This is a genomic window from Streptomyces sp. NBC_00659, assembly GCF_036226925.1.
Classification (GTDB): Bacteria; Actinomycetota; Actinomycetes; order Streptomycetales; family Streptomycetaceae; genus Streptomyces.
Map to the genome: position 1 here is coordinate 3,850,696 of NZ_CP109031.1, position 113,007 is coordinate 3,963,702.

Below are 113,007 nucleotides of genomic sequence, written 5' to 3' on the forward strand. Positions count from 1 at the left end.
TCATCAGCGGGTTCGGCTTGCCCGCGAAGTACGGCTGCTTGCCGCTGGCCTTGGTGATCAGCGCGGCGACCGCTCCGGTGGCCGGCAGCGGGCCCTCGGTGGACGGGCCGGTCTCGTCCGGGTTGGTGGCGATGAAGCGGGCGCCGCCCTTGATCAGCCGGACCGCCTTGGTCATGGCCTCGAAGGAATACGTACGGGTCTCGCCGAGGACCACGTAGTCCGGCTCGTGGTCGGTCAGGACGTACCCGATGTCGTGCAGCGCGGTGGTCAGGCCCGCCTCGCCGATGACGTACGCCGTGCCGCCGGGCCGCTGGTCGTCCAGGAACTTGGCGGTGGCGAGGGCGGAGGTCCAGATGTTCTCGACCGGCACGTCCAGGCCCATGCGGTTGAGCCTGGCGTGCAGGTCGCGCGCCGTGTAGATGGAGTTGTTCGTCAGGACCAGGAAGGGCTTCCCGGACTCCCGCAGTTTCTTGATGAAGGCGTCGGCGCCGGGGATGGGCACACCTTCGTGGATGAGGACGCCGTCCATGTCGGTGAGCCACGACTCGATCGGCTTGCGCTCTGACATGTGCTGGGTCTCCTGCCGTCCTGGCGTACGTACGCACTCGGTCCGCGGGCGCCGGAACGACACTGTGCCGACGCCCTCAGCCTAGTCAGGACGGTGCGGTGCCGGTCCGGGTGTCAGCGCCGGCGCATCCGCCGGGCCAGGGCGAACAGGCCGGCTCCGAAGGCGACGAGGACGAGCGCGAGCGCGGCCAGTGCCGGCCGGTTCGCTCCGCCGGGTCCGGTGCTGGCGAGCTGGTCGGCGGACGGCGCCGTCGTGCCGGTCCCGGCGGTGGTCCCGCTGCCCGTGTCCGTACGGGCCTCACCCGTACCGGTGGTCCCGGTACCGGTCCCGGGACTCAGGCCGGCGTCGGCACCGGTGTCCGCGGTGCCGTCCTGGTCCGCGCCCGTGCCGGTCTCGTCACCCGACTCCGGGTCCTTGTCCCTGACGGCGCCCTCGATCCGGAAGCGGTAGGCGTTCGACTCCCCCACCCAGGAGCCGTCGTCGTCGTGCTTCTGCACGACGGCCGCGTTCGCGACGACGGAGTTCGGGGCGCTCGCGCCGGAGGCCAGGGAGAGCCGCACCTTCACCGTCAGGGTGCGGCCGGGGGCGACGGTGAACCCGGGGAAGCCGTCGTCGAACGGTCCCACGTTCTCGGCCTCGTCGCTCCGCTCGAATCTCACCGCATGGGCCCGCTCCCCCTCGTAGAACTCCAGCCGCGCCTGCTCCGGCCGCAGCGCCCGCTTCTCGTCCACGAGGACGACGACCGGATGGATCGCGCCGCAGGCGTGCGCCGTGGTGTTGGTGAGGTCGATGTACCAGGTCCCGGAGGCGCCGCCCGCCTGGTAGGCGTCGGGGCCGCCGTGGATCCGGGTCCTGATCGGGAAGTCGTGGGTGTCGGACGAGACACAGTCCGGGCGGGGTTCCAGCGCGTGCGCCGGGGCCGGAGTGAACGTCACGAACAGGGCGAGGGCGGTCGGGGCGAGGGCAGTCGGAGCGAGCGGATGAGACGTACGCAGTCGCATGAGGAGCCTTTGGCCGATCGGGAGGGGGCGGGGATCGGGAGGATCGAAAGCGTCAGTCGGTACCGGGCAATGGCCTCGCGACCCTGCCACGCCGCACCCCCGCCGCCGGACCGCCATTCGGGCAGTCACCCCCGTTCGGCCCCGGAATCCCACCGTCCGGCGGCACCCCCGCCGACTCGACACCCCCGCCACCCCGGAGACCCTGCGGATCTCGGCGACCCCGCGAACCTCGTCGAGCCCACAGATCTCGGCGGCCCCGCGGACCTCGTCGAGCCCACGGATCTCGGCGAGCCCACGGATCTCGGCGACCCCGCGGGAGGTGACGATCGAGGCCGGCCCGAGCACAGGCCGCCACAACCGAAACACGCACCGCGTGCCTGCCTCCCCGCACGAGCATCCCCGCCCACCCGAACAGCCGAGCCGGCCCGGATCGGCCCGGGTCAACCCGCCGCGGCCGGAGCACGCACCGCGAGCGGCCCCGCGCTCACCCCTCCCCGCGCCCGAACAGCGGAGCCAGCAGCAGTTGGGCCGCGCCCTCGGCCACCCCTCTTGCTCCGCCGGGGGCCACCCGGACCGGCACCGCCGGACCGCCTCCTTCGCGCCGGGCGCGTTCCTCCAGGACGGCCCCGACACCCTGGAGGAAGACCGCCTCGTGAGCCGCGACCGTGCGCCCTCCCAGCAGCACGAGGTCGATGTCGAGCAGCCCCACCAGGTTCGCCGCGCCGGCGCCGAGCACCCGAGCGGCCTCGGCCACGGTCCCCCGCCCCACCGCGTCCAGGCACAGCACCTCGATGCAGCCGCGGTTCCCGCACTCGCACATCGGCCCGTCCAGCTGGATGACCTGGTGTCCGAACTCCCCGGCCCCGGTACGGGCCCCCCGGTGCACCACCCCGCCGATCACGAGCCCGGCGCCCAGACCCGTACCGAGATGCAGATACGCGAAGGACCCGCCGCCCACGAGGCCGGGGCCGGACCGGGTGCCTGCCCCCACCGCGACCCCGAGCGCCGCCGCGTTGGTGTCCTTGTCCACGACCACCGGCAGCCCGAGCCGCCCGGCCAGCGCGGCCCGCAGGGCGAACCCGTCCCACTCCGGGAAACCCGTCACCCGGTGCAGCACCCCCAGGCTGTGGTCGAGCGGCCCCGGCAGCGCGACCCCCACACCCAGCGGTGACACCCCGCCGAGCAGGGCGGAGACCTCGCCGGCCGCCCCCTCGACCACCGCGTCGGCCCCGGCCCCCAGATCGAGCGGGGCGTGCCGCTCGGCCACCACGGCCCCGGTGAGATCGCAGAGCACGGCGGTCAGCTCGTCCCGGTCGAGATGCAGCCCGACCGCGTGCCCGGCGTCGGGCACGAGCCGCAGCACCGTACGGGGTTTGCCGCCCGTGGACGCGAGACGCCCGGCCTCCGTCGCCAGGCCGTCCGCCCGCAGCCGCGCGGTGATCTTGCTGACGGCCTGCGGGGTCAGCCCGGTCCGCTCGGCGAGTTCCAGGCGGCTGATGCCGGAGACCCCGGCCGTGCGCAGCAGATCGAGCACCAGCGCGGCGTTGTGACTGCGCAGGGCGGGCAGGTTCACCCCGGCCGCCCCGGCGCCCGCGCCCCCGCCGGAACCCGGATTCCCGGGGCCACCCTGGTTCACGAAGACACCGGAAGCCCCGCCCACGCCCTGCCGGCCGGAAGCCCCGCCCGCGCTGTGACGGCCGGAGGCGTCGCCCACACCGTTCCGGTCGAAAGCCCCGCCCGCGCCGTGACGGCCGGAGGCGTCGCCCACACCGTGACGGCCGGAGACGCCGACATCCCCGGCCCCGCCCTGATCCGCGCATTCTCCCGAGGTCCGGGGTACACCTGGATTCCCGGGCATCCCCTGCGTCCCGGCCCCACCCGCATTGGTCCTGTTCACATCACCCATTGTCCCCCGCGCTTGCACTTTGGCAACAGCGTTGCGAAAGTAGGACGCATGACAGGCATGACTGGTACTGGTACGCCCCTTCGCGTGGGTCTCGTCGGCTACGGCCTCGCGGGTTCCGTCTTCCACGCCCCGCTGATCGCCACGACCGAGGGGCTCGCCCTCGACACGGTCGTCACCTCGAACCCGGAGCGCCAGGCGCAGGCCCGCGCCGAGTTCGGCGACGGACTCCGCTTCGCCGCGACGCCCGACGAACTGCTGGACCGCGCCGACGAACTCGACCTGATCGTCATCGCGTCCCCGAACAAGACCCACGTCCCGATCGCGACCGCCGCCCTGAAGGCCGGCCTCCCCGTGGTCGTGGACAAGCCCATCGCCGGTACGGCGGCGGAGGCCCGCGAACTGGCCGCCCTGGCCGACGAGCGCGGCCTGCTGCTCTCCGTCTTCCAGAACCGCCGCTGGGACAACGACTTCCTGACCCTGCGCAAGCTGTTCGCCGACGGCGAGCTGGGCGACGTCTGGCGCTTCGAGTCCCGTTTCGAGCGCTGGCGCCCGCAGCCGAAGGGCGGCTGGCGCGAGTCCGGCGACCCGGCGGAGATCGGGGGTCTGCTCTACGACCTCGGCAGCCACCTCGTCGACCAGGCGCTCGTCCTCTTCGGCCCCGCGGCCTCGGTGTACGCGGAGTCGGACGTCCGCCGTCCGGGCGCACTGACCGACGACGACACGTTCATCGCGATCACGCACGAGAACGGGGTCCGCTCCCACCTCTTCGCCTCCGCGACAACCGCCCAGCTCGGCCCGCGCTTCCGCGTCCTCGGCTCGCAGGCCGGTTACGTCAAGTACGGCCTCGACCCGCAGGAGGCCGACCTGCGCGACGGCAAGCGCCCCGGCGCCGGCGCCGAGTGGGGCGTCGAGCCGGAGGCCCTGTGGGGCCGCGTCGGCTCCGGCGAGTCCCCGCTGACCGGTGGCGGCCGTCCCGAGCCGACGGTTCCGGGCACGTACCCCGCGTACTACGCGGCCGTCGCCGCCGCCATCCGTGACGGCGGCCCGAACCCGGTCACCGCCCACGAGGCCGCCGCCGCCCTGGACGTCCTGGAAGCGGCCCGCCGCTCCGCCCGCGAGTCCGTGGTGGTGTCCCTGTGAACGCGCCCGTCGCACCGGAGATCGCCGAGCTCATCGCCGAGCTGGAGGAGCAGGAGCGCCGGCTGACGCTCCCGGGCTTCACCCACGACGACGCCTGGGCCCTCGGCACGCTCCTGGTCGGACTCGCCCGCGAGCGCGAAGCGCCGGTCGCCGTCGACATCCGACGCGGTGGCCAGCAGCTCTTCCACGCGGCGCTGCCGGGTTCCACCCCGGACAACGACGCCTGGATCGACCGCAAGCGCCGCGTCGTCGAGCGGTACGGGTGCTCCTCACTGCTGGTCGGCTCGCGCTTCCGCGCCAAGGGCACGACCTTCGAGGAGTCCTCGCGCCTCGACCCCGACACGTACGCGGCCCACGGGGGCGCGTTCCCGATCGCCGTGACGGGCGCGGGCGTCATCGGCACCGTGGTGGTCTCGGGCCTGCCCCAGGTCGAGGACCACAAGATGGTGGTGGAGGCCCTGGAGACACTCCTGGCCCGGTAGCGCATCGGTCCCCGCGCCCGTGAGAGGCGCGGGGACTGTACGACCAACCACAGCGCAGCCCCGTCAGGGGCGCGAGGAACTGCGCGAGCAACCACAATCCACCCGCAGCGAAGAACGCCCCCCGACCCCAACGGACCCGAACCGCGAACCAAGCGGAGCGCTCACGCGTCGGCGAGCTCCTGCCGCTGCCGCCCCAGCCCCTCGATCTCCAGCTCGACGACGTCACCCGCCCGCAGGAACGGCTTCGGCTCGGGCCGGCCGAGCGCCACCCCGGCGGGTGTACCGGTGTTGATGACATCCCCCGGGTACAGGGTCATGAACCGGCTGACGTACCGGACGACCTCGGCGACCGGGAAGATCTGCTCGGCCGTCGTACCGTCCTGCTTGAGCTCACCGTTCACCCAGAGCCGTAGCGACAGCGCCTGCGGGTCCGGGATCTCGTCCGCGGTCACCAGCCACGGCCCCAGCGGGTTGAACGTCTCGCAGTTCTTGCCCTTGTCCCAGGTGCCGCCGCGCTCGATCTGGAACTCTCGCTCGGAGACGTCGTGCGCCACCGCGTACCCGGCGACATGCGCGAGCGCCTCCTCCCGGGACTCCAGGTAGCGGGCGGTGCGGCCGATGACGACGGCCAGCTCGACCTCCCAGTCGGTCTTCACCGACCCGCGCGGCACGAGCACCGTGTCGTTCGGCCCGACCACGGTGTCCGCCGCCTTGAAGAAGATCACCGGCTCGGTGGGCGGCTCGGCCCCGGTCTCGCGGGCGTGGTCGTGGTAGTTCAGCCCGATGCACACGACCTTGCCGATCCGGGCCAGCGGCGGTCCCACGCGCAGGCCGTCCGCGTCCAGCGCGGGCAGCTCACCGGCCGCCGCGGCGGACCGGATCCGGCCGAGTGCCGCGTCGTCGGCGAGCAGCGCCCCGTCGATGTCGGCGACCAGTCCCGACAGGTCCCGGAGGATCCCCTCGGCGTCGAGCAGCGCGGGCCGCTCCGCCCCGGCCGTACCGACTCGCAGCAGCTTCATGGTCACCGTCTCCCTCGGTCGCGGGCTGTCCGGCCGACGGGTGCGGCCGTCGGAGGACCGTGCGATCCTCCAAGCTCACGGTCCAGTCCGCAAGACCCCGTTCACGGACTGGACCGACGACGGAAGGCTCCGTCAGGCGAGGGCCGCGGCCGCGGGCGCCGCCCCCGGCATGTCCCGGTAGAGCACCGCCCGCTCCACCGCGCTCCAGGTCGCGCTGGTCACCACGTACAGCGCGGCCGCCAGCGGCACCACGGCCACGGTGAACAGCGTGAAGAAGGACATGAACGGCATGATCTTGGCGACCGAGGCGAGAGCGGCCGCCTGCTCGCTCCCGGCCTCACCCGCCACGGGCGCGGCGACGACGGTCGTCCGCTTCGTGCGCACGTAGTTGAAACCGGCCACGGCCGTGACGACGGCGAAGAGAGCCAGGTAGACGAGACCGGCCGGCCCGAAGAGCCCGCCGTCGCCGAGCGCGTCCGCCCACCGGCCCCCGAGCGGTGCGGCGAACAGCGTGTGCCCGAGCAGGGTGTTGGCCCCGCCGCCGATCGTCGAGCTGGAGAACAGGTGGTAGAGGAGGAAGAAGGCCGGCATCTGGAGCAGGCTGGGCAGGCATCCGGAGAGCGGCGACACCTTCTCCTCGGCGTGCAGCTCCATCAGCGCCTTCTGGAACTTCTCGCGGTCCTTGCCGTGTTCCTTCTTCAGCTCGGCGATCCGCGGCCGGAGCGCCGCCTGCGCCCGCTGTCCGCGCGCCGCCGCCCGCGACAGGGGATGCACGAGCAGGCGTACGAGCGCGGTGAACAGGACGATCGCGGCGGCGGCCGCCGAGCCATGGAACAGCGGCTGGAGCAGGTCGGCGATGTGCTCGACCAGGTGCGCGAAAACGGACATGAACGTGGACATGCGTGAGCCCTCCGGGGGTCTCGTCGTGCCGTGACTACGGAATGCGGCATGACGACCCGCGCGGGGCACCTGTGGCGGAGTACCACTCGGGGCGAACCACCGGAAGTCTCGGGGTGGGTCACCAGGAGCGGGGGCCACCCGGGGCGGAAGCCGCCCGGGTGGAGTGGAGGGGTGCCTACGCGGTCGCCGGGAGGGCGTGTCCGGGCGCCCTGGGGCGCGGCCGTCCGCTGGCGTCGGGATCGCGTTGCGGCAGGAAGGCCGTGCGGCGGTCACGGTCGCGGATGGCCGTACGGACCCGGGTGGGCGGCACGACGGGCGCGCAGCGCGCCACGATGAGGGAGCAGGCCGCGAAGGCGGACCCGGCCGCGGCCGTCGCGGCGACCGCGACGGTGGCGGTGAGGGTGCCCGTGTCGAGCAGGGCGACCTCGAGGAGCAGGAGCAGCAGTACGGCGGCGGGGCGGGCGTCGGCCCAGGTCCGGGTCATCGACCGCTCCTCCTCTCGTACGTGGTGCGCGTGTCCCTCCGTTCGTTATACAGGATGCTTCTCGGCGGACCGCCCGGGACCGGACGCGGCGTCCGCCACACCATGCGAACCGCGATCCGTGTCGACCGGCTCCAGCAGCCGCCTCGGCCCGAGCAGGGCCCGGCTGACCGGATCCGCCGGATCCCGGTCGAGTCCGGGGCCCGGCGTCATCTCGACGTCTGGGACGGGCACGACCAAGGCGCAGCGGGGGCACTCGCCGTACGGGCCGAGTTCCGTGCCGCAGGCCGCGTGCCGGAAGTAGCGCAGGCGGCTCTCGCCGAAGTGCTCGCGGCCCCACAGGCCGAGCGAACGCAGCGTGGGCCACAGGGCGACACCGCGGTCGGTCAGGACGTACTCGTCACGCGGCGGCGACTCCTGATAGCGGCGCTTCTCGAGGATCCCCTCGGCGGTGAGCGCCTGGAGACGGGACGCGAGCACGGCCCTCGGGATGCCGAGGTGCACGAGGAAATCGTTGTAGCGCCGTACGCCGTAGAGCGCGTCGCGGATGACCAGAAGCGTCCAGCGCTCGCCGACGACCTCCAGCGCGCGGGCGATCGAGCACTCCTGCGTCGCGTAGTCCTTGCCCAGAGCCATGCCCTCCACTGTAGCCACTTTCCGACATGTTGGTTCATTGAACGAACCTAGGTGTTATCGTCTACACAGACTTAAGGTTCAATGACCGAACCTACTGAACGGATCAACCCGCCCGACCAACCCCGAACCGGCCCTCCCGGCCCGACCCGCCTGAACCGACCCACGGAAGCGAAGACAGCCCATGACCCGGCTCGACCGGCCCGACACCAGCACGCGGCCCGCACACGCCACCGGCGTCTCTCCGGCCGCCCCGGCGAAAACCGCTCCGCGGGCCACCCCGACCCTCGCCCTCACCAGCGCCGCCACCGCCGTGGCCCTGATGACGTACACGGCCCCGATGGTCACGCTCCCCGACACCGCGGCCGCGCTGCACACCTCGGTCTCCGCCCAGGCCTGGCTGCTCAACGGCACCCCGCTGGGCCTGGCCGCGCTGCTCCTGGTCGCGGGCAGTCTCGCGGACGACTACGGCCGCCGCCGGATCTTCCTGGCCGGCACCGTCGCCCTCGGCCTCACCACCGCCCTGGGCGCGCTCGCGGGCTCCACCTGGCTGTTCACCCTGACCCGCATAGCGCAGGGAGCGGCGAGCGCGGCGATCCTCGCGAGCAGCCTGGGCCTGATCGTGCATGCCTTCCCGACCCCGCGCGGGCGGCTGCGCGCGACGGGGGTGTGGGGCGCGTTCGTCAGCGGCGGAATCGCCGCGGGCCCGCTCCTCGCGGGGGCCCTGGCAAGCTGGAACTGGCGGATGGCGTACGCCGTCCTGGGCGCCGCCGCCCTGGTCGTCGCCCTCCTCGGAACCCGCGCCCTGACCGAGTCCCGCGCACCACGCGGCGGCCGGCCCGACCTCGCGGGGGCGCTGACCTTCGGCCTCGCGCTGGTGTCGCTGGTGGCGGCGCTGACGCTCGGCCGCGACGGCTGGCTGCGCGCGCCGGTGGGCCTGCTGACGGCCGCGTTCCTCGTCCTGATGGCCGCGTTCGTCGCCGTCGAACGCCGCAGCGGAACTCCCATGATCGACCTCGGTCTGCTCCGGCACCGCCGCTTCCTCGTCTCGTCGGCGGGCGGGCTCTTCACGGGCCTCGCGGTGATCGGCCTGTTCAGCTTCCTGCCGGCGCTGCTCCAGCGGACGCTCGGGATGTCCGCCATGGACACGGCGTGGTTGTTCCTGCTGTGGTCCGGCCTCGCCTTCACGGTCGCCCTCCAGGCCCGCCGTCTCGCCGGCCGGGTCTCGCACCGCCATCAGCTCGCCCTCGGTTTCGCGCTGCACGCGGCCGGTGTCCTGACGATGCTCGGCGCGATCGGCTCCGGCTCCTGGCTCCGCCTGCTCCCGGGCTTCGTGCTCTCCGGGGTGGGCAGCGGCCTGCTGAACGCCGCGCTGCCCCTGCTGGCCGTCGAATCCGTGCCCGCGACCCGCACGGCGATGGGCTCGGGCGCCCAGCAGACGTTCCGCTACATCGGTTCGTGCGCCGGGGTCGCCCTCACGATCGCCCTGGTCACCACCGCCGGCGGACCGGCGCACGGCGCGAACATCGCGATCGTCGTGTCGGCCGGGCTCGCGGCGGTGGCCGCGGCAAGCGTTCTGATCCTGCGGGAGCGGGCGTGACCCGGCCGTACCTGGCGGAACCCGCGTTCGACGGTGACGAAGCCCGGCGGGCTTGACCGGTGAAGCCCCGCCGACGTGACCGACGGAACCCGACGGGCTGGACCGACGGAGCCCGGCCGACGTGACCGGGGCGGAGCCCGCGTTCGTCAGCGGGGCCGCATGGAGGTGAGCTTCCCCCACACCGCCATGCGGTACCGGGAGGTGTAGTCGGGGGTGCACGTGGTGAGCGTGATGTAGTACCCGGGCCGGCTGTACCCGTACGAGGGCCGGACGGTGCTGCGCGGCACCGGGCGGATCACCCCGACGTCCCGCGAGGAGGTCTGCGGAAGCGTCCGGTCGACGGTGTACGTGTAGACGGCGGCCTTCGTCTCGACGGTGATCGTGTCACCGCGCCGGAGCCTCGGGAGGTACCGGAACGGCTCCCCGTGCGTGTTCCGGTGTCCGGCGAGAGCGAAGTTCCCGGCCTGCCCCGGCTGTTGGGTGCCCTTGTAGTGGCCGACGTAGCCCTTGTCGAGGACGCCCGCCTTGCTGACGCCCTCCGCGACCGGTACCCGCAGGGAGAGCCGCGGAATGCCGAGGACGGCGTAGGCCTGTGACCAACGGGGTTGCCGGGCGCCGTCGCCACCCCCGGATCCGGACGAGGAGTGTCGCCCCGCCGGCTGTCCCGCGCCGCTCTTCCCGTCGTCGGCCTCACCGCCCCCGGTCCCCCCGGCACCGGAAGCGGCGCTCGCGTCGGGGTCGGCACTCCCGGGCGCCGGGGTCCCCCACTCCCGCTCCAGCGCCTGCACCTTGCGCTCGGCGCCGTGCCGCGCCTGCCGGTTGGTCCACCACAGCTGGTGCGCGACCAGGAGGAGCAGCACCACTCCGACGGTGACGAGCACCTCGGCGCCGCTCCAGACCGCTCGCCGGTACGCGGCGCGCCGTCGCCGCGTGCCGTGGTGCACGACCCCCGGAGCCCGCATCCTTACGCCCCCTTCGCCGGGCGCACGATAGGCGCCGGCCCGCCAACTCACCAGCCCCGCGCGACTCCTGTCCGTAACGGGCACTCCTCCGGCACTCTCCGGCACCCTTCAGCGCCCCCCGCCGGGGCTTCCTCCACCGGTTTTAGAAAGGGCTGTCACAACCCTCGACAACCTCAGGCGTCACACCCGATGCTTCCTGATGGCATCAGCGGGACGGGCAAGCGCCGGCGGGAACACCCCGGCGACCGAGTTCGAAGTCGAGTCGACAGCCACGGCCAACTCCGTTGCGATCAGCGTGAGTTGCGCCGAGACGGACGGAGAAGCCAGCCATGATCCGACGCAGAACACTTCTGGCCGCCGCGGGCGGTACGGTCCTCGGCGGCGCCCTGGCGACGGGCACGGCCCGCGCGGACGCGACGATCGCCGTCAACCCGGCCACGACGTACGGGAAATGGGAGGGGTGGGGCACGTCCCTGGCGTGGTGGGCCAACGTCTTCGGCGCCCGCGACGACTTCGCCGACCTCTTCTTCACCACCAAGTCGACGACGTACAACGGCGCTTCGCGCCCGGGTCTCGGACTGACCATCGCCCGCTACAACCTCGGCGCGTGCAGCTGGAACACCGTGGGCGGCGAGACCATGACCGCTTCCGCCAACATCCCCTCCTTCAAGCAGATCGAGGGCTACTGGCAGGACTGGAACAACGAGGACCCGACGTCCTCGGCCTGGAAGTGGACGGCGGACGCCACCCAGCGCGCGGCCCTCACCAAGGCGACGGCGCGCGGCGCGACGAGCGAGCTGTTCGCCAACTCCCCCATGTGGTGGATGTGCCTGAACCACAACCCGTCGGGCGCGTCCGGCGGCGGCAACAACCTCCAGTCCTGGAACTACCGCCAGCACGCCTCCCACCTCGCGGCGGTCGCCCTCTACGCGAAGACGAACTGGGGCGTGAACTTCGCCACCGTGGACGCGTTCAACGAGCCCTCCTCCAGCTGGTGGACGTCCACCGGCACCCAGGAGGGCTGCCACATGGACGCCTCCGTCCAGTCGGCCGTACTCCCCTACCTCCGAAGCGAGTTGAACGCACGGGGCCTCACGTCCACCAGGATCTCCGCGTCGGACGAGACGAGCTACGACCTGGCCCGTACGACGTGGAGCTCCTTCAGCTCGACGACCAAGGCCCTGGTCAACCGGGTCAACGTGCACGGCTACCAGGGTTCGGGCGGACGCCGGGACCTTCTCTACACGGACGCCGTGACGTCGTCCGGCAAAGCCCTGTGGAACTCCGAGTACGGCGACGGGGACGGCACCGGCCTGACCCTGGCGAGCAACCTCCTCCTCGACTTCCGCTGGCTGCACCCGACCGCCTGGGTCTACTGGCAGGTGATGGACCCGACGGCGGGCTGGGGCATGATCAAGTACGACGCGAGCACCCTGACGGCCGGCGCGGTCGAGACGAAGCTCTATGTGATGGCCCAGTTCAGCCGCCACATCCGCCCGGGCATGACGATCGTGGACACGGGCGTGGACTACGCGGTGGCGGCGTACGACGCGACGGCGAAGCGCCTGGTGATCGTCGCGGCGAACAAGGCCACGTCGGCCCAGACCCTGACCTTCGACCTCTCCCGCTTCACCACGGTCTCCGGCGGCACGGGCGGCCTGGTCCCCCGCTGGAACACCCTGACGTCCGGCGGCGGCGACCTCTACACCGCCCACTCGGACACCTACCTCGGCGGCAAGTCCCTGGCGGTGGCGTTCGCGGCGGGGGCGGTGCAGACGCTGCAGGTGGACGGGGTCGTGGTGTGAGGCGGGACTGAGCGCCTCGATGGCGCGGGCCGCCGCGGACGGCTGACCGCCACCCGGGCGACACATCGAAGCAACGAACGCAACGAACTCAACGTGAAATATGCCATCGGGGACTCCCGTGTCTCTGGCCAGCAGGTCTCTCTCCTTGGTGGCCCGGCGGCAGTACGGTGTCCCCCATGCGCCCCGACACGCCTGCCGAGAACGTCGACCACACCGCCGAAGCGGCTCGCCTGGAGCGGACCGCCGGCCTGTACCCGGAGGACGCCGAGCACCTGCTCCTGCAGGCCGCGGCCCACCTCGAACTGGCCGGCGACCGCCCCGGCGCCACCACCCTCTACGACCGCCTGCTCGCCTCGGACACTCCCCTGGAGAAGCCGTATCTCGTCCGCGCCCTCAAGGCGTCGAACCTGTGGGAGTACGGCCACGAGGCCGAGGCCCGCGCGATCATCGACGGGGTCCGGGCGGCGGCGCCCCGCGACCCGGCCCCCTGGGTGATCGTGGCGGAGGCCCTGGAGTCGCACGACGAGTTGGAAGCGGCACAGGACACCTTCACCGAGGGAACGACCCTGCTCCTGACGGACGTCCCGGAACCCCCCTACTCCACGCTCCCCCTCCTGTTCGGACGTCACCGGGTGCGCCGCATGCTGGGCGCGGCGCACGACGAGTGGGACGCCCTGGCCGACACCCTGCACTCGTCCCCGATCTCCCTGGACGAACTCCACGACCCGAAGCGCGTCTGGTCCCTCGGCTCGGACAACCCGGCGGAACTCCAGGCCGAGATCAGCCGCCTCCAGGCCGAACTGGGCACGTACCGCGAGGCCCTGTCGCGCCCCTTCCCGGTGGCGGTCCTGCACTGGTCGGCCCCCGAACTCACGGAACTGACCACCGCGTACCCGGATCTCATCGCCGAGTACCCGTCCCACGACGAGCACCTCGCGACGATAGAGGCGTCCCTGCGCGAACTGGCCGGCTCCGGCACCCCGAACCTCGGCATCGTCACCGCCACGGTCCCCTCCTACGAGGCCTTCGCCGCCTCGGAGGCCTCCTCCCCCTCGGACACGACCCTGCTCCCCCAGTACGCGACGACCCTGGCGGCCCGGGGGCTGGCGGTCGCCTGGCCGCCGCAGCGGACGAGCGAGTGCTGGTGCGGGTCGGGGGTCTCTTATGGGGAGTGCCACGGCGTGGGGGCGTAGCAGCACCAGACTTCAGGAGCACCGATGGGGGGCGGACATGTCCCAGCCTTGGCTGACGTTCGCCCTCCTCATTCGCGGCCGGGTGGCTGGCTTATGGCCTCCATGTCGTCCGCCGGGGCCTGCGTGAGCACAGAGGCATGCGGGGCTCCCTCACGAAGAGCGAGGTCGTCCACGGGCCTGAGGAACCAGGCTTACCGCCGAGCTCCACTCAACGCGGATCAACACTCGCTGGGGGTGGGCTTCGAGGTGGTGGCGCGATACGACCCGCAGAACCCATGCCGGGTGGTCGTGGTACGCACACAGCAGACGTTCAACCCCGGAACGTACGTGATGAACGGGTTGCTGCTCTGTTCGTTCGGAGCGCGGTTGACGGTGTGGGCACTCCTCTGACAAACCCCACCCAGAATCAGCCGGATCCACATGATCCGACCCAAATCCGTGATGCCTGCAAAGCACGGATAAATGAAGAACATCCGTGGCCAAAGCCTCTATCAAATAAGGGACTTATCGCCCCTGTTCGCCATCCACCTCCCTCTATGTCCAACCTTTGCAGTACGGTCACACTCTCCGCCTGTTGGATGTAAGGGGCTGCTACTCGTGAAGCAGGCCCTGACCTGTGCATTTGAGGAAGCATGCCTTACCAGTCCAGCGCCAACTGGCAATACGACGTCCCCACGACCGGCAGCACGCACCTGCCGCCAGATGCGGGCTACGGAAGGGCTCTGACCAATCAGGGCTATGGCTTCGAGGTCGCTGTCGCTGACCTCATCGACAACTCCATCGACGCCGAAGCCAACAAGATCGTCGTCCACTTCCTGCGTGACGCCGGCCGGATCCTCACGCTGCTGGTCATCGACAACGGCAAGGGCATGGACGAAGAAGGGCTCGACGCTGCGATGACGGTGGGGCACCGCCGTGACTACGGTGAGCGCGCCCTCGGTATGTACGGCACCGGCCTGAAAGCCGCTTCGCTTTCTCACGCCTCTTCACTCACCATAGCCAGCCGCACCAGGCGAAGCCGCGCTGCGGGGCGCCGCCTCACGGCCGAGGGCATCGCAGACAGCTTCCGCTGCGACACCGTCGACCCACGGTACGCGCAGGATCTCGTAGACCGTTACGACGGGATCATCGAGTGGCAGGGAACGATCGTGCGCTGGGATGGCGTGCGGGCCTTCGAGACGGTCGCGCGCGGCCAAAGCGACCAGTTCCTGTCGAAGGCCATTGCCCGCCTTGAGACCCACCTCGGCCTCTACCTCCACCGGTATCTACAGCGGGGCCTCCGGCTCGACATCGCCGTGTGGGATGTGGGAAGCGGAGAGCAAGGCCTGGGCGAGGAAGTGGATCACATCGCTGTTGAGGCCCTGGACCCCTTCGGGTACAAGGTGCCGGGCAAGGCGGGCTACCCCAGAGACTTCACAGCCCCGGTGGAAGGGCTGGGAGACCTCCGCCTGACCGCTCACATCTGGCAGGCCAAGTCCAAGCAGGCGGGCTTCCGTCAGATCGGCTCGCTCGCCGAAAGGCAAGGTTTCTACTTCTACCGGAACGACCGCCTCGTGCAGGCGGGAGGGTGGAATGGCTGGAGGAATCCGGAGGGGCACCATGTTCTAGCGCGCGTCGCCGTAGATCTTCCGTCTCGCGAGAACAACGTCCTGAGCCTCGATGTGAAGAAGGAGAGAGTCACCGTCACTCCGGCCTTCACGGACGGCCTGGACAAGGCGACTGACTCCAGGGGAAGCCACTTCCGGAGTTTCCTGGCCGACGCCGAGACTGCCTACAGAGACGGTTCGAGGCGTAACGAGATCGTACGCAAGCCCGTCACTCCCCCGGGGAAGGGTCTGGATCCCAGGGTCAAGCGCATCATCAAGGAAGAGTTGCCGGAGAAGCCGGGCGAAGAGCCGATCACCTTCACGTGGGGCACTCTTCCCCGCGACCAGTTCTTCGGCCTAGACCGCGAGAACAATACGGTCATCCTCAACAGGACCTACCGGGACGACTTCAACGACGGCAGGCATGGTGGAGCGAATGACGCTCCCGTGACAAAGACCCTGCTGTATCTGCTTCTTGAGGACTGCTTCGGGCTCGGGCGCTGGGAGCGCAGCCGTCAAGACCGCTTGGACTACTGGAATACCATCCTCTTGTCCTCAGCGGAAGCGCAGCGCATCCGGCGTGCGCAGCCACTCTCCTGACACCTGCGGCACAGCCATCCCGATTGACCACTGATCCGGACTGAGGACCTTAGATGAGTGACACCCCAGCCACCGCGCTCCTTGAGATTCATACCCATGCCCTGGCAGGAATGGGGAGCATCCCCCGGCACTTTGCGCGTTGGGCCGCCCTTGCCGCAGACGAGGACTATCCGGACGCCGACCTGAGCGAGGACCTGTTTCACGCTTATCTCGCCGACGGCCACGAGGCCCTCAGCGCTCTGTGGAGTCGCCACCTCACAGCCTGGGACTTCGCTGAGGATCCTCAGTGGTCACTGACTATCCCCGCTCGCACCGACGAACGGCGTACAGCCGTGTACGACCGGCTCCAGTTCGGAAGTGACCTGCGGAAGGCGCTGGACCACGCCGTACCAGTGGCCAAGATCCCGGGCCCCACAGTGATCACACGTGAGTTCACCCCCTGGTACACCCCAAAGCGCGCAGCTGCCCGCTCTTTCTACTGGACGTCGTACGAACAGAAACTCCGTGGCAAGGGCTGGTCCGACGCAGCGGTCGCAAGCCTCGACGAGGCGAGCCGGGCAGTCGTCGAACGCCTCACCGATCCGGAGCAAGAGACGGCCCGGCAGGCAAAGGGCTTGGTCATTGGATATGTCCAGTCAGGGAAGACTGCCAACTTCACTGGTGTCGCCGCCAAGGCTATCGACGCCGGCTACCGCCTCGTCATTGTGCTGGGCGGCACCCTCAACCTGCTGCGCGCCCAGACTCAGCGCCGTCTCGACATGGAGCTGATCGGGCAGGAGAACATCCTGCGGGGCGCCGATATCACGGACCTCGACTCCCTTGTCGGCGTGGACTATATCGGCGACGACGATTCGGACTGGCACGAGTTCGTTCAGCACGGAGCACGCCCGTCCGTGCTCGGCGCCTTCGACATCGAGCGGCTCACGACTCGGGACAACGACTACAAGAGCCTGGCACAAGGTATCCGGGCCCTTGAGTTCGAGAAGCGTGAACCGACCCGTCCGCTGCATGATGAAGCGAACCTCCACCACGCGGCCGCCCGCATCCTGGTGGTGAAGAAGAACAAGTCCGTTCTGACCAAACTCGTCAAGGATCTCAAGCAGATCCACGGACTGCTCGGAGAGCTGCCTGCCCTGATCATCGATGACGAGTCAGACCAAGCGTCCGTGAACACCCTGGATCCCAAGAAGTGGGAACAGGGCAGCACGGAACGAACGTCCATCAACGGGTTGATCTCTCAGCTCCTGAAGCTGCTTCCGCGCGCGCAATATGTGGGCTACACGGCCACGCCCTTCGCCAACGTCTTCATCGATCCTGGTGACGATGAGGACATCTTCCCCAGTGACTTCCTGATCTCACTTCCTCGTCCCTCCGGGTACATGGGCGCCCAGGACTTCCATGATCTGGACTCGGCGATACCCAAGGAGGAGCGCACGTACGCCAACTCCCAGGAGAAGGCGCATATCAGAGATGTCTACGAGTCGACCGGGGACCGTCTGCAGGAAGCCATGGACGCCTTCGTCCTGTCTGGCGCGCTGAAGCTGTACCGGGCCGACCACGGCGTCCCAGACGGCCCGTTCCGGCATCACACGATGCTCGCTCATCAGTCGGTACGGAGGGACGATCACGCGGATCTCGCGCTGCTCATCAACTCCATGTGGCATCAGGCGGGCTATAGCTCAGCCGCCGGGCATGAACGTCTTGCCGCACTGTGGGCTTCGGACTTTGCTCCGGTCAGTGAGGCACGCGCCTCAGATCTCCCCGCTCCCACCACTTATGAGGAACTGCGCACCTATGTGCACACAGCACATCACCGCATCGGCTCGGGCGGTCAGCCGGTCATCGTCGTCAACGGCGACTCAGACCGCTACTTCGACCAGCTGAACCTCGACTTCGACCGGACGCCGCACGTCTGGAAGATCCTTGTGGGCGGAACGAAACTCTCTCGCGGTTTCACCGTGGAGGGCTTGACCATCACCTACTACCGGCGCACCACGCAGCAGGCGGACACCCTGATGCAGATGGGACGCTGGTTCGGCTTCCGGCCTGGCTACCGAGACCTGGTCCGTCTCTACATCGGGCGGGAGGAGCCATTCGGCCGCGACCGGTACGCCGATCTGTACGAGGCCTACGAAGCGATCTGCCGCGACGAGGAGACGTTCCGGGAGCAGCTGGCCCAGTACGCCGTGGTAGTCGACGGACAGCCTCAGCTCACGCCTATGCAGGTGCCGCCGCTCGTGGCACAACACCTGCCCTGGATCAGACCCTCGGCCCGCAACAAGATGTTCAACGCGGAGCTGGTGGAGATCCGCTCTCCTGGCCGTCCCATTGAACCCGCGTCGTACCCCGTGAACAACGCGACTCTGAAACGGAATACTGAGCGCTGGCGTACCTTGCTGAACTCGCTCAACGCATCCCCGACGACATTCAGCAATCCACCGGATGACTCCAGTTCGCTCACTCGGACCTTCGAGGCGCTGACGGGCACGGTTTCTCACAGTGAGCTTGTCAGCGCGCTCTCTCAGCTCGAATGGGAGCGCGAAGGGCACTTCGACCCTCATTTGACCTATCTCAGGCAGCTTGACGGCACGCTCGCCAAGGTCGACGACTGGCTGCTCATTTCACCTCGTCTGGCCGCTAGCACACGTGTGGAGGCTAGCGTGCTCGGTTCACTGCCGCTGTCTCTCGTCCGACGAACCCGGCAGACCGGCAAGATTTCCTTCGGCCGCATCGCCAGCGTCGAACATCGCACTGCAGCTCAACGCCTGATCAACGGGGCGTCCTCGTCGCCGGAGGCCCAGCCTGTTCACGGCGCCGGGATCGGGGCAACGACGGGAGTGATGCTCCTGTACCCCGTCGTGGAGGGAGACAGCCACAGCGACGTGCAGGCAGTCGTCCGAAGCGGCGCCGCCGACCCGTCGAAGATTGTGATGGCTTTCACCTTGATCCCGCCGGCTTCGGCAGCGAGCACAGACCGTCGTCTGGTGCGTTTCCGTGCCAAGAACTCGCGCGCCCATGAGGCAACGATTCCCTCGGGTTCGTCCTGAGGTTTGATTCTCTGAGCATCAAGGTCGGCCCGCAGTCGCAGGCCGGCCTTGATGCCAAGGCAAGGGGGCTCTCGCAATACCAGTCGGCAACGGACCCGCATGCTCTGCGCTAGCCCGCTTCGGTCTAGGCTCTGAGACGTGGCCGATGATCCGCAGTGGGAAGCACCGGAAGGCTCCTGGGCTTCGTCCGCAGCCCGCCGTCGCAACATGCAGGCGATCCGCAGCCGTGACACAAAGCCCGAGTGGCTGATCCGGCGGCTAGTACACGCTCAAGGCTTGCGATACCGCGTGTCCGCGCGTCCGCTGCCGGATCTTCGCCGGACGGCTGACATGGTGTTCCGTCCGGCAAAGGTGGCTATTTTCGTCGATGGCTGCTACTGGCACGGGTGCCCCGAACACTACGTGCCGCCCAAGACGAACTCGGGCTACTGGTCAGAGAAGGTCGTGCGCAACATGCAGCGCGACCGTGATACTAACCAGCGGCTCAAGGAAGCTGGGTGGCTCGTGCTCCGGTTCTGGGAACATGAGCCGTCAGGAACCTGTGCTGACATAATCGCCGCGACGGTCCTTACGCGCCGAGCGGATTCGCGGAACCCCTGACACAGGAAGCGACATCTGCTCAGCAGCGTTTTGACTGGTTTCACCGCCTTGCCTGTCCATTTCATACGCCTCAAGAAGTTCATCTCGGTGATCGGGGCGCAGAACGGCAGCAATTGCCCTCCCTACCGCTTCCGCCACCGGAGGGGGAAAGGCGTTTCCGACCTGTCGATACTTCGCTGTCTTCTTCCCCTGGAACTTCCACCCGTCGGGGAACCCCTGGATGGTCGCGGCCTGCTCGACCGTCAGCATCGGCCCGGCCGCACGGAACAGATCGCGCTCAGGGTCACAGTGCTCAGGGTCATTAGCGACGCCCATGGCGTCAATCCCGAGGTCTGACCAGGCACGCTTTGCTCGCGTTGGCCCCAGGTCAGCTCCACCGTGCTTCTTCGACCCTCCTACAAGCGTGGGTGCCACACATTTTCCGAACTCTACGGCCTTCGAGGCGTCGGTGACCCACTTCTCGAAAACTTGCTCTCCCGTACGCTGATCAGGTTTCGCCTTCTCACCCTTCCAGTTCTTGTCCCAGAACTGCTCACAGCGGAGCTTCATACTGTCGTGGAGCTCCCCAAGGACCGTAGCCTGTGGCCCCTCGAGTCGACGAGGCCAAACAAAATCGGCCCCGCTTTCACTAAGGACGTCTTTCCGGATAGCGACGAGGATTGCACGCGGGCGCAACTGAGGAACCCCAAAATCTCTTGCGTCGAGCCTCCTCCAGACGCTCCTCATCTCCAGATCCTGCTTCTCGGGAAGCCAGTGATCTTCAACTTCCGGAACTTCGTAGCCAGACTCCCGCAGCTCACTCAGAATATATTTTCGATAGTCAATGAAAACCTCTGGCGGCTCCAGGATTCCCCTGACATTCTCAATCATTACAGCCTTGGGCTTGAGAGCCCTGACAATGCGCAAGGCATCGGGAAAAAGATCCCGCTCATCATCCTTTCCGAGCCTCTTTCCCGCCAAGGAGAAAGGCGGGCAGGGAACTCCGCCGGCCAGGAGATCGAGATCTCCTTCCTTAAGGCGAAGGTCCGCGTGTACCTTCGAACCGAGGAATTCCTTCACATCCATCGGTTCAAGGGCGTCCGCCCGCTCCTGCGTCCAGCCCGGCCACCCGCCCACGTTCGCGCTGAGGGTGCGCACCGCGTGGGCGTCCCACTCGACGAGCGCGCGGTGATCAAAACCTGCGTCATGCAGACCCACGGCTTGCCCGCCTGCGCCCGCGCAGATCTCTACCGAGGTCAGCGGTGTGGTGAACTGCGGACGCGGTCGGCCGCTGGGGCGCATAGCGCTCCTTCCGGGATGACTGAAAAGCGGTGCCAAGTCTTGCAGAGGCAGCGATCGCGCCGCCTCCTAACCTCAAGAGTCTCGCACTACCACAGATTCCCGGCCGAAACTGGGGCCCCCGCCCACACCCAGACCTGCTGAAGAACTAGCTGCGGCCCATGTGTCGCAGCAGCGCCTCAATGTCACCCGGCGCCAGGCCTGCCGCGACCGATGGTTCTTCTTGCAGGTCAGCGAGCTGCTGCACAGTGGGGTCATCGAGGATCTTCCCCATAAACTCCAACTTCTTTTCGAGGCGCACTGCGACCACCTCATCGATGGTGTTCCGGGCAGCCAGCACGGTGACCCGAGTGTCCGTGCCTGGTGCGAGGCCAAGGCGATGGATCCGGTCAAGGCTCTGAAGGAACCGGCCTGCCATGAAGTCGCGGTCCACATACACAGCGTCGTGGCATACGTGGTGCAGGCTGATGCCCTCCCCCAGGGTCGCCGGGTTTGAGATCAGCACCGTGCAGCTCGGATCTTCACGGAAGCGCCTCAGCTGCTCATCCCTGTCGGGCGTACCGCCGAAAACGACCGCAGGACTGTACTTCCCCAGCATTTGCTCCAGTGTCGTCAGGCTTCGGACGAAAGTTGTCCAAACCAGCGTCTTACGGCCCCGCTCCGCATTCTCGGCGACGATCGCCACCGTTTCCTTGTACTTAGGCGACAGCTCGTAGTCCGGCAGATTCTGCATGAGCGAATAGAGAGAGCTGCCCTGCGGGATTTTCAGTGGCGGCAGCTGATACGCCAGCGGCTCATAACGGGTGCCGCCCTCAAGGAGCAGAGCAGGGCTCGTAGCCGCCATCAACAGCCGCAGCGCGGTCTTGCCCAGAGAGCTGAGATCGTCCCTCGCGGTCCCGCCCTTCATGCCTCCCACCAACGAGCTGTAGATCTCGTTGTGGAGGGGCGGCATATCGACGTACCGCATCCTGAGGTGGACCGGAGGGAGGCCGAGTTCATGCTTCGTCGTCCGGGTGAACAGCGGCCGGAGAACAGAGCTGGCATGAGCGAGGTCCCCGCCTGCCACGGCCTGAACCACGGTCCGCTGCCCGTGCCCCGGCCAGACAAAGCCCAGAAGGTTCTCCAGGTCCTTCGAACCGTTCGGGGCCGGCGTACCGGTGAGAATCATCCGCCGCTCGGCGAGCGGTCCGAGCGCCATGCACGCGGCACCGTACGTACCTCGCGCGCCCAGCTTCATCCGGTGAGCCTCGTCCAGGATGATCATCGATGGAGCCGCCTTCAGCCAGCTGGCCAGCGTGGGCAGCGAACGGTCCAGCCTCTCGTAGTTGACGATCAGTACCTCTGCCCACTGATCCATCGACCCGTCGAGGACGTGCGTCCGCAGCGGATAGCGGAAGCACACTGCGGTCTCATAGCGCCATGACTCGTAGGCCGACTTGGGGCAGACGACCAGTACCCGGCTCACGCGCCGCTGTTCCCGCTGCGCTGCGTACACTGCCAGAGCTACGCGGGTCTTGCCCGCCCCAGGAACGCTGAAGTTGGCCCCGTGTTGGAGAGAAAGCAGCTTCGCGATGTCACGCAGCTGGAACTCGCTGAGCGAGCCGAGCGAGGCTTCCCACATGTCTCCCAGCAGGTTGACGACATCGCCCGGGGTGACCTCACCTTGCGGCTGTGCGCCGGCTAGCCGCTCTTTAACCGTGTTGGCATCCCTGACAACGCCAGACACAAGGTTCCGTAGTTCAGGAGCCCACTCCACTCCCTCGCGATGCGGCCAGCCGCCAAGAACAGCGAGATCAGCGAGCAGTTCATCAAGGGCGACCGACGCGGTGAGCGGGCCCAGCTGGCCGCCCGTACGAAAACGGGCGGCCAGCTGGACAAGATCCTGCTGATACGGGTCAGTCGTCCTCAGAACGACACGCGTACGCGTCTCGTCAAATCCCAGACGCAGGGACGTTTCGGTCGTACTGCCACTCACCGAGAGTCCTCCACGGTCACGGCCTCCAGCAGCCAGGCCACACCGTCGCCAGGGGCAGACAGACTACGGCCGGCCTGCTGCGCAAGCTTCCGAAGACTGCCGCGGAGCTTCAGAACAGCCTCGTCGAAGGCTTCCTCATCCAGGCTGTGCGAGGTACGAGCCTGCACCAGGTCCATGACGCACTGGTCGATGCTCGCACAGGCCTCTGCCAGACGGGCGGGCGCCATCTGCTTGCGCTTCCGCAGACGGGCGCTGCGGCCGGCGGCGTCGATTGCCTCATCAAAAGCAGTCCTGGCGTCATCGAGCACGGACTGTCCCTGAGCCTTGGCCCTGTCTTGCAGTTCCGGGTTCATGCTCCGGACAGCAGCCGTGGCGCGGAGAATCCGGTCGTTCAGGGACCGGGCTTCGGAGACGGCCGAGGAAGCAGCCGGAACTGTGAGGTCATCGAAACCTGGAATCGACACCACGTCCGGCTGCGCCGCGTTGGAACCATCCGCAGCCAGAGCGGTCGGCAGGGCCCGGTCAAGGAATCCCTCTTTGAGGAAAACCTCGTCGATGTGCCGGACATCCGTCTTGGAGAAATCGAGGAGAATCGCAGCCAGGCGGAACTCCTTGAGGACTTCGGCCTGGTCACGGTCCACAGACTCCAGCTTCAGATAGAGACGGTGAAGTTCCTTCAGACTCTCCTGGGCACCCTCCCAGTCAACCAGCTTCAGCGCCACGCCACCCCCGCTCTTGCTGCGGTCGATCAGCTCCCGGATCGTGCTCAGGATCCAGCGCTCCTGGTGGTAGGTCTTCACCTGGATGCGGAATTCCTTGGCGATCTGTTCCGGCGTCCGCCCCAGGGAAGCCTGCTCCTCCATGGCAAGGAGCCGGTTGATGTACGAGTAGTCCCGGCGGTGATCCTTGCGCAGCTGGAGAGACAGCTCCACAGCGTTGATGTCGGCCCACGTGAACGACTCTGGCAGCACGCCCACGCGCATCGACTGCACGCCTAGCCCACGCAAGGCGGCGGCCCGTGTATTGCCGTTCACCAGAATGCCCTGGTGCGTCACGAGACCAGGGTCGTTCTGGCCGAACTGCTTCAGGCTCTCCTGCAGCTTGTCGAACTCCGGATCACGCAGGTTCGGATCGGTCGGCGACGCCATGAGCAAGAACTTCAGATAGTCCTGGCTCTCCCTGGCCCACGGGTCCTTCTCCAGCGCCTCGTCCTGAGCCGCGTCGTGGCTCCGCTGAGCACGGATCCGGTGCGTTCCCGGATTGAAGTAGAGCCCACTGAGCGGCAGGTCGATGACCTCCACATGGGCCTGCTGCTCATTCCAGTCGATCGTGACCGTCTCCCTGGTGCCACCAGCGGCCTTGATCTCCTCGACCTTCTTCTTGATAAGTTCGCTGAACTCGGCCGCCCGAGGCGGCGGCGGGAACTCCCGCAGCATCGTCTTTCTCCGTCCCGTACTTCGCCTAGTCATCCATGTCGTCGAGCGCATCCGCCACGGTCTTCCGGGACTCCTCCGGAAGGGTCCGCAGAATGCCCCAGAGCCGGTCAAGCGGGCTCAAGGTGCGCTGGTCGGCGGCCAGCCAGCCGGCCAGGGTCAGGCGCTCGACAGGAGACAGGGCTTCCACCATCTCCAGCACGACGCCTTGGTCGACCTCACGGTCAGTACCCCCGGCGCCGCAGCGCCTGCACTCCGTGACGAGCTGATGCTCCACCGTTCCGTCGGCAAGAAGCACCTTGCGGCGAGCCACGTTCAGCTGCGCCTGCTCAACGCCGTCTCCGTACTCCTCGCCCGCCGCGATACCGCAGGTACGGCACAGGTAGTTGTCCCCCTGGAGGATCTTCGTACGCTGAGTGGCCGTGAGGCTGTTCTTATGCTTGGGCGCCTTCGACTGGCCCGGGATCCAGACGTCGGCGCCCCGCGTCACGAACCGCTGCTCCTGCTGCTTCAGTTCAGGGTCTTCGCGGCTCGTGTCAATACGCCAGTCATGAACCCGTAGTTCCCGGATCCGCCTGTCGATCTGCGCCACGTCAGGGAAAGCCTCACGCAGAGCGGGCTTCGTGAAGACGTTGCCCTCACCCACAACGGTCACCAGCCACAGCGCGGCCCGGGCCATGCTTCCCAGCTTCTTGTCCTGCCACGACGGCAGCGTCATCTATCGCCTCCGGTCAGTCGTACAGCACGCATGACACACAAGACCGCCAAAGAGCACGAACAGCCCATACGCAGCCTCACGCCCTCGCTTGTCAGGCGGTTCCTCTAGTCGACACCAACGCTCAAATAAAAGTCCAGCGCCAGAACTCTTGCTCCAGAATTCGCAAGAATCTCAACTCAGGCCAGCTGATGCACAATTGCTAGACCTGCAGACGCTTCTCGAGCCGGAGGCTTGATTGCATGCCCATGACAGGCATAGTTACGGAAGGCCGTACGGAACAAAGCTGGATATATAAGGAATTCCGCAGCAACGTTCCTCCCGCCAGGCAAGCCCTGGCCAAGGCTCTGCAGGAGATCTGCCGCTACCTGACTCCTGACAAGTCATCCAGGAACCGAGTCACTCAGGCAACGGCAGCCGCGCATCTGGGCTGCAGCGAAAGTTCCCTGTCCCGGTTCCTCAGCGGAGATACCGTCCCAGGTCTGCAGCTTGTGGAGAGCTTCTACAAGCAAGCATGCGCTGACGCTGGCAATAGAACGCTTGTCAGCGTCAGCCTGGAGAAACTGAAGGATCTCCACGCCGCAGTCCTGGCCGAACGGAGCAAGGACTGCGGTCACGCCACAGAAATCGAGGCTCTCTCTCGTCAACTGAAAGAGGCGAACGACGAGTGCGAGACACTCAGGCAAGGCGTAGCCGAACTGGCTGGTCTGCGAAGTGATGTGGCCGAACAGAAGGCCGTCATCGCGAAACTGAAGGCGGCCAGAGCCGGCTTGCGAGGGCGTCTCGCCGTTCAGGCGACGTCCGCTCCGCTGCCGGTCCCCCGCCGGAGGGGGGACCGGCAGCGGATGCGGAACGATACGTCCGCGGCGCGGCGCCTCGCCGAGCAGGCCGGAGAGCTAGGCAGGAACGGCAGGCCCGATGTGGCCTTGACCCTTCTACGTCAGACCACGGAAGCGCTCAGCCCTCGCGAGATGGCCACCCTGCTGCTCCTGCTCCGCCAGCAACAGGACGACAAGCTTGCCGACAACGTGATCCACATCTACGGCCGAGACCAGAACGACCAAGACGTTCTGCATGTCACATTGGTACTCCACGAGCATGGCGCCACAGAAGATGCCGGCGCCATGCTGCGGGCAGCACTCAGATGACCGTCGGCATCTGATGCGCACCCTTCGCTCCACGGAGAAGGGGCCACAGAGCGGCAACTTACGCTTAGGTTGCCGCAGCGTCCGCCTCGTAGTACATCTGGGCGCGGTCGAGGAGTTCGTCCGGATCATGGCCTCGGTCCGCAGTCCAGTGCAGGAGATCAGAGATGAGCTCGATTGCGGACTCTTCGAGTCTGCTCCTCCACGCTTTCCCTCCCGGATGAAGCCCCCCGCCCATCCCCTGGTAGCGCTCAAGGGCTTCGACCGCTCGCTCAACGCGCAGGCGTGCGCGATCCGCACTGGGCCCGATCTCGCACCAGACCGCTTTGCCGGCCGCCGTCAGTACAGTGCCCCATTCAATAGCCAGCGAGGCAAGCAAGTGCAGGCCACGGCCGCACTCCTGATCGCAGCCCGCAGTTCTGAGCGATGGCACGACCGGACTCTTGTCGTGCACTTCGAGCCTCAGCCGCTCACCTGTCCACTCAAGGATCAAGGTCGCGGATGCACCCTTCCCGACATGCTTGACAACGTTAGTGGCCAACTCCGCGACCAGCAGCTCCGCCTCATCGACGGCGACAGGTGTCCCCCATCGGCTCAACTGCTTGACAGTGGCTCTCCGCAGCAAGTGCACTTCCGCCGGCGCCGCCTCGAAAGGCAGAACACTACGGAGTCGCGATTCGGTGACTTTGTAGCCGGACATGGCTCCGACTCCTCCCTCCCGCGCCACGCACATGCTGCGCCTGTCGTATCCATACGACTGCATTGCGTAGCAGCTCCGAACGAGCATGGCATGGAGAAGTCTCACTGTGTAACTTCTCACAAGAATCCATCGGGTGAATCTGACGGCGGGGCCACCTCTCAGTTGCCTAGCCTGTTGAGATCCTCGGGTCGGCCACCCGGCTCATAGCAAAGGAGCCTCATGCCCGAACGGACCACAACCCGCCGCCGTCAACTAGGCGCGATGATGCGCAAGTTGCGCACACGTAAGGGCCTGACCCTCGAAGAGGCCGGACAGGTTGTCGGCGTATCCAAGGCGACGGTGAGCCGATATGAAACTCAGGCCGGGCCAGTCAAGTGGATCGTTGTCGACGCTCTGTGCCGCGAGTACGGAGCAAGTGACGCTGAGCGTCTAGCCGTTGTCGGACTAGCCAAGGACGCCAAGCAGCAAGGCTGGTGGAGTTCCTTCGCCGACTCGATCCCTGAGAGCATGAATCTGCTGCTCACGCTTGAGGACGAGGCCGTACGCGAGAGTCACTTTTCCTGCGTCTACGTTCCCGGCCTCCTGCAGACACGCGCGTACAGCACCGCGCTGCAGAAGGCGAACGAAGTACCCCTGGAGCCAGCCGAGATCGAGCGGCTGGTCGATATCCGCATGAGACGGCAGGAGATCCTCGCCCGGTCGAAGCCGTTGCAGCTGTGGGCGATCCTCGACGAGTCCGTTATCCGCCGGGTAGTCGGGTCGCCGCAGGCCATGAGGGAGCAGCTCGACCGCCTGCTCGAAGCGAGCGAGTCACGGCACATAACGCTTCAAGTGCTGCCCTTCTCGAAGGGAGCTCATGCCGCCGCGCTCGGGAGCTTTGTGATCATCGGTGGCGTCGAACCGGCACTCGACGTCACGTATGTGGACTTCCATACAGGTTCCCTGTTCCTGGAAAAGGACGAGGAACTGGAGCGATACAGACTTGCGTTCGAGTACCTGCGCGCGCAAGCGTTGGACATGGAGGCGTCCTCCGCCATGATCCATCGCGCCCGCAAGGAGTTGTGAATGCCCGTCGGCCTCCAGCCCGTTTCCGAGCCTGCCTGGTTCAAGTCGTCGTACAGCGGCGGTAACACGACCGAGTGCGTGGAAGCGTCTTTCACGCCGAGCGGTGTCCTCGTACGGGACTCCAAACACACGGGTGGCCCCATCGTCGCGGTATCAACCGCCGTATGGCAGGCCTTCATAGGCCACCTGCCCGAACGAGGGGCAACGGAACCAGCGAAGTGATCGCCGACGGCGCAGGGAGTCACCCCGCAGCCGGCCTCAAGTCGACGGCGAGGGGGTAGCCGATCGCTTTGGCCGCCGCGATGACCGTCTCGGCACCGACCGACGGGTTCAGGGCAACGATGTCCCGTTGCCCAAGAGGGTGCAGGTCGTAGATGTGGCGAAGTGCCTCGATGTCCACCGGTACCTCGTAGTAGTCCTCGGCGAACGCCTGGAACGCCTCCGGGGTCGGGGCGAGCAGCAGCTCGAAGAGCCGGGCCGAGCCGTCGGGGTCCGGGTGATCGGCGGGGAAGGTGATCCGGCCGGTCTGCCACGCCGGGGCCTCCGCTTCGCGCCACAGGCACGCCGTCACCACAGGGCATCCGTCCTCGTCCGTGAAGGCCGGCTCCTCGACGTAGCAGCGGAAAGCCTCGGGCACCGAGTCCAGCACGCCCGGCCAGGGCTGAGGCCCGTCCTCGTGCCGGTACGGGCTCAAAGGGGACTCGTGGTCGAAGCCACGGATGTACGCCCCGACGGGCGCGAAGACGATGTCGAACTCGTCGCCCGAGCCGTTGCGCATGGAGGCCACCTGCTCGGTCTCGGACCACTCGGCGCTGTACGAGTAGAAGCACTCGCCGTCCGGGTTCAGTATCGCCTCGGCCATGGCCATCGATCGGCAGAGATCCTTCAGGGAGTCGATGTCGGGCAGGACGGCGGCGATGTCTCGGGCTGTCATACGGCCCATCCAAGCGGGTACCACCGACAGTGGGTCAGGGGCCGTCCCGAGCAGCTGTCGGGTGCCGGACGGCCCACGGCCACCCGCGCGCCCGTCGGGCCCGGACCGGAGGTTAGCCTCGGGGGACGAACAAGGAGGCAGTAATGGCGAAGGTACCGGCCTCGATGGTGGCCGCTGCGGGGCTTGTCGGTGGGTACGGCGTCGCCCGGTGGACGAGGAAGCGGCAGCTCGGCGGGGTCGTGCTCGCCGCAGCCGGGGTCACCGCCGCGCGGCAGTGGAAGCAGGAGGCCGGCGGGGTGGCCGCCGGGGTGCTGACCGCCGGGTACGTCGCCGCGTTCGCCGGGTCGCATCCGCTGGCCAAGAAGGTGGGCGCCTGGCCCGCCGTCTTCGGTGTCGCCGGTGCCATGGCCATCGCTTCCTGGGCCGTGGCCGACCGACGCGCCTGAGCCGAGCGCCGGTCCCGGCTCAGACCCCGGCCCGGCCCACGGACCGGGGCATCTCATACCCAGGGCCCCACGCACCGGGGCACGCCCAGTGCCGCCTCCCTGCCCAGGGTCACACCCACGCCCATGATTCAGGAGGCTGGCTCCTCCGACCCCCGAAACGCCCGCCGATACGCGTACGGGCTCGTCCCCACCACCCGTTTGAAGCGGTCCCGGAAAGCCGTCGGGGAGCCGAAGCCCGCCTGGGACGCGATGCGTTCGACCGGGTACGTGGTCGTCTCCAGGAGGTACTGGGCACGGCGTACCCGGGCTCGGTGCAGCCACTGGAGCGGTGTCGTGCCCGTCTGTTCACGGAAGCGGCGGTTGAGGGTGCGGGTGCTCATGCCGGCGTGGACCGCGATGTCCTCCAGGGTCAGCTCCCGGTCGGCGTTCTCCTCCAGCCAGTCGAGCAGCGGCTCCATGGTCGTGCCCGCCGGTACCGGCGGCTGGGTGTGGACGATGAACTGGGCCTGGCCGCCCTCCCGTTCGAGCGGCATCACGGACATCCGGGCGGCATGTGCGGCGACCGCCGAACCGTGGTCCTTGCGGACCATGTGCAGGCACATGTCCAGCGCCGCCGACGCGCCCGCCGAGGTCAGGAACTGGCCGTTGTCGACGTAGAGCACGTTCGGGTCCACGGTCACCGCCGGATGCCTGGCCGCCAGCTCCCCGGCCGCGACCCAGTGCGTGGTCGCGCGCAGTCCGTCCAGCAGGCCGGTGGCGGCGAGGACGAAGGCGCCGACGCAGATCGAGGCGATCCGGGTGCCGTTCGCGGCCGCCGCCCGCAGTGCCTCCGCGACACCCGGGGGGAGCGGTGCGGACGGGTCGGCGACGCCGGGTAGGACGATCGTGTCCGCCTCGGCCAGCGCCTCCAGGCCGTACGGGGCGCGCAGCGTGAACGCTCCCGCGCTCACCTCCGCGTCCGCCGTGACCGAGCACACCCGGGTCCGGTAGGCCGGGCGGCCGTCGGGCAGCCGGGCCCAGCCGAAGGTGTCGATCGGGGCTGCGAGATCGAACGGGATGACCTGGTCGAGTGCCAGTACGGCCACGGTGTGCATGGCCAGAGCCTATGCATACGCCGGGTTCTCGCCATGCCCGTGCATCAGGTTCCCACGTCGTGCCGTCCGCAGCACCGACCATACGAGCGGGCGTGCCCGGGGCGGATGCCCGCACCCTCGCCCCCGACCGACGAGCTTGGCCAGGAAGCCCTGTCTGGCACCAGGAAGCCCTGTCTGGCTGCTGGCCGGAATCCGTTGGCTCCTGGCAAAAGTGCCACTTCTCCATGATCCGACCGCCCTCTAGCGTCACCCCGTGACCAAGTTCCTCCTCGCCGTCCATGTCATCGCCGCGATCGTCGCGATCGGGCCCGTCACCGTCGCCGCGAGCATGTTCCCGCCGGCCGCGCGCAAGGTTCTCCAAGCGCCGGACGACGCGAGCGCCCTCGCCACCGCCCGGCTGCTGCACCGCATCTGCCAGGTGTACGCCGTGGCGGGCGTCGTCGTGCCCGTGTTCGGGTTCGCCACGGCGAGCGACATGGGTGTACTCGGCGACACCTGGCTGATCGTCTCGATCGCGTTGACGGCGGCCGCGGCCGTGGTCCTCGCCGCACTGGTACTGCCCCGGCAGAGCGCGATCCTGGAGGGGGCCGAGAAGGTTGGGGTTCAGCAGGGTGGCGGGGAGGCGGCCCTCCCCGAAGGCGTGCTCGAGGAGGGGACGCTCCGCGAGACTGCCGAGACGGCCGAGGCGGCCGTGGACCGCGCGGCGACCGTCCGGCTCGCCATGTTCACCGGGATCTTCAACCTGCTGTGGGCCACCGTCACCGTCCTGATGATCATCCGGCCGGGGTCCACGACGGGCGCCTAGGACCGCCTAGGACCTGTCCCGTCGGCTCCCGCGACCGGAACCCCGCCCACCCGTTCCGGTCGGCGTCCCGGGACCCTAGGATCCCCGCCATGGACGCGAACCAGCAGCAATCCGCACCGGGCACCTACCTGACCTTCCTGGAGCGGCAGCTGACCGCCGACGGATGCGCCACGCGGTGGGAGGACTGGGCCGGGGTGCCCGTGCTCGTGGGGCGGCGGGCCGAGTTCCGGTTGCGCTGGATGGCGACGAAGCTGCATCTGTTCACGGTGGCCGCGGCCGTCCCGGAGATAACCGTGCAGACCGTCTCCGGCTTCACCGACCAGGTGATGAAGTACGCCAAGGACACCAAGGGCGGTCTGCCCGTCGGCTTCCAGAACGGCATCGGCGCCTTCCCGCTGCTGGTCAGCGACCGGGTCGATCCGGCCGCCGTGCAGTGGGCGGAGGCCCAGCAACGGGTCAAGTTCGCCTGTATGACCCGGCCCGTCGTGGTCGACAGTTCGCGTCAGTACGTGGGGATGTACCGCGGCAAGCCGGTGCTCGGGCGCGTCTACGCCTCGTACTTCAACGAGAAGGGCTCGCGGTACTTCTACGGCCGGTGAGCGCACCGGTGCCGCCCGGCCGGCCTGCGTGTCCCACCGTCAGCCGGCCAGGACCAGTTCCTCTTCCAGGGCGTCCGCCAGGTCCGTCCTGAACTGCCGTGCCACCGCGCTCGTGACCAGGACGGCGGCGGCCCCGAGCAGCGTGACGGCCGCCCAGGTCAGCGGCCACACCTGGGCGAAGCCGTCCGGGGGGCCGGGATGGGTCCGCAGCGACATGTGGAGCAGGGTCGCCGGGGGTGCCGCGACCAGGAGCAACGGCCAGGCCAGCGCGTCCCGGAGTCCGAAGTGGACCGCCAGGAGCAGCAGGATCGCGGCGAGGGCGAGGACGCCGGTACCCGTCACCGGGGTGGTCTCCGCGACGGAGCCCGGCGTCTCGGGGCGGTTGCGCAGGTCCCAGGGGAGGCAGAGAAGGTACGCCGCGCAGGAGAGGGCGGCGCCGAGGACACGCGTCAGCCAGCGTTCCGGCCAGGGGCGCGTTCGCAAGGGGCGGAGCAGTTTCCCGGTCATGCGTACGAGGGTTCCGGGCCCGGCGGTGCGGCGACAGAGTACGCGTACTCAGAACCGTCACCCGGAAAGGGGCTCGTACGGGCCTCTCGTACCGGTCGGTCCACCGTGGCGCACATCGGGGAGGCGCCGCTCCGGAACGCGAGCGCGGACAGGAGGCCCCTCTCCGTCGAACGAGCCCCGCCCGGGTCCCCCTCCGGCGAGCGAACCTCGCCCGGGTGCCCTTCCGTCGAGCGAGCCCCGCCCGGGGTCCCGGCTCCGCCCGCTTACGCCCCCAGTGCCCGTGACACCACGTAGATCAGCAGTCCGGCCAGTGAGCCGACCACCGTGCCGTTGATCCGGATGAACTGCAGGTCACGGCCGATGTTCGCCTCGATCTTCCTGGTCGTGTGCTCGGCGTCCCAGCCCGCGACCGTGTCCGTGATGAGCGAGGTGATCTCCTTGCGGTACGTCGTCACGACGTACACCGCGGCGCCCTCCACCCAACTGTCTACCTTGGCCTGGAGCTTGGGTTCGGTGGCCATCCGGGCGCCGAGGGACAGCAGGGAGGCCCGCACGCGCAGCCGCAGCTCACTGCGCTCGTCCTCGGCCGCGGACACGATCATCGACCGTACGGCCGTCCAGGCGGAGGCGATCAGGTCCTGGACCTCGCCGCGGCCCAGCACCTCGCCCTTGAGTCGCTCCACGCGCGCGCGGGTGTCGGTGTCGGACTGCAGATCGGAGGCGAAGTCGGTGAGGAAGCGGTCGAGGGCGCCGCGGGCCGGGTGGGTCGGGGAGTCGCGCATCTCGGTGACGAAGCGGAGCAGCTCCTTGTAGACCCGCTCGCCGACCTTCTTGTCGACGAACCGGGGGGTCCAGCCGGGTGCGCCGCCCTGGACGGCGTCCATAACCTGGGAGTCGTGGAACACCAGCCAGTCGTGCGCACGGGAGACCACCAGGTCGACGAACCGCTTGTGGCCGCCGTCCACGACGATCTTCTCCAGCATCTTCCCTATGCCGGGCGCGATCTCCTGGGCGTCTGCGCGGCGGGTGATCGCCTCCCCGACGACGGCCTGGACGTCGGAGTCGCGCAGCACGGTCAGCGCGCCTCTGAGCGCGGCGGCCAGTTCGGCCGTGACCCGGTCCGCGTGTTCGGGATCGGCGAGCCAGGTGCCCAGTCTGCTGCCGATGCCCACCGCGCGCAGCCGCTGGCGGACGACGTCCTCGGAGAGGAAGTTCTCGCCGACGAACTCGCCCAGCGAGACGCCCAGCTGATCCTTCTTCTTGGGGATGATCGCGGTGTGCGGGATGGGCAGGCCGAGCGGGTGCCGGAAGAGAGCCGTGACCGCGAACCAGTCGGCCAGCGCGCCGACCATGCCCGCCTCGGCGGCCGCCGCGACATAGCCGGCCCAGGCGCCCGCGCCTTCGCCGGAGGCCCATTTCGCCAGGACGTAGACGAGGGCGACGAAGAGCAGCAGGCCGGTGGCGGTCGCCTTCATCCGGCGCACCCCTCGGCGCTTCTCCTCGTCGGCGGGGCTGAACGTGTTCATCGCCCGGCCCGGCGGCACGGCGGACCTCCGGTCGGTCTCGGCTCCGGCGGCCTTCGCGGCACCGGTCGCCTCTGCGGCCTTCGCGGCAGCGGCAGACTCACCGTCGTCCGGCGCGTCCCCCGCCTCCGTGGCGCCGGCGGCCTTCGCGGCAGCCTCTCCGGTGTTCACAGCCTCGGCGGCGTTCTCGGTGTCGCCGGGACGGGCATGCCGCTTCGTGCCGTCCCCTTCACCCGAATTCGTGCGTCCCATTCACTCCACCCGTTCGCAGGCCACGTCACGCACCGTACCCATTGTCCCTTTCTCCCTCTCTTCCTCACCGACTCCTGGAACGACACAGGAGTTCCCGGCGTCTGTTCGGATGGGGAATCGATCGGGGATCCCCTAGGGGGCACGTCGGAGTCCTCGCACTTCATGACGCATCATGGAGTGATCACATCGGAGCCTCGGGCTCCCTCGTCCGAGGAGACACGCACCGCATGACCAAGCGTCACGGTTATGCCCTGCTCACCGCGATCCTCGCCCTGGTCATGGTCCTTTCCGCCGCCATCTACATCGGTGTCGCGGCGGACGACGGCAGCGAGGCCAAGGCGGCCGTCGCCAGTGGCCGCACGTCGTACGACGCCGCCCCCGCCTCCACCGGCACCTGGGTCGGCGCCTGGTCCGCCTCCCCGGTCGGAGCCGAGCCCGGCACGGAGCCCGACGGACTGGCGGGCCGCTCCGTGCGCAACGTCGTGCACACGGCCGCCGGGGGTACGGGTGCCCGCGTCACGTTGTCCAATCTCTACGGGCAGCAGCCGCTGGTCGTCGCGCACGCCACGATCGCCGTCGCCGCGACCGCGAACAACGCCGCCGCCACGGCCGACACCATGCGCCGCCTCACGTTCGGCGGCGCCACGACCGTCGTGATCCCGGCCGGCCAGCAGGTGATGAGCGACGCCGTACGCGTGCGCATCCCGCACGGCGTGGACATCCTCGTCACGACGTACTCGCCGACCCCGTCCGGCCCGGTCACCTACCACCCGCACGCCCGGCAGATCTCGTACGTGGCCGACGGCGACCGCACGGAGGACGTGAGCGCCGCCCCGTACACCGAACAGAGCCCGTACTGGCGCTACCTGACCGCACTCGACGTGCTCAGCGACGACGCCACGGGCACCGTCGTCGTCCTCGGCGACTCGCTCACCGACGGCATCACCTCCACCGTGGGAGCCAACCGGCGCTGGACGGACGTCCTTTCGGAGCGGCTGAGCGCCTCGGCCGAATCCGGTGACACACCCCGCTACAGCGTCGTCAACCAGGGCATCAGCGGGAACCGGGTCCTCGCCGCCGGACTCGGCCGGCCGGCCGAGAGCCCCAGCGGGCTGAGCCGGTTCCGCCGTGACGTGCTCGACCGCACGAACGTCAAGGCCGTCGTCATCGACCTCGGCGTCAACGACATCCTGCGCAACCCTGCCCAGGTCGATCCGAACACCGTGACCGACGGCCTGCGGACCCTGGTGCGGCAGGCGCACGCCCGCGGACTGCGGGTCATCGGCGCCACGCTGATGCCCTTCCAGGGGCACCGCGGCTACACCGACGCGCGGGATGCCGTACGCCAGGCCATCAACGCGGAGATCCGGGCCGGGAAGGTGTACGACGCCGTCGTCGACTTCGACGCGGCGCTGCGGGACCCGCACAACCCGCGCCGGCTGCGACCCGACTACGAATCGGGCGATCATCTGCACCCCAGCGACAAGGGGTTCCGGCGGATGGCCGAGGTGTTCGACCTGAAGGAGCTGAAGGGATCGGTCCCGGCGGAACTCTGATCCGCCGGCGGTCCCGGCGGAGCTGTGATCCATCGCCGGTTCAGGCCGAACCGTGATCCGCCGACGGCCCGGACAGCACCGCCGAAAAGCCCACCGCCCCGACGGCGCCCCGGAGTTCAGTAATCGCCGTCGCGCCGCCAGTGGCGGTGCTCCCGGCGCTCGCGGTGCCGCTCCCGGCGCTCCTCGTGGCGCAGGCGGCGCTCCTCATGACGATCACGGCGCTCCTCGTGGCGCTCGCGTATCAGGTCGCGGGCCTCGTCGAGCGCGTCGAACATGTCACCGAGACCGTCGTCCCGCGACCCGTCGAGCTCCTTGCGGGCCTCCCGGCGCTCCAGCTTCTCCTGCCGGCGCTCCTCCTTGAGACGCTGACGCTCGGCACGGGTGAGCTTGCGCTCCACGCCGACACCGCCCCAGAAGGCGAAGCCCGTGACGACGACCCGGGGTGCGCCGGGATCGCCCGGCCGGCCCTCCTCGCGGTGGTCGAAGCCGCCCATGACGCCGATGCCACGGACCACGACCTCGACACCCGGCGGCACCATGACGTTCAACCCGCCCATCACCGCGACACAGTTGATGACGACCTCACGGTCCGCGAAGTTCGCCTCGCGCAGGTCGATCTCGCCGCCGCCCATGAAAGCGAAGCAGTTGAAGCGCTTGGGCACCGTCCAGCGGCCCTTGCGCTCGAAGCCCGACAGAACCGCCACACCCCACGAGGACGAGCCCTCGCCGCCGACGATACGAGAGCCCCAACTGCCGTCATCCAGAGGCTGCTTGACCATGGAGACCCGAGCCGTCCCCACCGCGCCCGGCAGATCGCGGGTGATCGGCGTCAACTCCCCGTAGGTACGGGCCGCGTACGTCGCCTCCAACCGCTCCTCGAACTCCTCCATGTCGAGACGGCCCTCCGCGAGGGCGTCCCTCAGCTGTTCGGCGACTCGTTCACGATCGGCGTCGGAGGCACGCAGCTCCGGGAGTTCGTCGGTCATGGGCAGCAGCCTACGAGGTCCCCCGCCCGCGGGCTATCCAACCCGCCCTCGCGGCGGTCTCCCCTACGGCACCGTCCTCCCGGCGTACATACGGCTGATGACCGCCTCGATGTCCGGCTCCCGTACCGAAAGGTCCACCAGCGGATATTCCGCCGCGATCCGGGCCACCAGCGGAGCCGCCGACATGCCGGCGGGGAACGCCAGCCACTGACGCGGCCCCTCCACCTTCACCACCCGCGCCGACTCCAGCTCGATCGGGGGCAGTTCCCGCTCCAGGTCCACGACCAGGGTCCGCTCGCTCTCCCCCACCGCGTGCAGCCCGCTCAGAGCGCCGTCGTACATCAGCCGCCCGTGGTCGATGACCATCACCCGTCGGCACAACTGCTCGATGTCGGTGAGGTCGTGCGTGGTGAGCAGGACGGTCGTACCGCGTTCGGCGTTCAGATCCCGCAGGAACTCCCGGACCCGCACCTTGCTGACCACGTCGAGCCCGATCGTCGGCTCGTCGAGATAGAGCACCTCGGGGTCGTGCAACAGGGCCGCCGCGATGTCGCCGCGCATCCGCTGCCCCAGCGACAACTGCCGCACGGGCACGTCCAACAGGGCCCCGAGCTCCAGGAGTTCGACACAGCGGTCGAGGTTCTCCCGGAACCGCGCGTCCGGCACCCGGTACATCCGGTGCATGAGCCGGTACGAATCGATCAGCGGGAGATCCCACCACAGCGTCGTACGCTGCCCGAACACGACCCCGATCCGGCGCGCGACACGGGTGCGCTCGCGGGACGGGTCCAGACCGGCGACCCGCAGCCGGCCGGCGGACGGGGTGAGGATGCCGGTGAGCATCTTGATCGTGGTCGACTTGCCGGCGCCGTTCGGGCCGATGTAGCCGACCATCTCCCCGCGCCCGACCGTGAACGAGATCGAGTCGACGGCCCGCACCTGGCGCCGCTCACCGCGCAGGAACCCCGTCTTCCTGCGCACCTCGAAGACCTTCTCGACCCCGTCCAGCTCGATGAAGCCGGCCCCCGGGCCCGGTTCCCCGCCCGGACCGGCCGATTCCCTGTCTGCGGCGATGGCCACACCCATTCCCCTAACTTCCCGTACTCCGGTAGGCGCGCAGCCCCGCGCGCCAGGCGAGCCCGGCCAGCGCGCAGCACAGCGCCGCCACGACCGGTGACGCGAACGCGACCCACGTCGGCAGGTCGAGCGGATAGGGCCGCCCCAGCACGTACAGCGCGGGCAGCCAGTTGACGAAGGCGAGCGGGAGAACGAACGTCACCCCGCGCAGCATGTCCTTGGCGAAGACGGTCGGCGGGTACTGCAGCAGCGTATTGCCGCCGTACGTGAAGGAGTTCTGCACCTCGGAGGCGTCCTGCGCGACGAACTGGAACGCCCCGCCCGCCACGAACACCGCCGAGAAGATCGCCGCGCCGCTGAGCAGCATCACCGGCATCATCAGCACCTTGAGCGGCGTCCAGTGGATGTCGAGGACGGCGAGGGCGTACCCGAGGACGAGCAGTCCCTGGGTGATCCGGCCGAGCCGGCGCAGCGCGAAACGGTCCGCGGCGACCTGCGCGAGCACCGGCACGGGACGCACCAGCAGGGTGTCCAGCGTGCCGTCGCGCACCCGGCGCCCCAGCCTGTCCATCGAGCCGAGCGCGAGGTCCGCGAACCCGAACGCGACACCGGACACCCCGTAGAGCAGGGCGACCTCGGGCAGGCTGTAGCCGCCCAGCCGGTCCACCCGGGAGAACATCAGGAGGATCGCCACGAAGTCGAGGGCGGTCGCGGCGAAGTTCCCGAGGGCGGTCATCGCGAAGGACGCCCGGTAGGCCATCGTCGAGCGCACCCACATCGCGGTGATCAGCCGGTACGCGCGCAGCCCGTCCCGCAGCCGCTCGTACGCCCCGAGCCGTTCGAACGGCTCGAAGTCCACCGCCCGGACCGCCGTGCCACGGACCGGCCCGGCCACGGCCCGCTCCCGCGCCGGACCCGCCACGACGCCCGTCCCCCGCTCCACCGGGTCAGCCACCCTGCACCACCACCCTCCGTGTCGCCACCGACTGGACCAGCCGCCCGGCCGCCAGCAGCCCGGCCGCCCAGGCGGCCTGCACCGCGTACGTACCCAGCGGATCCGCCGTGCCGAGCAGGACGTCCACGGGCGCCTGGATCAGCGACGACCAGGGAAGCGCCCGTACGACCTCGCCGAGCGTGCCCGGAAAGACGTTCAGCGGCAGCAGCATCCCCGAGCAGAAGATCCCCGCGATGGAGGTCAGCTGCGCGACCCCGGCTCCGTCGAGCAGCCAGAACGCGGACAGGGCCACCAGGAAGCGGATCGAGAACCCGACGGCCACCCCGAGCGCGACCGCGACCAGGAAGGCGAGCCAGGTCAGCGGATCCGAGGGCAGCGCCAGGTCGAAGACCAGCGCGCCGAACAGGAGCGGAACCACTCCGCGGCCCAGCAGATGGAACAGCGCCCGGCCCATGTCCTGGGCGAGCCACCACATCTGGAGGTCGGCCGGCCGGTACAGGTCGATCGCGATGTCACCCGTACGGATTCGTTCGATCAGTTCGTCCTCGAAGCCGCCGCCCATCATCGCGACCACCATCAGCAGCCCCTGGCTGACCCACACATACGTCAGCGCCTGCGCCTGGTCGTAGCCGCCGAGGTGCGGCTTGCTGTCCCACAGGGCGATGAACAGGTACGCCAGGATCAGCCCGAAGACGGTGTTGGTGAAGACACCGGCGGCGGTGGCGATCCGATAGGTGGCGTACCGCCGGAACCCGCTGCCCGCGACAGCCGCGTACAACCGCGCCGTGCCCACAACCCGTCCCTTTCCCCAGCGTTGAGCCAAAGCGCAGGAGCCTAGTCCGGGCCGGGCACGGCCCGCCACGCATTTTCCGGCGCGACGCGTGCCGGGATCGGGGAACGGAACACATGGTGCGAGAGTCTTCATACGGGGCGCACCAGGCGTACGAGGGCGTACGAGGGCGTACGACGCGAAACAGGAGTCCGGCGAACAGATGAGCGACGAGCCGCAGCAGCGCAGCCAGGGCTGGGCACCCAGGGAACCGGAAGCGGGCTCCTGCCCGAACCCGGCCCCCGCGGCGGGACCGCAGACGGGCCCGCGGTCGGGGCCGGGAACAGGGCCGGGAACAGGGCCGGGCGGGCCCGGCGCGAAACAGAACCCGAAGCAGAACCCGCAGCAGAACTCGAAGCAGAAGCGGAAACAGCGGCCGAAGCGGACGGGCCTGCGCAGACTCGTCCCCACCTGGCGCATGCTGCTCGGCACCGTCCTCGGCACGGCACTGCTCCTGGCCGGACTCTTCGCGCTCGGCTACTTCCTCGTCAGGATCCCCTCCGCGAACGCCGCCGCGGTCAAACAGAGCAACGTCTTCCTGTACGCCGACGGCAGCCAGCTCGCCCGCGACGGCGACGTCAACCGCGAGAACGTCGCCCTGGAGCACATCTCCAAGGACGCCCAGCACGCCACCCTCGCCGCCGAGGACCGCGACTTCTACAGCGAGTCCGCCGTCGACCCCAAGGCGATGCTCCGCGCCGGCTGGAACACCGCCACCGGCAAGGGCAGACAGTCCGGCTCGACCATCACCCAGCAGTACGTCAAGAACTACTACCTGGGCCAGGAACAGACCGTCACCCGCAAGGTGAAGGAGTTCTTCATCTCCATCAAGCTCGACCGGGAGAAGAGCAAGGACGACATCCTGGAGGGCTACCTCAACACCAGCTACTACGGCCGCAACGCCTACGGCATCCAGGCCGCCGCCCAGGCCTACTACGGCGTCAACGCCAGGGACCTCACCGTCGGCCAGGGCGCCTACCTCGCCGCCCTGCTCAACGCGCCCAGCGAGTACGACGTGATCGCGCACCCCGAGAACAGGGCCGGGGTCCTCGCCCGCTGGAACTACGTCCTCGACGGCATGGTCGAGCAGAAGTGGCTGACCCGCGCCGCACGCGACCGGGTCACCTTCCCGACCCCCAGGCAGGCCAGGGGGTCGGCGGGCCTGTCGGGCCAGCGCGGCTACCTCGTCCAGGCCGTGACCGCCTATCTGACCTCGAACGGGATCCTCGACGAGGACACCCTCGGCCGCGGCGGCTACCGCATCACCACCACCCTCCAGAAGTCCAAGCAGGACGCCTTCGTGAAGGCCGTGAACGACCAGGTGATGGACCGGCTCGACAAGAAGAACCGCAAGGCGGACACCTACGTCCGCGCCGGCGGCGTCGCCATCGACCCCACCGACGGCAAGGTCCTCGCGATGTACGGAGGCATCGACTACACCAAGCAGTACGTCAACAACGCCACCCGCCGCGACTACCAGGTCGGCTCCACCTTCAAGCCGTTCGTCTTCGCCTCGGCCGTCCAGAACGGCTCACAGACCCAGGACGGCCGCACCATCACCCCGAACACCGTCTACGACGGCACCGACCAGCGCCCCGTGCGGGGCTGGAACGGCAGCACCTACGCGCCCGAGAACGAGGACGGCGAATCGTACGGGGACATCTCCGTGCGCACCGCCACCGACAGGTCGGTCAACTCGGTGTACGCGCAGATGGCCGTCGACGTCGGCCCCGCCCGCGTCGAGAAGACCGCTGTGGCCCTCGGCCTGCCCGCCGACACCCCCGACTTGACCGCCTCCCCCTCCATCGCGCTCGGCCCGGCCACCGCCAGCGTCCTCGACATGGCGGAGGCGTACGCCACGCTCGCCAACCACGGCCGGCACGGCACGTACACGCTCGTACGGAAGATCACCAAGGACGGCTCGGAGGAAGTGAGGCTGCCGGCCCCGGACGACGTCCGGCCGGACGACCGGCAGGCCGTGAGCCGCGAGGCCGCCGACACGACGACCGCCATGCTCCAGAGCGTCGTCGACGGCGGCACCGGACAGGCCGCGCAGAACGCCGGCCGCCCCGCCGCGGGCAAGACCGGCACGGCGGAGGAGGACACCGCCGCGTGGTTCGCGGGCTACACCCCCGACCTCACCACCGTCGTCGCCGTGATGGGCCAGGACCCCGACACCGGCGCCCACAAGTCCCTGTACGGCGCCCTCGGGCAGTCCCGCATCAACGGCGGCGGCTACCCCGCGCAGATCTGGGCCCAGTTCACCGCGGACGCCCTGGAGGGAACGGAGGTGTCGGACTTCGACCTCCAGCTCCAGCCGGGTGCCGAGGAGATGTACGACCCCGGCGACGAGACCGACGACCCGGACGCCACCGGCGAACCGGACGACGGCGGGACGGACGACGAGGAGGTGGGCGGGGCGGGCGGCAGCGCACCGGCGACGGCGAACGGCCGGACCCCGGGCCAGAGCCACACCCCGGGCCGGACCGACGGCCACACCCCGGGCCACACCCCGGGCCACACCGACGGCGCCACCTCCGGCGGGACCACGGCCGGCACCACCGGTGGCACCCCCACGGACGGAGGCGCCACCGGAACCACCACGACGAGCGGCACCACAGCCGGCACCACGACCGGCGGAGGCCCCACGGACACCGGCACCACGGGCACGACAGCGGGCCAGGGACCGCTGAGCGGGCTCACCCCCAGGAGGGAGAACCACTGAGCGCGCCGACCGCCCGGCGGGCCGATCCGGAGCTCAGATCCCCAGGTCCTTGATGATCTTCGCCACGTGTCCGGTCGCCTTCACGTTGTACAGCGCCCGCTCGACCTTGCCCTCCTCGTCCACGACCACCGTGGAGCGGATGACACCGACGACCGTCTTGCCGTACAGCTTCTTCTCGCCGAAGGCCCCGTACGCCTCCAGGACCGTCTTGTCGGGGTCCCCGACCAGCGTGACCTTCAGGGACTCCTTCTCACGGAACTTGGCGAGCTTCTCGGGCTTGTCCGGGGAGACACCGATCACGTCGTAACCGGCACCCGCCAGCAGGTCCAGGTTGTCCGTGAAGTCGCAGGCCTGCTTCGTGCAGCCTGGAGTGAGGGCGGCCGGGTAGAAGTAGACGATGACCTTGCGGCCCTTGTGATCGGCGAGGGAGACCTCGTTGCCGTCGGCGTCGGGCAGGGTGAAGGCGGGGGCGGTGTCGCCGGGCTGGAGTCGCTCGCTCATCGGAACCTCACGTGGCCGGGGGGATGGAACGGATACGGAACGAGCGTAATGGGGGGTGCCGAGGGGTGCGGTCCGGTACGAACTGACAGACTGTCCGAATCAGGGAGTCACAACACGACCACGGAGGCAGCGCGGTGTCGGATACGTCGAGAACGCCGGATACCAGGACTCCGGCGCAGATCGAGGCGGACATCAAGCACCGCCGCACAACGCTCGCCGACACGCTCGACGAGATCGGCGTACGGGTGCACCCGAAGACGATCGTCGGAGACGCCAAGGCGAAGGTCGCCTCGAACATCGACCACACCCTGGGGCGCGCCTATGTCGGCGTCAACCGCGTCGTCGGCGATGTGAAGGGCCAGTTCGTGACGGAGGACGGCGCGCCCCGGCTGGAGCGCATCGTGCCGGTGGCCCTGGTCGCGGTCGGCCTCGTCGGACTGCTCGTCGTGGGCACGCGGCGCCGCAAGCGCTGACCCACGACCCACCCGCGTACGAAACCGGCCGGGACAGGTAGGTTCAGGGCGTGAGCGCCAACCGTGAAACGCACAGCACCCATGACGACAAGCTGCCCATCCGGATGCTGCACGACCGCGTGCTGGTACGGCAGGACGCCGCCGAGGGCGAGCGGCGCTCCGGCGGCGGCATCCTGATCCCCGCGACGGCGGCCGTCGGCCGCCGTCTCGCCTGGGCCGACGTCGTCGCGGTCGGGCAGAACGTCCGTACGGTGGAGCCCGGAGACCGGGTCCTGTACGACCCCGAGGACCGGGCCGAGGTCGAGGTGCGCGGGACCGCGTACGTACTCATGCGCGAGCGGGATCTGCACGCCGTGGCCGCGGACCGCTTCGAGGGCTCCGAGGACTCGACCGGCCTTTACTTGTAGGGCATACGCACCCCGAAAGGGGCCGGTGACCATGGTCACCGGCCCCTTTCGCCGTTCCTTGCTACGGTGGAGGGAACCCGACGAGACGCGCCGTACCGGGCCCAGCAAAGACGACGCAGCCCGCAACGCCGTCGTCTCCCGGAGGTACCTCCCATGGCCTGGGTCCTGCTGATCGTCGCCGGACTGCTCGAAGTCGGCTGGTCGGTCGGAATGAAGTACACCGACGGTTTCACCCGCCCGGTCCCCAGCGTCCTGACGGCCGCGGGCATCGTCGCGAGCATGGTCCTGCTGTCACAGGCGGCCAAGTCGCTCCCCATCGGCACCGCCTACGGCGTCTGGGTCGGCATCGGCGCGGCGGGCGCCGCGATCCTCGGCATGACCCTCCTGAACGAACCGGCGACAGCCGCCCGCATCTTCTTCATCTGCCTGCTCCTGGCCTCGGTAGTGGGCCTGAAGGCGACATCGGGCCACTGACCCACCCCGGAACCCGCCCCGCCCCCTCACCGGGCGTAACCGTCCGATTAACGGTTCGTTAGCCCATACGAGGTCGCGAACGTGCGGTCGAGAACGGAGGGGCAATGCCGGTAAGTCCGTACACCAAGGAGCGCCTGGCGGAGGCCGCTCGGACGTCGCGAACATTGTCGGAGGCATTGGGGAAATTGGGGGTGGATCCGGGGAGTTCTAGGCGGCATTACATCCGGGGGCGGATGAAGAAGCTGGGGGTGAATACGTCCCACTTCGAGCGGGATGGGGTCAAATGGACGCGAGAGATCCTTGAACCCGTGGTCGCCGTGTCCGTGAGCGTCAACGACGTCGTGCGTCGACTCGGACTTGATCCAGTCGGCGGTCACCACTCCAACATCGCCCGACGCATCAAGGCATGTGGGATTGACACCTCGCACTTCACGCCAGCGGTCCGAACCGAACGGATGAGGTACAACCAGCGCCGCCGCACTGCCGAGGAGATCCTCGCCAAGGATGCGTCGGCAGATGCCAGACGCATCCCGGGCCAACGACTCAAGAGGGCAATGCGCGAACTGGGTGTAGGGGAACGCTGCGCCCTGTGCGATACCGAACCGGTCTGGCTGGGGGAAACACTCCCGCTTGAGGTCGACCACATCGACGGCAACTGGCGCGACAACCGGGTCGAAAACCTTCGGTTCCTCTGCCCCAACTGCCACTCCACAACCGATAGTTACCGAGGACGGGGTAGGCAACGCGTCAGGGGCGGTGCTTGATGAGCAGCGGCGCGCGGTACACCCGCGAGCGATTGTCGCAAGCTGCCGAACAATGTTCCGACATCGACGAGGTCATCGTCTTCCTCGGGACCGAACCGTATGCCAATCTCCGCCGGTACCTCGCGAAGCGCTTCGCCGACTTCGGCATCGCCACCTCCCATTTCCGCCCCTGCGGCAGGCGCGCCCGGCCTCCGCACGACGAGTTGCGAGCGGCGATCGCCGAATCGTTCTCGATTACAGAGGTACTGCGCCGCCTGGGGCGCCCGGACAACGGCGCCCAGCGCGCGAAGCTACGCAAGTGGATCAACGATGATCGCCTGACAACCACGCATTTTCTGGGCCAGGCGCATCGGCGAGGAAAGCGGAGTGCGACCGCCCAACGTCCTGACGATGTTTTGGTACGCCACAACGGTACACATCGAATCAAAACCGCCCGACTACGGCGCGCCCTCTGTGCACTGGGCGTCCCCGAGCGGTGCACCAAGTGCGGCGTCGGCCCCGAGTGGCTCGGCAGACCCATGACGCTGGAAGTCGATCACATTAACGGAGACTGGCATGACAACCGGCGCGAGAATCTGCGGCTGCTGTGCCCCAACTGTCACGCGATCACGAGCACCTGGTGCAGGGGAGGCAGACCGACACTCCCGACTCCCGGTACGATGACAGGCGGCTAGCGGCGGTGGCGCAGTGGTGACGCAGCAGACTTAGGATCTGTGGCCCGTGAAACGGCTTGAGGGTTCGAATCCCTTCCGCCGCACCCTGAACGGCCTGCGAATCGAAAGATACGCAGGCCGTTTTTGTGTGCGCTCAGCCCAACAGCTCCCGCACCACCGGTACCAGTGCGCGGAACGCCTTGCCTCGGTGGCTGATCGCGTTCTTTTCCTCGGCCGACAGTTCGGCGCACGTACGTGACTCGCCCTCGGGCTGGAGGATCGGGTCGTAGCCGAAGCCGTTCGTGCCGGTGGGGATGTGGCGGAGGGTGCCGAGCAGTTGGCCCTCGACGACGCGTTCCGTGCCGTCCGGGAGGGCGAGGGCCGCCGCGCAGGCGAAGTGGGCGCCCCGGTGCGGGGCGTCGATGTCGGAGAGCTGGGCGAGGAGCAGGTCCAGGTTGGCCCGGTCGTCGCCGTGGCGGCCGGCCCAGCGGGCGGAGAAGATGCCGGGGGCGCCGTTGAGAACGTCGACGCACAGGCCCGAGTCGTCGGCGACGGCGGGCAGGCCGGTGGCCTGGGCGAGGGCGTGGGCCTTCAGCAGGGCGTTCTCGGCGAAGGTGACGCCGGTTTCCTTGACGTCGGGGATGTCGGGGTAGGCGTCCGCGCCGACGAGGTCATGGGTGAGCCCTGCGTCGGCGAGGATCGCCTTCAACTCGGTGAGCTTTCCGGCGTTGCGGGTGGCGAGGATCAGGCGGGTCATGGTCGCCAGTATCTCCGAGTCCGCCCCTGAGCCGGGCTCAGGCCGCCCCCGAGCCGGGTCCCGGCAGGGCCCTACGGCGTGCACACCTTCGTCAGTTCGCCCGCCGCGGCCGTGACGGGGCTGATGTCGGGGGTGGTGTCGCCGTTCTTGACGGCTGTGCGGACGTTGGCGACGGCCTTGTTCAGCTCTTCGACCGCCTTGTTGACGTCGGCGTTGTCGGTCTTGTCGCCGATCTTGTCGAGGTTGTTCTCGATGGCGTTGAGGGACGCGTCGGTCTGCGTCGGGTCGTTCGCCGCGTTCTCGACGGCCTGCTGGAGGTCGGTGACGCTGTCGGCTATCGAGTCGGCGGTCTGCACGCAGTCGAGCGCCTTGCTGACGGCGTCGCAGCCGACGACGGCCGGCAGGACGACGAGTGCGGCGACGACGGCGATTGTGGCGGTACGGCGGCGATTGCGGTGGCGCGCGGCCATGGAACGGTCCCTCCCCGTGGACGTGGTGTGGTGCGGCCGCACCGACCGCATCGCACCGGTCCGCTGTGCGGTCGGCCCGATCCGCCCGGAGGGGCCGGCGGGCGCACGGCTGGACCGTACGCCCGTACCCATAAGAACGCCAAGGGTTAACCGGCGGTTGCCTCTGAGGTCGATTCGAGTACCGCGCGCTGGATGGCGGCGAGTTCGTCGCAGCCCCCGACGGCGAGGTCCAGGAGGGCGTTGAGTTCCTTGCGGTCGAAGGGCTCGGCCTCGGCGGTGCCCTGGACCTCGACGAAGCGGCCGTCGCCGGTGCACACGACGTTCATGTCGGTGTCGGCCTTGACGTCCTCCTCGTAGCAGAGGTCGAGGAGAGGGACGCCGCCGACGATGCCGACGGAGACGGCGGAGACGGTGCCGGTGAGCGGCTTGCGGCCGGGCTTGATCAGCTTCTTGCCCTGGGCCCAGGTGACGGCGTCGGCGAGGGCGACGTACGCGCCGGTGATGGCCGCGGTGCGGGTGCCGCCGTCGGCCTGGAGGACGTCGCAGTCGAGGACGATGGTGTTCTCGCCGAGCGCCTTGTAGTCGATGACGGCGCGCAGCGAGCGGCCGATGAGGCGGCTGATCTCGTGGGTGCGGCCGCCGATCTTGCCGCGGACTGATTCGCGGTCGCCGCGGGTGTTGGTGGCGCGGGGGAGCATGGAGTATTCGGCGGTGACCCAGCCCTCGCCGCTGCCCTTGCGCCAGCGGGGGACGCCTTCGGTGACGGAGGCCGTGCAGAAGACCTTGGTGTCGCCGAAGGATACGAGGACGGAGCCCTCGGCATGCTTGCTCCAGCCACGCTGGATGGTGATGGGGCGCAGCTGTTCGGGGGTGCGGCCGTCGATTCGAGACATGGCGTCGAGCCTATCCGCACAGGTGTGAGGGGCTGCCCGCCGGTGGCGGAATCAGCCCCTCACGGGTGAGCCGGTGCGGCTCCTGAAGCGGTGTGCGGCCCGCTCGGGGGCCGGGGTGGCTTCAGTGGGTCCTGCAGGTCACATCATGTCTTCGATCTCGCCGGCGATGGGGTCCGCGTCGGTTCCGATGACGACCTGGATGGCGGTGCCCATCTTGACGACGCCGTGGGCGCCTGCGGCCTTCAGGGCGGCCTCGTCGACGAGTGAGGCGTCATGGACCTCGGTGCGGAGGCGGGTGATGCAGCCTTCGACCTCTTCGATGTTGTCGATGCCGCCGAGCCCGGCGACGATCTTCTCAGCCTTCGTGGCCATGTCCTACTCCCTGATCAGAACCGCTTTGTCGCAGTAACCCACAGTTGGCCCATCTTCGCGAGCGGCCATGTCGTGGGTGCCGAAGGATGGCGATCACGACAGAGCGACCCGTCGCCGACTGGTCTACACCAGTTGGCGGGCGGTCGCCAAACCGGCCCGCCCGGAGGACGCCCATGAGTGCCGTAAGCGATGTGTCTCCAGCGCGTGCCCGTTGGCACAAGGCGTTCCAGGGGCTGCAGAAGATGGGCCGCAGCCTGCAGTTGCCGATCGCCGTGCTCCCGGCGGCGGGCATTTTGAACCGGCTCGGTCAGCCGGATGTGTTCGGTGCGGACGGGCTCGGCTGGGACAACCTGTCGAAGGTGATCGGCGCGGCGGGTGGCGCGTTGCTGGACGGCAACCTCGGGCTGCCGATGCTGTTCTGTGTCGGCGTGGCCATCGGTATGGCGAAGAAGGCGGACGGCTCGACGGCCTTGGCGGCGGTCGTGGGTTTCCTCGTGTACTACAACGTGCTGCGCGCGTTTCCGGAGACCTGTCCGGGCGGGAGCGTCCAGATCAAGCTGGGCTGCCAGTTGGAGGATGCCTCGGTCGTCGATTTCACGTACCAGAACCCCGGGGTGTTCGGCGGTATCGCCATCGGGCTGATGTCGGCGTACTTCTGGGCGCGCTACCACCGGACGAAGCTGGTGGACTGGCTCGGCTTCTTCAACGGGCGCCGTCTGGTGCCGATCATCATGGCGTTCGTGGCCATCGCGTTCGCCTCGCTGTGCCTGTGGGTGTGGCCGCCGATCGGTGACGCGCTGGAGAACTTCAGCGACTGGCTGGTCGGGTTGGGGGCGTGGGGTTCGGGTGTGTTCGGTCTGACCAACCGGGCTCTGCTGGTGATCGGTCTGCACCAGTTCCTGAACGTGCCCATCTGGTTCCAGTTCGGCAGTTTCACCAAGCCGGACGGCCAGGTCGTGCACGGTGACATCAACATGTTCCTGGCGGGCGACCCCGACGCGGGGCAGTTCCTCACGGGCTTCTTCCCGATCATGATGTTCGCGCTGCCGGCGGCCGCGCTCGCGATGACGCACACCGCGAAGCCGCATCGGCGCAAGGAGATCGGCGGTCTGATGCTGTCGGTGGCGCTGACGTCGTTCGTCACGGGCATCACCGAGCCGATCGAGTACTCGTTCCTGTTCATCGCGCCGCTGCTGTACGCGATCCACGCGGTCCTCACGGGTGTGTCGATGGCGGTGACGTGGGGGCTCGGTGTGCACGACGGCTTCAGTTTCTCCGCCGGCCTGATCGACTACGTCATCAACTGGAACCTGGCGACGAAGCCGTGGCTGATCATTCCGATCGGGCTGTGCTTCGGCGCGGTGTACTACGCGATCTTCCGGTTCGCGATCACGAAGTTCGATCTGAAGACTCCGGGGCGGGAGCCGGAGGAGGACGTCGAGGACACCACGAAGGCGTAGCCTCCCCGCCGGGCCGCAGGCCCCGCACATCGAAAGGCCCCTGGACCAGCCGGTCCGGGGGCCTTCGCCATGACCGGAATCGCCTCTTCCCGTTATGGCCCAGGCCACAAAATTCGTGGGTTCCTTATCTGGCCTTCACCGTGCTAGAAACAGGTCTACACCACTGGTGGTGTAGACCACATGGTCGCTGCCGACCCCTGTCACACCCTTTCCCGTCCCCCGGCAGCGCCCGGCGCATGGAGGAACTATGAGCACCGCCACCGTCTCGGCGGCACCCGCGAAGAAGCGGGGATCCGGCCTGTTCCAGGGCCTGCAGAAGGTCGGCCGCAGCCTGCAGCTGCCGATCGCCGTGCTTCCGGCGGCGGGCATCCTGCTCCGCCTCGGCCAGCCGGACGTATTCGGCAAGGACGGCCTCGGCTGGAACAAGGTCGCGGCCGTCTTCGCCACCGCCGGCGACGCGGTGTTCAGCAACCTGCCGCTGCTGTTCTGCGTCGGTATCGCCATCGGCTTCGCCAAGAAGGCCGACGGCTCCACGGCACTGGCCGCCCTTGTCGGCTTCCTGGTCTACAAGAACGTGCTGACCGCGTTCCCCATCACCGACGCCAAGGTGACCAAGGGCGCGGACATCGCCGCGACGTACAACGACCCGAAGGTCCTCGGCGGCATCGTCATGGGCCTGATAGCCGCCGTCACCTGGCAGCGGTTCCACCGCACCAAGCTGCCCGACTGGCTCGGCTTCTTCAACGGCCGCCGCCTGGTGCCGATCCTGATGGCCTTCATCGGCACCGCCGTCGGCGTCTTCTTCGGCCTGGTCTGGGAGCCCATCGGCGACATCATCACCAACTTCGGTGAGTGGATGACGGGTCTCGGCGCTGTCGGCGCGGGCATCTTCGGCGCGATCAACCGCGCACTGCTCCCGGTCGGCATGCACCAGTTCGTCAACACGGTCGCCTGGCAGGAGATCGGCTCGTACAAGGACCCCTCGGGCGCCCTGTGGCACGGTGACCTGCCCCGCTTCTTCCACGGCGACCCGACCGCCGGTCAGTTCATGACCGGATTCTTCCCCATCATGATGTTCGCGCTGCCGGCCGCCGCCCTGGCGATCACGCACACCGCCCGCCCCGAGCGCCGCAAGGTCGTCGGCGGCATGATGATGTCGCTCGCGCTCACCTCGTTCGTCACGGGCATCACCGAGCCGATCGAGTTCGCGTTCATGTTCATCGCGCCGGTCCTGTACGTGATCCACGCGGTCCTGACCGCCCTGTCGATGGCGATCACCTGGTCCCTGGGCGTGCACCACGGCTTCAGCTTCTCGGCCGGTGCGATCGACTACTTCCTGAACTGGAACCTGGCCACCAAGCCCTGGATGATCATCCCGATCGGTCTGGTCTTCGCGGCGGTCTACTACGTGGTCTTCCGCTTCGCGATCACCAAGTTCAACCTCCCCACCCCGGGCCGTGAGCCCGAGGAGGAGGTCGAGGACCTCACGAAGGCGTGAGTCGTCCTTCCTTACGGCCGAAGGCCCCCGGAACCGCCTGGTTCCGGGGGCCTTCGTGCGCGCTGAAGCCGTCAGATCTCGTACGTCGCCCCCGGCACCGCCAGATCCACCGGGCCCTCGTACGCCGAGCGGGCGTCCGTCAGGTTGGTGTCGGCGTCCGTCCACGGGGGGATGTGGGTGAGGACGAGGCGGCGGGCGCCCGCGCGGGCGGCGGTCTCGCCGGCCTCCAGGCCGTTGAGGTGGAGGCCGGGGATGTTCTCCTTGCCGTGGGTGAACGCGGCCTCGCACAGGAACAGGTCCGTGTCGCGCGCGAGTTCGTCCAGGGCATCGGTCACCCCCGTGTCACCGGAGTACGTCAACGACCGTCCGCCGTGCTCCACCCGGATGCCGTACGCCTCCACCGGGTGCGCCACCCGTTCGGTGTGCACGATGAAGGGGCCGACCTCGAACGTGGACGGCTTGACCGTGTGGAAGTCGAAGACCTCGCTCATGGACGAGGCGCTGGGGGTGTCGGCGTAGGCCGTGGTGAGCCGGTGCTCGGTGCCTTCGGGGCCGTAGACCGGGAGCGGGTCGCAGCGGCCGCCGTCGTGCCGGTAGTAGCGCGCGACGAAGTAGGCGCACATGTCGATGCAGTGGTCGGCGTGCAGATGGCTCAGGAAGATCGCGTCGAGGTCGTAGAGACCGCAATGGCGCTGCAGCTCGCCCAGGGCACCGTTGCCCATGTCGAGAAGCAGCCGGAAGCCGTCGGCCTCTAGGAGGTAGCTCGAGCAGGCCGATTCCGCGGACGGGAACGACCCCGAGCAGCCGACGACGGTGAGCTTCATAAAACAGAAACCTCCGCTGGCGGGTAACAGCTGGAAACGGGGAGGACGGGGGTCGTGCGGTCCGTCGAGCGTAAGGCGCAAAAGGACGGGTCGCTCCTCCGCCAGGGGCCGTTGTGGGCGAACTCACCTGTGCTGTCACCGGTTCGGATGGACCTGAGGAGTGGTGTTTGGATCAGTTCGGACGGCCCGTCGGACACCGGGGTCGTCCCAGGGCGGGCGCGGTCACGCGCGCGCCGGTACCTTCTTTGCTGTGGACACGTCCTGGTGGCTCGCGTTGGCGGCGGTGGTGCTGCTCGCGCTGGTCGTGACGCTGGTGGACGGCTGGGGGCGCCGCGGGCGCCGGCCGGCCGGGCGGACGCGTCCGCCGGGCCGGGGCGGACCGCGCCGGGGCGGAGGGCGGCGCGAGGGGCAGGCGCCGCGGGCGGCGGAGATCTGGTGGGCGAACGTCCCCTACGAGGACGGGCCGGGGGCCAAGGACCGGCCCTGTCTGGTGCTGGTGGTGCGCGGGAAGCGGGTGACCGTCGCGAAGATCACCAGCAAGTACCACGACGAACGGCCGGGGGTGATCCCGCTGCCCCCGGGAACCGTGGGTGACGCCCACGGGCGGCCGAGCTTCCTGGAGACGGACGAGTTGCGCGAGGTGCCGGTGGGCGACTTCCGGCGCCGGGTCGGTGTGGTGGATCCGGTTCTGTGGGACCAGGTCCGTTACCTGGCCCGCTGAGCCGCTCTCCCGCCCGGGTGGAGAACGCGAGAACGCGGAAGAGCGCGGGGACCGTCGATCGGTCCCCGCGCCCTTCGTCACGGCTGGTGCGGCCGGTACGGCAGGTGCCGTGTCCGGGCCAGGGCCAGGCGGACGGGAATTGTCAGGCAGGCCCTACGCCCAGAGCTGGCCCTGGAGTGTCTCGATGGCCTCTTCCGTCGTCGCCGCCGTGTAGACGCCGGTGGACAGGTACTTCCAGCCCCCGTCCGCGACCACGAAGGCGATGTCGGCCGGCTCTCCGGCCTTGACGGCCTTGTTGCCGACGCCGATCGCGGCGTGCAGCGCGGCTCCGGTGGAGACGCCCGCGAAGATGCCCTCCTGCTGGAGGAGTTCCCGGGTGCGGGTGACCGCGTCCGCGGAGCCGACGGAGAAGCGGGTGGTGAGGACGGAGGCGTCGTACAGCTCCGGTACGAAGCCCTCGTCCAGGTTCCTGAGCCCGTAGACCAGGTCGTCGTAGCGCGGCTCCGCGGCGACGATCTTGACGTCCGGCTTGTGCTCGCGCAGGAAGCGGCCGACGCCCATGAGGGTGCCGGTGGTGCCGAGTCCCGCCACGAAGTGGGTGATGGACGGGAGGTCGGCGAGGATCTCGGGGCCCGTCGTGGCGTAGTGGGCGCCGGCGTTGTCCGGGTTGCCGTACTGGTAGAGCATCACCCAGTCCGGGTGCTGCGCGGAGAGTTCCTTGGCGAGACGGACGGCGGTGTTGGAACCGCCGGCGGCCGGGCTGGGGATGATCTCGGCGCCCCACATGCCGAGCAGGTCACGGCGTTCCTGCGAGGTGTTCTCGGGCATCACGCAGACCATGCGGTAGCCCTTGAGCTTCGCCGCCATGGCCAGCGAGATGCCGGTGTTGCCGCTGGTCGGCTCCAGGATCGTGCAGCCCGGCGTCAGACGGCCGTCCTTCTCCGCCTGCTCGATCATGTGGAGGGCCGGCCGGTCCTTGACGGAGCCGGTCGGGTTGCGGTCCTCCAGCTTCGCCCAGATACGGACGTCCGCGGACGGCGACAGCCGCGGCAGGCGCACCAGAGGGGTGTTGCCCACCGCGGCGAGCGGGGAGTCGTAGCGCATGGGTGGCCAGGGTCCGATCAGACCATGCCGCCGGCGACGGCCGGCAGGATCGTGACGCTGTCGCCGTCGGTCAGCTTGGTGTTGATGCCGTCGAGGAAGCGGACGTCCTCGTCGTTGAGGTAGACGTTGACGAAGCGGCGCAGTTCGCCGTCGTCCACGATCCGGGCCCGGATGCCCGCGTGACGGGTGTCGAGGTCGGTGAACAGCTCGGCAAGGGTCGCCCCGCCGCCCTCGACGGCCTTCTTGCCGTCGGTGTAGGTGCGGAGGATGGTGGGGATGCGGACCTCGATGGCCATGGTTGCGGGCTCCTGTCGGAAGGAAAGTCAGGTCGGACGACGCGCGGCAGCGCGGGCAGGGCAGGGGGTACGCCGGTTGCGGAGCCGCGGCTCTCCGGCCGTACGCGGCGGCGGGTCAGCGCGTACAGATGGCGCTCTGCAGCCTGCAGAGGTCGACGTGCAGCCGCGCGACGAGCAGCATGCCCGGCGTCTTGTCGCTCACGTCGTTCAGAACCATGGGCTCATCGTATCGATTCCCGGTACGGGCCCTGGAGTGTGATCTCGCATTCCGGACGCTTTTGGGTCGATGGGTGAGATCAGTAGCTCTCTACGACCTTGACCTCCTCCTCCGTGACCTCACCCTCCACGATCCGGTACGAGCGGAACTGGAAGGGACCGGCGTCGTCGGTGTCCGCCGTGGAGACCAGGACGTAGTGCGCGCCGGGCTCGTTCGCGTACGCGAGGTCGGTGCGGGAGGGGTAGGCCTCGGTCGCGGTGTGCGAGTGGTAGATGACGACGGGCTCCTCGTCGCGGTCGTCCATCTCGCGGTAGAGCTTGAGCAGATCGCCGGAGTCGAACTCGTAGAACGTGGGCGAGCGCGCGGCGTTGAGCATCGGGATGAAGCGCTCGGGGCGGTCGGTGCCCTCGGGTCCCGCGACGACGCCGCACGCCTCGTCGGGGTGGTCCTGGCGTGCGTGGGTGACGATCTGGTCGAACAGGGCCTCGGTGATGGTCAGCATGCTGGTCAGGATAGACAGAAGGGCCGTCCCGTACCGAGGCGTGGTACGGGACGGCCCGAATGCCGGACGTCCTGAGCGGTGACCCGGGGGCCGGACATCCGTGGCGTGGTCAGCCGACCTTCTCGAGCTCCGGCTCGCGGCGTTCGGTGACCTGGGGGTTGCGCGCCTTGAGGATCGCCCAGCCGGCGGCCAGTGCGGCGGCCCAGCCGGCCATCACGTACAGGCAGATACGGGAGTCCGCGTCGTAGGCGATCAGGCCGGTGACGAAGAGCAGGAACGCGACCGCGACGTAGCTGCACTTGGCGCCGCCGGGGGCGGGGAAGGACGAGGCCGGGAGCCGGCCCGCGTCGACCGCGCGGCGGTAGCGGATGTGGCTGACCAGGATCATCAGCCAGGTCCAGATGCCCGCTCCGGTGGCCACCGAGGTGACGTACTGGAAGGCCTTCTCGGGGACGACGTAGTTCAGGACCACGCCGATGCCCATGAAGAGGACCGAGATCGTGATGCCGAGCGCCGGGGTCTTGGTCGCGGACAGCTTGCTGAAGCCCTTGGGGGCCTCGCCGTTGTCGGCGAGGTTGCGCAGCATGCGGCCCGTGGAGTACATGCCCGAGTTGCAGGAGGACAGGGCGGCGGTGAGGACCACGAAGTTGACGATGCCGGCGCCGGCCGGGATGCCGATCACGGCGAACGCCTTCACGAAGGGGCTCACCCCCGGCATGAACTCGGTCCACTTCACGACGCAGAGGATGACCGTGAGGGCGCCGACGTAGAAGAGGGCGATGCGCCACGGGAGGGTGTTGATGGCCTTGGGGAGCGTCTTCTCGGGGTTCTCGGACTCGCCCGCCGTGACGCCGACGAGCTCGACGGCGAGGTAGGCGAACATGACGCCCTGGAGGGTCATCAGGGACGAGCCGATGCCGTTGGGGAAGAAGCCGTCGAACTGCCAGAGGTTGCCGACGGCCGCGGTGTCACCGGCGGAGCTGAAGCCGAAGGTGATCACGCCCAGGCCGATCACGATCATGCCGATGAGGGCCGTGACCTTGACCATCGAGGCCCAGAACTCGATCTCTCCGAAGAGCTTCACCGAGATCAGGTTGGCCACGAACAGCACGACCAGGAAGACCAGCGCCGACACCCATTGGTGGATCGACGGGAACCAGTAGTTGACGTAGATCGCGGCGGCGGTCAGTTCCGCCATGCCGGTGACCACCCACATCAGCCAGTAGGTCCAGGCCGTGAAGTAGCCGAAGAACGGGCCGAGGAACTCGCGGGAGTACTCCGCGAAGGAGCCCGAGACCGGGCGGTAGAGCAGGAGCTCGCCGAGCGCCCGCATGATGAAGAAGATGATCACGCCCGCGAGGGCGTACATGAGGATGAGACTGGGTCCCGCCTTGGCGATGTTCGCCCCGGCGTTCAGGAAGAGGCCGACGCCGATGGCGCCGCCGATCGCGATCATCTGGACCTGACGGCTGCCGAGCCCGCGCTCGTACCCCTCTTCGGGGGCGTCGCCGCCCACGGCCTCACTGCCGTCGCGACTCTTGTCGACCTGCGATGAGGTCATGTCTGGTGCGCCTTTCTCCATACCGGTCCGAGCCAGTGCCTTGGCTTCGAATCGGCTTCCGATCCCCCCGGACAGGTGGAGCTTGTGCCTGGCCGGCGGTCCGCCGGCTCGGTGGCGCACCCGGCGGGACATGGGTGGTGTCCTGCCGGGCGGTCGTGAAGATCTATCACGGTGGCGGCGTTGATCGGTTGCGGCGCATGTTGCGCAGACCACAGGGAGAACCGGACAAAACGATGAACCGCGCCCTAAAGGGCGCGGTTACGGTGACATGATCGTTATCCGGATTTGAGCGTCCGCTGAGCGAACGCGCGACGGGTCACGCAGGGCTGCGCATCCCGGCGGATCAGGGCAAAAGGGTGGCGACGAGGGTCTCCTGGAGGCCGCCGAGCCAGAGGTAGGCCATCACCATCGGCTTGCGGGGGTCCTCGTCGGGGAGGCGGTAGAGGAGGTCGGTGTCCTCCTCGTCGACGACGTCGAGCCGCGAACCGATGGCCAGACGCAGGTCGTTCAGGGCGCGCAGCCACTGCTCGGACTGCGCGGCGGTCAGTTCCAGGACCGCTCCGCCGTCGCCGCCGGGCGTCAGCGCGTCCAGCGAGCGGATCACCGTGAGGGCGTTCTCGCGCTTGCCCGCGCGCAGGTCGTTCTCGGTGAAACGGCGGAACTCGGCGGAGTGGGCGTGCTGCTCCTCGGCCTGCTCGGGCGTGTCGGCCTGGACGCCGGGGCCGCTGTAGGCGTCGGGGAACAGGCGCTTGAGCACCGGGTCGCTCGGCGGCTCGCTGGGGCCCTCGGCGAACAGCTCGGCGAGCGGGTCGGCGGAGGCGTTCTCCGCGGGGCCGGGACCGATGAGCTCCAGGAGCTGGACGGCGAGGGAGCGGATGATGGAGATCTCGACCTCGTCGAGCGCGACGGCCGCGCCGCCGCCGGGGATCGGTTCGAAGTGTCCGGGCATGGAGTGAGTTCGCTACTTCCGGTCCTGCGGGCGGTCGGTTGACAGGGGGCCGGCTACTTCCGGTCCTGCTGAAGGGTGGCCCACAGACCGTAGCCGTGCATGGCCTGCACGTCGCGCTCCATCTCCTCGCGCGTGCCGCTGGAGACGACGGCCCTGCCCTTGTGATGGACGTCCATCATCAGCTTGGTGGCCTTGTCCTTGGAGTAGCCGAAGTACGTCTGGAAGACATACGTCACGTAGCTCATGAGGTTGACCGGGTCGTTGTGGACGATCGTGACCCAGGGGACGTCCGGCTCGGGTACGGCGAAGACCTCCTCCACCGACTCGGTCTTCTCGATCTCTAGAGGTGCGGGAGCCGTCACATCGCCCATGCTCCCACCAGAGGGGGTCACCCGCATAAACGGGCCCCGGAACAGGTGCTCGGGCGCTCCGGGAATCACCGGGCCCCTAGAAATCGTCAAACTGACGAAATGGGGGTACGATCGCCGCCATGAACACAGCGGACCTTGGGCTGCCGGTGGAAGTTCCCTCTACGGCGCTCTTCACCGACCAGTACGAGCTGACGATGCTGCAGGCCGCGCTCGCGGCCGGGACCGCCGAGCGGCGCTCGGTCTTCGAGGTCTTCACCCGGCGGCTGCCCGAAGGACGGCGCTACGGAGTCGTCGCGGGCACCGGACGTGTCCTCGACGCCGTCGAGAACTTCCGGTTCGACCCGGACGTCCTCGGTTTTCTGCGCGAGCACGGGATCGTGGACGAGCCGACCGTCGAGTGGCTCGCCTCCTACCGCTTCGACGGGGACATCTGGGGCTACCCCGAGGGCGAGGTGTACTTCCCGGGCTCGCCCCTCCTGCGGGTCGAGGGCAGCTTCGCCGAGTGCGTGCTCCTGGAGACGGTGATCCTCTCGATCCTCAACCACGACTCCGCCATCGCGGCCGCCGCCTCCCGCATGTCCTCCGCCGCGGGCAGCCGGCCGCTGATCGAGATGGGCGCCCGGCGCACCCACGAGCTGGCCGCGGTGGCCGCCTCGCGAGCCGCGTACATCGGCGGGTTCACCAGCACCTCCGACCTGGCCGCCGGCTTCCGCTACGGCATCCCGACCGTGGGCACCTCCGCGCACGCCTTCACCCTCCTGCACGATCAGGAGCGGGACGCCTTCCGGGCCCAGGTGGACTCGCTGGGCCGCGGCACCACGCTGCTCGTGGACACCTACGACGTCGCCGAGGCGGTCCGCACGGCCGTCGAGGTCGCCGGGCCCGGACTCGGCGCGGTGCGCATCGACTCCGGCGACCTGCTGCTCGTCGCCCACCGGGTGCGCCGGCAGCTCGACGAGCTGGGCGCGACCGAGACGAAGATCGTCGTGACCTCCGACCTCGACGAGTACGCCATCGCCTCGCTCGCGGCGGCCCCCGTGGACGCGTACGGCGTCGGTACCCAGCTCGTGACGGGATCCGGCCATCCCACGTGCTCGATGGTCTACAAACTGGTCGCCCGCGCCGAGTCGGCGGACCCGAAGGCACCGCTGGAGCCGGTGGCCAAGAAGTCCACGGGCGGCAAGACGTCCATCGGCGGCCGCAAGTGGGCCGCACGGCGGCTGGACGGGCAGGGGGTCGCGGAGGCCGAGGTGATCGGCGTCGGGCCGGTGCCCGCCGAGCTGGCCGACCGGCAGCTCCTGGTCCAGTTGGTCAAGGGCGGACAGGTCCTGGCCCGCGAACCGCTCGACGTCGTACGCGACCGGCACGCGGTGGCCCGCGCCCGGCTGCCGCTGTCGGCGACCCAGCTGTCGCGCGGCGAGCCGGTGATCCCCACCGAATACCTCTGAGACGCCCGGGGCGGATGGTGCGGGTGTTACCGGGGTGGCACCACGCATGAACCCTCGGTGAGCGGGAATGCAACGGCAGCGGGCCCGCACGGGCCGTCGAAGCCGAATGCCCCCTCCCGCACGACCCCGGAACTCTCTAGGCTCGGAAGTTCAACGGCCGGGCCCGCACCCTTGTCTGCCGCCCCCCATAGCCGAAGGACACAGCCCATGCGCCGCGCCTTGATCGTCGTAGACGTGCAGAACGACTTCTGCGAGGGAGGCAGCCTCGCCGTGGCCGGGGGCGCCGATGTGGCCGCCGCGGTCACGGAGCTGATCGGACAGGCGCCCGCCGGCTACCGGCACGTGGTCGCCACCCGCGACCTGCACATCGCTCCGGGCGGCCACTTCGCCGACAACCCCGACTACGTGCACTCCTGGCCCGCGCACTGTGTGGCCGGCACCGAGGGGGTGGGCTTCCACCCGAACTTCGCCCCGGCCGTCGCCTCCGGCGCGATCGACGCGGTCTTCGACAAGGGCGCCTACGCGGCGGCGTACAGCGGCTTCGAGGGTGCCGACGAGAACGGGCTGGCCCTGGGCGACTGGCTGCGCGCCCGCGGGATCGGCGAGGTGGACGTGGTCGGCATCGCGACCGACCACTGCGTGAAGGCGACCGCCCTGGACGCGGCGCGGCAGGGCTTCCGCACGACCGTGCTGCTGGACCTGACGGCCGGGGTGGCGGAGGAGACGACGCAGCGGGCGCTGGAGGAGCTGCGTACCGCGGGGGTCGAGCTCACGGGCAAGCCCGTGGTCTAGCCGGCCGCCGCACCCGCACGTCCGCCGCGCCCGCCGAACCTGCACACGTCCGCGGCACCCGTCACAACGAGTCAGGACGAGTCACGGCGAAGCGCAACGCATCACGCCGAGTCACGGCAAGTCACGGCGATGCGGCAACGCGTCGCACCGAATCGCAAGGCGTCACGCCGAGTCGCACCGGGCGCCACCGGGCGCCACCGGGTCACGCCTCGCCCGTCCCGGCCCGCCTCCGCGCGGTCACGGCTGGGGTGCCGGGCGTCTGAGCAGCGTCCTGACCGGGTGCCACAGCTCCTGGCTGAGCTCGGTGCAGCCGCTCTCGGGGGCCGTGCGCCATATGAGCCCGTCGGGGTGGTGCAGGACCGCGGTGATCTCGTCGGGGGTCGGCGGGGCCGCGTTGCCCCGCAGGTAGACGGCGCGCATGCCCAGGTTCCGCAGCCGTGTCAGGGCGCGGGCCCGGTTCGGGGCGACGACCAGGAAGCGCACGCAGCCGCCCGCCCCACCCGCCGGACTGGGCAGGTTCAGCGCCACGACGACGCTGCCGTTGGGCAGTCTGCAGAAGCCTCCTGCGGCCATTCGGTCATACCCCCGTGCACTTCGGTGTCGATGTCGATGTCAATAAGCCAGGCACAGGAGGCACCTAAACACGATCGGCGGCAACCCGCCAGGGGTTGCCGCCGATACGCTTCTGACCTGCGGAAATGCCGTTACTTCACCGCGGGGCCGACCTTGAGGGAGATCGTCGAGCCATCCTTGGCCTGCTTGACGATCTCGATCTTGGTGTTGGTGTCAGTGATCTTGACACCGCCGGTCGGGTTCCGGTTGTCGTAGTAGTCGCTGGTGTGGTCGTTGAAGACCGACACACCCTTCGACGACGGGATCTTCGTGGCGACGTCGGCGCTGTGCAGCGTGAGACCACCCGTGCGGTACAGGCTGAACGGCGAGTCGTAGGCCTGGATGCGGTTGCGCATCAGCGTGCCGTTGTCCCACCACAGAGCCTTGGAGTGCGAGTCGACCGGAAGGGCGAGGCCGACACCCGGGTGCTGGCTGGTGTTGTTGTCCGCCTGCGAGGTGTCCCACTTCCAGATCAACAGGCCGGTCTGGTAGGCGTAGTGCTCCACCCAGTCCGGACGGGTCGTCGAGAAGCCGAAGTTGTACGGGCCGACCTTGAGGGTCTTGTCGTACGAGACGTACTGGCGGTTCTCCGCGAGGTAGTACTGCGCGTAGTCCTTGGTGAACGAGGCGCCGATGCGGGAGAAGCCGGCGGCGGTCCAAGCGGCGTCGGCCGACTCGGCGTTGTCCGAGAAGAGCGCGGTGCCGTCGGCGGTGACGCTGATCTCGTCGGCCGCGAAGCCCTTCAGCGCCACGCCGCCGTCGCTCTGGTAGCGGAAGCGGACGTCGATCTTCTTGCCCGCGTAGGCGTCGAGCGGGTACGCCAGCTTCGCGTACGCGTCGATGGTGCCGGTGAGGGCGGGCTTGTCGCTGCCGTCACGCGGGATGGCGGCGCCGTCCACCGTGCCGTCGAGAGCGGTCCAGTTGGCGCCGCCGTCGGTCGAGACCTCGGTGTAGAGGTAGTCGTAGTTCGCCTCGATGTCGTACCAGCCGTCGAGGGTCAGCTTCGCCGACGACTTGCCCGTGAGGTCCACGGACCGGGTCAGCGTGTTCTTCAGGTTGTCACCGCTGCCGCTCCACCACTGGGTCGAGCCCTGCGCGGGGTTCACGACCGTGGTCGTGACCGCCTTCTCCGGCAGGGAGACGACGAGCGCCTGCTTGTCGAAGGTGTTGTACTCGGCGACGCCCAGCTTGTGCGTGGACTGCTTGCCGGCCTTGGCGGTGTCGTAGTTCAGCCAGCCGAGCTGGAGCTTGTCCCAGGCGTTGAAGTCGCCGGGGAGGTCCCCGATGGACTGCTTGCCGGTGCCGAGCCAGGAGCCCGAGGACATCAGGGTCCAGAAGCCGGTGGAGTTGTCGCCGCCGGCGGTGTCGTAGTGGTCCGGCAGACCGAGGTCGTGGCCGTACTCGTGGGCGAAGACGCCGAGTCCGCCGTTCTCCGGCTGGATGGTGTAGTCGCCGACCCAGATGCCGGTGTCGCCGATCTGGGCGCCGCCGAGCTTGTTGTCGCCCGGACCCGTGGCGCCCGCGTCGGTGCCGAACGCGTACCAGCGGTGAGCCCAGATGGCGTCCTCGCCCTGAACACCGCCGCCCGCGGACTCGTCCTCACCGGCGTGCACGATCTGGAAGTGGTCGATGTAGCCGTCGGGCTCGTTGAAGTTGCCGTCGCCGTCGAAGTCGTAGCGGTCCCACTGGTCGAACTGGGTCAGGTCCGCCTTGATGGCCGCGTCGGTCCGGCCGGCCGCCTTCTGCTGGGCGACCCAGGAGGTGACGCCGTCCTTGACGACGTTCCACACGCTCGGGCAGTTCGTGCTTCCGCAGGCGTTGTTGCCGTAACGGGCCTCGTTGTACGGCACCTTGACCCAGTCGGCGACCTCGCCGTCGACCGAGTAGCGGCCCGAGGACTGCGTCTCGTAGAACTTCTTCATCGACTCGACGTTCTTGCCGGTGCCGAAGTAGAGGTCCTGGAAGTGCTTCTGGTTGTAATCCGCCTGCCAGGCCGTGCTGTTGTCCTTCTTGCGGTCCGGCGCGGCGATCGTGTTGTGCGCGGGACCGGCGGTGCCGCCGAACTTGGGGTCCGTCTGGTCGCCGAACTCGACAAGAATCGTGAAGATCTTGTCGGTCTTCTCGCGGCCGAGCTCGACGTACTTGCTGTCGCCCTTCTTGGACTTCAGCTGGACAACCTGCGAGCCGTTGCGCTTCTGCACCTTGGCGTCGCCGGATATCACCTGGTTCAGCGCCTCCTGGCGCTGGGCGTTCTGGGTCTTGCTCAGCGGGCCGTCGAGGTCGTGATCGACCGTGTTCCTGACCGGCTGCGGGTCGTGGCGGTCCACGACCGGTGAAGCGGCGGCCGAGTCGGCCTGCGCCACGGCGTACGTCGAGAACGTGGCGGTGGCCGCCGCGAGGGCGACGCCCACCGCTGCTGCTCTGAACGTCCATGGTCTGTTGGTCACTTGATGTCCTCCCCCGCGCACGTTCACGCGGAGGGGGTTCCGGGTCATGGAGGTCCGCGAGCGTCTGCGCGATTCAAGTGACGACATTTGACCGGAGTTACGAAAGAAAAAACAGATCTTGACTTGAACCTGGCAAGTGCGTTATGCGGAGCCTCCGTTCGGTATCCGGACGGCTCCGAAACCTGCCAACCGGCGCGCTTTCAGGCCTACTTGATGGGCCCGGTGACTCCGTGCGCCCCCTGTGCACCGGCACCGTGGGTAAGGTCACGCTTACCGGACGTTCCAGTCGGGCATGCAGGCGAATAGAGTCGATTGGCGAAGCGTCGGAAGTCGGCGGAGAGCCACGTCGACACCGTTGTCTCACCCCCGACATCTATCCGCACCCTCCCCCATCGCGAGAGGCACCGGGGGGAGAACCCCCATCCGAGGACACGATTGCCATGCCTCGTCCGACCGCCGCACAGCTCGCCTACGGTTCCTGCACCGTGATCTTCTCCACTCTCGCCATGCTGCTGCTGTCACAGACGAGTTCGAGTCTGGGGATCGTGCTGATCACCCTCTCGGCGCTCGCTCTCGGACTGCTGGTGGCCATGACCGTCCCGATGCCGAAGCCCTCGCCGTCCGCGACGGCGGCCGTCGTGCGCGAGCGGGTTCCGGCGCGGCGCGAGACCGCGTCCGTGCCCGTGTCCGTGTCCGTGTCGGCGTCCGTGTCGGCGTCCGTGTCGGCGCCCTCGGCGCCCGAGCCGGTGCGCGAACCGGCGGGGCCCTGAAGCCGCGTACACGAGCCCGCGCTCCCCGGTTCCCCGGCGGGCCGCCGGCACCCCGGACGCTCCGGCCTCGTACCAGAACGGCGGGCCCGTGAACCACGAGCCCGCCGTTCTGGTGTGCGCACTCGCCGCGCGGCCCGTCGTCCGGCCGCCGTCCCGTACCGCGAGGCAGTCCACCGGCCGTCAGCCGGTGTCGACCACCACCGTCTTGGCCGCCTTGTCGTGCAGGCCCTGCTTGTAGGGCTTGTCGAAGAAGCTCCAGCCGCCCGCGATCGCCGTCCAGATGCAGGCGCAGCAGAACGCGAACGGAATCCACAGCACCAGGGCGCGGACCAGGGACGTCTGCACGGAGGGTGTCGAGCCGTTGTCGAGGTTGGCGACCCGGTGGTTGAACAGCCGCTTGCCGAGGGTCTGGCCCGTCTTGCTGATCATCACGGTGTCGTACGTCACATAGAGCACCGCGGCCACCAGGGACTGCCCGAGCGACTTGCCGTACTCGATCTTGTTCGAGTCCATGTTGTACTCGGTGACCCCGAGCGCCCAGGACAGCAGCCACACCACGATGCCCACCAGGATCATGTCCAGGATCCTGGCCAGCACCCGCTTCCCGCTGTCCGCGAGCGGCGGCATGCCGGCGAGCGGGTCGCCGCCGTAGGGGCCGCCACCGCCGTACGGGTCTCCGGCTCCCGGGGGCGGTCCGCCGCCCTCGCCGTAGGGGCCGCCGCCGAACGGGGGCGGTTCGCTGCCGTAGGGCGGGGTCCGATCGCCGGGCACAGGCGGGGGGTCGTACGGGGAGCCCGTGCCCTCACCCGGCGGGGGTTGCTTCCTGAACGGGTCGTCGTCCGGTGGCCCGCCGGGGGCCGGGGGCGGCGGTTCGCTGCTCATGGCCCGAGTCGACCGCGAACCCCCCGGCTCCGCATCCGGCGAAGGGCCGTCCGGGGGACGGGACTACCGGGCCGGGCCCGCCACGAACGTGTGCGCCGCCTTGTCGTGCCAGCCCTGGCTCCAGGGCTTGTCGAACAGGCACCACACGACACCCGCGAGACCGACGACCAGCAGACACGGCACGCTGAGGACGAGCCAGCGGACCAGGGCCCGTCCGAAGGCCGGCGGTTCGTGGCCCTCGATGTCGCGCACCTCGAGGCCGCACAGCTTCTTGCCGAGGGTGCGGCCCCATCTGACGGTCGGCAGGACCTCGTAGAGGACGCCGAAGACCAGCAGTACGGCGAGGACGGCGCCGAGGCAGGAGGCGGTCGTGCCGTCGAGGAGCCAGACGGTGACCTTCTCGCCCGACAGCTTGGCCGCGTCGATCTTCTCCTCGATGTGGTCGACCGCCCTGGTGCCCAGCGGCACGGCGGCCGCCGCGGTGACACCGGCGATGACGACGGTGTCCAGCAGCCGGGCGGCCAGCCTTCTGCCGAGCCCGGCCGGGCGGGCCGACGCCTGCCGGCGCGCGGCCGCCTGGAACACGTCGTCGACCGGCGGCTTCCACGGCGGGACGCGCTGTCCGTCCTCGGCCGGGTCACCCGCGAGCCGGTGCACCTGCTGGGCCCAGGAGGGTTGACCGCCACCGGCCCCGGAGGCCACGGGCGTGGTGCCACCGGGCTGTTGGGGGACGGCGGGGGCGGGTGCGGGAGCAGGTGCCGGGGCGGGTGCGGGTGCGGGTGCGGCCTCCGCCGCCGACGCCTGCGCGGCGGCGCCCGGGGCGGCCGGCCAGGCTTCGAAGCCGTCTACGGCCGGCGCGGAGGGGCCGGGTGCGGCCGTCGGGCGGCCGGTCGCGGCGGGTGCGGTCGACGGGCCGGACGCGGTGGACACGCCCGGCGCGTCCGCCGAGCTTGTGCTCCCGCCCTGGCGCTCCGTACGCGGGGAGGGCGCACGGAACGCCGTGTCACCCGCGGCGGGCACGGGGACCCCTGTCCCGGGCCCGCTCCGGCCGTCGGCTCCGCCCGGACTCGCCTCGCCCGTACGGCTCGTGGCGCCCGCGGCTTCCGCGCCGTCCGGGCCCGCGGACGGCACCGGACCGGTGGGACGGCGGAAGACCACGGGACCCGCGGCCGCCGGGGGCCGGGAGGCGGAGCCGGAGTCGGAGGTGGGCGGAATCGTCGTCGTGCCGTCCGCGTGCGCGGAGGCCCCGTCGGGCCGGCTCACCGCGTCGGCGGGTCCCGTGGCACGCGGGTCGGACCCCTTCGGCGCGCCCCAGGACACCCGGCGGTCCTGGTCGCCGCCGAAGCCGGACTGGCGGGAGCGGTCGGCGCCCCACGAGGCGGCGGGTTCGGGCCGGCTGCCGTGCTGGGACTCGGCGGGGGCGGGCTGCTGGGGCTCGGCGGGGGCGGGGTGGTGGAGCTGCGGGTCCTCGTCGAAGAAGTGCGGACCCGTCTCCTCCGCTGCGGGGGTGCCCGTCCGCCCGCGGGAGGACGTGGACTCGGGGGAGGACGCGGGAGCGGGCACATGCGCGGAACGCACGGCGGCTGGCGGGGCGAGCGCCTCGCCGCCCGACGGTGCCGGGCGGCTCGTGCCCGGCACCCAGGCGGCGCCGTTCCAGTACCGGACGTATCCGGGGATGGAGGGGTCCGGGTAATAGCCCTCGCGGGGCTTGTCGTCACCGGGGGCCGGGGTTGGGGCGCTCATGTCCGTCGTCCCGTATCTGCTCGGGGGTCGTGTGGGAGGTCCACATCTACCAGACCGGCGCACGCGTCACGTCCGGTCCCGCCGTACCCACTCCTTTCGGGCAAGGTTCCTTCCCCCTCTTGCGGCCGGACGTCCGAGGCTGTTCGCGGTGTGCCCGAAGGGGGCCGAAGCGGGCCCGAAAGAATTCTCCGAACCCGCGTAATGGTCGCGGCGCGAGGCGCTCTCCACTCGTACGGGCACGTCCGCAGGAGCCCGTACGACGAAAGGAAGCGCATCGACATGCACACCGTGGTGGAACGCGAGCTGGAGCTTCATCTCGTCCTGTCGCCCGAACACAGCATTCCGGTCCCGGCGCGTCTGAAGTACCGCGCCGACGACCCGTACGCCGTCCGCATCACCTTCCACGTCGGCTCCGATCATCCCGTCAACTGGACATTCGCCCGTGAGCTGCTCGTCGAGGGGGTGTTCCGGCCCTGCGGTCACGGCGACGTACGGGTGTGGCCGACGAAGGTCGGCGGCCGCAGCGTCGTCCTGATGGCGCTGAGCTCGCCGGACGGCGACGCGCTGCTCGAAGCGCCCGCCGCGCAGATCACCGCCTGGCTGGAGCGCACCCTCAGGGCGGTCCCCCCGGGCACCGAGACCGGGCAGCTCGGCATCGACGCCGGTCTGGCCGAGCTGCTCACGCCGTCCCCGGGGCTGTCGGCCCCGCCCGACCGGACGGGAGCGCCGTCCCCCGACGATCTGTGGCTGCGCGACCCGTGGCCCTCGGACGAGTCGGCGGACGGTGAGCGGTCCTGACGGGCCGGCGGCGAACCGGTCCCGGATCTCGGAACAGCCTGTCCAGGCTGTCTCGGACAGCCTGTCCGGGCTGTCTCAGAACAGCTTGTCCGGGTTCAGGAGGCCCAGCGGGTCGAACGCCGCCTTGATCGCCCGCTGCATCTCCACACCCACCGGGCCGATCTCGCGGGCCAGCCACTCCTTCTTCAGCACGCCCACGCCGTGCTCGCCGGTGATCGTGCCGCCGAGTTCGAGGCCGAGGGCCATGATCTCGTCGAAGGACTCGCGGGCGCGCCGGGACTCGTCGGGATCGGTTGCGTCGAAGCAGACGGTGGGGTGCGTGTTGCCGTCGCCCGCGTGCGCGCAGACGCCGATGGTCAGGGCGTACTTCTCGGCGACGCGTTCGATGCCGTCGAGCATGTCGCCGAGCCGGGAGCGCGGCACGCACACGTCGTCGATCATCGTGGTGCCCTTGACCGCTTCGAGCGCGGTGAGCGACAACCGCCGCGCCTGGAGCAGGAGTTCGGACTCGGCCGCGTCCTCGGCGGGGACCACCCGGGTCGCGCCGGCGGCCTCGCAGAGGGCGCCCACGAGGGCGAGGTCGGCCGCCGGGTCGTGGGTGTCGAAGGCGGCGAGCAGCAGCGCCTCGGTGGTCTCCGGGAGGCCCATGTGCGCGAGGTCGTTGACGGCCTTGACGGTCGTACGGTCCATCAGCTCGAGCAGGGACGGGACATGCCCGCCCTCCATGATCTTGCAGACGGCGTCGCAGGCGGCCCGCGCCGACCCGAACTCGGCCACGAGGACGAGCTGTTGGGGCGGCTGCGGCTTCAGCGCGAGCACGGCGCGTACGACGATGCCGAGCGATCCCTCGGAGCCCACGAAGAGGCGGGTGAGGTCGTAGCCGGCGACGCCCTTGGCGGTTCTGCGCCCGGTGGACATCAGCCGCCCGTCGGCGAGGACGACGTCCAGGCCGAGGACGTACTCGGCCGTCACCCCGTACTTCACACAGCACAGGCCGCCGGAGGCCGTGCCGATGTTGCCGCCGATGGTGCACATCTCCCAGCTGGAGGGGTCCGGCGGGTAGTACAGGCCGTGTTCGCCCACGGCACGGGAGAGCGTGGCGTTGACGACACCGGGCTCGACGACGGCGATGCGGTCGACGGGGCTGATCTCCAGGATGCGGTCCATCTTCACCAGGGACAGCACCACACAGCCGTCGGTGGCGTTGGCCGCTCCGGACAGGCCGGTGCGGGCGCCCTGCGGGACGACGGGGACGCGCAGTTCGGTCGCGACGCGCATGATGTGCTGGACCTGCTCGACCGTGCGCGGCAGGACGACCACGGCGGGTGTGCCCGCCTCGCAGAAGCTCGCCATGTCGTTGGCGTAGGAGGCCGTGACGTCCGGGTCGGTGAGGACGGCCTCGGCCGGCAGCCCGCTCAGCAGACGGTCGAGGAGGCTGCCGGTCCCTGCCGTGTCCTCATCGCGCGGGGCTTCGATACGGCTCATGATCACAGGGTCGCACCCGGGGCCATCGGTGTGAACCCCATTCGCGCGAGGCTTCGCGTGCCGGGGCGCGGTCTTCGTATTGACGCACAGTGAACGGCATGGAGATCGAAGAGCGACAGCCGGTGCAGCCAGGGTCCGGGCACCCGGTGTCCGGCGGTCCGGGGTCCGAGGAGCCCGTCGGCGAGCGGTCCGAGGAGTCCTCCGGCCCGCGCCGCTCCCCGCTCGCCCGGCGCCCGCTGATCGCGGCGGTCGCCGGCTGTGCCGTGCTCGGCGGTGTGCTGGTGCTGCTGCCCTCGGGCGGGGGCGGGGCACCGCGGCCCGCCCCGGGTGCGGCGGCGCGGGCGGTGAGCGCGGTGGGAGCCGGAGCGCCCGCGGCGCTGTCCGATCTCGCCGCGCTCATCGACGACCGCAAGTCCCGGGTGCGGGCCCGTCCGCGCGACGACGTGTCGTGGGCCGTGCTGGGGGTCGCGTACACGGAGCGGGCGCGGCGGACGGCGGCGAACGCGTTCTACCCGAAGGCCGAGAAAGCGCTGCGCACCTCGCTGAGGCTGCGGCCCGCGGACAACGTGGCGGCGCTGGAGGGGCTCGCCTCCCTCGCGGGCGCGCGGGGCGACTTCCGGGCCGCGAAGCGGTGGGGCGAGGCCGCTTCGAAGGTGGCGCCGAAGCGGTGGACGACGTATCCAGCGCTCATCGACGCGTACACCGGGCTCGGTGACCACAAGGCCGTGGACCGGGCCCTCGGCAAGCTGCTGGCCCTGCGTTCCGGGCCGGCGGCGCAGGCCGTCGCGTCGCGCGTGTACCGGGACCGTGGGCGGCGCGAGGACGCGGCGGCGGCGATCTCGGACGCGGCGGCGGGCGCGGCCACCCCGTCCGAGCAGGCGGCCTTTCTCACGCAGGGCGGAGACCTGGCGTGGGAACGCGGCGACCGCCAGGAGTCCCTGGATCACTACCGGGCCGCGGTGAGTACCGACGCCGACGCGTACGACGCCCTGGCCGGGCAGGGGCGCGCGCTGGCGGCGCTGGGGCGCGTGCCGGAGGCGCTGCGCGCGTACCGGGCGGCGCTCGCCGAGCGGCCCGTGCTGCGTTACGCGCTGGAGCTGGGTGAGCTGTACGACAAGCTCGGGCTCGGCGCGGAGGCGCGCGCGCAGTACGACCTGCTGCGGGACGTGGTGCGGCGGGACGGTGCCGCGGGTGTGGACGACGAGCCGGTCCTCGGGCTCTTCGAGGCGGATCACGGCGATCCGCGGGCCGCGGTGATGGAGCTGCGCGCCGCGTGGCAGCGGCGGCCGGGCATCGCGGTGGCGGACGCGCTGGGCTGGGCGCTGCACCGCTGCGGGGCCGACCAGGCGGCGCTCGGCTTCGCCGTGCGGGCCACGGACAAGGAGCACGGGGGCGGTGTGCGCAGCGCGCTGTACGCGTACCACCGGGGGCAGATCGAGCGTGATCTGGGGCTGTCCGGTCCGGCCCGGCGGCACCTCACCGAGGCGTTGCGGATCAATCCCTACTTCTCGCCGCTGCTGGTGCCCGCGGCCCGGGAGGCGCTGACCGCGCTGGGCGAGCCGGCTGCCGGGGGCCCGGCGGAGGAGTCGGGGGACGAGGACACGGAGGCGCCTCCGGCCGCCCCGGGGCAGACCCCGGCGCGCTGAACACCCGCATGAAAGCGCCGGTACGAAGGGCACCGGAACGAAGAGCACCGCAACGCAAAACGTGTCCGGGGGACGCCGATGCGGCGTCCCCCGGACACGTGGGCCCGACAGGCCTTCGAGGAAGGCCCGTCCGAGGGCCTCAGAGGTTGCCGCGCTTCTCCTGCTCGCGCTCGATCGCCTCGAAGAGGGCCTTGAAGTTGCCCTTGCCGAAGCCCATCGAGCCGTGCCGCTCGATCATCTCGAAGAAGACGGTCGGACGGTCCTGGACCGGCTTGGTGAAGATCTGGAGCAGATAGCCGTCCTCGTCGCGGTCGACGAGGATCTTCAGCTCGCGCAGGGTGTCGACGGGGACGCGGGTGTCGCCGGCCCACTCGCCGAGCGTGTCGTAGTACGAGTCGGGGGTGTCGAGGAACTGGACACCGGCCGCGCGCATGGCCCGCACGGTCGCGACGATGTCGTTCGTGTTCAGCGCGATGTGCTGGACACCCGCGCCGCCGTAGAACTCCAGGTACTCGTCGATCTGGGACTTCTTCTTGGCGATGGCGGGCTCGTTGATCGGGAACTTGACCTTGAGCGTGCCGTCGGCGACGACCTTCGACATCAGCGCGCTGTACTCGGTCGCGATGTCGTCGCCCACGAACTCCTTCATGTTCGTGAAGCCCATGACCTTGTTGTAGAAGCCGACCCACTCGTTCATCCGGCCGAGCTCGACGTTGCCGACGCAGTGGTCGATGGCCTGGAAGGTGCGCTTGGCCGGCGGCTCGACGATCGGGGCGGCGGCCACGTACCCGGGCAGGTAGGGGCCGTCGTAGCCGGACCGCTCGATGAGCGTGTGGCGGGTCTTGCCGTACGTCGCGATGACGGCGAGGACGACCGTGCCGTTCTCGTCCTTCATCTCGTACGGCTCGGCGATCGAGCGGGCGCCGTGCTCGACGGCGTACGCGTGGGCGGCGCGCGCGTCGGGGACCTCGATGGCCAGGTCGACGACGCCGTCGCCGTGCTCGGCCACGTGTTCGGCCAGGAAGTGGCCCCAGGTGGTGGCGGGCTTGATCACCGAGGTGAACACGAAGCGGGCCGAGCCGTTCTCGAGGACGTACGACGCCGTCTCGCGGCTGCCGTTCTCCGGTCCGGAGTACGCGACGAGCCGCATGCCGAAGGCCGTGGAGTAGTAGTGGGCGGCCTGCTTGGCGTTGCCGACGGCGAAGACGACCGCGTCCATTCCCTTGACCGGGAAGGGATCGGCCTGCCGGGCGGTGTCGGGAGTGTGGTGTGTGGTCTGCGTCATGGCCGCAGGCTCCCTCCGTTCCGCAAGGTGCGCAATAGTTCGCCTGTCGACTGAACAATGTGTGCAGCGAAAGACCCGGGCCAGCGGGCTTTCTGTACATGATGACCATCTCGGAGGCCCGCATGGCGATCGATCATCTGGACGGGCGGCTGCTGGTGCTGCTGGCGAAGGAGCCGCGTATCGGGGTCCTGGAGATGTCGCGGCGGCTGGGGGTCGCGCGGGGGACGGTGCAGGCCCGGCTGGACCGTCTTCAGTCGAACGGAGTCATCCGGGGCTTCGGTCCGCAGGTCGACCCGGCGGCGCTCGGCTACCCGGTCACGGCGTTCGCCACGCTCCAGATCCGGCAGGGTCAAGGGGCGGACGTACGCGCCCACTTGACGACCGTGCCCGAGGTGCTGGAGCTGCACACGACGACCGGCAGCGGGGACATGCTGTGCCGGCTGGTGGCCCGTTCGAACGCCGACCTCCAACGGGTGATCGACCGGGTTGTCGGTTTTGATGGCATCGTCCGCGCCTCCACGGCGATCGTCATGGAGAACCCGGTCCCACTGCGGATCATCCCGCTCGTGGAACAGGCGGCGACCGAGCGCTGAACCGAGGAGCGGGGTGATGGCGTGAACTTCTGGCAGTACCTGAGCAGCCGCCACGAACAGCTCCTCACGGACACCTACCAACACGCGAGCGCGGTCTTCCAGTGCATGGTCGTGGCGACCGTCATCGGCGTACTGATCGGCGTCGTCACCTACCGCAGCGACTGGGCGGGCAACCTCGCCACCACGACGACGTCCGCCATTCTGACCATTCCCTCGCTGGCCATGATCGGTCTGCTGATCCCGATCGTGGGCCTCGGCGTCCCGCCGACCGTGATCGCCCTGACGCTGTACGGGCTGCTGCCGATCGTGCGCAACTCGATCGTCGGCCTGCGCGGTGTCGACCCCTCGCTGGTGGACGCGGCCAGGGGTATCGGCATGTCGCGGACGTCGCGCCTGATGCGGGTCGAACTGCCGCTGGCCTGGCCGCCGATCCTGACCGGGATCCGGATCTCCACCCAGATGCTGATGGGCATCGCGGCCATCGCGGCCTACGCCTCCGGGCCCGGCCTCGGCAACGAGATCTTCCGCGGCATCAGCTCTCTGGGCAGCAAGAACGCGCTCAACCAGGTGCTCGCGGGCACGGTAGGGATCATCATCCTCGCGCTGCTCTTCGACGCCGCCTACGTCCTGCTCGGCCGACTGACCATCCCGAGGGGGATCCGTGCCTGAGACGGCAGAGACCTCAGAGGGACCCGCGGACGCCGAGGGCCCCGCCGGCGCGCCGGGCGGCAAGGGCGGCGCGCGCGGGAGCGCCCCGTCCACCACGGGCGCCACCATCGAGCTGGAGAACCTCACCAAGCGCTACCCCGGCAGCCGCGACGCCGCCGTCGACAGCGTCAACATGGAGATCAAGGCGGGTGAGCTCGTCGTCTTCGTCGGCCCGTCCGGCTGCGGCAAGTCGACCACCCTGAAGATGATCAACCGGCTGATCGAGCCGAGCGGCGGCCGCATCCGGATCGGCGGCGAGGACGTCACCGACATGGACCCGGTGAAGCTGCGCCGCAAGGTCGGGTACGCGATCCAGTCGTCCGGCCTCTTCCCGCACATGACGGTCGCCCAGAACATCGCGCTCGTGCCGAGGATGACCGGCTGGCCGAAGGGCCGGATCAAGGCGCGGGTCGAGGAGATGCTGGACCTGGTCGGGCTCGACCCGGGCGAGTTCCAGGGCCGCTATCCGCGCCAGCTCTCCGGCGGTCAGCAGCAGCGCGTGGGGGTGGCGCGGGCGCTGGCCGCGGACCCGCCCGTCCTGCTCATGGACGAACCGTTCGGAGCGGTGGACCCGATCACCCGCGACCATCTCCAGGACGAGCTGATCCGGCTCCAGCACGAGCTGCACAAGACGATCGTCTTCGTGACGCACGACTTCGACGAGGCCATCAAGCTGGGCGATCGGATCGCGGTGCTGCGCGAGCACTCGCACATCGCGCAGTTCGACACCCCGGAGGCGATCCTCACCAACCCGGCCGACGACTTCGTGTCGGGGTTCGTGGGCGCGGGCGCCGCGCTGAAGCGGCTCAACCTCAGCCGCGTACGGGATGTGGAGATCAGCGGCTGTCCGACGGTCACCGTCGACGATCCCCTCCAGGAGATCTTCGGCAAGCTCCGTTCCAGCGGCACGAACGAGATCCTGCTGCTCGACAAGCGGCGCCGCCCCTACAAGTGGCTGCGGCGCGGCGATCTGATGCGGGCCAAGGGCTCGCTCGCGCGGGCGGGCACGCTGGTGCACGACACGGTGACCAGGGACGCCACCCTGCGGGACGCCCTGGAGGCGGTGCTCACGGACAACTCGGGCCGGGTCCCGGTGACGGGGCGGCGCGGCGAGTACACCGGGGTGGTCGACATGGAGACCCTGATGAACTCGGTGCACGAACTCCTGGAGGCCGACCGGCTGGAGGCGCTGGAGCACCAGCACGAACTGGAGGAGGCGCGCGCCCATCAGACCCAGTTCGAGCAGGAGGGCGTCGAGGGCGGGGAGGCGAAAGCGTGAGCACGCCGCCCGCGTCCCGGCGTCCCGAGGGCGAGCACGAGGTCGAGGGGGTGGCCTTCCGCGACGACAGCGAGGGTGACGGCACGGGCGATCGGGAGGCTCCGCCGCCGCACGCGCCCCCGAGGCGCCGGATCAGCTGGCAGAAGCTGACCTTCCTGCCCGCCGTACTGATCGCTCTGCTGCTGGCCACCTGGATCTGGTTCCAGCAGGCCGACCTCGACGCGATCTCCAAGAACGCCCTGTCCAACGGCCAGGTGTCCAAGGCCCTGTGGCAGCACATCCAGTTGACGGTGATCTCCACGTTCTTCGTGCTGATCATCGCCATTCCGCTGGGCATCCTGCTGACCCGCAAGGCCTTCAGGAAGCTGACGCCGATCGCGATGACGGTCGCCAACATGGGGCAGGCGACCCCGGCGATCGGTCTGCTGGCCCTGCTCGTGATCTGGCTCGGCACCGGCGAGAAGTCGGCCCTGATCGGCATCACGATCTACGCGATCCTGCCGGTCCTGTCCAACACGATCGCCGGGCTGAAGGCCAACGACCCGACCCTGCTGGAGGCGGCGCGCGGCATCGGCATGTCACCGCTGGGCGTGCTCACCCGGGTGGAACTGCCCCTGGCCGTACCGCTGATCCTCGCCGGCGTCCGTACGGCGCTCGTCCTGAACGTGGGCACCGCGACCCTCGCCACGTTCGGCGGAGGCGGCGGCCTCGGCGTCCTGATCACCACGGGCATCACCACCCAGCGCATGCCGGTCCTGGTCCTCGGCGCCATCCTCACCGTGGCGCTCGCGCTCCTTGTCGACTGGCTGGCGTCGCTGGCGGAACTGCTGCTGAGGCCGCGCGGGCTGGAGGTGGGGACATGAGAGGGGTGCGCGCCCCCGCGGCCCTGGCCGCCGTCCTCGTCCTGGCGTCCGCGTGCGGGCTGACCAGCGGCTCCCCCATGACCGACAACCTCGAGCCCGGGTCCATCGGGCAGGGCGAGCCGCTGAAGGGCGCCACTCTCACGGTGGCGTCGAAGGAGTTCACCGAGCAGCTGATCCTCGGCGCGATCATGGGCATCGCGTTCCAGGGGGCGGGCGCGAAGGTGATCGACCGCACCGGCATCCAGGGGTCGATCGGCGCGCGCGAGGCCATCAAGAACGGTGACGCGGACGCCATGTACGAGTACACGGGCACCGCGTGGATCACCTATCTCGGCAACAGCGAGCCGATCCCGGACCCGCAGAAGCAGTGGCAGGCCGTGCACGACGCCGACCCGAAGAACGGGGTCACCTGGCTGCCGCCGTCCGCCCTCAACAACACCTACGCGCTCGCCATGAACCAGGCCAACTTCAAGAAGTACGGCACCACAACGCTGTCCGGCGTGGCCGCGCTGTCGAAATCGGACCCGAGCGCCGTCACCCTGTGCGTGGAGAGCGAGTTCGCCAACCGGGCCGACGGACTGCCGGGCATGGAGAAGGCGTACGGGATGGACATCCCCGCGAAGAACATCACGCAGATGGACACCGGGATCATCTACACCCAGGTGCAGAAGGGGAGTTGTACGTACGGGGAGGTGTTCACCACCGACGGGCGCATCAAGTCGATGAACCTGGTGGTGATGAAGGACGACAAGAAGTTCTTCCCCAACTACAACGCCGCGCCCGTCATCAACTCCAAGGCCCTGAAGAAGTATCCGCAGATCGCCGAGGTCATCGAGCCGGTCACGAAGAAGCTGGACAACACGGTGGCACAGGACCTGAACGCGAAGGTGGACGTCCAGGGCCAGGACCCGCACGAGGTGGCGCTGGACTGGATGACACAGGAGGGCTTCGTCAAGCAGGAGTGATCCGGCGAGCCCGTGCCGGCCGGCCGCGCTCCCCGGCCGGAAGGCCTCGGCAGTTCGTTCAGCAGCTCGGGACCGAGCCCTTGTTCCTCTCCAGGGCCACCAGGGCGTTCACCGCTCCGTCGAGGTCGGTCACCGGGATCAGCCGGAGCCCCTTCGGCAGCTCCGCCTTCGCGTCCGAGCACTCCGCCTTCGGAACCAGGAACACGGTCGCGCCGTCACGGCGGGCCGCCTGCGTCTTGAGGCTGACGCCACCGACCGCGCCGACCTTGCCGTCGGGGTCGATCGTCCCCGTACCCGCGACGACCCGGCCGCCCGTGAGGTCGCCGCCGCTGCCGTCGCCGTCCAGCTTGTCGACGATCCCGAGCGAGAAGAGCAGTCCGGCGCTCGGTCCGCCGACGTCGGCGAGCTTGAGCGTGACCTTCACGTCGCCCTTCTCGTGCAGGTACCCCAGGGCCGCCTCGGTGGCGCTGTCCTGGGACTCCTTCATCTCGTTCGCGTTGTGCTGCTCGATCTCCTTGACGCTGCCACCGCTCGGGTACACCGAGTCGCGGGGCATCACGGCCTTGTCCGTGGCGAACCAGGCGCTGAGCACGTCACCGAGGGAGACGCTCGCGTCCGGGCCGGTGGCCTCGATCGTCGTCATCCGCAGCTGTCCGCTGGTGTTCCGGGTGGGCGCCCCGCTGATGGTGATCACCGGCTCGCCCTTGTTCTCGCCGAGGACGTTCGCCGTCAGACCGGGCTGCGCCAGGGAGAACGGCAGCGGCGCGAACACCGCCGTGGCGAGCAGGGCCACGACGGGGAAGGCGCAGACGGCGACGGCTTGGGGGCGCGTGAGGCGAGAGAGCACGGGGTCAATCTAACGTCACCACCCGGCGGAACCTCCGGACAGGTCCCGCGGCCTCCGTGCGGGACCCCGGGCCCGGGGTCACGAACCGGGCCCGCACAGGGGTTCGGGGCCCGTCGGGCTTCGCTCCGGGTCCGGAGCGACCGCCTGGGCCGGTCAGCGCAGGGCGTCCGCCACCTCACGGGCCGCGTCGACCACGCGCGGGCCGACCCGCTCCGGTACGGCGTCCGCCAGCATGACCACGCCCACGCTGCCCTCGACCCCCGTCACCCCGACCAGCGGCGCCGCGGCCCCGCACGCTCCGGCCTCCAGCTCTCCATGGGTGAGCGTGTATCCGGGCTCCCCCACCGGCGCCTGCCGGGCGGCGAGGATCGCGCGGCCCGCGGCCCCCCGGTCCAGGGCGTGCCGGAAGCCGGCGCGGTAGGCGACGTGATAGTCCGTCCACGTCGGCTCGACGACCGCGACGGCGAGCGCCTCCGTCCCGTCGACCAGGGTCAGATGAGCCGTCGCGCCTATGTCCTCGGCCAGCGCCCGCAGCGCGGGCAACGCTGCCTCCCGGACCAGCGGATGCACCTGGCGGCCCAGACGCAGCACGCCGAGTCCGACCCGGGCACGGCCGCCCAGATCACGGCGTACGAGAGCGTGCTGCTCCAGTGTGGCGAGCAACCGGTACACCACGGTCCGGTTGACGCCCAGCTTGTTCGAGAGCTCGGTGACGGTCAGTCCGTGATCGGTGTCGGCGAGCAGCTTGAGGACCCGCAGTCCCCGGTCGAGCGTCTGAGAGGTCTCCGCGGTCACGACGCCCACTCCTTAGTGGTGAGGTCGACGGCCTCGTACGGCGGATGCGGCACCGAGTCCCGTCGGCGACGCGCTTCAGAGGCCGCCGGTCGGCAGGCGCCCCGGGCTGTTCCCGGGCCGCAGTCGCTTCACGGCTGCGCTCCGCGGCGGCGCTGCCACGGGGCGTGTGCGTAGCCGGACAGTAGCGAGCAGGTCCGCTGAGCGGAAGCCTCCGTCCAGAATCCGGGCATCCACCGGTGCGAAGTGATTCCGTTCGTCCCGGAACGCGGGGCGCGCACGACGTGGCGTACACCGCTCGTATACGCAGCGCACGGGCCACGGCGCACGCCCGTCCGAACACAACACGCCCCCTCGGTACGGCTTCAGCGGCCCGCGGCACGGGTTCCGGATACCGCCGCCGGCCGCGGAGGCGATCGGCTCACCCTGTCGTCCCGACGGTGGGACGCCCCGGGCACGCTCCCCGGTTCCGCGCCGACACCACCGCGTCCGCACGCTCCGTCGTGCGGACGTCACCGCATCCGGGTGGCCCACTCCTGGACCTTGGCTATCCGCTGCCGGAGCTGTCCGGCCGTGGCCTCCGCGCTCGGCGGACCGCCGCAGACGCGGCGCAGCTCGGTGTGGATCACGCCGTGCGGCTTGCCGCTCTGGTGGACGTACGCGCCGACCATGGTGTTGAGCTGCTTGCGCAGTTCCAGCATCTCCTTGTGGGAGACGACGGGGCGGCGCTCGGCGGGAAGTTCGAGGAGGTCCGCCTCCTCGGCCGGCTTCTTGCGGCTGTGCGCGATCTGCCGGGCCTGCCGCTTCTGGAGCAGGAGCTGGACCTGGTCGGGTTCGAGGAGCCCGGGGATGCCGAGGTAGTCCTGCTCCTCCGCGCTTCCCGGGTGGGCCTGCATGCCGAACTCGGCGCCGTCGTAGAGGACCCGGTCGAAGACGGCCTCGGACTCCAGCGCCTCGAAGGAGAACTGCTCCTGCTCGCCGGTGTCCTCGTCCTGCTCCTTGTTCGCCTCCTCCATCTCCTTCTCGGACTCGGCGTACGGGTCCTCCTCGCCCTCCTTCTTGGGCTTGTCGAGGGCGTGGTCGCGCTCGACCTCCATCTCGTTGGCGAAGGTGAGGAGGTCGGGGACGGTCGGCAGGAACACGGAAGCCGTCTCGCCGCGCCTGCGGGACCGTACGAAACGGCCGACGGCCTGGGCGAAGAAGAGGGGGGTCGAGATCGTGGTGGCGTACACGCCGACGGCCAGGCGGGGCACGTCGACGCCCTCGGACACCATGCGGACGGCGACCATCCACCGGTCCTCGCTCGCCGCGAAGTCGTCGATCCGTTTCGAGGCCCCGGTGTCGTCGGAGAGCACGAGGGTCGCCTTGGTGCCGGTGATCTCGCGGATCAGCTTGGCGTAGGCGCGGGCCGAGTCCTGGTCGGTGGCGATGACGAGCGCCCCGGCGTCCGGGATGCCCTTGCGCACCTCGGTGAGGCGCTGGTCGGCGGCGCGCAGCACGCTCGGCATCCATTCGCCGCGCGGGTCGAGCGCGGTGCGCCAGGCCTGGCTGATGGCGTCCTTGGTCATCGGCTCGCCGAGCCGGGCGGCGATCTCGTCGCCCGCCTTGGTGCGCCAGCGCATGTTGCCGCTGTAGGAGAGGAAGATGACGGGCCGCACGACGTGGTCGGCGAGCGCGTTGCCGTAGCCGTACGTGTAGTCGGCCGACGAGCGCCGGATCCCGTCCCTCCCCTCTTCGTACGTGACGAAGGGGATGGGGTTGGTGTCGGACCTGAAGGGCGTACCGGTGAGCGCGAGGCGGCGGGTGGCGGGCTCGAACGCCTCCAGGCAGGCCTCGCCCCACGACTTGCTGTCTCCGGCGTGGTGGATCTCGTCGAGGATGACGAGGGTCTTGCGCTGCTCGGAGCGGTTGCGGTGGAGCATCGGCCGCACACCGACACCGGCGTACGTGACGGCGACGCCGTGGTACTCCTTGCTGAGGGGTCCGGCGCTGTACTCGGGATCGAGCTTGATCCCCACCCGCGCGGCCGCCTCGGCCCACTGCTTCTTCAGATGTTCGGTCGGCGCGACGACGGTCACCTGCTGCACGACGTGGTGGTGCAGCAGCCAGGACGCGAGGGTCAGGGCGAACGTCGTCTTGCCGGCGCCGGGGGTGGCTACGGCGAGGAAGTCGCGCGGCTGCTCCTGGATGTACCTCTCCATCGCCCCCTGCTGCCAGGCGCGCAGCTTGTTGGCGGTACCCCAGGGGGCTCGTCCGGGGAACGCGGGCGAGAGGTGGTGGGTGTGCGTGGAGGCGCTGGCGGCGGTGGTAGTCACGGTCTCCGGTCTGGGTGTCGATTGGGAGCGTCCGGGTCCGTGCGCGGCGCGTCGAACGGGCGTGACGGCAGGCGCGCGGGCGGCTCGGCTACGTATGACAACCGGGCCACCCTACCGGCGCCCGGCCCACGACGACGTGCGGACGAGGCCGGGCGGGCGGTGGATGGGACTGACGTCACATGGCCTCGTGCAGCGCCCTCGAGCGCGATGCGACGAGGGCCACATCCGCCAGATGTCCGGCCGCCACCTCGATGACGAGCTTGTACGCCTCGTCCTGGTCGACGTCGAGCATCCCGGTGCCGTTGAAGTCGAGGAAGACGACGGTGCACATCCACGCCGTGCGCTTGTTGCCGTCCACCAGGGGGGTGGTTCGCGGCCGGCGACCGGAACAGCCCGGCGGCCTTCTCGAAGAGGTCGGTGTACGCCTCGACGCCGAACATCTGCGACTGCGGACGGTGCAGTGCCGAGCTCAGCAGACCCAGGTCACGCACGGCAACCGGCGTCCGCTCCCCGCACGCCGGTTCCGCGAGGTCCAGGGCCTCCTGGACCGTGAGGTACTTACCTTTCCCGCAGCCGGGTCGTCACCCATGCCCCCAGCAGTGCCACCCCTGCCATCGGCAGGAACACCGCGGCGAAGGCGGCCGGGTGGGAGGGGTGGGCGCCGGAGGTCGCGACGCCGGCCGCGTCGGCGACCGCGCCGCCGCCCAGGGCCGCGAAGGCGGCTCCGCCGAGGGCGAGCAGCAGCACGTTGGACAGGGCGTCGGAGATCTGAAGGGCGGCCGAGTTGGCGCCGGCCTCCTCGGGGGCCGAGAGGTGGAGCAGCAGCACGCTGGTCGAGGCGACCACCAGGCCCATGCCGAAGCAGCCGAACCCCCAGGCGACGGCGACGGTCCACACCGGCACGGCGGGGATCAGCACGCTCGGCGCGGCGGCGACGGCCGCCGCGACCAGCAGCATGCCGAGAAACATCAGACGGTCCCGGTACGGCTCCACGCGCGGCCGCGCCTGCACCCAGGAACCCAGCGCCCAGGTCCCGCCGCCGACCGCGAGCGAGAGCCCGGCGAGCGTCGGCGACAGTCCCCTCTGGGTGACCAGCATCAGCGGCACGAAGGACTCGGCGGCGATGAAGGCACCGGCGGAGACTCCGCGCAGCAGCACCACGGAGGGCAGCCCGCGGGCCGCCCGGCAGGTGCCGCGGGGCAGCAGCCCGCGCACGGCCGGGACGAGCAGCGCGGCACCGGCCGCGGCGGGTACGAGGGAGAGCGGGCGCAGATCCTGGGCCGCGTACTGGAGGAGCCCCGCGCCCAGCGCGATCCCGAACGCCAGCCGGATGCGCCGCCGGTCCAGCGGCGCGCGGTCGCCCGCCCGGGTGGGCCCGGACGCCCGCCGCCGTATCTGCGGCAGCGAGAGCGCGAGCGGAACACCGACCAGCGCCGGGATCCCGATGAACACCCAGCGCCAGCCGAGGTGCTCGGTGACCGCACCCGCCGCGAGGGGTCCGACCACGGACGGCACCACCCAGGCCGCCGCGAACGCGGCCATGATCGCGGGCCGCAGCCGCTGCGGGTAGGCCCGCCCGACCACGACGTACAGCGCGACGATGACGAGCCCGCCGCCCAGTCCCTGGACGGCCCGCCCGAGGATGAACGTCCACATCCCGCCGGCCGTCCCCGACAGCAGCAGTCCCGCCGCGAACGCGCCGATGCCCGAGGCCAGCGAGGTCAGCGGGCCGTCGCGGTCGGACAGCTGCCCGGCGAGCACCATCCCGAACAGGCTCGTCGTGAAGTAGCCCGAGAACGCGAACGCGTACAGGGCGACCCCGCCGAGGTCCCGCGCGGCGACGGGCATCGCCGTGCCCACGGCCGTCGCCTCGAACGCGATGACCAGCACCACGGACACGATCCCGACGGTGAGCGCCCGGTGGGCCCGGCCGAGCACCCCGCCGTCGCCGTCGCCCTCGGGCGAAACCGTCGCGACCTCGCTCACTTCCACTGCTGTCATGCCGGCCAGCGTAAGGTGCGCACCTTTCCTTGACTCCTGTCGGTAGACGGTGATCAAGCAGTCCTTTGGACCTAGGACCACTCCCCCTCGAACCTCCCGCGGCCCCGTTCCCGGCGGGTCGCGCCGCGGTTCGTGAACGGCGTGTGGCAGTCGCGTTGCAGCCGCCGCGGAACCCTTGAGCCCCTTCCCGCACCCCGCCTACGGTCGGTCCATCAGGTTCGGAACGAGTGAGCCGTGCCGCACCTGAGAACGGCCGTGTGCCCGAGTGGTTCAGGGGCTCGATTGCAAATCGAGTTACGTGGGTTCGATTCCCGCCACGGCCTCCACGCAGGGGTCGGCCGTCCCGGTTCGGGGCGGCCGATCTGTTTTCCGCCCGGTCGCCGGGAGGCCGAGAACCCTACGCGTACAGCATGCCGACCGACCGGTCCTCGAATATCTCCGGCCAGTGGCGGCGGCCGTCGTCGCCCGGGTGGGCCGGTGTGTGGTCGCAGGCGCCGGGATCGACGGTGGCGAGCGTCTGGGTCAGGGTGGCGGCGAGCTGTTCGTAGGAGTCGCTGAGGTGGTGGGCCGCGTCCACGGACCTCTCGCGGTGCAGGAGCCAGAGGGTGAAGGCCAGCGTGGAGATGTCCGCGTTCAGCGGGCGCAGGGTCAGATCCGGCTCGCTCCAGGCGAGCACGGCGCCCGTGGCGCCGTCCACCACCAGGCTCGTGTCCTCCAGGAGGCGGCCGAGGCGTATCAGGCGGTCCGCGCCGGCCGGGAGCAGGCCGGCGGGGAACTCCTCGGGGCGCTCGTCCGCGTAGTACTCGGTGAGGGCCGGAAGCGGCATCTCGGTGTCGAGCTGGAAGAGGAATCCGTCCTCGGGCAGGCCCGACTCCCGCAGGAAGCGGCGGGTCGGCTCGTGCGTCAGGGCGGGCGGGAAGTCGACGTCCTCGAAACGCATGATCACGCCCGCGCCGAACTCCTCGTCCAGCAGCCGTTTCGGCAGGCCGAGGACGAGCCCGTCGCCGGGTCCGGCGATCCGGGCGAGCGGGCGGATCAGGGCGGCCATCCGCCAGTACGGCGGCACGTCCTCACCGGTGGTGCCCTCGAAGACGGCCCTCAGCCGGTCCGACACCTGCGCGACCGCCTTCGGGCCGAACGGGCCGGAACGGCCGCGGGACAGGGTCAGTTCCTCGGTGGCCGCCGCGAAGCGCAGCAGGGCGTCCAGGGAGGGAGCCAGGGGCGAGAGGTCCAGGTGGGCGGGGTTCCGCCGGACGTACGCCGAGGAGACCTCGCCCGTCGTCCCGTCGAGCACGATCGACTCCAGGTCCCGGTCGAGGCTGCGCAGCGCCCCGATGACGAGCTGGTCGCCCAGTTCCCCGGCGAGCTTGTCGGCGTCGCCCGCCAGGTCGGCGACCGTGCGCAGGCCGTGCTCGCGCAGGGCGCCGAAGGCGAGCAGCGCGCCGCCCGGGGGCAGTCCGGGACCGGTGAGCCGGTCCCGGGTGCCCGGGTGCGTGACGAACGGATCCAGCTCGTCGCCGGTCAGCGTGATCGCGCCGACCTCGGTGTCAGTCGTACTCATGGCTCCCCCGCGCATGTGAACGCTCCGTGCTTCCCCCGGGAGGGAACGGCCGGTGGTTCCACGGCAGTTCCCCATCGAGCCAGAACGATACGCCGCCCCACTGACAACGCCAGAGACGCGCCGGAAGGGGCCGTGCGGGGATGCGGAACCGTCCGCTCAGGTGCCGCGGCGGGCGTCAGGTGAGGTAGACGCCGCCCAGGACGACGACCACGGCCGCCAGCGCGAACAGCAGCACCCAGAGCAGCAGCTTCCCCACACTGGGCGGGGGTTCGTACCGCGGCTGCCCGGTCCCGGCGCCGGGGAGGAGCGGCGGGGCGGAGCCGTCCGGCGGGGGTTCGCCGGACGACCGCTCCCGCTCGGTCACGAGGCCGTCACCACGGCCGCCTGCGGGCGGATCGGCAGACGGTTGACGGGCCGGCCGGTGGCCGCCCGTACGGCGGAGGCGATGGCCGCCGGCGAGGTCACGACCGGCACCGCGCTGACCGCCTTGGCGCCGAAGGGGGCGACGACGTCGCGCTCCTCGACCAGCTTGACGATGTGGATCTCGGGCGTGTCCAGAGCGGTCGGCAGGGCGTAGCCGGTGAGGTCGGGGTGGCGGACCAGGCCGCGGTTGGTCCGCAGGTTCTCGGTCAGCGCGGCGCCCACGCCCTGGGTGACGCCCGCCTCGATGCGGGCCCTGAGCTGTGCCGGGTTGAGGATCCGGCCGACGTCCTGGGCGAGCGCCAGCTCCACGACCCGTACCGAGCCCAGCTCGATGTCGACGTCGACCACCGCGCGGATGGCGCAGAAGGCGAGGCCCACGAAGGCGTCGCCCTGGCCGGCCTCGTCCAGCGGTTCGGTCGGGTGCGGGCGGCACTGCGCGGTCGCCCACAGCTCCTTGCCGTCCATCGCCTCGGTGACCGTGGTCGACAGGACCCCGTCGTACGACGTGATCTTGCCGTCGGTGATCTGGAGCAGCTCGGTGGACATGCCGAACTTGTGCGCCAGGGGCTGGAGCAACTGCGTGCGGACCATCTTGGCCGCGCGCTCCACCGCTCCGCCGGACACCCAGGTGTGCCGACCACGGCAGCTCGGACCGGCCGGCGGCTGGTCGGTGTCGACCGGGGCCACGTGCACCTCGTCGATGCCGAGGGTCTCCTGGACGATCTGGCGGGCCAGCGTGGTGAAGCCCTGGCCGGTCTCCACGGCCGCGCAGAGCACGGTGGCGACGCCGTCGTGGACCTTCACGGTGGCCGTCGAGACCTCGTCGGCGCCCTCGGCGCCGAGCATGTGCACCATGCCGAGTCCGTAGCCGACACCGCGGCGCACGGCACCGGGTTCGCCCGCGCCCTCGGGGCCGCCGGGCAGCAGCCACTCGTCCTCGGGCGTGTCCTTGGGGAGGGCCGGCAGCGGGTAGTCGCGTACGGCCTGGAGCAGTTCGGCGACGGGCGCCGGGCAGGTCACCGTCTGGCCGGTCGGCAGGACGTCGCCGGTGGCCATGGCGTTGCGCAGGCGCAGTTCGGCGGGGTCGACGCCGAGCTTCTTCGCCAGCTTGTCCATCTGGGCCTCGTAGGCGGCGCAGACCTGGAGGGCGCCCTCGCCGCGCACATGGCCCGAGGGCGGGTTGTTGGTGCGGACGGCCCAGCCCTCGATGAAGGCGTTCGGGACGACGTACGGGCCGCAGGCGAAGGAGACCGCGGCGGCCAGCGACTCGCCGGAGGTGTCGGCGTAGGCGCCCGCGTCGAGCAGGATCTGCGCCTCGACCTTGACCAGGTTGCCCTCGGCGTCGGCGTGGTGCCGGTAGCGCAGCAGGGTCGGGTGCCGGTGGGAGTGGCCGAGGAAGGACTCCTCGCGCGTGGCGGTGAGTTTCACCGGGCAGCCGGTCGCCAGGGCGAGCAGGCCGAGCGCGAGCTGGAAGCCCTGGTCCTCACGGTCGGCGGTGGCTCCGGGGACGCCCGTGACGACGACCTTCACGCGCGCGGGTTCGAGGCCGTAGCAGGCGGCGGCCGCGTCGCGGTCGCTGTGCGGGTCGGTGGAGGCGATGTAGAGCTCGACGCCGCCGTCGGGGCGGGGCACGGCGAGTCCGGCCTCGGCGCCGATGGGGGCGGGGTCCTGGCGGCCGATGCGGTACTGGCCCTCGACGACGACCTCGCCGACGGCGTCCGGGTCGCCGTGGCGCAGCGGGATGTGCCGGATCAGGTTGCCGTCGGGGTGCAGCGGTTCGGCCTCGAAGGCGTGCTCCGGGTCGGTGACCGGTTCGAGGACCTCGTACTCGACGATGACGGCGGCGGCGGCCATCCGCGCGGTGTCCGGGTGGTCGGCGGCGACGGCCGCGATGGGCTCACCGTGGTGGCGTACGACGTCGGAGGCGAACACCGGACGGTCGGCTCTGCCGCGGCCGTGCAGCGGGGTGCCGGGCACGTCCTCGTGGGTGATGACGGCGCGTACGCCGGGCATCTCGCGCGCGTGGCTGGTGTCGATGGACACGATGCGGGCGTGCGGGTGCGGCGAGCGGAGCACGGCGGCCCACAGCAGGCCCTCGGCCCACAGGTCGGCGGCGTAGGGGAACGTGCCCTCGGTCTTGGCGCGGTCGTCGGCGGCGGGCAGCGAGACGCCCAGCCCGTGCGGCAGGGGCTCGGGGCCCGTCTCGGGCGCCGCCGGTGTCGCGGTCGCGGCTTGGTTGGTCACGCCTGGCCTCCGTCCTGGCCGTACGGCTGTTCGTGCTGTGCCGGTGAACCGTAGGCGGCGCCGTCCTCGTACGCGGACGGGTGGATGCCGCCGGCGCCGGGTCCGGCCTGGTGCGGGATGCGGGCCGCGTCCGTCTCGGGGGCGGCCTCGGCCGCGGCGGCGGAGTACGCCTCGCGTTCGGCGACGACCTCGCGCACGGCGTCCAGGACACCGCGGTATCCGGAGCAGCGGCACAGGTTGCCGCACAGGGCCTGGCGGGTCTCCAGCTCGGTGGGCGCGGGGTTGCCCTCCAGCAGGTCGTGCAGGGTCATCGCCATGCCCGGGACGCAGAAGCCGCACTGCACGGCACCGCACTTGGCCAGCGCCCGCTGGACGTCGGAGGACTGTCCGTCGGCGGCCAGGCCCTCGACCGTGCGCACCTCGCTGCCGGCGGCGGTGACGCCGGGCACCAGGCAGGACGCCACGAGCCGGCCGTCCACCTGGACGTTGCAGGCGCCGCACTCGCCCTGCGAGCAGCCGTCCTTGGCGCCCGCGAGGCCGAGCCGCTCGCGCAGGACGTAGAGCAGCGACTCGCCGACCCAGGCGTCCGTGACCGGCCGGTCGGCGCCGTTGACGCGCAGGACGTAGGAGGCGAGGGGGTGATCGTCGTGTCCGGCCGGGGCCGGGAGGTCCTCGTCCGGACGCTCGTCGTCCGTCACGGCGGCCTCGTGCGCCGGATCCGGCTCGGCCACCCCGTGTGTCCCCGCGGTCACCGGACCGGGGCCGGCGGCGAACTCGGCGGCCTCGTGGACGGGCTGCGCGGGCCCCTCGGTGGCCTGCGCGGGCGATTCGGCCCCCGACTGCCCCGCGGGTCCCGCGAGGGCCTCAGCGGCCGCTTCGTGCGTGTCGGCGGTCCAGGGCTGCCCGATCTCGCCGGCCCAGGGCGCGGCCGCGCCGCCGGGGAGCGTGGCGGGCGGTGTGCCGCCCCACTGCTCGACGAGCGCCGACGTGGTGAACTCGCCCGATTCGTCCGGGAGGTCGCCTGCGGCAAGGGGAATGGACCACTGCCCGGTCACGTCGTGTCCGGGGCCCTGCGGCCGGCCCTGTCCGGCGCCGTCGTCGAACTGCCACTGCCCGGTGGACCCGGGGTGGTAGGTGAACCGGTCGTCGTGGGCGCCGCCCCGCGGCTGAGCGGCGTCGGGATCCGGCCACTGCGTGTTGCCGCCCTGGCCGGCCCAGGTTCCGCCGGTGTCCGGGTCCGCCGCCGCGGGCGGGGCGGGGGTCACGTTGATCTGCGGGGGCACATAGCCGTGTCCGGGGGCGGCGAGCGGCTCCCGGGCGGCGAGGAGGGCCTCGATGCCCCCCTCGGGGAGTTTGACGAAGGCGGTGGCCCCGTCGTCGTAGTCACCCTGGGGCAGCGGGTCCCAGCGGCTCCCGCCGCGCGACGCGCCCCCCTCGTGCTGGTCGTCGGTCACGACAGTGCCCTTCCAAGTGCTCGTCGGGCCAGCGCGGCGACGGTGCGCCGCAGGTGCAGTACGGCGGGCGGAAGCGGTGTGAGGGTTCCGTCCTCGGCGGGGACGGGGTCCGGGATGCAGGCCGCGGCCACGTACTCGCCGAACGCGGTCAGCGCCTCCGGGACGATCGCGCGGTTGTTGTCCCAGTCGATGAGCTGGGCCACCCAGGCCTCGGCGTCCAGCGGTCGCAGCGGCATGGGCGCTATGGCGCCCACGGCGCAGCGGACGCCGCGCCGGGCCGGGTCGAGGACGACCGCCACGGAGGCGAGGGCGCGCCCGGGTCCGGTGCGGCCGGTGGCCTTCAGGAAGACCTGCGGGGCGTGCAGCAGCGGCACGCGCACATAGCCGATGAGTTCTCCGCCGCGGAGCATGTCCACGCCGGCGAGCAGGTGCGACACGGGGATCTCGCGGCGGGCTCCGCCCGGCCCCGCGATGATCAGCGTGGCTTCCAGGGCGGCCAGTACGGGCAGCGCGTCGCCCGTGGGCGCGGCCGTGGCGATGTTGCCGCCGAGAGTGCCGGCGTTGCGGATCTGCGGCGGTCCGGCCGCCCGCGCGGCGGCCGCGAGCGCCGGGATCAGGGCGGCGAAGTCGGGGCGGCCCATGCGGGCGTGCGTGAGACCCGCGCCGAGCAGCGCGTGGCCGTCCTGGTACTGCCAGCCGCGGATCTCGGTGATCCGGCCGAGGCCGACGAGCGCGGCCGGCCTGAGCTGCCCGGAGTTGACCGCGGCCATGAGGTCCGTGCCGCCCGCGACCGGAACGGCCGTGGGCATGGCGGACAGCGCCGCCACCGCCTCGTCCAGCGAGACGGGCAGCGTCACGGCCTGCGCCGTCTGCGGTGCGTGCGTGGTCAAACCGGTTGCCCCTTCCCGCTGCCCCACCTGGTCCCACCTGTGCTGCCGTACGGTACGTGCTGACAGGGCGGACGTGGCAACTCTGGCACATCTTCCCGGGCCCTCGACGCGGGGGTCCGCTAGGAGGCATTCGCCCGTCTCACCAGGGATGTGGCCTGTTTTCGCACGGCATCACCGGTGGGAACCGATTATCACTCTTCGGTGGCCCTTGGGGGCCTTTTTTCCTTGCGGTGCAAAGGCTCCGGGGCACCGCGGAGGGAGCCGGGCGACCGTGAGCGGTCTCACACGTTCGGGGGCGCCCCCTCGATCGGGCGTCCGAGCACCCCCGGCCGCCGCTGCCACGGCCGCGGACCCGAGGGTGCGCGGTAGGCCACGCCGAGGGCGTCGAGCCGCCCGTAGTGGGCGTTCATCCGCCGCTCGAAGGCGGCGAAGTCCCGTTCCGCGGGGGCCGGCAGACGGCTCCAGGCGACCTCGGCGAAGGCGGCGAGCCTCGGGAACGCCTGGTAGTCCACGCGCGTGCGGTCCTCCGTCACCTCGGTCCACAGGTTGGCCTGCGTGCCCAGCACGTGCCGCGCCTCCCCTTCGGTGAGCTGCGGCGGAACGGGCTCGAAGCGGTAGACGTCCTCCAGGGTGCGCACATAGGCGATCGGCACCGGTTCGTCCTCGCCCGCGGACTGACGGTAGTCCAGGTACACGTGCTGCTCGGGGCACATGACCACGTCGTGGCCCGCGCGCGCGGCCGTGACGCCGCCCTGGTAGCCGCGCCACGACGACACCGCGGCGCCCGGCGCGAGACCGCCCTCCAGGATCTCGTCCCAGCCGATCAGCCGACGTCCCCGCGCGGACAGCCAGTCGTCGAAGTGCCGGATGAACCAGGCCTGCAGCCCGTCCTCGTCGGCGAGCCCGAGTTCCCTGATGCGCGCCTGTGCCGTGGCCGACTCCTTCCACTGGTCCTTGGCGCACTCGTCACCCCCGATGTGGAAGAAACCGGAGAACTCCGGGAAGCGGTCCGGGTCCGCCGGGAACAGGTCGAGGAGTTCCTCGAACACCCCCTCGTAGAAGCGCAGGGTGTTGTCGGTGGGGGCGAGTACGTTTTTGGAGACGCCCCAGTCGTCCCAGACGGTCAGGGAGGTCGTGTCGATGACGTCGGTGTTGCCCAGTTCCGGATACGCGGCGATGGCCGCCTGCGAGTGGCCGGGGATGTCGATTTCGGGGACGACGGCGATATGCCGCTCGGCCGCGTACGCGACGATCTCCCGGATGTCGTCCTGGGTGTAGAAGCCTCCGTGCGGCTTCTCCTCCCACAGCGGCGAGGCCCGGTGGCCGAATTTGGTGCGGGCCCGCCAGGAACCGATCTCCGTCAGCTTCGGATAGCGATTGATCTGAACACGCCACCCCTGATCGTCGGTGAGATGGAAGTGGAAGACGTTGAGTTTGTGCGCGGCCAGCAGATCGAGGTAGCGCAGGACACCTTCCTTGGGCATGAAGTGCCGGGCGACGTCGAGCATCAGGCCGCGCCAGCGGAATCGGGGTGCGTCCTCGATGGTGCCGTGCTCGATTTCGTACGCCGCCCGCGGACGGACCGGGGCCCGGCGGAAAGCGTCGGGGCCGAGCAGCTGACGCAGTGTCTGGGCGCCCCAGAAGACCCCGGCCGCGTCGCCGCCGCGGATCTCGACACCGTCGCCGCCGACGGCGAGCCGGTACGCCTCCGGCCCCAGGGCGCCGTCGAGGAGCAGACGTACGGCGCGCGGGGCGTTCTGCGGCCCAGGTCGCAGGGGCAGTCCGAGTGCGGCGCCGAGCGTCGAGCCGAGCCAGCGGCCGGTGCTGTCCGTGCCGGGCGCGGCCCACAGGACGGTGTCCGCGTCCAGTGCGAACCGTCCGTGCGCGGCACCGTCGACGACGAGGGGCGCGGGAATCAGGCCCGTATCCATCATGTCCATCCGTCCTTCAGTCCATTTCCGCCACAGGGGCCGGAGACGGGTCTCCGGGTTCGCGTACGAAGAAGATCGGCTGGTGAATGCTCATCACCGTGGAGACGGCGATGGTCATCACCGGGGAGACGTCCGCCATACCGTCCGGTCGGGCTCTCCGGCTCGCGCCCGGCGGGCGAGGACATCCGCGCGGACCGCGCGCGACGGCGCCCGGGAGAAGGGACCGGAGAACGCGGACCCTTCGCCGTCGGCGTGCGCCGGAAAACGTCCAGGCGGCCGCGAGAGGGAGCCGCGGGGGAAATCGTGTGCGGCGCGCTCCGCCGGGTTCGCGGCAGCCTTCCGCGCATCCGCGACGGCCTCGGTGAAACCGCGTGACATCGGGGTCGCGAAGGGCCGCGGGCAGGCCGCGCGCGGCGGGGTCCCCGAACTCGTCGTGTTCGGCCGGCCGAAGTCCCGCGGGAAGCGGAAGCCGGGTTCGCCGGAACGTCGGCGGACATCGTCCGGGCGGCCGGGAACATGATCGGCGAGGTGGCCCGGAATCGGCGGCGGAATGATTCCCGCACGGCCGTTGAAAGGAATCCGCCGAGCGCGGGGTCGACCGCGACGCGGGCCGCCGTGAGAAGCCGTCCGAAGAACCGGCGGGCGAATTCCCGCCGCCCCGCGACGCCGTGACGCGTGACACGCGGGAAGGACCCGCGGGGCCGCGGTCTCCGGGGCGGGGACGCGGCGGACCCTGCGCCGCCGGCCCGCCGGCGGGCGTCGGGCGCCGCCCGGCAGGGAGGTGGTCACCGTCCCGGCCACGACGGTGAGGGAGCACTGGACTTCATCAATGTCCTCCGGAGCGCGTTGCGGTGTGCGCAATGACGGTTTCGCATCGCACAACACTCCGGAGGCTAAGGAGTTCAGGGACCCGCCCACAAGAGGTCTACACCACTCTGTGATCACGGGACACTGTCAAAAACCGCCCGTCCGGACACGCCACAGCCCGGCCCCGAACCCGACACGGTCGACCCCACCCGCGGCACGCTCCCGGAACCCGGACACGACACGGCCGCGGCGCCCCTCGCCGGGGGCGTCGCGGCCGTGGTCGGTCTGCGCGGCGTGTACCGCGCCGGGGGCGTCCCGGCGCTACTTCTTGTCGCCGCCCTTGCCCTGGTCGCCGCCGGCGCCCATGGACTCGAAGATCTCCTTGCACATGGGACACACGGGGTACTTCTTCGGGTCGCGGCCCGGCACCCACACCTTGCCGCACAGCGCCACCACGGGCGTGCCGTCCAGCGCGCTCGCCATGATCTTGTCCTTCTGGACGTAATGGGCGAAGCGCTCGTGGTCCCCGTCGCCGTGCGACACCTGCGGCGTCGGCTCTACGAGGGTCCCCGTCCCCGTGCCTCGCTGGGGCTGGGTCTCAGGCTCAAGAGTGCTCATGAAGCCAAGGGTACTGGGGCTCGCACCCGTCAGTTGAGGTAAGGGCCGCGCGCCTTCGGCGCACGGCTCGGAGGCCGGCGCGCCGGTCAGTTGAGGGAGGGGTCGTCGGGGTAGGTCGCGACCATCGCCAGTTCGCTGCGCTGGCGGCGCAGGACCTCGCGCCACAGGCGCTCCGGCGACGGGGAGGAGACGTCACCGGGCTCGGACTCGACGACGTACCAGGCACCGTCGACCAGTTCGTTCTCCAGCTGGCCCGGTCCCCAGCCCGCGTACCCGGCGAAGATGCGCAGGGAGCCGAGGGCCGAGGCCAGAAGCTCGGGCGGGGCCTCCAGGTCGACCAGACCGATCGCGCCGTGCACACGCCGCCAGCCGAGGGGCGCGCGCTCCCCCGCCATGCCGCCCGGGATGACCGCCACCCCCAGCGCGGAGTCCAGCGAGACGGGGCCGCCCTGGAAGACGACACCCGGTTCCCCGGCCAGACCGGCCCAGTTCTCCAGGATGTCGCCGACACCCACCGGGGTCGGGCGGTTGAGGACGACACCGAGGGAGCCCTCCTCGTCGTGGTCGAGGAGCAGCACCACCGCGCGGTCGAAGTTCGGGTCCGCCAGGGCGGGCGTGGCCACGAGCAGCCGCCCTGTGAGCGAGGACACCTCGGTCATGCCAGACATGATCCCGCACATTCCCTTCATGTGGGGAGCCAATGCGCGTACGGGAGTGAATGCAGCTCAGGGCGCAACGAAGCGTTGCCCGCGCACACCCGCGGCGGTGACCCCCCGTGCCCGGCGCGGAACGGCTCGTGTTGTGGCCAAGCTATGACCGAGCTGAGTCCTCCTCGGGCTTACTACGCCGGGGCGGGCGGCCATTACCCTTGCTGTTCGGCTCCCGTACGACCGGCCTGCCGACGACCCACACCTGCCCAACTCATCGGAACGCGAGATACATGACCGTCAACGACGATGTCCTGCTTGTCCATGGCGGAACCCCGCTTGAGGGCGAGATCCGTGTCCGCGGTGCGAAGAACCTCGTGCCGAAAGCCATGGTCGCCGCCCTGCTGGGCAGCGGACCGAGCCGGCTGCGCAATGTCCCCGACATCCGCGACGTACGTGTCGTACGCGGGCTGCTGCAGTTGCACGGTGTGACCGTCCGCCCGGGTGAGGAGCCCGGTGAGCTGATCCTCGATCCCTCGCACGTCGAGAGCGCGAACGTCGCCGACATCGATGCCCACGCGGGCTCGTCGCGCATCCCGATCCTCTTCTGCGGCCCGCTGCTGCACCGGCTGGGCCACGCGTTCATCCCGGGCCTCGGCGGCTGCGACATCGGCGGCCGGCCGATCGACTTCCACTTCGAGGTGCTGCGGCAGTTCGGCGCGAAGATCGAGAAGCGGGAGGACGGCCAGTACCTGGAGGCCCCGCAGCGGCTGCGCGGCACCAAGATCCAGCTTCCGTACCCGTCCGTGGGCGCGACCGAGCAGGTGCTGCTGACCGCGGTCCTCGCGGAGGGTGTCACGGAGCTCTCGAACGCGGCCGTGGAGCCGGAGATCGAGGACCTGATCTGCGTCCTTCAGAAGATGGGCGCCATCATCGCGATGGACACCGACCGGACGATCCGCATCACCGGTGTGGACTCGCTCGGCGGTTACACCCACGCGGCGCTCCCGGACCGCCTGGAGGCCGCCTCCTGGGCTTCCGCGGCGCTGGCGACCGAGGGCAACATCTACGTCCGCGGCGCTCAGCAGCGGTCGATGATGACGTTCCTGAACACCTACCGCAAGGTGGGCGGTGCCTTCGAGATCGACGACGAGGGCATCCGCTTCTGGCACCCGGGCTCGCAGCTCAAGTCCATCGCGCTGGAGACGGACGTCCACCCCGGCTTCCAGACGGACTGGCAGCAGCCGCTGGTCGTGGCCCTGACGCAGGCCACCGGCCTGTCGATCATCCACGAGACGGTGTACGAGTCCCGGCTGGGCTTCACGTCCGCGCTGAACCAGATGGGCGCGCACATCCAGCTCTACCGCGAGTGCCTCGGCGGCTCCGTCTGCCGCTTCGGCCAGCGCAACTTCCTGCACTCCGCGGTCGTTTCGGGCCCGACGAAGCTTCAGGGCGCCGACCTGGTCATCCCCGACCTGCGCGGCGGCTTCTCGTACCTGATCGCGGCGCTGGCGGCGCAGGGCACGTCCCGCGTCCACGGCATCGAGCTGATCAACCGCGGCTACGAGAACTTCATGGAGAAGCTCATGGAACTCGGCGCGAAGGTCGAACTGCCGGGCAAGGCGCTCGGCTAGGACGCGGCGGACCGATCCGCCTACGACGATGGGGCGGCCCCCCTGAAAGGGGCCGCCCCATCGTCGTTGCCGGCCTTGTACGCGTCCCGCGTCCCGCGTCCGCGGGGAACGTACCGGCACCAGGACTAGTTGCCCTTGGCGGCTTCCTTGAGCTTGCTGCCCGCGGAGACCTTCACGCTGAAGCCGGCCGGGATCTGGATCGGGTCGCCGGTCTGCGGGTTGCGCGCGGTGCGAGCGGCACGGTGGGTGCGCTCGAAGGTCAGGAAGCCGGGGATGGTCACCTTCTCGTCGCCCTTGGCGACGATCTCGCCGACGGTCTCGGCGAAAGCGGCCAGAACGGCGTCGGCGTCCTTGCGGGTCACCTCGGCGCGGTCGGCCAGCGCGGCCACCAGCTCACTGCGGTTCATGTTGTTACTCCCGTGTTCTTCTTGCTGTTGAGGCGTGCCAGGCGGCAGAGCCGCATATCGGGCACAGTGAAGCCGATGCTGCCAGGGTCCTCGGTCGGCTCCCGGACCCGGGTCCGTGGCCAGACCATCGCGCCCGAAGACGCATCCTGCCCCCACCTGCGGCGGGAAAGCCAATCCGGCACCCCTGGGAGTCACACGAACACCCTTGAGGGTCACACGAAGAGGCCCCTGCGAGGCCTGAACCTGGCCGCCACCCTAGAGGCGGCCACGGGCCCCGCGTTCCGCGACGCGCCGGGTTCCGGGCGGTCGTGGCGCCCGTCACAGACGGGACATCGCCGTGTACGACACGGGCGCGCGGCCCGGCTCGACCCCGGCTACACGCTCGTGTTGGCCGCGTCGGCCGCCCCCGCCGCCTTCGCCGCGTCACGCACCGCTCCGGCGACCGCGCCCGCGACCTTGTCGTTGAAGACGCTGGGGATGATGTAGTTCGGGTTGAGCTCGTCCTCGGTCACCACGCTCGCGAGCGCGGCCGCCGCGGCCAGCATCATGTCCGTGTTGACGGTACGCGACTGGGCGTCCAGGAGGCCGCGGAAGACGCCCGGGAACACCAGCACGTTGTTGATCTGGTTGGGGAAGTCGGAGCGGCCGGTGGCCACAACTGCCGCCGTCTGACGGGCGATTGCCGGGTCGACCTCGGGGTCGGGGTTCGCGAGCGCGAACACGATGGCGTTCTCCGCCATCGAGGCCACGTCGGCGCCGTCGATCACGTTCGGGGCCGAGACGCCGATGAACACGTCGGCGTCGCGCACGGCCTCCTTCAATGTGCCCGTGAGGCCTTCGAGGTTGGTGTTGTCGGCGATCCAGCGCAGCGGCGAGTCCGCGGCGGCGTCGACGAGGTCGGCGCGGTCCGCGTGCACGACGCCGTGGATGTCGGCGACGACGGCGTGCTTCACACCCGCGGCGATCAGCAGCTTGAGGATGGCCGTACCGGCCGCTCCCGCACCCGACATGACGACCCGGATGTCGCCGATCGCCTTGCCCGCGACGCGAAGTGCGTTGGTCAGGGCGGCGAGGACGACGATGGCCGTGCCGTGCTGGTCGTCGTGGAAGACGGGGATGTCCAGGGCCTCGCGCAGCCGGGCCTCGATCTCGAAGCAGCGCGGCGCGGAGATGTCCTCCAGGTTGATGCCCGCGAAGCCGGGGGCGATCGCCTTGACGATCTCGACGATCGCGTCGGTGTCCTGGGTGTCCAGGCACAGCGGCCAGGCGTCGATGCCGGCGAACCGCTTGAAGAGGGCCGCCTTGCCCTCCATGACGGGCAGCGCGGCCATCGGGCCGATGTTGCCGAGGCCCAGCACCGCGGAGCCGTCCGTCACGACCGCAACGGAATTGCGCTTGATGGTGAGGCGGCGGGCGTCCTCGGGGTTCTCGGCGATCGCCATGCACACCCGGGCCACACCCGGGGTGTAGATCATGGAGAGGTCGTCACGGTTGCGGATCGGGTGCTTGGACTGCATCTCGATCTTGCCGCCGAGGTGCATGAGGAACGTACGGTCGGAGACCTTGCCGAGGGTCACGCCCTCGATCTTCCGGAGCTCCTCGACGATCTCGTCGGCGTGCGAGGTGGAACTCGCCGCGATGGTGACGTCGATCCGGAGCTTCTCGTGGCCGGACGCGGTCACGTCGAGGCCGGTCACCGAGCCTCCGCTGGACTCGACGGCCGTGGTGAGCTGGGAGACCGCGGTTCCGCTCGCGGGCACCTCCAGCCGGACCGTCATCGAGTAGGAGACGCTGGGCGCCGTTGCCATGGCCGACTTCCTCTGCTTTCACCGAGTCACTGCTTGTGCCGTCCGATCGTCGCACCTACCCCTGAGTACGCGGTAGTCGCCCCGGATTGCGGACGTTTTGTTCACCAGAGGTCGCTTCTTCGGAAAACCGATTCCACTCTACGAGAGAGGGGTCCGCCCGGTGAGAGCGGACCGGGTGACGAAAGAGGCCCACGTCACGGGGTGACGTGGGCCTCTTCAGGTCCTTCGGTGAAGGACGGCGGTCAATGACACCGACCCGCCATGCTCGCCTCGCGGCAAGTGGTCGCTCGTAGCGACGAAGGTTGGGCCCGGGGGCTTGGATCGGGCCGGTGTCACGTCAAAGGTAACAAAGGATTCCCGTAGAGCAATTCCCGTCCCGGGAGTTCTTTTCGGCCGGGACGGGAAGCGGGGCCGGCGGGAGCGGGGGCGCGTGCTCCGGGCGGGTGACGCGGAGCACGTCAGTCCCGCAGGAGGTCGGGGACCCCGTTCGCGTCGGGTTCGTCGCGGTCGCTGGAGACGATGGTGAGCTGCTGCGTGGCCCGGGTCAGGGCGACGTACAGGACACGCAGTCCGGCGGGCGACTCGTCGGCGATCTCGGCGGGCGACACGACCACCGTCGCGTCGTACTCCAGGCCCTTGGCCTCCAGGCTTCCCAGGGCCACCACGCGGTCCCCGAGCCCGGCGAGCCAGCGGGCGGCCTCCTCGCGCCGGTTCATGGCGACGACGACGCCCACGGTGCCGTCGACCCGGTCGAGGAGATGGGCGGCCTCGGCGCGCACGGTCTGCGCGAGGGAGTCCCGTACGACGGCGAACCGGGGCTCGACGCCCGTGGACCGTACGGCGGACGGCGACTCGGAGCCCGGCATGGCGAGGGCGAGGACCTTGGCGGCCAGCTCCGCGATCTCCGCCGGGTTGCGGTAGTTGACGGTGAGCGTGAAGCGGCGCCGGGGGCGGGTGCCGAGCGCCTCGTCACGGGCCTCCGCCGCCTCGTCGGGGTCGGACCACGAGGACTGGGCGGGGTCGCCCACGACCGTCCAGGTGGCGTGGCGGCCACGCCGGCCGACCATCCGCCACTGCATGGGCGTGAGGTCCTGCGCCTCGTCGACGATGACGTGCGCGTACTCGGTCCGCTCCAGCGCCAGCCGCTCGGCGCGTTCGCGCTGCGTCTCCTCGCGGTGGGGCATGAGCTCCTCCAGACCGGTGAGGTGGGCCAGCGGGTCCGCATCGCGCCGCTTCTTGGGGCGGGCGGGCGCGCCGACGATCGCCTCCAGCTCGTCGAGCATCGCCACGTCGTGCACCGAGAACCCGTCCCGCTTGAGCGAGCGGGCCACCCGGCGGACCTCACCGGGGTTGAGGATCCGGCGCGCCCAGCGCCCGAGGCGCCGTTCGTCGGCCATGGCTGCCAGCACCCCGCGCGGGGTCAGTTCCGGCCACCAGGCGTCCAGGAACGCCAGGAAACTGTCCTCGGAGGTGACGTCCTCGTCGAACGAGGACCGCAGTTCGGCGGACAGCGCCGGGTCCGAGTGCCGGGTCCCGGCGCCCGACTTCGTCCACAGCGCGTCCAGCAGCAGCCTGCGGGCACGCGGACGCAGCAGGTTGACCGGCGCGGTCCCGCCGAGCGCGTTGTTCTTGATGCGGTCCAGCTCGGCGGACTCCAGCTCGACACGGCGCCCGAAGGCGACGACCCGCAGCCGGGTGGGGGGACCCGTGGGGGCCTCGTCCGGCTCCCCGAGGGCGAGCTGGCCGGAATTCCCCCTGGAGACGCCGGCCGGCGCCTCCAGCGCCCCGCGCGCCGCCTTCCGCAGCACCCTCAGCATCCGGTACGAGCCCTTGGCACGGGCCACCGCCGGGGAGTCGTACAGCGTCGCGGCCACGCCGTCGACGAGCGAGCCGATCGCGCGGATCGCGACCTGGCCCTCCTCGCCGAGCGAGGGCAGCACGCCCTCGGTGTAGGCGACGAGCAGCGGGGTCGGCGAGACGATCAGGATGCCGCCCGCGTACCGGCGGCGGTCCTGGTAGAGGAGATAGGCGGCCCGGTGCAGGGCCACCGCGGTCTTGCCGGTGCCGGGGCCGCCCTCGACATAGGTCACGGACGCGGCGGGCGCGCGGATCACCATGTCCTGCTCGGCCTGGATGGACGCCACGATGTCGCGCATGGTGTGGCTGCGGGCCTGCCCGAGCGCGGCCATGAGCGCGCCGTCGCCGATGACGGGCAGCTCACGGCCGTCGAGGGTGGCCTTCACCTGCGGGCGCATCAGGTCGTCCTCGACCCCGAGGACCCTGCGGCCCTTGGAGCGGATGACCCGGCGGCGTACGACCCGGCCGGGGTCGACCGGGGTGGACCGGTAGAACGGGGCCGCGGCGGGCGCCCGCCAGTCGATCACCAGCGGCGCGTACTCGGCGTCCAGGACGCCGATACGGCCGATGTGGAGCGTCTCCGCGATGTCGGCGGTGTTGTCCTCGCGGACCGCGCCGTCGGCGGGTTCCACGGCGGTGTAGGCGCCGTCGGGTCCCTTCACGCCGTCCTTCCCGCGGAGCAGGTCGATCCGGCCGAAAAGGAAGTCCTCGAACTCGTTGTTGAGACGGTTGAGGTGGATTCCCGCGCGGAACACCTGGGCGTCGCGCTCGGCGAGCGCCCCCGGTGTGCCGACGTGACCGCGCTGGGCGGCGTCGTGCATGAGGAACTCGGCCTCGTGGATCTTCTCCTCGAGGCGCCGGTAGACCCGGTCCAGATGTTCCTGTTCGACAGCGATCTCAAGGTCCCGTACGGAGTCGTCCTTGACGGACTCATCCGGTACGGATGTACGGACCGAGCCGAGCGCGGTTTCCTGCTGAGCCTGAGCGGCCACCGGGCGCCCCCTTCTGACGTGCTGGGCAGCCGTCAACCGTACGCGAAGGGAGGCCCGCCGGGCTACGTCCGTGCCCGGAGTCCGCTCACGCCTTCACCTCGACGAGACGCTTCCCACTGAAGGTCATGACCTCGAAGTGGTCGATCTGGTTCGGCTCGAAGGCCGCGCCGCCGTGGACGTAGAGGGGCTGCTTGGCCTCCTCGGTCTTGGCGTTGGGAGTACCGTAGCCCCACTCCGGGACCGACCAGGAGGTCACCGTCTCGCGCTCGCCGTTCTTGCCGACGGCGATCAGGGAGCACTTCTCCGGGCCCGTGACGTTCTTGAGCTGGAGGACCGCGTGGGTGCCCCAGTCCTTCGGCTCGATCGCGACGACGGCGTTGACCTTGGTCTTCGCGTCCGTGGCCGACGACTTGTCGGTCATGACCTCGAAGGCGGCCTTGGCCGGGCTGGTGGGGTGCGCGATCGGCGGGTTCGCGCCGCCGTCGCCGCCGCCGTTGACCGCCAGGACGGTCAGCGGGCCACCGATGATCAGCGCGGCCGCGGCCGCCACCAGGTACATGCCGCGCCGGCGCTTCTGGGCGCGGCGGGCCGAGACCTCGTCCACCAGCCGCTCCGCGAGCCGTGGGCTCGGGCGGGCCGAGAGGGACTCCGCGATGGCCGGGCTGCCCTGCGAGGCGGGCAGGTCGGCGAGTGCCGCGAGCATCGGTTCCATCCCGGCGAGCTCGTCGAGCTGCTGGGCGCACCACTCGCAGGAGGCGAGATGCTCCTCGAAGGCCGTCGCCTCGACGTCGTCGAGGATGCCGAGCGCGTAGGCGCCGACAGTCTCGTGAATGTTGTCCCCGGACCCTTGCTGTCCTCGTGGACCTTGCATGGCTCCCGGACCACCTGTTCCGTAACCCCCGTACGTGTTCATGCCGTCACCCCCCGCTCCTCCAGCGCAAGCTTCATCGACCGCAGGGCGTAGAAAACCCGTGAGCGCACAGTGCCGCTGGGAATGCCGAGCGTTTCGGCCGCCTCATTGACGGTACGCCCTTTGAAGTATGTTTCGACCAGTACTTCCCTGTGAGCAGGGGTCAGGTCGTCCAGCGCGTCCGACAGTGTCATCAGCCACAACGCCTTGTCGATCTCGTCCTCCGCGGGGATGACCTCCAGCGGCGACGGGTCGACCTCCTGCGGCCGGGCCTGCCGACTGCGGTGGCCGTCGATGACGATGCGTCGGGCAACCGTCACCAGCCAGGGGCGTACCGAACCGGTCGCTCGATTGAGCTGGCCGGCGTTCTTCCAGGCACGGATGAGTGTTTCCTGCACGACGTCCTCGGCACGCTGCCGGTCTCCGGCCACCAGGCGCAGCACGTAGGCCAGCAGGGGCCCCGCGTGTTCCCGGTACAACGCACGCATCAGCTCCTCGTCGGGTTCGGTCGACGAGGACTGCTGAGACATGCGATGTCGGGCCCTTGGCCTGTGTTCATCAGCCACGGCTGAATCCTTGCGCACGCCTACCTCCGGTGTCCGGGGGTTCCCCCAGTCGGTCGCTCATCACCGGGTACGTGTGCCGGTACGCGAGTGTTCAAAGTGTTCAGGATTTTTTCTGGTGAAGATGTGTAGACAGCGAAAAGAATGCATACCGATCACCTAACGTCACTGGTGCATCACTGACGGATGTGATCAGGCGCGGGCCAGAGCCGCCCGGCGCCGGTGCCGGGCCACTCGCTCCCGATTGCCGCACACCTCGCTGGAGCACCAACGGCGGCGTCGGCCGCGCGAGGTGTCCAGATAGACGATCGGGCAGTTGTCACCCTCACACTGTCTCAGACTCGCACGCGCGTCCGGGTCGGTGAGCAGATCGAGGGCGTCCCGGGCCACCAGGGAAAGAAGTTCACCGCAGCGGGGCGGGGCATTCAGCCCCCTGCACAGCGAGCCGTCGGCGGCGCGGACGGCCCAGGGGGCGGGCGGAGCCGCGAGGGCAACGGCGTTGACGCGGGCGAGCGCGCTGTCCGCGGGCCGCCCGTCCAGCTCTCCGCGCACCAACTGGGCGATATGTCCGCGCAGTTCCTGGAAGCCGAGCAGCCATGAGGTGTCCACGGCGGCCAGCGCGGTGCCGGCGGGTACCAGCCCGGAGGCGACGACCCAGGCGCTCAACCGGGCGGCCGAGTCGAGGCGTTCGTCGGGATGGGTGGTCGCCGTCAGGTCCAGGCAGATCCGCCCGGAGCCGAACCGCAGCTCGTACGAGGCTGTGGCCATGCCCGATGCCATGCGCCTGTCACCGCCTTGGGGTCACCTGCCGTGGTACCCCTACAGTGCCTCTCCCGGCGCCCCGCCGGAAGACTCGGCACCGGTCCCGTACCGGATGCGTACCGGAAGCGCACCGGGCACGGTCCGGACCGCGGCGTGGACGCCCGCGTATGCGGCCGCGCTCCTCGGCCATGTCACCCGCCCCGGCCCGCCGGTTGACTGAGGGACATGACGGACAACAGCACGGAGCGGCGTGACGCCGCCGCGGGGGTACTGGGTGCGGCCACGGTGGCGACGGGCCTGGTCGCCGGGGCCTTCTACGTCTTCGCCTGCGCGGTGATGCCGGCGCTGGCACGCAGCGACGACCGCGTCTTCATCGAGGTCATGCAGAACATCGACGAGGTCATCCAGAACCCCGTCTTCTTCCTGAGTTTCCTGGGCGCGCCGGTGCTGACGGCGGTCGCCGCCCGGCAGTCGCGCGGCGCGCCGGAGAGGTGGTGGGTGCTGGCCGCGCTCGCCGCGTACGCGCTCGCGTTCGTGGTCACCGTGGCCGTCAACGTCCCGCTCAACAACGGTCTCGCGGACGCGGGCGCCCCCGGGCGGATCGCCGATCCGGCCGCGGTGCGCGACCGGTTCGAGGACCCGTGGGTGGCGTGGAACGTCGTACGGGCGCTGCTGTCGACGCTGGCGCTCGCCTGCCTCGCCCGTGCCCTGCTGCTGCGCCGGCGGCCTCAGGCGTCGGCGTACTTGGCGTCCGCGGCCGGGTCGAGCGCGAGGCGGTAGCCCCGCTTGACGACCGTCTGGATCAGCTTGGGCGCGCCGAGTGCCGTACGCAGCCGGGCCATCGCCGTCTCCACGGCGTGCTCGTCGCGGCCGGATCCCGGCAGCGCGCGCAGCAGTTCGGCCCGCGCCACCACCCAGCCGGGCCGCCGCGCGAGGGCCCGCAGCAGCGACATCCCGGCGGGCGGGACGGGCCGCAGCGACCCGTCCACCAGCACGGCGTGCCCCCGGATCTCCACCTGGCGCCCGGCGACGGGCAACACCCGTGCCCGGCCGGGCAGTTCCTGACAGAGGAGCTGTACGAGGGGGCCGAGCCGGAAGCGTTCGGGCTGAACGGTGTCGATGCCGAGGGCCTGCAACGGCAGCGCGGTGACCGGGCCGACGCAGGCGGGCAGGACGTCGTGGTGCAGCGTGGCGAGGAACTCCGCGCTCAGGCCCCGTTCCTCGGCCCTGGACAGCAGGGAGGCCGCGGCGGGGGCGCTGGTGAAGGTGATCGCGTCCAGGCCGCGGGTGAGGGCCGCGTCGAGCAGCCGGTCGACCGGGCCGATGTCCTCCGGCGGCATCCACCGGTACACGGGCACGAGGACGACCTCGGCCCCGGCGGCCCGCAGCGACTCGACGAATCCGGGCAGCGGTTCCCCGTGCAGCTGCACGGCGATACGGCGGCCGTCCACCCCTTCTTCGAGCAGCCGGTCGAGCACCTCGGCCATCGACTCGGAGGACGGCGACCACTCCTCGGTCAGCCCCTGGGCCCGGACCGCGCCCTTGACCTTGGGCCCACGGGCGAGCAGTTCCACGCTCCGCAGCCGCTCCAGCAGATCCTCGCCCAGACCCCAGCCGTCGGCGGCCTCGACCCAGCCGCGGAATCCGATCGCGGTGGTGGCCACCACCACGTCCGGCGCGTTGTCGACCAACTCCTTCGTCGCGGTGAGCAGTTCGCCGTCGTCGGCGAGGGGCACGATCCGCAGGGCCGGCGCGTGCACGACGGTGGCCCCGCGCCGCTGGAGCAGCGCGCCCAGTTCGTCGGCCCGGCGCGCGGCGGTCACCCCCACGGTGAATCCGGAGAGTGGACCGTGCTCGGGTCGCTGCTGTTCGTCGTGCATGCGGTCTCGTCTCGCGCTCGTCGAGTCGTCGTACGGGTCTGTGCTGTGTCGTACGTCGTGGCGGATCCGAGCCTGTCAACGGACCGTGACAGGCTCGGATCAAGGTGATGTCGGGCGTGTTACGTCACACCTCGGCGTAGCTGAGCTGGGCCTTCGCCTCGGCGGTGGCACTCGCGCGGGCCGGGGCGGCCGGGCGGCGAAGGTATACGACCCAGGTGACCGCGAAGGCCGCCGCGTAGAAGGCGAGGAACGTGACGAAGGCGCCGGTGCCGGAGCCGGAGTCGAGGAACGACTGGCGGAAGGCGAGGTTGATGCCGACACCGCCGAGCGCGCCCACGGCACCGATGAGCCCCATGGCCGCGCCGGACAGGCGCCGTCCGTGGCGGGCGGCCTCCTCCCCTTCGAGCCCCGCTTCCAGGGCCTTCCTCTGGAAGATGCCGGGAATCATCTTGTACGTCGACCCGTTGCCGAGCCCGCTGAGCACGAAGAGCACCACGAAGACCGAGACGAAGAGCGCCAGCGACTTCTCACTGCTGGCGTAGACCAGGACCCCGGTCGCCGCGGCCATGGCGACGAAGTTCCAGAGCGTGATCCTGGCGCCGCCGTAGCGGTCGGCGAGCCGGCCGCCGACGGGCCGGATCAGCGAACCGAGCAGCGGGCCGATGAAGGTGAGGTAGGCGGCCTGGAGCGGCGTACGCCCGAACTGGACCTGGAGCACCTGTCCGAACGCGAAGGCGTAGCCGATGAACGACCCGAAGGTGCCGATGTAGAGGAACGACATGATCCAGGTGTGCGCGTCCTTCGCGGCGTCCAGGGCGGCGCCGGTGTCGTTCTTCACGGAGGTGATGTTGTCCATGAAGAGGCCGGCGAGGACGGCGGCCACGACGATGAGCGGGATGTAGATCCCGAGGAGCAGCCGGGGCCCGCCGCTCGCCCCGATGATGGCGAGCGCCACGAGCTGGATGACGGGGACGCCGATGTTGCCGCCGCCCGCGTTGAGGCCGAGCGCCCAGCCCTTCTTCCGCAGCGGGAAGAAGGCGTTGATGTTGGTCATGCTGGAGGCGAAGTTGCCGCCGCCGACACCGGCCAGCAGACCCACCACGAGGAACGTGTCGAACGAGGTGCCCGGCTCCATCACGACGAACGCGGCGACGGTCGGCACGAGCAGCAGAGCCGCGGACACGATCGTCCAGTTCCGGCCACCGAAGAGCGCGACGGCGAAGGTGTAGGGGACCCGCACCACCGCGCCCACCAGCGTCACCATCGAGGTGAGCAGGAACTTGTCGGCCGGGGTGAGCCCGTACTCGGGTCCCATGAACAGGACCAGCACCGACCACATGGTCCAGACGGAGAACCCGATGTGCTCGGACAGTACGGAGAAGAGCAGGTTGCGCCGGGCGACCTTCTCGCCCTTCTCCGCCCAGAAGACCTCGTCCTCCGGGTCCCACTCCTCGATCCAGCGACCGCCCCGCGCGGGGGCCGTACTCGTGTCTGGGGCAGTCATGTCACGCCTCCATTGGTTCTCCGGGCTTACTGGCCTGCTGTTTCCCGAAGGTAGGGAGGGCTCGTTTCCGCGCTGTGCCTGTGAGTGACCTGAAGGGAACGTTGCTCTCACCCGGCCCCGGAGCCCGCGGTGAGGACGGGCCCGGGACACGGTGAGGCTGCAGGGCGTGCTCGCCCGCCGGGCGGGTACGGGCGTACGGCGGGCTCGTCAGGCGTACGGCGGGCTCGTCCGGGTCCGTCAGACGGCCGCGTTGTGGTACGAGGTGATGGCCCAGGTCGCTTCGGCGGGATCGCGGACGAGCACCCAGGTCGCCCGGTGCTGCCGGCCGGCGGGCACCTCGCTCTCCCCGGCCAGGAGAATCCCGGCCTCGCTGACCACGACGGCGGTGCCGGAGCGCGGGAAGCGGATCCGCCGGGGCTCGTCGAGCGGCCGGGATCCCTTCAGCGGTCCCTCGAACGCGGCCGCGATGTAGGCGCGGATCTCCTCCCGCCCGTCGTTGAAGACGCCCGGCATCACGACGGTCGCGTCCTCCGTGTAGAGAGCGGCGAACGCGTCGGCGTCGTAGTCGGCCCAGGCGGAGTAGAGACGGTCGAGGACGCTGCGGATGTCCTGGATGTCGTCGGTGGTGGTGCTGGTGCTGGTGCTGGTGCTGGTGCTGGTGCTGGTGCTGGTGCTGGTGCTGGTGCTGGTCATGATGGTTCCTTCTCCTCGAACGGGTTCGGCGCCGGTATGTACCTCCGCGCCACCCGGAAGTCATCGGTGCCGGGACGATGAGTCGGGGCGGGTTCGGAGGTAGGTACCGGTGACGGACGGGACCCGACGAGCAGGGCCCCGTGGAGCCGGACCCCGACGCAGCCGAGGAGCAGACCATGGAGACGCGGGACGACGGGCGCCTCGACGGGGACGGCGAGCCCTTCGACGGGGACGGCGAGCGATTCGACGGGAACGACGGGCGCGACGACTTCGAGAAGCGGACGGCGCCCTATCGCCGCGAGCTGCTGGCCCACTGCTACCGGATGCTCGGTTCGGTGCACGAGGCCGAGGATCTGGTGCAGGAGACGATGCTCCGGGCCTGGCTCGCCTACGGCCGTTACGACGCCGGCCGCGCGTCCCTGCGCACCTGGCTGTACCGCATCGCCACCAACAGATGCCTCACCGCGCTGCGCGGCCGCACCCGCAGGCCCCTGCCGTCGGGCCTGGTGGGCGCGCTGGAGGATCCGGGTGCGCCGATGACGCTGGGGGCGGAGGTTCCGTGGCTCGAACCGTTCCCGGACCAGGGCGCGACCGGGCCCGTCCCCGGCGCCGGGGCCGCGGCCGGGGATCCCGCGGGCGTGGTCGTCGCCCGGGGCAGTCTGCGCCTCGCACTGATCGCCGCGATGCAGTTGCTGCCCCCACGCCAGCGGGTCGTCCTCATCCTGCGCGACGTACTGGCCTGGCCGGCGGCCGAGGTGGCCGAAGCCCTCGGCACGTCGACGGCCTCCGTGAACAGCGCGCTCCAACGGGCCCGCGCACGACTCGGCGAGGCCGGTCTGACGGAGGACGAGGTGACGGAACCACCGGGCCAGGAGCAGCGCGCGGTGATCGACCGCTATCTGCGCGCCTTCGAGGACGCCGACCTCGACGCCCTGCGCGCCCTGCTCGCCCAGGACGTCGTCCTGGAGATGCCCCCGGTGCTCAACTGGTACGTCGGCCCGGACGCCTATGTCGCCTTCATCGCCCGCGTCTTCGCGATGCGCGGCACGGACTGGCGCCTGCGCCCCACCACGGCGAACGGCCAGCCCGCGCTGGCGGCCTACGTCCGCGCCCCCGGCGACGACACCCACCGCCTGCACACCCTCCAGGTCTTCACGGCGGACCAGGGCGCGGTGAGTCACACGGTGGTCTTCCAACTCCCCACGGTCTTCACGGCGTTCGGGCTGGCGGAGGTGTGGGAGGGATAGCCGCGTCGGGGCTGGACCGAGGGCTACCGGGGTGGTTGCGGCTGCGACTGTGGTGGTACGGGTCCGGGCTGGGCGGCATACGGGTTGGCGGGCCCGCCCGGGGCGGGGACGGGAGGCTGCTGAGCATAGGGACCGGGGGCCTGCGGAGGCTGACCGCCGTAGAGGGCCTGGCCCGGGTACGGGGCCTGCGGTGCCTGAGCCGGGTAGGGGGTCTGGCCCGCGTGCGGGGCCTGGGGAGCTTGACCGGCATACGGGGGCTGGGCGGCCTGCGGAACCTGACCGCCGTACGGCGCCTGGCCCGGGTAAGGAGCCTGCGGAGCTTGACCGGCGTACGGGGAGTAGGGGCCGTACGGGCCGGTGGGCCGGCCGGCGTACCCCGCCGTCGGCGGCAGATACCGCACCCGCCCGCCCTCCTCCGTCACGGGCGCGAACCCGGCTGCCCCCAGCAACGCCGCGAACTTGGCGTTCCGCTTGCGCGTGAGGACGAGACCGACGCCGAGGACCACCATCATCACGGCCCACAGGACGCCCGCCACCGTGAAAGCGACCGAGTCGCCGCCCGCCCGCACCCCGAGGACGACGCACCCGACGCTGAGACCGATCCCCGCGTACGCCATCCGCTTCTCGGCGTTCTTGCCGGTGAGGTCGAAGTTGATGCGGGCCTTGAGGAGTTCCAGGGCGTCGGGGACGACGGGCGGCAACGAGACCCCGTCGCCGGCTTTCGGGTACTGCGCCCAGTTCTGCGCGGCGCGCGCCTGAGCTTGTGGGCCGGGGTCGGGCACGATGAGCATCGTGAGCGCGTTGTTGCGGCCGGCGCCCTGACGCACGTCCGCGTACTCGTAGCCGAACTGCTGGGCGATGAAGGCGAGTCGGGCCAGTTTCTTCACGGAGGCCATAGGGCTCGTGAGCTGCACCGCCTGGCCCTGGGCCATCAGCCGGAACATCTTCCGGATCTGCCGTCTACTCACGTGACCCCCAACTCCCCGCCGGACCCGCCCGACCCGTTCTTCGAACGATCGAACACAACAGCACCGGCTGTGGCGGTGACCTTCTGATCGCCCTTACCGCCGTTCACCTGCGTCTCGGAACCAGAACCCTTGCCGCCCGGGACGAAGTCCGCCCAAGCGCCCGGGGCGCTTCCGACCACCAGAACGCCCGCCGGCAGAGCGGCACGAACGGTGTTCCTCGCTACGGCCGGCACCGAGCCGCCCCCCTGGTGGAAATGATCTGCGATGTCTGCCAAACACCTTCAGAGCTCTTGTCCAAGCGTGTGTTGTAAAGGACGTAGCTGTTCTTGGTGGCCGGGGTCTTGTTGACCTTGTTGGTCTTCTTGTCCTTGGCGTAGCCCTTGCTCTCGTCCGCACAGAACGTGAGTGAGGCCGAGGTCTTGCCGTTGAGGGTCACGGTCCGGTCGTAGTACCGCGCCTCACCCGTGAGGGTCGAACCCGCGTCCTTGAACTGATTGATCCAGGTCAACGCGGCTTCGAGAGCCTTGCCGGTGTTGTAGTACCCGAGCGCCTCGCCCTTGGGGTCCGTCCCGGTGATCGCCGCGTCAACGGCCCGCATCCGCTCCGCGCTGTCGGCCAGGACGGCGTCCTTGGTGTCGTCGCCGGTCTTGGATCCTTCGAAGGTCAGCGTGAGATCCGACGGCAGCTCGATCTTCGGCCGGCCCGTCGACTGCGTCGCGCCGGCGCCGGGTGAGGACGACGCCTTGTCGCCGGTGTCCGCGCCGGCAATCTTGTCGTTGGCCTTCGGCTTGTCACCACCCCCACCGCACGCGGTCAAAAACAGCGCGGCTGACGCTCCGACAGCGGCGGTGGCAAGCAGGCGGAAACGGCGGTTCACGGCAGACTCCAGTGCGGCATGAGGTTCGGAAGGGCACCAACACGCTAACGGGGGCCTGTGCGACAACACCACAGCAAATGGTGCCAACCGAGTAACAGCCGTTACCCATAAAGGCCTATAGCGTGGCCAACCGGCCCTCCCCGAACGTCGATTGAATGAGAGCCACCAGGACCACAGTTCACCGAGTTACTGTCCGCAAAGCCCTGGGCCCGTCGAAGTCGGCCATCGTCGCGATCTGACGGAGAACCGCCCTGCACCGCTCACGCCGTCCGACAACGGTGGCACTCAACGTGAACACGGCCGACCGCCTGCAGTCCGGATGCGGCAGACGAACGCGGAACTGGACCAAGGGTGTCCGAGGAAGGGACCTCAGGGACTCCGTGGACAGGCCTACTCAGCGGTTGATGGACTGGATCTCCTGCACGACGACGTCCTGGTCGGCCCCGAAGGTGCCGTCCGGCAGTTTCTGCGCCTGGGTCACACCGGTGCCCGTCCAGTGGATCCGCCAGGTGATGGTGGCCCTCAGCTTGAACGAACCGTCGCCCGACGAACGCAGGTACTTCACCCCACAGGGCGGCGTCTCCTTGGCCTTGCCCTTCGCATACGCCTCACCGATGTGATCGCCCGCGATCTCACAGACCCCCGACGCGGGATACGTTTGCGCATCCGCCGTACCAGGCTCGATCCTCAACGAAAGCGGCTCCGCGGTCGTCGTGGCGGTCACATTCAGCAGCGGAACCGACGCCGTCACCGACACCGGCTTGAACTTCGCCGCGTCCAGCCACGCCCACGTCGGCAGATTCACCTTCGTCGTCCCCGCCGGAGCCAGATCCACCTTCGTCGACGGCACCCGTATCTCCGCGTAGGCGAGCTGCGCCAGCATCTCCGGCGTGATCGCCTCCGGAATGTCCGCCGGGGGAGCCTCGCCCTTGTCCACCCAGAAGATGTCCTTGGTGCACTTCAGCGCACCCGGGTCACCCTCACGGCCTTCCGTGACGTACGAGTCCCACCAGTAGCCCTGGTCGGTCTTGTCCTTGTTGAAATCCTTGGCCAAGCCACCGTTGACGTACTTGTCACGCTGCGTCTGGTCCCAGTCGGAACCGGTGGACCCGGCGTTCCAGATGGGCTCCAGGTACTTCTGCAACTCGTCCGGCGTGTACCTCGGAGCGTAATAACAGGCGGGCGGAGTCCAGTTACCGGACGAGGAGGTCACCGCACCGGAGGAACCACCCGACCCGTTCTTCGAACGATCGAACACAACAGCACCGGCTGTGGCGGTGAGGTTGCCCTTGCCGTCCGAGTCACCCGATGCATTGGAGCCTGATCCGTTGGTGCTGCCACCATGCCCATATCCCGCGAAGGCTTGGGTCGAACCGATAATCACCGCAGCACAGGCTATGACGGCAACTGCTGCGGACTTCCGCTGCTTCAGGACTGGCATGCGATGCTCCCCCGCTGCGATGTCAGCTTCTCCGTGACCCAAACACCTTGCTTGTTGACCCGAAGAAGGCTGCTGTAGAGGACGTAGTTGTCCTTCGACTTCGAAGTCACCTCCGTCTTGCCCGTCTTCAAGCTCTTGTTGTACGCCTTGTTCTGGTCTTCACAGTAGACAAAGGCTGCCGTTCCATCAGAGTTGATCGCCACCTTCGAGTTGTAGTAACGCTTCGCCCCGGTGATGCGGTCCTTGTAGTCCACGAACTCCTGAATGAACTTCTGACTCCCGGCTGCTGCCGTGCCCTCGGAGTAAAAGCGGTAAGCCTTGTGCAGCGGGTTCTGTACGGCAATCGCCATGTCCACGGCCTTGATGAACTGCTCGCTGTCGCTCAGCACCGCATCCTTGTCTTTGTCGCCCGTCTTGGGCCACTCGAAGGTGTAGGTGAGATCCGACGGCAGCTCGATCTTCGGCCGGCCCGTCGACTGCGTCGCGCCGGCGCTGGGCGAGGCCGACGCCTTGTCGCCGGTGTCCGCGCCGACGATCTTGTCGTTGGCCTTCGGCTTGTCACCACCCCCGCCGCATGCGGTCAAAAGCAGCGCGGCTGACGCTCCGACAGCGGCTGTGGCAAGCAGGCGGGAACGGCGGTTCACGGCAGACTCCTGTGCGGCATGAGGTTCGGAAGGGCACCAACACGCTAGCGGGGGACTGTGCGACAACACCACAGCAAATGGTGCCAACCGAGTAACAGCCGTTACCCATAGAGGCCCACAGCACGCCGATGCCCGTCCAGTGGATCTTCCAGCTGATGCGCCCTTCGCGTACGCCTCACCGATGTGATCGCCCGCGATCTCACAGACCCCCGACGCGGGATACGTCGGCGCGTCCGCCGTACCAGGCTCGATCCAGATGGGCTCCAGGTACTTCTGCAGCTCGTCCGGCGTGTACTTCGGAACGTAATGGCAGGCGGGTGGAGTCCAGTCACCGGACGAGGAGGTCACCGGACCGGAGGAATCGCCCGACCCGCTCTTCGGACGATCGAACACGACAGCACCGGCTGTGGCAGAGAAGTTTCCCTTGCTGTCACTGTCCACCGGAGCGGTGCGTACCGCCAGGCTTCTGGCTGCCGTTGCCGAAGTCGTCGTCGGCAGCCGCGGAGTTGGCGTTGACCAAGAGAAGTATCGCAGTCGCGGAGCCGCTCACAGCACCGCACCAGTTCACGGCCGACATTTTCCGCTACCCCTCTCCGAGAGCATGTCCTGCGTCACCCAGACGCCGTCCGAATTCCGCTTCAACGTCGTGTTGTAGAAGATGTAGCTGTTCTTCGTGACGGGAGTCTTGTCGACCTTTCCGGTCTTGACGAACTTGTTGTACGCCTTGCCCTGGTCCTCGCAGTATGTGAGCGCCGCCGATCCGTCACCAAGAACGGTCACCGTCTCGCTGTAGAAACGATAGGTACCGGTGGCACGAGCCTTGTGGTCCACAAATCGCTGCACATACTTCTGCGTCGCCGCCGCGAGCTCTTCCGCCGAGTAGAAGCGATATGCGGGGTCGAGCGGGTCTTGATTGGCGATGGCCTGGTCCGTGGCCTTGATGAACAGCTCACCGTCGGCCAGAACGGCATCCTTGTCCTTGTTACCGGTTTTGCGCCACTCGAAGGTGTAGTGAAGGTCGGCAGGCAGCTCGATCTTCGGTCGGCCCGTCGACTGCGTCGCGCCGGCGCCGGGTGAGGCCGACGCCTTGCCACCGGTGTCCGCGCCCGCAATCTTGTCGTTGGCCTTCGGCTTGTCACCACCCCCACCGCACGCGGTCAAAAACAGCGCGGCTGACGCTCCGACAGCGGCTGTGGCAAGCAGGCGGAAACGGCGGTTCACGGCAGACTCCAGTGCGGCATGAGGTTCGGAAGGGCACCAACACGCTAACGGGGGCCTGTGCGACAACACCACAGCAAATGGTGCCAACCGAGTAACAGCCGTTGCCCATAGAGGCCTATAGCGTGGCCAACTGGCTGTCCGGAGGGTTCGATTCAGCGACAGCCCTCGGAAGCACAGTTCACCAAGTTGCTCTCCGCAAAGCCTTCAGTCCCCGTCACTCGGCACCCGGGGGTCAGGCCGGACGCAGCGGGTTGTCGAAGGAGGCCAGGGCCGTGATCCGGCGAAGGATCGCACGGTACTGCTCACTCCGGTCGACAGCGGTCGTGCTCAGCGTGAACACGGCCAGCCGCCTGCAGTCCGGATGCGGCAGGTGGGCGCGGAACTGGACCAAGGGCATCCGAGGGATTGCGCTCACGACTCCGGGAGTGTGAACGGTCTCGCTGAACGTGACCGGCCCGCAAGGGAGTTCGACGAACTCGATGCGCGCCTGCGCGTCGAGCCCGCTCACCGCACGCGCAGCCGTCACGGCCCGTGGTGACACCGCCGTTGCCCGCCAGGAGACGGTGAAGAACGACAACAGCGGCCGGCCACAGCTCGCCGCCCCCGCATCGACATCGTCACGGTGCAGTCCGATGGAGCAATGGACGGTTCCTGCCTCCGTCAGAGCGCCGAGCAGTTGCTGCCCCTGAGCGAACTGGGCGATGAACCGCTGTCGTACCACCCCGTCGAGAGCCGCATCGAGAATCGGCGCGAGTGCGGTACGCAGATCATCCGCGGCCCGGGAGCCCGGTACAGGCAGCAACGCGTCGAGGGGCACAGCGGTGAAGCCCGCGGGTTCCGCGAACCAGATGTCGGCGTCGGGGTCTTCGGCCGAGTCGGCGACGGTGAAACGGTGGGCCGTGGTCATCGGATCCTGCCGGGTACGAGTCAGTGAGGGTGCGAGTGCGGGCGCACCGCGTCGGGGACATGAGCGCCCGAGCGGCGGGCCCGTTCGAGGGCGGCAGGGCTCGCGTTCCAGTCGGTCGGCTCGATGCCCCGGCGGCCCGTGGCCGTGCGCTGATAGAGCAGGTGCAGCCTCTTGGGTGCCTCACCCTTTCGCCTGGACGCCGCGATGACGGCGATGAAGCGGGGGTCGCCGGCGAACCAGATCGGCTCGATCTCGGCCTTCAGCTCCGGCTTCGTACGAGCGGTACCGAAGCGTCGCATCCACCAGAAGGTCCGCATACCAGAAAGAAACAACAGAGGAATCCGCTCCCCCGGCTCCTCAGGATTGGGCAACTCCAGCCACATCTCGTCCTCTTGAACCATCGGATGCCGGTTCCGGCCCCGCGGGACATCGGTGAGGAGTTGCCAGGGGTACTGCC

At 69.8% G+C, this 113,007-nt stretch carries 105 protein-coding genes, 2 tRNA genes, 1 pseudogene and 1 riboswitch (2 of these 109 cut by a window edge); of the genes and pseudogenes, 39 read left to right on the forward strand and 69 right to left on the reverse strand.

Annotated features, from left to right (window positions below; all coding sequences use genetic code 11):
• The 3 genes from OG410_RS16595 to OG410_RS16605 all read right to left on the reverse strand — a co-directional run.
• Positions 1 to 568, reverse strand: partial view of an HAD-IIA family hydrolase gene (locus OG410_RS16595; RefSeq protein ID WP_328669304.1) — the 5' portion only. The gene continues 212 nt to the left of window position 1, outside the view; 568 of the gene's 780 nt are visible here — the first part of the coding sequence; it begins with the start codon at positions 566 to 568; its stop codon lies beyond the left edge, outside the window.
• Positions 569 to 681: 113 nt separating this feature from the next.
• Positions 682 to 1,569 (reverse strand): hypothetical protein, encoded by an 888-nt coding sequence (locus OG410_RS16600; RefSeq protein WP_329299872.1) that lies wholly within the window; start codon positions 1,567 to 1,569, stop codon positions 682 to 684.
• A gap of 484 nt (positions 1,570 to 2,053) precedes the next feature.
• Positions 2,054 to 3,205 carry an ROK family transcriptional regulator gene (locus tag OG410_RS16605; RefSeq protein WP_443063891.1) on the reverse strand — a complete coding sequence of 384 codons (1,152 nt, stop codon included), beginning with the start codon at positions 3,203 to 3,205 and terminating at the stop codon, positions 2,054 to 2,056.
• Positions 3,206 to 3,523: 318 nt separating this feature from the next.
• On the opposite strand from OG410_RS16605, the gene OG410_RS16610 reads away from it, so the two are divergent.
• Both OG410_RS16610 and OG410_RS16615 read left to right on the forward strand, forming a co-directional pair.
• The gene (locus OG410_RS16610) at positions 3,524 to 4,615 is read left to right on the forward strand and encodes a Gfo/Idh/MocA family oxidoreductase (RefSeq protein ID WP_329299873.1); all 1,092 of its coding nucleotides are present in this window, start codon (positions 3,524 to 3,526) and stop codon (positions 4,613 to 4,615) included.
• Positions 4,612 to 5,097, forward strand: a complete 486-nt coding sequence (locus tag OG410_RS16615; RefSeq protein ID WP_329299875.1) for a heme-degrading domain-containing protein — start codon at positions 4,612 to 4,614, stop codon at positions 5,095 to 5,097. Before OG410_RS16610 ends, OG410_RS16615 begins: the two co-directional genes overlap by 4 nt.
• 161 nt (positions 5,098 to 5,258) lie before the next feature.
• On the opposite strand, the gene OG410_RS16620 is transcribed toward OG410_RS16615, so the two are convergent.
• From OG410_RS16620 to OG410_RS16635, 4 genes are all read right to left on the reverse strand, one after another.
• Positions 5,259 to 6,116, reverse strand: coding sequence for a fumarylacetoacetate hydrolase family protein (locus OG410_RS16620; protein WP_329299876.1), 858 nt, complete (start codon positions 6,114 to 6,116; stop codon positions 5,259 to 5,261).
• Between the two features lie 132 nt (positions 6,117 to 6,248).
• The gene (locus OG410_RS16625; RefSeq protein WP_329304146.1) at positions 6,249 to 7,004 is read right to left on the reverse strand and encodes a YidC/Oxa1 family membrane protein insertase; all 756 of its coding nucleotides are present in this window, start codon (positions 7,002 to 7,004) and stop codon (positions 6,249 to 6,251) included.
• A 187-nt stretch (positions 7,005 to 7,191) separates the two neighbouring features.
• Positions 7,192 to 7,500, reverse strand: coding sequence for a DUF6412 domain-containing protein (locus tag OG410_RS16630; protein WP_329299877.1), 309 nt, complete (start codon positions 7,498 to 7,500; stop codon positions 7,192 to 7,194).
• A gap of 45 nt (positions 7,501 to 7,545) precedes the next feature.
• Positions 7,546 to 8,133 carry a winged helix-turn-helix transcriptional regulator gene (locus OG410_RS16635; protein WP_329299878.1) on the reverse strand — a complete coding sequence of 196 codons (588 nt, stop codon included), beginning with the start codon at positions 8,131 to 8,133 and terminating at the stop codon, positions 7,546 to 7,548.
• A gap of 181 nt (positions 8,134 to 8,314) precedes the next feature.
• Here OG410_RS16635 and OG410_RS16640 point away from each other — a divergent pair, with 181 nt between their 5' ends.
• Positions 8,315 to 9,730 carry an MFS transporter gene (locus tag OG410_RS16640; protein WP_329299879.1) on the forward strand — a complete coding sequence of 472 codons (1,416 nt, stop codon included), beginning with the start codon at positions 8,315 to 8,317 and terminating at the stop codon, positions 9,728 to 9,730.
• A gap of 146 nt (positions 9,731 to 9,876) precedes the next feature.
• Here OG410_RS16640 and OG410_RS16645 read toward each other — a convergent pair whose 3' ends face one another.
• Complete coding sequence (locus OG410_RS16645; protein ID WP_329299880.1) at positions 9,877 to 10,692, reverse strand: class E sortase; 816 nt, start codon at positions 10,690 to 10,692, stop codon at positions 9,877 to 9,879.
• A 329-nt stretch (positions 10,693 to 11,021) separates the two neighbouring features.
• On the opposite strand from OG410_RS16645, the gene OG410_RS16650 reads away from it, so the two are divergent.
• The 5 genes from OG410_RS16650 (at position 11,022) to OG410_RS16670 (ending at position 19,523) form a co-directional block, all read left to right on the forward strand.
• Positions 11,022 to 12,497 carry a beta-1,6-galactanase gene (locus tag OG410_RS16650; protein WP_329299882.1) on the forward strand — a complete coding sequence of 492 codons (1,476 nt, stop codon included), beginning with the start codon at positions 11,022 to 11,024 and terminating at the stop codon, positions 12,495 to 12,497.
• 176 nt (positions 12,498 to 12,673) lie between these two features.
• The gene (locus OG410_RS16655) at positions 12,674 to 13,690 is read left to right on the forward strand and encodes an SEC-C domain-containing protein (protein ID WP_329299883.1); all 1,017 of its coding nucleotides are present in this window, start codon (positions 12,674 to 12,676) and stop codon (positions 13,688 to 13,690) included.
• Between the two features lie 632 nt (positions 13,691 to 14,322).
• Entirely contained in the window at positions 14,323 to 15,876 is a 1,554-nt protein-coding gene (locus OG410_RS16660) for an ATP-binding protein (protein ID WP_329299884.1), read from the forward strand.
• Between the two features lie 53 nt (positions 15,877 to 15,929).
• Positions 15,930 to 18,923: a Z1 domain-containing protein gene (locus OG410_RS16665; protein WP_329299885.1), complete on the forward strand. Its 2,994-nt coding sequence runs from the start codon at positions 15,930 to 15,932 to the stop codon at positions 18,921 to 18,923.
• Positions 18,924 to 19,061: 138 nt separating this feature from the next.
• Positions 19,062 to 19,523 carry a very short patch repair endonuclease gene (locus tag OG410_RS16670; RefSeq protein ID WP_329299886.1) on the forward strand — a complete coding sequence of 154 codons (462 nt, stop codon included), beginning with the start codon at positions 19,062 to 19,064 and terminating at the stop codon, positions 19,521 to 19,523.
• On the opposite strand, the gene OG410_RS16675 is transcribed toward OG410_RS16670, so the two are convergent.
• From OG410_RS16675 to OG410_RS16690, 4 genes are all read right to left on the reverse strand, one after another.
• Positions 19,455 to 20,804 (reverse strand): DNA cytosine methyltransferase, encoded by a 1,350-nt coding sequence (locus OG410_RS16675; protein WP_329299887.1) that lies wholly within the window; start codon positions 20,802 to 20,804, stop codon positions 19,455 to 19,457. The genes OG410_RS16670 and OG410_RS16675 overlap by 69 nt on opposite strands.
• A 145-nt stretch (positions 20,805 to 20,949) precedes the next feature.
• Entirely contained in the window at positions 20,950 to 22,776 is a 1,827-nt protein-coding gene (locus OG410_RS16680) for a DEAD/DEAH box helicase (RefSeq protein ID WP_329299888.1), read from the reverse strand.
• Positions 22,773 to 24,212 (reverse strand): hypothetical protein, encoded by a 1,440-nt coding sequence (locus tag OG410_RS16685; protein WP_329299889.1) that lies wholly within the window; start codon positions 24,210 to 24,212, stop codon positions 22,773 to 22,775. Before OG410_RS16685 ends, OG410_RS16680 begins: the two co-directional genes overlap by 4 nt.
• A gap of 25 nt (positions 24,213 to 24,237) precedes the next feature.
• A complete protein-coding gene (locus OG410_RS16690; RefSeq protein ID WP_329299890.1) occupies positions 24,238 to 24,927 on the reverse strand; it encodes a hypothetical protein in 690 nt (229 codons plus the stop codon).
• Between the two features lie 239 nt (positions 24,928 to 25,166).
• Here OG410_RS16690 and OG410_RS16695 point away from each other — a divergent pair, with 239 nt between their 5' ends.
• Positions 25,167 to 26,072 carry a hypothetical protein gene (locus tag OG410_RS16695; protein WP_329299891.1) on the forward strand — a complete coding sequence of 302 codons (906 nt, stop codon included), beginning with the start codon at positions 25,167 to 25,169 and terminating at the stop codon, positions 26,070 to 26,072.
• A 64-nt stretch (positions 26,073 to 26,136) separates the two neighbouring features.
• Here the strand turns inward: OG410_RS16695 and OG410_RS16700 are convergent, their stop codons facing one another.
• Positions 26,137 to 26,769, reverse strand: a complete 633-nt coding sequence (locus OG410_RS16700; RefSeq protein ID WP_329299892.1) for an ATP-binding protein — start codon at positions 26,767 to 26,769, stop codon at positions 26,137 to 26,139.
• 219 nt (positions 26,770 to 26,988) lie between these two features.
• On the opposite strand from OG410_RS16700, the gene OG410_RS16705 reads away from it, so the two are divergent.
• Both OG410_RS16705 and OG410_RS16710 read left to right on the forward strand, forming a co-directional pair.
• Positions 26,989 to 27,834: a helix-turn-helix domain-containing protein gene (locus OG410_RS16705; protein WP_329299893.1), complete on the forward strand. Its 846-nt coding sequence runs from the start codon at positions 26,989 to 26,991 to the stop codon at positions 27,832 to 27,834.
• Positions 27,835 to 28,056 carry a DUF397 domain-containing protein gene (locus OG410_RS16710; protein WP_329299894.1) on the forward strand — a complete coding sequence of 74 codons (222 nt, stop codon included), beginning with the start codon at positions 27,835 to 27,837 and terminating at the stop codon, positions 28,054 to 28,056. It abuts the gene before it with no gap.
• 19 nt (positions 28,057 to 28,075) lie between these two features.
• Here OG410_RS16710 and OG410_RS16715 read toward each other — a convergent pair whose 3' ends face one another.
• Positions 28,076 to 28,768 (reverse strand): hypothetical protein, encoded by a 693-nt coding sequence (locus OG410_RS16715; protein ID WP_329299895.1) that lies wholly within the window; start codon positions 28,766 to 28,768, stop codon positions 28,076 to 28,078.
• A gap of 143 nt (positions 28,769 to 28,911) precedes the next feature.
• On the opposite strand from OG410_RS16715, the gene OG410_RS16720 reads away from it, so the two are divergent.
• Entirely contained in the window at positions 28,912 to 29,214 is a 303-nt protein-coding gene (locus tag OG410_RS16720) for a hypothetical protein (protein WP_329299896.1), read from the forward strand.
• A gap of 128 nt (positions 29,215 to 29,342) precedes the next feature.
• Here OG410_RS16720 and OG410_RS16725 read toward each other — a convergent pair whose 3' ends face one another.
• Entirely contained in the window at positions 29,343 to 30,308 is a 966-nt protein-coding gene (locus OG410_RS16725; RefSeq protein ID WP_329299897.1) for a GlxA family transcriptional regulator, read from the reverse strand.
• Positions 30,309 to 30,561: 253 nt separating this feature from the next.
• Between OG410_RS16725 and OG410_RS16730 the strand changes: the two genes are divergently transcribed.
• Together OG410_RS16730 and OG410_RS16735 are read left to right on the forward strand one after the other, a co-directional pair.
• Positions 30,562 to 31,113, forward strand: coding sequence for a hypothetical protein (locus tag OG410_RS16730; RefSeq protein ID WP_329299898.1), 552 nt, complete (start codon positions 30,562 to 30,564; stop codon positions 31,111 to 31,113).
• Between the two features lie 89 nt (positions 31,114 to 31,202).
• Complete coding sequence (locus tag OG410_RS16735) at positions 31,203 to 31,712, forward strand: levansucrase (protein ID WP_329299899.1); 510 nt, start codon at positions 31,203 to 31,205, stop codon at positions 31,710 to 31,712.
• A 39-nt stretch (positions 31,713 to 31,751) separates the two neighbouring features.
• On the opposite strand, the gene OG410_RS16740 is transcribed toward OG410_RS16735, so the two are convergent.
• Positions 31,752 to 32,219 (reverse strand): hypothetical protein, encoded by a 468-nt coding sequence (locus OG410_RS16740; RefSeq protein ID WP_329299900.1) that lies wholly within the window; start codon positions 32,217 to 32,219, stop codon positions 31,752 to 31,754.
• 263 nt (positions 32,220 to 32,482) lie between these two features.
• Entirely contained in the window at positions 32,483 to 33,994 is a 1,512-nt protein-coding gene (locus tag OG410_RS16745; protein WP_329299901.1) for a DUF445 domain-containing protein, read from the reverse strand.
• A 227-nt stretch (positions 33,995 to 34,221) separates the two neighbouring features.
• On the opposite strand from OG410_RS16745, the gene OG410_RS16750 reads away from it, so the two are divergent.
• Positions 34,222 to 35,550: an SGNH/GDSL hydrolase family protein gene (locus tag OG410_RS16750; protein WP_329299902.1), complete on the forward strand. Its 1,329-nt coding sequence runs from the start codon at positions 34,222 to 34,224 to the stop codon at positions 35,548 to 35,550.
• A 116-nt stretch (positions 35,551 to 35,666) separates the two neighbouring features.
• Here OG410_RS16750 and OG410_RS16755 read toward each other — a convergent pair whose 3' ends face one another.
• From OG410_RS16755 to OG410_RS16770, 4 genes are all read right to left on the reverse strand, one after another.
• A complete protein-coding gene (locus OG410_RS16755; protein ID WP_329299903.1) occupies positions 35,667 to 36,536 on the reverse strand; it encodes a DUF1707 SHOCT-like domain-containing protein in 870 nt (289 codons plus the stop codon).
• Positions 36,537 to 36,599: 63 nt separating this feature from the next.
• Entirely contained in the window at positions 36,600 to 37,622 is a 1,023-nt protein-coding gene (locus OG410_RS16760) for an ABC transporter ATP-binding protein (protein WP_443063761.1), read from the reverse strand.
• Between the two features lie 4 nt (positions 37,623 to 37,626).
• Positions 37,627 to 38,472: an ABC transporter permease gene (locus tag OG410_RS16765; protein ID WP_329304148.1), complete on the reverse strand. Its 846-nt coding sequence runs from the start codon at positions 38,470 to 38,472 to the stop codon at positions 37,627 to 37,629.
• Between the two features lie 88 nt (positions 38,473 to 38,560).
• The gene (locus OG410_RS16770) at positions 38,561 to 39,361 is read right to left on the reverse strand and encodes an ABC transporter permease (protein WP_329299904.1); all 801 of its coding nucleotides are present in this window, start codon (positions 39,359 to 39,361) and stop codon (positions 38,561 to 38,563) included.
• Between the two features lie 199 nt (positions 39,362 to 39,560).
• On the opposite strand from OG410_RS16770, the gene OG410_RS16775 reads away from it, so the two are divergent.
• Entirely contained in the window at positions 39,561 to 42,122 is a 2,562-nt protein-coding gene (locus OG410_RS16775) for a transglycosylase domain-containing protein (protein ID WP_329299905.1), read from the forward strand.
• A 33-nt stretch (positions 42,123 to 42,155) separates the two neighbouring features.
• Here the strand turns inward: OG410_RS16775 and bcp are convergent, their stop codons facing one another.
• On the reverse strand, positions 42,156 to 42,623 hold the full coding sequence (gene bcp / locus OG410_RS16780; protein ID WP_037619171.1) for a thioredoxin-dependent thiol peroxidase: 468 nt from the start codon (positions 42,621 to 42,623) through the stop codon (positions 42,156 to 42,158).
• Positions 42,624 to 42,757: 134 nt separating this feature from the next.
• Here bcp and OG410_RS16785 point away from each other — a divergent pair, with 134 nt between their 5' ends.
• The 6 genes from OG410_RS16785 to OG410_RS16810 all read left to right on the forward strand — a co-directional run bounded on the left by OG410_RS16785 (position 42,758) and on the right by OG410_RS16810 (position 45,498).
• Positions 42,758 to 43,096 (forward strand): DUF3618 domain-containing protein, encoded by a 339-nt coding sequence (locus OG410_RS16785; RefSeq protein ID WP_329299906.1) that lies wholly within the window; start codon positions 42,758 to 42,760, stop codon positions 43,094 to 43,096.
• 104 nt (positions 43,097 to 43,200) lie between these two features.
• The gene (locus OG410_RS16790; RefSeq protein ID WP_326790934.1) at positions 43,201 to 43,503 is read left to right on the forward strand and encodes a GroES family chaperonin; all 303 of its coding nucleotides are present in this window, start codon (positions 43,201 to 43,203) and stop codon (positions 43,501 to 43,503) included.
• Positions 43,504 to 43,553: 50 nt separating this feature from the next.
• Positions 43,554 to 43,623, forward strand: a riboswitch (guanidine-III (ykkC-III) riboswitch).
• 33 nt (positions 43,624 to 43,656) lie between these two features.
• Entirely contained in the window at positions 43,657 to 43,977 is a 321-nt protein-coding gene (locus OG410_RS16795) for a DMT family transporter (protein ID WP_329299907.1), read from the forward strand.
• 104 nt (positions 43,978 to 44,081) lie between these two features.
• Complete coding sequence (locus tag OG410_RS16800; protein WP_329299908.1) at positions 44,082 to 44,741, forward strand: HNH endonuclease signature motif containing protein; 660 nt, start codon at positions 44,082 to 44,084, stop codon at positions 44,739 to 44,741.
• On the forward strand, positions 44,741 to 45,415 hold the full coding sequence (locus OG410_RS16805; RefSeq protein WP_329299909.1) for an HNH endonuclease signature motif containing protein: 675 nt from the start codon (positions 44,741 to 44,743) through the stop codon (positions 45,413 to 45,415). Before OG410_RS16800 ends, OG410_RS16805 begins: the two co-directional genes overlap by 1 nt.
• Positions 45,415 to 45,498, forward strand: a tRNA-Leu gene (locus tag OG410_RS16810). Before OG410_RS16805 ends, OG410_RS16810 begins: the two co-directional genes overlap by 1 nt.
• A 50-nt stretch (positions 45,499 to 45,548) precedes the next feature.
• Here the strand turns inward: OG410_RS16810 and rdgB are convergent.
• The 4 genes from rdgB to OG410_RS16830 form a co-directional block, all read right to left on the reverse strand.
• Positions 45,549 to 46,151 carry an RdgB/HAM1 family non-canonical purine NTP pyrophosphatase gene (gene rdgB / locus OG410_RS16815; protein ID WP_329299910.1) on the reverse strand — a complete coding sequence of 201 codons (603 nt, stop codon included), beginning with the start codon at positions 46,149 to 46,151 and terminating at the stop codon, positions 45,549 to 45,551.
• Between the two features lie 71 nt (positions 46,152 to 46,222).
• Positions 46,223 to 46,621, reverse strand: a complete 399-nt coding sequence (locus OG410_RS16820) for a hypothetical protein (protein ID WP_329299911.1) — start codon at positions 46,619 to 46,621, stop codon at positions 46,223 to 46,225.
• Positions 46,622 to 46,767: 146 nt separating this feature from the next.
• Positions 46,768 to 47,514, reverse strand: a complete 747-nt coding sequence (gene rph / locus OG410_RS16825) for a ribonuclease PH (protein ID WP_329299912.1) — start codon at positions 47,512 to 47,514, stop codon at positions 46,768 to 46,770.
• A 138-nt stretch (positions 47,515 to 47,652) separates the two neighbouring features.
• Positions 47,653 to 47,886, reverse strand: a complete 234-nt coding sequence (locus OG410_RS16830; RefSeq protein WP_069920430.1) for a glucose PTS transporter subunit EIIB — start codon at positions 47,884 to 47,886, stop codon at positions 47,653 to 47,655.
• A 173-nt stretch (positions 47,887 to 48,059) separates the two neighbouring features.
• On the opposite strand from OG410_RS16830, the gene OG410_RS16835 reads away from it, so the two are divergent.
• Both OG410_RS16835 and OG410_RS16840 read left to right on the forward strand, forming a co-directional pair.
• Positions 48,060 to 49,346 (forward strand): PTS transporter subunit EIIC, encoded by a 1,287-nt coding sequence (locus tag OG410_RS16835; RefSeq protein WP_329299913.1) that lies wholly within the window; start codon positions 48,060 to 48,062, stop codon positions 49,344 to 49,346.
• A 247-nt stretch (positions 49,347 to 49,593) separates the two neighbouring features.
• A complete protein-coding gene (locus tag OG410_RS16840) occupies positions 49,594 to 50,844 on the forward strand; it encodes a PTS transporter subunit EIIC (protein WP_329299914.1) in 1,251 nt (416 codons plus the stop codon).
• 71 nt (positions 50,845 to 50,915) lie between these two features.
• Here OG410_RS16840 and OG410_RS16845 read toward each other — a convergent pair whose 3' ends face one another.
• Positions 50,916 to 51,668: an MBL fold metallo-hydrolase gene (locus tag OG410_RS16845; protein WP_329299915.1), complete on the reverse strand. Its 753-nt coding sequence runs from the start codon at positions 51,666 to 51,668 to the stop codon at positions 50,916 to 50,918.
• Between the two features lie 250 nt (positions 51,669 to 51,918).
• Between OG410_RS16845 and OG410_RS16850 the strand changes: the two genes are divergently transcribed.
• Positions 51,919 to 52,389, forward strand: coding sequence for a type II toxin-antitoxin system PemK/MazF family toxin (locus OG410_RS16850; protein ID WP_329299916.1), 471 nt, complete (start codon positions 51,919 to 51,921; stop codon positions 52,387 to 52,389).
• 153 nt (positions 52,390 to 52,542) lie between these two features.
• On the opposite strand, the gene OG410_RS16855 is transcribed toward OG410_RS16850, so the two are convergent.
• From OG410_RS16855 to clpS, 7 genes are all read right to left on the reverse strand, one after another.
• Entirely contained in the window at positions 52,543 to 53,493 is a 951-nt protein-coding gene (locus OG410_RS16855; protein WP_328669348.1) for a PLP-dependent cysteine synthase family protein, read from the reverse strand.
• Positions 53,494 to 53,510: 17 nt separating this feature from the next.
• Positions 53,511 to 53,789, reverse strand: coding sequence for a MoaD/ThiS family protein (locus tag OG410_RS16860; protein WP_329299917.1), 279 nt, complete (start codon positions 53,787 to 53,789; stop codon positions 53,511 to 53,513).
• A 115-nt stretch (positions 53,790 to 53,904) separates the two neighbouring features.
• Positions 53,905 to 54,006 (reverse strand): putative leader peptide, encoded by a 102-nt coding sequence (locus OG410_RS16865; protein ID WP_326787503.1) that lies wholly within the window; start codon positions 54,004 to 54,006, stop codon positions 53,905 to 53,907.
• Between the two features lie 79 nt (positions 54,007 to 54,085).
• Positions 54,086 to 54,508, reverse strand: coding sequence for a M67 family metallopeptidase (locus OG410_RS16870; protein WP_329299918.1), 423 nt, complete (start codon positions 54,506 to 54,508; stop codon positions 54,086 to 54,088).
• A 109-nt stretch (positions 54,509 to 54,617) separates the two neighbouring features.
• Positions 54,618 to 56,069 (reverse strand): amino acid permease, encoded by a 1,452-nt coding sequence (locus OG410_RS16875; protein ID WP_329299919.1) that lies wholly within the window; start codon positions 56,067 to 56,069, stop codon positions 54,618 to 54,620.
• 343 nt (positions 56,070 to 56,412) lie between these two features.
• A complete protein-coding gene (locus OG410_RS16880; RefSeq protein WP_329299920.1) occupies positions 56,413 to 57,018 on the reverse strand; it encodes a DUF2017 domain-containing protein in 606 nt (201 codons plus the stop codon).
• Positions 57,019 to 57,071: 53 nt separating this feature from the next.
• Complete coding sequence (clpS, locus tag OG410_RS16885) at positions 57,072 to 57,389, reverse strand: ATP-dependent Clp protease adapter ClpS (RefSeq protein WP_329299921.1); 318 nt, start codon at positions 57,387 to 57,389, stop codon at positions 57,072 to 57,074.
• 119 nt (positions 57,390 to 57,508) lie between these two features.
• Between clpS and OG410_RS16890 the strand changes: the two genes are divergently transcribed.
• Positions 57,509 to 58,837 (forward strand): nicotinate phosphoribosyltransferase, encoded by a 1,329-nt coding sequence (locus OG410_RS16890; protein ID WP_329299922.1) that lies wholly within the window; start codon positions 57,509 to 57,511, stop codon positions 58,835 to 58,837.
• 207 nt (positions 58,838 to 59,044) lie between these two features.
• Positions 59,045 to 59,629, forward strand: coding sequence for an isochorismatase family protein (locus OG410_RS16895; RefSeq protein ID WP_329299923.1), 585 nt, complete (start codon positions 59,045 to 59,047; stop codon positions 59,627 to 59,629).
• A gap of 237 nt (positions 59,630 to 59,866) precedes the next feature.
• Here OG410_RS16895 and OG410_RS16900 read toward each other — a convergent pair whose 3' ends face one another.
• A complete protein-coding gene (locus OG410_RS16900; RefSeq protein ID WP_329299924.1) occupies positions 59,867 to 60,202 on the reverse strand; it encodes a hypothetical protein in 336 nt (111 codons plus the stop codon).
• A 131-nt stretch (positions 60,203 to 60,333) separates the two neighbouring features.
• Positions 60,334 to 62,688 (reverse strand): immune inhibitor A domain-containing protein, encoded by a 2,355-nt coding sequence (locus tag OG410_RS16905; protein WP_329299925.1) that lies wholly within the window; start codon positions 62,686 to 62,688, stop codon positions 60,334 to 60,336.
• 440 nt (positions 62,689 to 63,128) lie between these two features.
• On the opposite strand from OG410_RS16905, the gene OG410_RS16910 reads away from it, so the two are divergent.
• Positions 63,129 to 63,458, forward strand: a complete 330-nt coding sequence (locus OG410_RS16910; RefSeq protein WP_329299926.1) for a hypothetical protein — start codon at positions 63,129 to 63,131, stop codon at positions 63,456 to 63,458.
• A 180-nt stretch (positions 63,459 to 63,638) separates the two neighbouring features.
• Here the strand turns inward: OG410_RS16910 and OG410_RS16915 are convergent, their stop codons facing one another.
• Both OG410_RS16915 and OG410_RS16920 read right to left on the reverse strand, forming a co-directional pair.
• A complete protein-coding gene (locus OG410_RS16915; RefSeq protein WP_329299927.1) occupies positions 63,639 to 64,340 on the reverse strand; it encodes an RDD family protein in 702 nt (233 codons plus the stop codon).
• A gap of 63 nt (positions 64,341 to 64,403) precedes the next feature.
• Positions 64,404 to 66,083 carry an RDD family protein gene (locus OG410_RS16920; RefSeq protein WP_329299928.1) on the reverse strand — a complete coding sequence of 560 codons (1,680 nt, stop codon included), beginning with the start codon at positions 66,081 to 66,083 and terminating at the stop codon, positions 64,404 to 64,406.
• A 279-nt stretch (positions 66,084 to 66,362) separates the two neighbouring features.
• On the opposite strand from OG410_RS16920, the gene OG410_RS16925 reads away from it, so the two are divergent.
• Positions 66,363 to 66,881: an SsgA family sporulation/cell division regulator gene (locus OG410_RS16925; protein WP_329299929.1), complete on the forward strand. Its 519-nt coding sequence runs from the start codon at positions 66,363 to 66,365 to the stop codon at positions 66,879 to 66,881.
• 75 nt (positions 66,882 to 66,956) lie between these two features.
• On the opposite strand, the gene OG410_RS16930 is transcribed toward OG410_RS16925, so the two are convergent.
• On the reverse strand, positions 66,957 to 68,372 hold the full coding sequence (locus OG410_RS16930; protein WP_329299930.1) for an FAD-binding oxidoreductase: 1,416 nt from the start codon (positions 68,370 to 68,372) through the stop codon (positions 66,957 to 66,959).
• A 92-nt stretch (positions 68,373 to 68,464) separates the two neighbouring features.
• Between OG410_RS16930 and OG410_RS16935 the strand changes: the two genes are divergently transcribed.
• Positions 68,465 to 70,012: a tetratricopeptide repeat protein gene (locus OG410_RS16935; RefSeq protein WP_329299931.1), complete on the forward strand. Its 1,548-nt coding sequence runs from the start codon at positions 68,465 to 68,467 to the stop codon at positions 70,010 to 70,012.
• A 139-nt stretch (positions 70,013 to 70,151) separates the two neighbouring features.
• Here the strand turns inward: OG410_RS16935 and hppD are convergent, their stop codons facing one another.
• A complete protein-coding gene (gene hppD / locus OG410_RS16940; protein WP_326787489.1) occupies positions 70,152 to 71,297 on the reverse strand; it encodes a 4-hydroxyphenylpyruvate dioxygenase in 1,146 nt (381 codons plus the stop codon).
• A gap of 122 nt (positions 71,298 to 71,419) precedes the next feature.
• On the opposite strand from hppD, the gene OG410_RS16945 reads away from it, so the two are divergent.
• The 5 genes from OG410_RS16945 to OG410_RS16965 are packed head-to-tail and all read left to right on the forward strand — an operon-like array spanning position 71,420 to position 75,705.
• Entirely contained in the window at positions 71,420 to 71,890 is a 471-nt protein-coding gene (locus tag OG410_RS16945; protein ID WP_037619495.1) for an Lrp/AsnC family transcriptional regulator, read from the forward strand.
• Between the two features lie 21 nt (positions 71,891 to 71,911).
• Positions 71,912 to 72,559: an ABC transporter permease gene (locus OG410_RS16950; RefSeq protein ID WP_329299932.1), complete on the forward strand. Its 648-nt coding sequence runs from the start codon at positions 71,912 to 71,914 to the stop codon at positions 72,557 to 72,559.
• Positions 72,552 to 73,877: a betaine/proline/choline family ABC transporter ATP-binding protein gene (locus tag OG410_RS16955; protein ID WP_329299933.1), complete on the forward strand. Its 1,326-nt coding sequence runs from the start codon at positions 72,552 to 72,554 to the stop codon at positions 73,875 to 73,877. The genes OG410_RS16950 and OG410_RS16955 overlap by 8 nt, the downstream gene beginning before the upstream one ends.
• 50 nt (positions 73,878 to 73,927) lie before the next feature.
• Positions 73,928 to 74,740 (forward strand): ABC transporter permease, encoded by an 813-nt coding sequence (locus OG410_RS16960; protein WP_443063892.1) that lies wholly within the window; start codon positions 73,928 to 73,930, stop codon positions 74,738 to 74,740.
• Positions 74,737 to 75,705, forward strand: coding sequence for a glycine betaine ABC transporter substrate-binding protein (locus tag OG410_RS16965; protein ID WP_329299935.1), 969 nt, complete (start codon positions 74,737 to 74,739; stop codon positions 75,703 to 75,705). Before OG410_RS16960 ends, OG410_RS16965 begins: the two co-directional genes overlap by 4 nt.
• 58 nt (positions 75,706 to 75,763) lie before the next feature.
• Here OG410_RS16965 and OG410_RS16970 read toward each other — a convergent pair whose 3' ends face one another.
• The 5 genes and pseudogenes from OG410_RS16970 to OG410_RS16990 form a co-directional block, all read right to left on the reverse strand.
• Positions 75,764 to 76,552 carry a YlbL family protein gene (locus OG410_RS16970; RefSeq protein WP_328669367.1) on the reverse strand — a complete coding sequence of 263 codons (789 nt, stop codon included), beginning with the start codon at positions 76,550 to 76,552 and terminating at the stop codon, positions 75,764 to 75,766.
• 153 nt (positions 76,553 to 76,705) lie between these two features.
• On the reverse strand, positions 76,706 to 77,347 hold the full coding sequence (locus tag OG410_RS16975) for an IclR family transcriptional regulator (RefSeq protein ID WP_326787483.1): 642 nt from the start codon (positions 77,345 to 77,347) through the stop codon (positions 76,706 to 76,708).
• Positions 77,348 to 77,856: 509 nt separating this feature from the next.
• A complete protein-coding gene (locus OG410_RS16980; RefSeq protein WP_329299936.1) occupies positions 77,857 to 79,659 on the reverse strand; it encodes a DEAD/DEAH box helicase in 1,803 nt (600 codons plus the stop codon).
• 175 nt (positions 79,660 to 79,834) lie between these two features.
• A pseudogene (locus OG410_RS16985) lies at positions 79,835 to 80,195 on the reverse strand (type II toxin-antitoxin system death-on-curing family toxin).
• A gap of 22 nt (positions 80,196 to 80,217) precedes the next feature.
• Entirely contained in the window at positions 80,218 to 81,660 is a 1,443-nt protein-coding gene (locus OG410_RS16990; RefSeq protein ID WP_329299937.1) for an MFS transporter, read from the reverse strand.
• Positions 81,661 to 81,911: 251 nt separating this feature from the next.
• Between OG410_RS16990 and OG410_RS16995 the strand changes: the two genes are divergently transcribed.
• Positions 81,912 to 81,986: transfer RNA gene (locus OG410_RS16995), tRNA-Cys, on the forward strand.
• Between the two features lie 71 nt (positions 81,987 to 82,057).
• Here the strand turns inward: OG410_RS16995 and OG410_RS17000 are convergent.
• The 8 genes from OG410_RS17000 to OG410_RS17035 form a co-directional block, all read right to left on the reverse strand.
• Entirely contained in the window at positions 82,058 to 83,221 is a 1,164-nt protein-coding gene (locus OG410_RS17000) for an SUKH-4 family immunity protein (protein ID WP_329299938.1), read from the reverse strand.
• Positions 83,222 to 83,396: 175 nt separating this feature from the next.
• Positions 83,397 to 83,585: a hypothetical protein gene (locus OG410_RS17005; protein WP_329299939.1), complete on the reverse strand. Its 189-nt coding sequence runs from the start codon at positions 83,583 to 83,585 to the stop codon at positions 83,397 to 83,399.
• Positions 83,582 to 85,888, reverse strand: a complete 2,307-nt coding sequence (locus tag OG410_RS17010; RefSeq protein WP_329299940.1) for a xanthine dehydrogenase family protein molybdopterin-binding subunit — start codon at positions 85,886 to 85,888, stop codon at positions 83,582 to 83,584. The genes OG410_RS17005 and OG410_RS17010 overlap by 4 nt, the downstream gene beginning before the upstream one ends.
• A complete protein-coding gene (locus OG410_RS17015) occupies positions 85,885 to 87,342 on the reverse strand; it encodes a 2Fe-2S iron-sulfur cluster-binding protein (RefSeq protein WP_329299941.1) in 1,458 nt (485 codons plus the stop codon). The genes OG410_RS17010 and OG410_RS17015 overlap by 4 nt, the downstream gene beginning before the upstream one ends.
• Positions 87,339 to 88,232 (reverse strand): FAD binding domain-containing protein, encoded by an 894-nt coding sequence (locus OG410_RS17020; protein WP_329299942.1) that lies wholly within the window; start codon positions 88,230 to 88,232, stop codon positions 87,339 to 87,341. Before OG410_RS17020 ends, OG410_RS17015 begins: the two co-directional genes overlap by 4 nt.
• Before the next feature lie 281 nt (positions 88,233 to 88,513).
• On the reverse strand, positions 88,514 to 90,166 hold the full coding sequence (locus OG410_RS17025) for a beta-N-acetylhexosaminidase (RefSeq protein WP_329299943.1): 1,653 nt from the start codon (positions 90,164 to 90,166) through the stop codon (positions 88,514 to 88,516).
• A 1,125-nt stretch (positions 90,167 to 91,291) separates the two neighbouring features.
• The gene (locus OG410_RS17030) at positions 91,292 to 91,588 is read right to left on the reverse strand and encodes a DUF3039 domain-containing protein (protein WP_103554931.1); all 297 of its coding nucleotides are present in this window, start codon (positions 91,586 to 91,588) and stop codon (positions 91,292 to 91,294) included.
• An 86-nt stretch (positions 91,589 to 91,674) separates the two neighbouring features.
• Positions 91,675 to 92,247 carry a YqgE/AlgH family protein gene (locus OG410_RS17035; RefSeq protein WP_328451933.1) on the reverse strand — a complete coding sequence of 191 codons (573 nt, stop codon included), beginning with the start codon at positions 92,245 to 92,247 and terminating at the stop codon, positions 91,675 to 91,677.
• A 281-nt stretch (positions 92,248 to 92,528) separates the two neighbouring features.
• Between OG410_RS17035 and murA the strand changes: the two genes are divergently transcribed.
• Positions 92,529 to 93,869 carry a UDP-N-acetylglucosamine 1-carboxyvinyltransferase gene (gene murA / locus OG410_RS17040; protein ID WP_328451931.1) on the forward strand — a complete coding sequence of 447 codons (1,341 nt, stop codon included), beginning with the start codon at positions 92,529 to 92,531 and terminating at the stop codon, positions 93,867 to 93,869.
• A 125-nt stretch (positions 93,870 to 93,994) separates the two neighbouring features.
• Here murA and OG410_RS17045 read toward each other — a convergent pair whose 3' ends face one another.
• The 6 genes from OG410_RS17045 to OG410_RS17070 all read right to left on the reverse strand — a co-directional run bounded on the left by OG410_RS17045 (position 93,995) and on the right by OG410_RS17070 (position 101,186).
• Positions 93,995 to 94,276 carry an HU family DNA-binding protein gene (locus OG410_RS17045; RefSeq protein WP_037619258.1) on the reverse strand — a complete coding sequence of 94 codons (282 nt, stop codon included), beginning with the start codon at positions 94,274 to 94,276 and terminating at the stop codon, positions 93,995 to 93,997.
• Between the two features lie 374 nt (positions 94,277 to 94,650).
• Positions 94,651 to 96,084: an NAD-dependent malic enzyme gene (locus OG410_RS17050; protein WP_329299944.1), complete on the reverse strand. Its 1,434-nt coding sequence runs from the start codon at positions 96,082 to 96,084 to the stop codon at positions 94,651 to 94,653.
• A 458-nt stretch (positions 96,085 to 96,542) separates the two neighbouring features.
• A complete protein-coding gene (locus OG410_RS17055) occupies positions 96,543 to 98,933 on the reverse strand; it encodes a HelD family protein (RefSeq protein ID WP_329299945.1) in 2,391 nt (796 codons plus the stop codon).
• Between the two features lie 85 nt (positions 98,934 to 99,018).
• The gene (locus OG410_RS17060; RefSeq protein WP_329299946.1) at positions 99,019 to 99,804 is read right to left on the reverse strand and encodes an anti-sigma factor family protein; all 786 of its coding nucleotides are present in this window, start codon (positions 99,802 to 99,804) and stop codon (positions 99,019 to 99,021) included.
• Positions 99,805 to 99,842: 38 nt separating this feature from the next.
• Positions 99,843 to 100,373 (reverse strand): sigma-70 family RNA polymerase sigma factor, encoded by a 531-nt coding sequence (locus OG410_RS17065; RefSeq protein WP_037619265.1) that lies wholly within the window; start codon positions 100,371 to 100,373, stop codon positions 99,843 to 99,845.
• A gap of 225 nt (positions 100,374 to 100,598) precedes the next feature.
• Entirely contained in the window at positions 100,599 to 101,186 is a 588-nt protein-coding gene (locus OG410_RS17070) for a CGNR zinc finger domain-containing protein (RefSeq protein WP_329299947.1), read from the reverse strand.
• 207 nt (positions 101,187 to 101,393) lie between these two features.
• Here OG410_RS17070 and OG410_RS17075 point away from each other — a divergent pair, with 207 nt between their 5' ends.
• Positions 101,394 to 101,948: an anthrone oxygenase family protein gene (locus OG410_RS17075; protein WP_329299948.1), complete on the forward strand. Its 555-nt coding sequence runs from the start codon at positions 101,394 to 101,396 to the stop codon at positions 101,946 to 101,948.
• Here OG410_RS17075 and OG410_RS17080 read toward each other — a convergent pair.
• The 3 genes from OG410_RS17080 to OG410_RS17090 form a co-directional block, all read right to left on the reverse strand.
• A complete protein-coding gene (locus OG410_RS17080) occupies positions 101,897 to 103,048 on the reverse strand; it encodes a uroporphyrinogen-III synthase (protein WP_329299949.1) in 1,152 nt (383 codons plus the stop codon). The two genes, OG410_RS17075 and OG410_RS17080, sit on opposite strands and share 52 nt — an antisense overlap.
• Before the next feature lie 124 nt (positions 103,049 to 103,172).
• Complete coding sequence (locus OG410_RS17085; protein WP_329299950.1) at positions 103,173 to 104,552, reverse strand: nitrate/nitrite transporter; 1,380 nt, start codon at positions 104,550 to 104,552, stop codon at positions 103,173 to 103,175.
• Positions 104,553 to 104,789: 237 nt separating this feature from the next.
• The gene (locus OG410_RS17090) at positions 104,790 to 105,245 is read right to left on the reverse strand and encodes an SgcJ/EcaC family oxidoreductase (protein ID WP_329299951.1); all 456 of its coding nucleotides are present in this window, start codon (positions 105,243 to 105,245) and stop codon (positions 104,790 to 104,792) included.
• 176 nt (positions 105,246 to 105,421) lie between these two features.
• Between OG410_RS17090 and OG410_RS17095 the strand changes: the two genes are divergently transcribed.
• Complete coding sequence (locus tag OG410_RS17095) at positions 105,422 to 106,492, forward strand: sigma-70 family RNA polymerase sigma factor (RefSeq protein ID WP_329299952.1); 1,071 nt, start codon at positions 105,422 to 105,424, stop codon at positions 106,490 to 106,492.
• 23 nt (positions 106,493 to 106,515) lie between these two features.
• On the opposite strand, the gene OG410_RS17100 is transcribed toward OG410_RS17095, so the two are convergent.
• The 7 genes from OG410_RS17100 to OG410_RS17130 all read right to left on the reverse strand — a co-directional run.
• Positions 106,516 to 107,460, reverse strand: coding sequence for a hypothetical protein (locus tag OG410_RS17100; RefSeq protein ID WP_329299953.1), 945 nt, complete (start codon positions 107,458 to 107,460; stop codon positions 106,516 to 106,518).
• 220 nt (positions 107,461 to 107,680) lie between these two features.
• The gene (locus OG410_RS17105) at positions 107,681 to 108,337 is read right to left on the reverse strand and encodes a hypothetical protein (RefSeq protein ID WP_329299954.1); all 657 of its coding nucleotides are present in this window, start codon (positions 108,335 to 108,337) and stop codon (positions 107,681 to 107,683) included.
• A 394-nt stretch (positions 108,338 to 108,731) separates the two neighbouring features.
• Complete coding sequence (locus tag OG410_RS17110) at positions 108,732 to 109,778, reverse strand: hypothetical protein (RefSeq protein ID WP_329299955.1); 1,047 nt, start codon at positions 109,776 to 109,778, stop codon at positions 108,732 to 108,734.
• Positions 109,766 to 110,422 carry a hypothetical protein gene (locus OG410_RS17115; RefSeq protein WP_329299956.1) on the reverse strand — a complete coding sequence of 219 codons (657 nt, stop codon included), beginning with the start codon at positions 110,420 to 110,422 and terminating at the stop codon, positions 109,766 to 109,768. Before OG410_RS17115 ends, OG410_RS17110 begins: the two co-directional genes overlap by 13 nt.
• A gap of 564 nt (positions 110,423 to 110,986) precedes the next feature.
• Positions 110,987 to 111,643 (reverse strand): hypothetical protein, encoded by a 657-nt coding sequence (locus tag OG410_RS17120; RefSeq protein ID WP_329299957.1) that lies wholly within the window; start codon positions 111,641 to 111,643, stop codon positions 110,987 to 110,989.
• A 232-nt stretch (positions 111,644 to 111,875) separates the two neighbouring features.
• Positions 111,876 to 112,550 (reverse strand): hypothetical protein, encoded by a 675-nt coding sequence (locus tag OG410_RS17125; RefSeq protein WP_329299958.1) that lies wholly within the window; start codon positions 112,548 to 112,550, stop codon positions 111,876 to 111,878.
• 20 nt (positions 112,551 to 112,570) lie between these two features.
• Positions 112,571 to 113,007 carry the 3' portion of a hypothetical protein gene (locus tag OG410_RS17130; protein WP_329299959.1) on the reverse strand. 91 nt of this gene lie beyond the right edge of the window, so 437 of the gene's 528 nt are visible here — the last part of the coding sequence; its start codon lies beyond the right edge, outside the window — the gene reads right to left on this strand; its stop codon occupies positions 112,571 to 112,573.

Bases quoted from the DNA above. Each gene is read 5' to 3' on its own strand.
- OG410_RS16600 (WP_329299872.1), bottom strand. From the start codon at position 1,569: ATGCGACTGCGTACGTCTCATCCGCTCGCTCCGACTGCCCTCGCCCCG.
- OG410_RS16610 (WP_329299873.1), top strand. From the start codon at position 3,524: ATGACAGGCATGACTGGTACTGGTACGCCCCTTCGCGTGGGTCTCGTC.
- OG410_RS16620 (WP_329299876.1), bottom strand. From the start codon at position 6,116: ATGAAGCTGCTGCGAGTCGGTACGGCCGGGGCGGAGCGGCCCGCGCTG.
- OG410_RS16625 (WP_329304146.1), bottom strand. From the start codon at position 7,004: ATGTCCGTTTTCGCGCACCTGGTCGAGCACATCGCCGACCTGCTCCAG.
- OG410_RS16630 (WP_329299877.1), bottom strand. From the start codon at position 7,500: ATGACCCGGACCTGGGCCGACGCCCGCCCCGCCGCCGTACTGCTGCTC.
- OG410_RS16635 (WP_329299878.1), bottom strand. From the start codon at position 8,133: ATGGCTCTGGGCAAGGACTACGCGACGCAGGAGTGCTCGATCGCCCGC.
- OG410_RS16640 (WP_329299879.1), top strand. From the start codon at position 8,315: ATGACCCGGCTCGACCGGCCCGACACCAGCACGCGGCCCGCACACGCC.
- OG410_RS16645 (WP_329299880.1), bottom strand. From the start codon at position 10,692: ATGCGGGCTCCGGGGGTCGTGCACCACGGCACGCGGCGACGGCGCGCC.
- OG410_RS16650 (WP_329299882.1), top strand. From the start codon at position 11,022: ATGATCCGACGCAGAACACTTCTGGCCGCCGCGGGCGGTACGGTCCTC.
- OG410_RS16655 (WP_329299883.1), top strand. From the start codon at position 12,674: ATGCGCCCCGACACGCCTGCCGAGAACGTCGACCACACCGCCGAAGCG.
- OG410_RS16660 (WP_329299884.1), top strand. From the start codon at position 14,323: ATGCCTTACCAGTCCAGCGCCAACTGGCAATACGACGTCCCCACGACC.
- OG410_RS16665 (WP_329299885.1), top strand. From the start codon at position 15,930: ATGAGTGACACCCCAGCCACCGCGCTCCTTGAGATTCATACCCATGCC.
- OG410_RS16675 (WP_329299887.1), bottom strand. From the start codon at position 20,804: ATGCGCCCCAGCGGCCGACCGCGTCCGCAGTTCACCACACCGCTGACC.
- OG410_RS16685 (WP_329299889.1), bottom strand. From the start codon at position 24,212: ATGCTGCGGGAGTTCCCGCCGCCGCCTCGGGCGGCCGAGTTCAGCGAA.
- OG410_RS16690 (WP_329299890.1), bottom strand. From the start codon at position 24,927: ATGACGCTGCCGTCGTGGCAGGACAAGAAGCTGGGAAGCATGGCCCGG.
- OG410_RS16695 (WP_329299891.1), top strand. From the start codon at position 25,167: ATGCCCATGACAGGCATAGTTACGGAAGGCCGTACGGAACAAAGCTGG.
- OG410_RS16700 (WP_329299892.1), bottom strand. From the start codon at position 26,769: ATGTCCGGCTACAAAGTCACCGAATCGCGACTCCGTAGTGTTCTGCCT.
- OG410_RS16705 (WP_329299893.1), top strand. From the start codon at position 26,989: ATGCCCGAACGGACCACAACCCGCCGCCGTCAACTAGGCGCGATGATG.
- OG410_RS16710 (WP_329299894.1), top strand. From the start codon at position 27,835: ATGCCCGTCGGCCTCCAGCCCGTTTCCGAGCCTGCCTGGTTCAAGTCG.
- OG410_RS16715 (WP_329299895.1), bottom strand. From the start codon at position 28,768: ATGACAGCCCGAGACATCGCCGCCGTCCTGCCCGACATCGACTCCCTG.
- OG410_RS16720 (WP_329299896.1), top strand. From the start codon at position 28,912: ATGGCGAAGGTACCGGCCTCGATGGTGGCCGCTGCGGGGCTTGTCGGT.
- OG410_RS16725 (WP_329299897.1), bottom strand. From the start codon at position 30,308: ATGCACACCGTGGCCGTACTGGCACTCGACCAGGTCATCCCGTTCGAT.
- OG410_RS16735 (WP_329299899.1), top strand. From the start codon at position 31,203: ATGGACGCGAACCAGCAGCAATCCGCACCGGGCACCTACCTGACCTTC.
- OG410_RS16740 (WP_329299900.1), bottom strand. From the start codon at position 32,219: ATGACCGGGAAACTGCTCCGCCCCTTGCGAACGCGCCCCTGGCCGGAA.
- OG410_RS16745 (WP_329299901.1), bottom strand. From the start codon at position 33,994: ATGGGACGCACGAATTCGGGTGAAGGGGACGGCACGAAGCGGCATGCC.
- OG410_RS16750 (WP_329299902.1), top strand. From the start codon at position 34,222: ATGACCAAGCGTCACGGTTATGCCCTGCTCACCGCGATCCTCGCCCTG.
- OG410_RS16755 (WP_329299903.1), bottom strand. From the start codon at position 36,536: ATGACCGACGAACTCCCGGAGCTGCGTGCCTCCGACGCCGATCGTGAA.
- OG410_RS16760 (WP_443063761.1), bottom strand. From the start codon at position 37,622: ATGGGTGTGGCCATCGCCGCAGACAGGGAATCGGCCGGTCCGGGCGGG.
- OG410_RS16775 (WP_329299905.1), top strand. From the start codon at position 39,561: ATGAGCGACGAGCCGCAGCAGCGCAGCCAGGGCTGGGCACCCAGGGAA.
- bcp (WP_037619171.1), bottom strand. From the start codon at position 42,623: ATGAGCGAGCGACTCCAGCCCGGCGACACCGCCCCCGCCTTCACCCTG.
- OG410_RS16790 (WP_326790934.1), top strand. From the start codon at position 43,201: ATGCTGCACGACCGCGTGCTGGTACGGCAGGACGCCGCCGAGGGCGAG.
- OG410_RS16795 (WP_329299907.1), top strand. From the start codon at position 43,657: ATGGCCTGGGTCCTGCTGATCGTCGCCGGACTGCTCGAAGTCGGCTGG.
- OG410_RS16800 (WP_329299908.1), top strand. From the start codon at position 44,082: ATGCCGGTAAGTCCGTACACCAAGGAGCGCCTGGCGGAGGCCGCTCGG.
- OG410_RS16805 (WP_329299909.1), top strand. From the start codon at position 44,741: ATGAGCAGCGGCGCGCGGTACACCCGCGAGCGATTGTCGCAAGCTGCC.
- rdgB (WP_329299910.1), bottom strand. From the start codon at position 46,151: ATGACCCGCCTGATCCTCGCCACCCGCAACGCCGGAAAGCTCACCGAG.
- OG410_RS16820 (WP_329299911.1), bottom strand. From the start codon at position 46,621: ATGGCCGCGCGCCACCGCAATCGCCGCCGTACCGCCACAATCGCCGTC.
- rph (WP_329299912.1), bottom strand. From the start codon at position 47,514: ATGTCTCGAATCGACGGCCGCACCCCCGAACAGCTGCGCCCCATCACC.
- OG410_RS16830 (WP_069920430.1), bottom strand. From the start codon at position 47,886: ATGGCCACGAAGGCTGAGAAGATCGTCGCCGGGCTCGGCGGCATCGAC.
- OG410_RS16835 (WP_329299913.1), top strand. From the start codon at position 48,060: ATGAGTGCCGTAAGCGATGTGTCTCCAGCGCGTGCCCGTTGGCACAAG.
- OG410_RS16840 (WP_329299914.1), top strand. From the start codon at position 49,594: ATGAGCACCGCCACCGTCTCGGCGGCACCCGCGAAGAAGCGGGGATCC.
- OG410_RS16845 (WP_329299915.1), bottom strand. From the start codon at position 51,668: ATGAAGCTCACCGTCGTCGGCTGCTCGGGGTCGTTCCCGTCCGCGGAA.
- OG410_RS16855 (WP_328669348.1), bottom strand. From the start codon at position 53,493: ATGCGCTACGACTCCCCGCTCGCCGCGGTGGGCAACACCCCTCTGGTG.
- OG410_RS16860 (WP_329299917.1), bottom strand. From the start codon at position 53,789: ATGGCCATCGAGGTCCGCATCCCCACCATCCTCCGCACCTACACCGAC.
- OG410_RS16865 (WP_326787503.1), bottom strand. From the start codon at position 54,006: ATGGTTCTGAACGACGTGAGCGACAAGACGCCGGGCATGCTGCTCGTC.
- OG410_RS16870 (WP_329299918.1), bottom strand. From the start codon at position 54,508: ATGCTGACCATCACCGAGGCCCTGTTCGACCAGATCGTCACCCACGCA.
- OG410_RS16875 (WP_329299919.1), bottom strand. From the start codon at position 56,069: ATGACCTCATCGCAGGTCGACAAGAGTCGCGACGGCAGTGAGGCCGTG.
- OG410_RS16880 (WP_329299920.1), bottom strand. From the start codon at position 57,018: ATGCCCGGACACTTCGAACCGATCCCCGGCGGCGGCGCGGCCGTCGCG.
- clpS (WP_329299921.1), bottom strand. From the start codon at position 57,389: ATGGGCGATGTGACGGCTCCCGCACCTCTAGAGATCGAGAAGACCGAG.
- OG410_RS16890 (WP_329299922.1), top strand. From the start codon at position 57,509: ATGAACACAGCGGACCTTGGGCTGCCGGTGGAAGTTCCCTCTACGGCG.
- OG410_RS16895 (WP_329299923.1), top strand. From the start codon at position 59,045: ATGCGCCGCGCCTTGATCGTCGTAGACGTGCAGAACGACTTCTGCGAG.
- OG410_RS16900 (WP_329299924.1), bottom strand. From the start codon at position 60,202: ATGGCCGCAGGAGGCTTCTGCAGACTGCCCAACGGCAGCGTCGTCGTG.
- OG410_RS16910 (WP_329299926.1), top strand. From the start codon at position 63,129: ATGCCTCGTCCGACCGCCGCACAGCTCGCCTACGGTTCCTGCACCGTG.
- OG410_RS16915 (WP_329299927.1), bottom strand. From the start codon at position 64,340: ATGAGCAGCGAACCGCCGCCCCCGGCCCCCGGCGGGCCACCGGACGAC.
- OG410_RS16920 (WP_329299928.1), bottom strand. From the start codon at position 66,083: ATGAGCGCCCCAACCCCGGCCCCCGGTGACGACAAGCCCCGCGAGGGC.
- OG410_RS16925 (WP_329299929.1), top strand. From the start codon at position 66,363: ATGCACACCGTGGTGGAACGCGAGCTGGAGCTTCATCTCGTCCTGTCG.
- OG410_RS16935 (WP_329299931.1), top strand. From the start codon at position 68,465: ATGGAGATCGAAGAGCGACAGCCGGTGCAGCCAGGGTCCGGGCACCCG.
- hppD (WP_326787489.1), bottom strand. From the start codon at position 71,297: ATGACGCAGACCACACACCACACTCCCGACACCGCCCGGCAGGCCGAT.
- OG410_RS16945 (WP_037619495.1), top strand. From the start codon at position 71,420: ATGGCGATCGATCATCTGGACGGGCGGCTGCTGGTGCTGCTGGCGAAG.
- OG410_RS16965 (WP_329299935.1), top strand. From the start codon at position 74,737: ATGAGAGGGGTGCGCGCCCCCGCGGCCCTGGCCGCCGTCCTCGTCCTG.
- OG410_RS16990 (WP_329299937.1), bottom strand. From the start codon at position 81,660: ATGACAGCAGTGGAAGTGAGCGAGGTCGCGACGGTTTCGCCCGAGGGC.
- OG410_RS17000 (WP_329299938.1), bottom strand. From the start codon at position 83,221: ATGAGTACGACTGACACCGAGGTCGGCGCGATCACGCTGACCGGCGAC.
- OG410_RS17025 (WP_329299943.1), bottom strand. From the start codon at position 90,166: ATGATGGATACGGGCCTGATTCCCGCGCCCCTCGTCGTCGACGGTGCC.
- OG410_RS17030 (WP_103554931.1), bottom strand. From the start codon at position 91,588: ATGAGCACTCTTGAGCCTGAGACCCAGCCCCAGCGAGGCACGGGGACG.
- OG410_RS17035 (WP_328451933.1), bottom strand. From the start codon at position 92,247: ATGACCGAGGTGTCCTCGCTCACAGGGCGGCTGCTCGTGGCCACGCCC.
- murA (WP_328451931.1), top strand. From the start codon at position 92,529: ATGACCGTCAACGACGATGTCCTGCTTGTCCATGGCGGAACCCCGCTT.
- OG410_RS17045 (WP_037619258.1), bottom strand. From the start codon at position 94,276: ATGAACCGCAGTGAGCTGGTGGCCGCGCTGGCCGACCGCGCCGAGGTG.
- OG410_RS17050 (WP_329299944.1), bottom strand. From the start codon at position 96,084: ATGGCAACGGCGCCCAGCGTCTCCTACTCGATGACGGTCCGGCTGGAG.
- OG410_RS17060 (WP_329299946.1), bottom strand. From the start codon at position 99,804: ATGCAAGGTCCACGAGGACAGCAAGGGTCCGGGGACAACATTCACGAG.
- OG410_RS17065 (WP_037619265.1), bottom strand. From the start codon at position 100,373: ATGTCTCAGCAGTCCTCGTCGACCGAACCCGACGAGGAGCTGATGCGT.
- OG410_RS17070 (WP_329299947.1), bottom strand. From the start codon at position 101,186: ATGGCATCGGGCATGGCCACAGCCTCGTACGAGCTGCGGTTCGGCTCC.
- OG410_RS17075 (WP_329299948.1), top strand. From the start codon at position 101,394: ATGACGGACAACAGCACGGAGCGGCGTGACGCCGCCGCGGGGGTACTG.
- OG410_RS17080 (WP_329299949.1), bottom strand. From the start codon at position 103,048: ATGCACGACGAACAGCAGCGACCCGAGCACGGTCCACTCTCCGGATTC.
- OG410_RS17085 (WP_329299950.1), bottom strand. From the start codon at position 104,552: ATGACTGCCCCAGACACGAGTACGGCCCCCGCGCGGGGCGGTCGCTGG.
- OG410_RS17090 (WP_329299951.1), bottom strand. From the start codon at position 105,245: ATGACCAGCACCAGCACCAGCACCAGCACCAGCACCAGCACCAGCACC.
- OG410_RS17095 (WP_329299952.1), top strand. From the start codon at position 105,422: ATGGAGACGCGGGACGACGGGCGCCTCGACGGGGACGGCGAGCCCTTC.
- OG410_RS17110 (WP_329299955.1), bottom strand. From the start codon at position 109,778: ATGCCAGTCCTGAAGCAGCGGAAGTCCGCAGCAGTTGCCGTCATAGCC.
- OG410_RS17125 (WP_329299958.1), bottom strand. From the start codon at position 112,550: ATGACCACGGCCCACCGTTTCACCGTCGCCGACTCGGCCGAAGACCCC.